The following is a 115,343-nucleotide window of genomic DNA, read 5'->3' as shown; positions in this document are numbered from 1 at the left end:
AGTGATATGGACGTAACAAAAAAACAAGGGCTGTATAATCGTCTTATACGATTAAACCCACCACAAATATTAGCATTAGGCTTTTTCTGCTTAATTGTGGTTGGCGGTTTGTTATTAAAATTACCATTCGCAACGAAAGTACATATTAGTTGGGTAGATGCTTTCTTTACAGCAACGTCAGCAGCGACCGTAACTGGTTTGGGAGTAGTGGATACAGCAAGTACATTTACGATGTTTGGCGAAATTGTTATTATGTTTTTAATTCAAACAGGTGGTCTAGGCCTTATGACAATTGCCATTTTAATTGTTTGGGTACTAGGTAAAAAAATCGGATTACGCCATCGTTTATTAATTGGAGAAGCATTTAATCAAACAAATATAGGTGGTCTTGTAAAATTAGTAAAGCGTGTCTTTATATTTTCGATTTGTATTGAACTTATTGGGGTCATCTTTTTATCGTTTCGCTTTATTCCAGAGTTTGGTTTTGGAAAAGGTTTATACTATAGTATTTTTCATGTAATTGCATCTTATAATAATGCAGGGTTTGCTTTATGGCCAGATAATTTAACAAGATATGTAGGGGATCCCATTATTAATATTGGGATTTGCTCTTTAATTGTAATTGGTGGACTCGGTTTTACCGTATTAATTGATATATGGTATAGTCGCAGTTTTCGAAAATTATCACTTCACTCAAAAATAATGATTATTGGAACAGTAGTACTAAATGTTATAGCAATGATTGTGATTTTTGTATTGGAATATAATAATGTGAAGACGTTAGGGAATTTATCTTTAAATGAAAAACTATGGGCTTCCTTCTTTCAAGGTATTACTCCGCGGACAGCTGGATTTAATACGGTTGACTATGGAGGTATGGAAGAATCATCTATATTATTTACGATGATTTTAATGTTTATTGGTGCAGGAAGTGTATCAACAGGTGGAGGAATTAAATTAACGACGTTTGTTATCTTAATTACATCTGTCCTTTCTTTCTTTAGAAAAAAGGAGGAAATTGTTTTATTTCAGCGTACAATTAAAATGTCGACAGTAACGAGGGCATTAGCGATTGCTGTTGCCAGTCAAATACTTATTTTAGCAGCGGTATTCATATTAATGCTTACAGAAAACTTCAGCTTTATTCAATTATTATTTGAGACAATATCAGCGTTTGGCACAGTCGGATTAACGATGGGAATTACTGCAAAGCTATCGGCATTCGGAAAATGTATTATTATGTTTGTTATGTTCTGCGGATTAATTGGACCATTAACACTTGTGTTCTCTTTAGCGCGACCAGCAAAACAAAAAATAAAATATCCATCGGAAGATGTGTTTACAGGATAAGGTATCCCGCGTTAAGCGAGATACCTTTTTCTTTTTTAGAACAGGGAGAACAATAGACCAATAAGTGCTACTCGGAATAAAATTGCGATAAGTGCAGCAATTCCACCGACAACTGCAGCGATACCGCCAGTTACAGTAGCTCCGCGATTATAAGCGTAAATACCGAGTAAAACAGAAACAAGACCAAATAGTGTTGGAAATGTAAATAGCGATAAGATAGATAGCGCAAGAGCGATAAAACCAGCAGTTGATCCAGCAGCGGAAGATTTTACAACATCTTTATCGTCTTTATCATCGTAATCATAATCAATGCGTTGTGGTGCAACCTCAGCGGCGTACTCTTCTTTATAGTCACTATAATCACTATCTATTCTATCTCTTTTTTTATAATCATCAAATTTCTCAGTCAAAGTCATGACTCCTTTCATAACAAGGTTCAATAGTAGTATGTATCTCTTTTTCTTTTTTATCCCGCTATTTGTGGGAGTCGAGCTACGTACACATCCCACTGATTAAAGTTTCACTATACCGGAGCATGTACAGGGAGTAGTATCTTTTAAAAGAAGGAAAATGTTTTTTTGAAATAGGAAAAGTTAGTATGACTTTCTCTATTTTGGAAAATATAAAAAGGAATAATGAGGAAAGGGTGCAATACATAATGGAACATCCAATTGAAAATTTAATGAAAACGGCAATGACAAATTTAAAAGAGATGGTAGATGTAAATACAATTGTTGGGAGCCCGGTTTCAACAGCTGACGGAAATGTAGTATTAACAGTATCTCAAGTGGCTTTTGGTTTTGGAGCTGGTGGAAGTGATTTTAAAGGGGATTTCATCACTGAAAAACATAACGGTGGGCAAAATCAGCATAAAGAGAACAAACAAGGGCATCCATTTGGAGGAGGAAGCGGGGCTGGGGTTTCCATTAGTCCAGTAGCTTTTTTAGTAGTTGGTTCTAATGGGGTGCAAGTATTACATCTCAACAGCAGTACACATTTAATTGAAAAGGCTTTAAATACTGTACCAAGCACTGTAGATAAATTTGTGAATGGTCGTCAAAAGTGAACTTGCATTTTTTAGGAATTATGATATATTAGAAAAAGTGCGCTTTAGGATGATCGGAATAATTGAAATGTAAATATATATGATGTGTGGAATAAGGGAGAGGAATTTATGATTAATATCAAAAACTTAGTAGTTGGCTTATTTATGTTAGTAAGCGGCTTTGTTGTATATGTAATAAAAGAAAAAGCTCCATTCTAAAACAGACAAACCGTTAATGTCTGTTTTTAATTTGCGGAAAAAAGTTGACAAGTTATTGTATTGGTGTTAGAATTTTAATTCGTGTCTCGGTTACAGCTAGTGTAAAGTAAATATCTCTTATGAATGCAATACGAAAAGTTTGCGAAAGATCGGGTAATTTTATCAACAACTTTTGTGAACAAACCCTATAAATTGTATTTGTAAGCTATATATGTATACTAGTGAATCAAGGAGCGGTCAGTGGAACCGTAATGATGAGAGAGAGGTAGGGCTTTCATCCAGTATATGTTACTTTCCCGTTAGGTGAATATAAAAAAGAGGACTCCTTTTAAAAGGGGTCCTCTTTCATTTTTTAAGTGCGACTTTCAACTTGTTGACAAATTTCATCCGTTGTTAAACCGTGAGCTGTAATGACTGATCCTTTAATTGATGTATCTGCAATGCCCATCACATTAGAATCTTGCCCAGTTACAACGCAACAATCACACCCTTGTGCATCCTGTTCTGAGTTAAGTGTAACAACTTCATGACCTTGTTGTTGAAGAGCTTGTTGAACGTCTGTTAATGAGTTTTCAACGCCAATTCTAGCCATAATTATCACCTCCTACCATCTAATTGCTAGTATGCTCAAGTTCACTGCATATATTTATGAAAAGACGGTAGGAAGTATAAATCTTTGTTTAGTCGTTATATACGCCAGTAAGCATTTGACTAACGAATTGATCGTTTAATGTATCTTGTGCTGAAGAAGTATTTGAATGGATGTCGATTGAAGCAATAAAATGATTGTGTTCTTTCGTATTTGGTTCTACCTCTACGTAATTATCGAATTTACAAAAACCTTTCGTATCCATTAGATCAAATAATTGCAGCATTTCTACTACCTCTTGTCTCGTTCCTTTAATTTGTACACACGCCATATTTATTTCCTCCTTTATTTTGACAAATTGTTTTTTAAAAATAGGATTATGATTACGAAATGAAAAATATGAATGTTATTTTTAGACAGCGCTATTTTTGTTATTTTCCCCCTTTTTCAGCAAAAGTCGTTATATATCCCCGGATTTATAAAATCGGACGTCCGTTTATTGAATACAATAGATTCGTATCAATTGATGAAAATCCTTCTTTTAAACAAATATTTTTTTAGTGGAAATTGGCGAAAAAAATTTTTTGACTTTTTGTAAACGTTAACAATGTTGTTAAATCAGTATAAGCAAAGAAGTACGTACGATTAAAAATTATAAATTTTCTAAAAATTCACTTGATTTATTTAGAAAGGAGAGTAAACTAGGAAACAATAAAAAATTCATAGAACATAGGAGGCGCTTCTAGTGAATGAGCAATGGATTTTCTTAAATGGAGAATTTGTTCCAAAAGATGAGGCAAAAGTTTCAGTATATGATCATGGCTATTTATATGGCGATGGAGTGTTTGAAGGAATTAGAGTTTATAGCGGTAATGTTTTCCGTTTGAGAGAGCATCTTGTCCGGCTGTATGAATCAGCAAAATCAATCCTTTTAGAAATTCCATATTCATTAGATGAAGTAACAAATATTGTTGTTGAGACGATTCGACAAAATAAATTATCTAATGGATACATTCGCCTTGTTGTATCAAGAGGAGCAGGAAATCTTGGATTGGATCCCGATTCATGTAAGAAGCCGAATGTAGTAGTAATTGCAGAACAATTATCTTTATTCCCACAAGAATATTATGAGAAAGGGATTCCAGTTGTAACAGTTGCAACGCGCCGAAATCGTCCCGATGTTTTATCCCCTCAAGTAAAATCTTTAAATTACTTAAACAATATTTTAGTTCGTATTGAAGCGAAATTAGCTGGAGTACAAGAAGCACTTATGTTAAATGATCAAGGATATGTAGCTGAAGGATCAGGAGATAACGTGTTTATTGTTAAAGGAAATAAATTAATTACACCACCAAGTTCTGCTGGAGCGTTAGAAGGTATTACACGAAACGCCATTTTAGAAATCGGCGAAAAACTTGGGTATGACGTAAGAGAAGAGTTATTTACAAGACATGATGTATATGTAGCTGATGAAGTGTTTTTAACAGGAACAGCTGCTGAAGTGATTGCTGTTACGACAGTAGATGGTAGAACGATTGGCTTAGGGCAAACAGGTCCACATACGAACCGTTTATTAAAAGAGTTTCGTAAGTTAGTTGTAGAAGATGGAGAGAAAATTTACGAAGAAAATAAAGTTGGATAACAACTTTTTTAACATAAGAAAGCGTTGATAGGGAGGAGTAGTTGATTGTGAAGCCTCACAGAGAGTCGGTGGTTGCTGAAAACCGATGGTTCACGTCGACGAACATCGCCCTTGAGTGCTAAGCTAAAGCATTTGTCTAGGCTTAGACGGTAGCTCCGTTATTAGCTAGATCCATTTATGGATCACTGAGGCAAGAGTATTCTTGCGAAGAAGGGTGGTACCGCGAAATCTTTCGTCCCTTCAGCACATAGCTGGAGTGTGGACGTAGGATTTTTTTATTGTATAAAAGTTTGAAAAAGGGGGCTTATAAGAACAATGTCTTCAAAAACGGAAGAGAAACTGGCAACTGGTGCACAGCTATTGTTAGAAGCGCTAGAAAAGGAAGGCGTAGAAGTGATTTTCGGTTATCCGGGTGGTGCCGTTTTACCTCTCTATGATGCATTGTATGATTGTGAAATTCCGCATATTTTAACAAGGCATGAGCAAGGGGCAATTCACGCTGCTGAAGGGTATGCCAGAATTACAGGGCATCCAGGGGTTGTAATTGCAACGAGTGGGCCAGGTGCTACAAATGTAATTACGGGTCTAGCTGATGCGATGATTGATTCATTGCCACTTGTAGTATTTACAGGCCAAGTAGCAACAACGTTAATTGGGAGCGATGCTTTTCAAGAGGCAGATATTATGGGACTTACGATGCCAGTGACAAAACATAACTATCAAGTGCGAAAGGCCTCAGATTTACCTCGAATTATTAAAGAAGCATTTCATATTGCTAAAACTGGAAGACCAGGACCAGTCGTTATTGACCTTCCGAAAGATATGGTAGTCGAGAAAGGTGAGCAATGTAGCAATGTACAAATGGATTTACCGGGATATAACCCTAATTATGAACCGAATCTACTTCAAATAAACAAATTACTCAAAGTAATTGAAACCGCAAAAAAACCGTTAATTTTAGCTGGAGCGGGTATATTGCATGCGAAAGCTTCGAAAGAATTGACAAATTTTGCTCGTAAATATGAAATCCCTGTTGTGCATACATTACTTGGTCTTGGTGGTTTTCCACCAGATGATGAACTATTTCTAGGGATGGGAGGAATGCATGGTTCTTATACAGCCAATATGGCGTTATATGAATGTGACTTACTCATTAATATAGACGCGAGATTTGATGATCGGCTTACAGGGAACTTAGCTTATTTTGCTAAAGGGGCTACTGTTGCGCATATCGATATCGATCCAGCAGAAATTGGGAAAAATGTGCCAACTGAAATTCCTATTGTTGCAAGTGCTAAGCGGGCATTGGAAGCATTACTTGAACCAGAAGGGGGAAAAGAAAATCATCATGAATGGATCACTTTATTAAAGGGGAGAAAAGAACAATATCCATTCTCTTATAAAAGAAATTCTGAAAGTATTAAGCCCCAATACGCAATTGATATGTTATATGAAATTACGAAGGGAGAAGCGATTGTAACAACAGACGTTGGGCAACACCAAATGTGGGCAGCCCAATATTATCCGCTGAAAAATCCAGATAAATGGGTAACTTCTGGTGGATTAGGAACGATGGGGTTTGGATTTCCAGCAGCAATCGGTGCGCAAATTGCAAAGCCTGAAGAATTAGTTATTGCAATTGTTGGTGATGCTGGGTTTCAAATGACTCTACAAGAATTAAGTGTATTAAAAGAACACGCTTTACCCGTTAAAGTATTTATTTTAAATAATGAAGCTTTAGGAATGGTAAGACAATGGCAAGATGAATTTTACAATCAAAGATATTCACATTCTTTATTACCATGCCAACCAGATTTCGTCGCTCTTGCGAATGCATATGGCATAAAAGGTGTTCGTATTGACGATCCACTTCTTGCAAAGAAGCAAATCCAGCATGCGATCGAATTACAAGAGCCAGTCGTAATTGATTGTCGTGTACTTCAATCAGAGAAGGTTATGCCGATGGTTGCGCCAGGAAAAGGTGTTCACCAAATGGAGGGAGTGGAAAAAGGGTGAAGAGAATTGTTACAGCGACAGTTCGAAATCAAAGTGGTGTGTTAAACCGAATCACAGGGGTTATGACACGAAGACATTTTAATATTGAAAGTATTTCAGTAGGTCATACAGAATCATCAGATATATCGCGAATGACGATTGTTGTACACGTTGAAAGTGAACAGCAAGTGGAGCAGTTAATTAAACAACTGCATAAGCAAATTGACGTACTGAAAGTATCAGATATTACAGAAGAAGCAATGATTGCTAGAGAGCTTGCTCTTATTAAAGTAGCAACTTCTGTAGCGAGGGCAGAATTATATAGTTTAATTGAACCGTTTCGAGCCGCTGTAATAGATGTTGGGAAGGATTCCATAGTTGTGCAAGTAACAGGTACGCAAGATAAAGTAGAAGCGTTAATTGAATTACTTCGTCCATACGGTTTGAAAGAAATTGCTAGAACAGGTGTAACAGCATTTACACGTAGTATGAAAAAACAAGATAAGCAAGTTATGTTAATTCAATAATCATTTAAATATAGGGGGAAATGAAAATGGCAAAAGTTTATTATGAGAAAGATGTAACAGTAAATGTATTAAAGGAAAAGAAAGTAGCAATCATCGGATATGGCTCGCAAGGTCATGCACATGCGCAAAATTTACGTGATAACGGATTTGATGTAGTAGTAGGTTTAAGAAAAGGTAAGTCTTGGAATAAAGCGAATGAAGATGGATTTTCTGTATATACAGTAGCAGAAGCAGCGGAAAAAGCTGATGTAGTAATGATTCTACTGCCTGATGAATTACAACCAGAAGTATATGAAGCTGAAATTGCACCAAATTTACAGGCTGGAAACTCCCTCGTGTTCGCACATGGATTTAATGTTCACTTTGATCAAGTAAAACCACCAGCTAATGTAGATGTATTTCTAGTAGCGCCAAAAGGACCGGGGCATCTCGTACGCCGTACGTTCGCCGAGGGCGGGGCTGTTCCTGCATTATTTGCAGTATATCAAGATGCAACAGGAGTTGCGACTGAAAAAGCACTTTCTTATGCTGACGGAATTGGAGCAACGAGAGCTGGTGTACTAGAAACGACGTTTAAAGAAGAAACAGAAACAGATTTATTTGGAGAGCAAGCTGTACTCTGCGGCGGAGTGACTGCACTTGTAAAAGCTGGGTTTGAAACGTTAGTTGATGCAGGATATCAGCCTGAACTTGCATATTTTGAATGTTTACATGAACTGAAGCTAATCGTTGACCTTATGTACGAAGGTGGACTTGAAAATATGAGATATTCAGTTTCAGATACAGCGCAGTGGGGAGACTTCGTATCAGGACCACGCGTTGTTACTGAAGATACGAAGAAAGCGATGGGGGCAGTATTAGCAGAAATTCAAGATGGTACATTTGCAAGAGGCTGGATTGCAGAGCATAAAGCAGGAAGACCAAATTTCCATGCGACAAATGAGAAAGAGAATAAACATGAAATCGAAGTAGTTGGACGTAAATTACGTGAAATGATGCCTTTCGTACAGCCGCGAGTAAAGGTAGGGGTTAAATAATATGAAGCAGGTTTTGTTCATGGATACAACGCTTCGTGATGGCGAACAATCACCAGGAGTAAATTTAAATGAACAAGAGAAATTACAAATTGCTAGGCAATTAGAGAGGCTTGGTATTCATGTAATGGAAGCTGGATTCGCGGCAGCTTCCGAAGGTGACTTTCAATCGGTAAAACGTATTGCGAATACAATTCAAAATGCTACGGTTATGAGTTTAGCTAGAGCGAAAGAAAGTGACATTCGAAGAGCATATGAAGCTGTGAAAGGTGCTGTATCTCCTCGTCTACACGTATTTTTAGCTACGAGTGATATTCATATGAAATATAAACTTTGTATGTCAAAAGAAGATGTGTTAAATAGTATTCATCGCTCGGTTACGCTTGGAAAATCATTATTTCCGACAGTACAATTTTCTGCAGAAGATGCGACAAGAACAACAAGAGATTTTTTAGCTGAAGCAGTAGAAGTTGCGATTCGTGCAGGAGCGAATGTAATTAATATTCCAGATACAGTTGGATATACGAATCCGGAAGAGTATTATTCTCTTTTTAAATACTTACAAGAATCCGTTCCATCATATGAAAAAGCGATTTTTTCTTGTCATTGTCACGATGATCTTGGTATGGCAGTAGCAAATTCGTTAGCTGCGGTTGAAGGAGGAGCATTGCAAGTAGAAGGAACGATTAATGGCATTGGAGAAAGAGCAGGGAATGCAGCGTTAGAAGAAGTTGCGGTAGCTCTTCATATTAGAAAAGATTTTTATAAAGCAGAGCCTTCAATGACTTTAAAAGAAATTAAGGCGACGAGTATATTAGTAAGCAGGTTAACGGGTATGGTTGTACCGAAAAATAAAGCAATCGTTGGAGCGAATGCATTTGCTCATGAATCGGGCATCCACCAAGACGGGGTTTTAAAAGAAGTAACAACTTATGAAATTATCGAACCAGCGCTTATAGGAGAATCTCAAAATCTCTTTGTACTTGGGAAACATTCTGGCCGTCATGCGTTTACGGAAAAAATGAAAGAGCTTGGTTATGAATTTACAAATGAAGAGCGAGATGCGGCATTCGAAGCATTTAAAAAATTGGCTGATCGTAAAAAGGAAATTACTGAAGAAGATTTACGCGCACTTATGCTTGGTGAAGCAGCATTTGCAGCTCAGCAATATAACATTACGCAATTACAAGTGCATTTCGTATCAAATAGTACACAATGCGCAACAGTTGTGCTGAAGGATGAGGAAGGAAATGTATATGAAGATGCAGCCACTGGTTCTGGTAGTATTGAAGCGATATACAATGCGATTCAAAGAATTTTAGGATTAGAATGTGAATTGGCAGATTATCGCATACAATCTATTACACAAGGTCAAGATGCACTTGCTCACGTTCATGTTGAATTAAAAGAAGGTAGTCACCAAATATCAGGTTTCGGAGTTGCGCAAGACGTATTGGAAGCGTCGGCGAGAGCTTATGTCCATGCAGCAGGGAAATTAAAATCTCTTATAGCGCTTGTGAAATAAATATTTGATAGGTGAGAGAAGCTTTCCTCACCTATCAAATTAAAGTTCTGAAAATTCAGTTAAAAGGAGTGTTAAAAATGGAAAAACGTATCGTTTGTTTAGCTGGTGATGGTGTTGGTCCAGAAGTAATGGAAAGTGCGAAGGAAGTATTGCATATGGTAGAAAGGCTATATGGACATCATTTTCATTTGCAAGATGAGTACTTTGGTGGTGTTGCTATCGATTTAACTGGGCAACCATTACCACAGCGAACACTTGCCGCCTGTTTAGCGAGTGATGCGGTTTTACTTGGAGCAGTAGGTGGACCAAGGTGGGATAGTGCGAAAGAAAGGCCTGAGAAAGGATTATTAGCATTAAGAAAAGGACTCGGTGTATTTGCGAATGTTCGCCCTGTAACGGTAGAAAGTGCAACTGCACATTTATCACCATTAAAAAACGCTGATGAAATTGATTTCGTTGTCGTTCGTGAATTAACAGGCGGAATTTATTTTTCTTATCCGAAAGAGCGAACGGAAGAAGTGGCGACAGATACACTTACGTATCATCGCCATGAAATTGAACGTATCGTTTCGTATGCTTTTCAATTAGCGAATAAGCGGAAGAAAAAAGTAACATCTATTGATAAAGCGAATGTTTTAGAGTCTAGTAAATTATGGAGAACTGTGACAGAAGAAGTAGCACTTCGCTACCCAAATGTGGAAGTAGAACACATTTTAGTAGATGCAGCAGCTATGGAATTAATTCGGAATCCAGGAAGATTTGACGTTATTGTAACGGAAAATTTATTTGGTGATATTTTAAGTGATGAGGCTTCAGTATTAGCTGGATCATTAGGAATGCTTCCATCAGCAAGTCACGCTGAAAAGGGGCCTTCATTATACGAGCCTATTCACGGATCAGCACCGGATATTGCGGGGAAAAATAAGGCGAATCCAATTGCGATGATGCGTTCTGTTGCAATGATGCTTGGGCAATCGTTCGGATTAACGAGAGAAGGATATGCAATTGAAGAAGCAGTTTCTGCAGTCCTTAAATCAGGAAAATGTACAGCAGATATCGGGGGGACTGAAACGACAACTTCATTTACAAAGGCAGTTATTCAAGAAATGGAAGAGCAAGCGTTAGTAGGGAGAGGAAGATAATGGGGAAAAGGTTACTAGATAAGCTTTGGGAAAGACATGTAGTTGCGACTAATGAAAATGGATTGGATTTATTATATATCGATCTACATCTTGTTCATGAAGTAACGTCACCGCAAGCCTTTGAAGGCTTGCGGCTTACAAATCGAACAGTCCGCAGACCAGATTTAACATTTGCAACGATGGATCATAATATTCCAACGAAAGATGTTTGGAATATTACCGACCGCATTGCGAAGCAGCAACTAGATACACTTCGGGAAAACTGTAAACAATTTCAGGTGCCATTAGCGGATATCGGAGATGAAGAGCAAGGGATCGTTCATGTAATAGGACCAGAACTTGGACTCACACAGCCAGGAAAAACGATTGTTTGTGGTGATAGTCATACAGCAACACACGGTGCTTTTGGCGCACTAGCGTTTGGTATTGGTACGAGTGAAGTGGAACATGTATTGGCGACGCAAACGTTATGGCAACGAAAGCCGAAAGCAATGGGCATTGAGTTAAAAGGAAAGTTACCGCAAGGGGTTTATGCGAAAGATATTATTTTACACCTTCTTTCAAAGTACGGAGTAGCAGTTGGAACAGGTTACGTAATGGAATTTTACGGAGAGGCCATTCATGCTATGGATATGGAAGAGAGGATGACGCTTTGCAATATGGCAATTGAAGGGGGAGCAAAGGCTGGCATTATTGCACCAGATGAAAAAACGGTTGCTTACGTAAAAGGGCGTAAATATGCACCGAAAGACTATGAATCTATTAAGAAAAAATGGTCAGAACTATATACAGATTTAGATGCAGTTTATGATTTACATATTCTAGTGGATGTTACGGATTTAGCACCGTACGTTACGTGGGGAACAAATCCTAGTATGGGTGTTCGGATCGATGAGAAATTGCCAGAAAAGCATGATGCAAATGACGAAAGAGCGTTTTCTTATATGGGATTGAGTCCCGGACAAAGTACGTATGACATTCCAGTTCAACATGTTTTCATTGGATCTTGTACAAATTCCAGGCTTTCTGACTTAGAAATTGCTGCATCTGTCGTGAAAGGTAAAAAAGTAAAAGAAGGTGTGCGAGCACTTGTTGTACCTGGATCTCAAAGGGTAAGAGAAGCAGCGATGCATAAAGGATTACATCGCATATTTGAAGAAGCTGGATTTGAATGGAGAGAGCCCGGATGCTCAATGTGTCTAGGTATGAATCCAGATCAAGTGCCTGAAGGGGAACATTGTGCCTCTACGTCAAATCGCAATTTTGAAGGAAGACAAGGAAAGGGAGCACGAACGCATTTAGTTAGCCCGGCAATGGCGGCAGCGGCTGCGTTATATGGTCATTTTGTTGATATTAGAAAGGAGAGTTATGATGGAGCCATTTCGTATTCATAAAGGTACTGCCGCAGTACTGATGAATGATAACATTGATACAGATCAAATTATTCCGAAGCAATATTTAAAGAGAATTGAAAGAACTGGGTTTGGGAAGTTTTTATTTGATGAGTGGCGATATAATAATAATCGCCAAGAAAACCCTAATTTCCCGCTTAATGCACAAGAAAGAAAAGGAGCCAGTATATTAATCACAGGCGATAATTTTGGATGTGGCTCGTCAAGAGAACATGCTCCATGGGCACTTGCTGATTATGGTTTCCGCGTTATTATCGCTGGAGGATTTGCCGATATCTTTTATATGAATTGTATGAAAAATGGCATGTTACCGATTGTAATGGATAAAGATATGCGTGAACAACTTGCTAAAACAGATGCGAGAGAACAAATCATAGTTGATTTAGAAAATGAAATAATGACAACGAATACGCATAGATTCCATTTTACAATCGAGAAAATGTGGAAAGAGAAGTTATTAAATGGTTTAGATGAAATTAGTATTACAATGCAATATGAACAAGAAATAAAAGAGTATGAAAGAAAAGTGGCTTTACATTAAAAAAATGACGGAATATTAAAAATGTATTTACATTCAAAATTAACTGTTATATACTATGTGAAAATCAGAGGAGAAAGGGAGTAAGTATTATGAATATCGTGCAATCTATTACAATGCTTACACAACTACATCATCATACATGAAACCCTTGAACCTAGCGTGAAAACGTGTAGGTACAAGGGTTATTCCCGTTGTACCTACACTCTACTGAAGAGCCTTGTAGGTATTTTGTCTACAAGGCTCTTTTTATTTTCGGCTTAGGTGAATGAAATAGGCATACATTAGAAGGGGAAAGGTGTGAAAATTTAGATGACAAAATGGAAAAGGGCAAATCCAAATGGAACGAGAGATTATTTATTCGAAGAATGTACGTTAATTGAAGAAGTAGAACAAAAATTAAGGCTTACTTTTTTAGAGAGAGGTTATGAAGAAATAAGAACACCTACAATTGAATTTTATGACGTTTTTGCATTTCAAAATAGACCGATAGATGAAGAGAAGATGTATAAATTTTTTGATGAAAAGGGAAGGATTATCGTTTTACGTCCAGATATGACAATTCCTTTAGCGAGAGTTATTGGAACACAGAGATGGGAAACGCCACTTAAAGTGACGTATAGCGGGAATGTATTTCGAGCGAATGAATCCCATTCTGGAAAATATAATGAAATCGTACAAAGTGGTATTGAAGTTATCGGGATTGATAATGTAAGAGCTGAAATTGAATGTGTAATAAGTGTCATTCAAGCACTTCAAAAGTTGAAGGTGCAATCTTTTACAATTGAGATTGGGCAAGTACAGTTATATAAATGTATTGTAAAAAAACTCTCCATCCATGATGAAGAAGAAAGGGTACTTAGAACGTATATAGAAAGTAAAAATTATGCAGCCCTCTCAAATTTTATCGGAGAAAAGAAATTAAATCGATGCGATGAGACAGTAAGGTTACTTGAGAAATTGCCAAGGCTATTTGGAAATTTAGAAGTTATTGAGGAAGCAGAAAAGCTTGCTTCAAGTAATGAAATGAAAATGGCAATTGCAAGAATAAAAGAAATGTATGAAACAATTGAAACGTTAGGATATGGTTCTTACATATCAATTGATTTGGGCATGATTCAACACTTAGATTACTATACGGGTGTTATTTTCAAAGGATATATATATGAAATTGGAGAAGAAATCGTTAGTGGCGGAAGATACGATGAGCTAATTGGCAATTTTGGAGAAATGCTGCCAGCTGTTGGACTCGCGGTACAAGTAAATCAAATTGTGAAGGCGCTGCAAGAGCAGCAAGAACCATATGAACGAAATCAAATTGATATTGTGATTCATTATGAGTTAAATAGATTAGCGGAAGCAGAAAGGCTACGAAATTTACTTCGAAAGGATGGGAAGAATGCTTGGTTATCTCTATTCTCTAATTTAAGCGATACCTTTCAATTCGCAAGAAAAAATAAAATAGGAACGGTCGTTGAGGCAAAGAATGAATACTTAGTGGAATATGTATGGAATGAGAAATGGATAGTCCAGAAAGAAGGAGAGGCTTCATGCGTAACATTCAAATTGCGTTAACGAAAGGAAGATTAGAAAAACATGTCATTCCACTTTTTGAGCAGATTGGAATTGATTGCTCCGAGCTCAAAAATAAAGGTAGGAAGCTTGTATTTCAAAGTAAAAATACAAATGTTTCATTTATTTTAGTAAAAGCGGTTGATGTTGCTACTTATGTAGAACATGGGGTAGCTGATATTGGCATCGTTGGAAAAGATATTTTAATGGAAAACGAGAAAGATATTTATGAAATGCTGGATTTAGGAGTGGGGATTTGTAAGTTTTGTGTGGCTTCTATTCCTACGTATAATCCGAAGAGTTACCGAAAAAAAAGAATTGCTACGAAATACCCGCATATTACTTCTACTTATTTTCATGATAAGGGAGAGGATGTAGAAATTATTAAAATAGAAGGTTCTGTAGAAATCGCTCCTCTTCTTGGATTGGCGGATGCAATTGTAGATATTGTTGAAACAGGAAAAACATTACAAGAGAATGGACTCATTGTATTTGAGGAAATGCACTCTATATCAGCTCGGATGATTGTGAATAAGGCAGCTTTAAAAACTAAAAAAGACGAAATATTCAGTATTATAAATATGATGGAGCAAGAAATCTTATCAGGGAAATAGGAGGATTTAAAATGGAAATCATTTATGAAGACTTTAAGGAGGCATTATCTAAAATAAAAGTGCTAAGAGAAAACGCTAATATAATAGAAGAAACTGTTCAAAGAAGTGTAAGAGAAATCATTAGACATGTAAGGGAAGGAAATGATGAGGCTTTATCTTTCTATACAAAAAAGTTTGATGGTGTAGAGATGAAAGATTTTCGTGTAAGTGAAGAAGAAATACAGCAAGCGAGTATGTTTGTAGAGAATTCATTTTTAGAAGCTTTAAAAGAGGCGAAGAAAAACATTGTTTCGTATCACGAAAAACAAAAGAAGTATTCAATCTTCGATTGTGAAAGTAAAGGCATAATTAGAGGGCAGCTTATTCGGCCATTAGAAAATGTAGGTGTATATGTACCAGGTGGGACAGCTTCATATCCTTCTTCAGTATTAATGAATGTATTGCCGGCGAAACTTGCAGGTGTGAAAAAAATTGTAATGGTAACACCGCCGAGGAAAGGGGGAATTGATCCTCATATATTAGCTGCTGCAAATCTTGCGGGAGTAGATGAAATTTATACGATAGGTGGCGCACAAGCAATTGCTGCTTTAGCATACGGGACGGAATCGATTCCGAAAGTGGATAAAATAGTTGGACCGGGAAATTTGTACGTCGCTCTAGCGAAACGAGAAGTATACGGGATAGTAAATATCGATATGATTGCTGGTCCATCAGAAATTGTAGTTGTCGCGGATGAAACAGGTAATGCAAAATATATCGCAGCGGATTTATTATCGCAAGCAGAGCATGATGAGAGAGCAACGGCGATTTGTATTACAACGAATATGGAACTAGCTAAAGAAGTAGAAAAAGAGGTAGAAAGACAGTTAGAAACGTTACCAAGAAGTGAAATTGCACGTGAATCAATAAATAGAAATGGAGCCATCTTTATTGTTGCTTTTTTAGAGGAGGCACTAAAGTTATCAAATGAAATTGCTCCAGAACATTTAGAGTTACATATAAAAGAACCGATGAATGCTCTAGATTATGTGAAACATGCAGGCTCTATTTTCCTTGGGCCATATGCACCTGAACCGCTCGGGGATTATTTGGCGGGACCGAATCATGTATTACCAACGAGCGGAACGGCAAGATTTTTTTCTCCGTTATCAGTCGATGATTTCGTGAAAAAATCAAGTTTTATTTCTTATACAGAGGAAGCATTAAAAAATGTACAGCATCATATTGTAGAGCTTGCAAATAAAGAAGGGTTACATGCACATGCGAGAGCAATCCAAATAAGGTTTGAGGAGGAAAAATAATGCGTCAGTCCAGTCAAGCACGTGAGACGACAGAAACAAAAATTAAATTAAGTTTGCAGCTTGATGAAAGTACGAGTGTATCTATTCAAACGGGGGTTGGTTTTTTCGATCATATGCTGACTTTATTTGCTAGACATGGAAGATTTGGATTGCAAGTTGAGGCAGAAGGTGATGTATTTGTCGATGCACATCACACCGTTGAAGATGTTGGAATTGTACTCGGAAATTGCTTGAAAGAAGCATTGCAAAATAAAGAAGGAATTAATCGTTACGGTTCCGCGTATGTACCGATGGATGAATCTTTAGGATTTGTTGCAATTGATATAAGTGGACGCTCATATTGTGTATTTCAAGGGGAATTAACAAATCCGAAGCTCGGGGATTTTGATACAGAATTGACGGAAGAATTTTTTAGAGCAGTTGCACATGCTGCCAATATTACATTACATGCGCGCGTTCTATACGGAAGTAATACACATCACAAAATTGAAGCATTATTTAAAGCTTTTGGTAGAGCGCTTAGAGAAGCGGTCGAAAAAAATGCCAACATTACTGGTGTAAATTCAACGAAAGGGATGTTGTAATTGATTGCCATTATAGATTATGGAATGGGGAATATTCGCAGTGTAGAGCAAGCATTAAAATATATTGAGGCAGAGTACATTGTAACGAGTGATAAAGAAGAGATATTGAGAAGCGATGGCGTGATTCTACCGGGAGTAGGTGCATTTCCGAAAGCGATGGAAGTATTAAAAGAAAGAGATTTAGTGTGTGTACTAAAAGAAGTTTGTGACATAGGAAAACCACTCCTCGGTATATGTTTGGGCATGCAACTTTTATTTGAACGAAGTGAGGAACTAAAAGATTGTAGCGGGTTAGGTTTACTACCAGGGGAAATTCGTAAGTTAAAAGTTTCGTATAAAATTCCTCATATGGGATGGAATGAATTAAGGAAGGAAAGAGAATTTCCGCTTTGGAATGGATTAGTGGATGGTTCTTTCGTGTATTATGTTCACTCATATTACGCGGATTGTCCAGGTGAAATTGTATGCGGAGTAAGTGATTATGGAATGCAAATACCAGGGTTTGTCGCGAAAGGAAATGTATTTGGTGCACAGTTTCATCCAGAAAAAAGTGGCGAAATTGGCATGCAAATATTAAAAAATTTTCAAGGAGTGGTAGAAGCATGGAAATCTTCCCAGCTATCGATTTAAAAGAAGGGCGATGCGTTAGACTTTATCAAGGAGAGTTTAGTAAAGAAACGGTGATGAATGAAGATCCGGTAGCGCAGGCGATCATATTTGAAAAGCTTGGAGCGGAAATACTACACATTGTTGATTTAGACGGTGCAATTGCTGGCGAGTCGTTAAATTTGCCCGTCATTGAAAAAATCTGCAAGGCGGTACGTATTCCTGTGCAAGTGGGAGGAGGAATTCGTTCACTTGTAACGGTGGAGAAGTTATTGTCAGCAGGTGTAGAAAAAGTGATTTTAGGAACAGCAGCTCTTTATGATAAGTCATTTTTAGAGGAAGCAGTTCGTCTATATAAAGAGAAAATCATTGTTGGAATTGATGCGAAAAATGGTTTCGTAGCAACGAGAGGTTGGCTTGATCTGTCTGAAATTTCTTACGTTAGTTTAGCGAAACAAATGGAAAGTTTAGGTGTTCAAACGATTGTGTTTACAGACATTTCGAAAGACGGGACGCTTGCAGGTCCAAATTTTGAACAATTAGCGATACTTCAAAAAATTGTGGGCATTCGTCTCATCGCCTCTGGAGGAGTGGCATCTATTCAAGATGTGAAAAAGTTAAATGATATGAATATATATGGTGTCATAATTGGAAAGGCGCTTTACGAGAAAACGATTGATTTAGAAGAAGTGTTACAGGTAACGAAGTTATGTTAGCGAAACGAATCATTCCATGTCTAGATGTGAAAGAAGGGCGAGTCGTAAAGGGTGTAAATTTTATAGGATTACAAGATGTCGGTGATCCGGTTGAAATAGCTGAAGCATATAACGAGGCAGGGGCAGATGAAATCGTATTTTTAGATATTACAGCGACTCATGAAGGAAGAAAAACGATTATAGATGTTGTAGAAAAAACAGCAGCTAAAGTATTTATTCCTCTTACGGTTGGCGGGGGGATTTCAAGTGTGAAAGATATGTACAATTTACTAAGAGCTGGAGCAGACAAAGTTTCAATAAACTCAGCGGCAGTGCGAAACCCGAAGCTTATAGAAGAAGGGGCAGAACACTTTGGATCACAATGTATTGTCGTGGCAATTGATGCTAGAAAAGTAGCAGAAGGTAAATGGAACGTATACGTCAACGGCGGAAGAGTTGACACAGGAATGGATGCCATAGAATGGGCGAAGCGTGTTGTTAAACTTGGGGCAGGTGAAATTTTGTTAACGAGTATGGATGCAGATGGAACGAAAAGCGGATATGACCTTCGTTTAACAGAAGAAATTTCAAAAAGTGTTTCCATTCCAGTCATCGCATCAGGGGGCTGTGGTCATACGGATCACATTATAGAAGTTTTTCAAAAGACAACAGTTGATGCAGCGTTAGCGGCATCCATCTTTCATTATGGTGAGGCGACAGTGCAGAGTGTAAAGCGAAAATTAAGAGATGCAAATGTTGAGGTGCGGTTATGAAACCTAATTTTTCAAAAGGATTAATACCAGCAATTGTCATCGAAGAAGGTACGAAAGAAGTTTTAATGCTAGCTTATATGAATGAAGAAGCATATGAAAAAACGTTAGAGACGAAAAGAACATGGTTTTATTCTCGTTCGAGGCAGTCGTTATGGAATAAGGGGGAAACATCAGGGAATCTTCAATATGTGCAATCTTTATATTTAGATTGTGATCAAGATTCAATTGTTGTGAATGTGAAACAAGTAGGACCTGCTTGTCATACGGGAGAGAAGACATGTTTTCACTATCAAATTATATAGGGGGATACATATGGAAAATGCCTTTAAGTTGCTGTATAAAACAATTGAAGAACGAAAGGAAAGCCCACTTCCTGAATCGTATACAAATTATTTATTTTCAAAAGGAGAAGATAAAATTTTAAAGAAAATTGGTGAAGAGTGTGCTGAAGTAATTATCGCATGTAAAAATAATGATAAAGAAGAAGTAGTGAAAGAAATGGTTGATGTATTTTATCACTGTTTCGTTTTATTAGCTGAAAAAAATATTACATTGGAAGATGTCATGCGAGAGGTGAAAGAACGAAATGGAAAGCTTTCGAGAGTTGGGGATAGAAGGGAAATAGATACATTATAAGGGGGAATGTATATGAAAGTAGATTATCATCTTCACTTAGAAGAAGGACCGTATTCAATAGGATGGCTTGCTAAAATAAATGAAGCGCTGGAACGTTATGAACCGCTTCAAGAAAGGCATTCTATTGATTGGCTTATGAAAACACAAGAGCGTTTGCAAAAGCGTGTGAAGGAAGGGCCATTTACAACAGAATGGATGGACCTCTATTTAGAAGAAGCTGTGCGAAAAGGTATAACAGAAGTTGGGATTGTTGATCATTTATATCGTTTTCATGAAGCGAAAGGATATTATGAAAAATATGTAGATATTAGTGATTCTAAGCTCGGTCGTATACAGAAGGAATGGTTAGATCAAGTAAGGGTAGTTTCACTGTATGATTTTACAAAGGTCATTGAAGAGGCGAAAGAACGATGGAGTAAAAGAGGTGTCACACTTAAACTTGGAATTGAAGCGGATTATTTTATTGGTTGTGAAGGAGAGTTAAAAGAATTATTAGCGCTAGGAGACTTTGATTATATAATTGGTTCCGTTCATTTTTTAAATGGCTGGGGATTTGATAATCCAGATACGAAAGAATATTTTGAGAAGCATGACCTACGCGCATTATATGATATGTTTTTTAAAACAGTTGAGAGTGCGATTCGTACCGAGTTATTTGATATTATCGCTCATCTTGATAATATAAAGGTATTTAATTATCGATTGGATGAGAATGAACAGCTTTCTTATTATGAGGAAATTGCCTGTGCGTTAGTAGAAACGAATACGGCAACAGAAATAAATGCAGGATTATACTATCGTTATCCTGTTCGTGAAATGTGCCCAAGTCCACTATATTTACAAGTATTAGCTAAGTATGGTGTTCCAATTACGATTTCTTCGGATGCCCATTATCCAAATGATTTAGGGAATTATGTACAAGAAAATGTACAAACATTACTAGCTCACGGTGTTACTCAGGTTGCAACATTTACGAAGCGAGCAAGAGTAATGAGGTCGCTTGAAGAAGAAGTAACAAATTCAAAATGAAACGCAATTTTTTGATGAAAACCGTCCTTTTTGTTCAAAATAAGAAAGAATGAAAAGGAGGGTAAGAAATGGCGAAACAACAAAATAAACAAAATGTACAAGGTGCACAGCAACAAGCTTATACTTCTGAAACGAATGCTGAATCTCAATCGGTTATTGAGGAGCAAATTAGCGATACGGTTGCAGAAGGAACGATTGATGTGAAGCTTGGAAAAGAATCGCAGGAAAAAGCGTAAGAAAAGGGGAGAGTTGCATCTCCTCTTTTTTCATGGAAAAGTGTCGATTTTTAAAACTATAATCAAATTCCTTGGTTTTTATATGTGGATTTCTTACAATGAAATATAAGAGATATCTTATTTTCTATAGAAGAGGTGTTAGTAGTGGCAAAAATATTAGTAGCGGGAAAAATTCCGGAAATTGGATTAGAACTATTAAAAGATCATGATGTAGAAATGTACGATAAAGAGGAGTTAATTTCTATAGATGAATTAACAGAGCGTGTAAAAGATAAAGATGCATTGTTAAGTTTACTTTCGACAAAGGTGCCAAAAGAAGTTATTGATGCAGCGCCTCATTTAAAGATTGTTGCAAACTATGGTGCTGGTTACGACAATATTGATTACACGTATGCGGGCGAAAAAGGAATTGCAGTTACGAATACACCGAAAGTATCAACGGAAGCGACTGCAGAATTAACATTTGCACTTCTTTTAGCAGCGGCGCGTAGAATTCCTGAAGGGGATACGTTATGTCGTACGACTGGATTTAACGGATGGGCACCGTTATTTTTCTTAGGACGAGAAGTTCATGGTAAGACAATCGGAATTATAGGTCTTGGAGAAATCGGGAAGGCTGTTGCAAAACGTGCGAAAGCATTTGGAATGGATGTTTTATATACAGGGCCAAATCGTAAGCTTGAAGCTGAAAGTGAGCTGGGGGCAACGTATGTGATGTTGGAAGAATTATTACAAACAGCAGACTTTATTACAATTAACTGTGCTTATAATCCAAAATTACATCATATGATTGATGAAGAGCAGTTTAAATTGATGAAGAAAACAGCGTATATTGTAAATGCTTCACGTGGACCAATTATGAATGAAGCAGCACTTGCTCATGCATTAAAAACGAATGAAATTGAAGGAGCAGCTCTTGACGTGTTTGAATTTGAACCGAAAATTACAGAAGAGCTAAAAGAATTAAAGAATGTAGTACTTGCTCCACACGTAGGGAATGCAACATTTGAAACTCGTGATGCGATGGCTGAAATGGCTGTCAGAAATATTTTAGCTGTATTAAACGGCGAAGAGCCAGTAACACCTGTAAATCAAAAGGTATTAGTTACAAAATAAAAAGAAACCTTCCGGACTCGGAAGGTTTTCTTATTTTTCTTTATTCGCTTTTTTAGACGGTCTTTGTCTAATGAATTGAGATAACATGTACAAAATATATAGTGGAATGGCAATAAATAAGAAAACAGAAAAATTTCCAAATCCTGTTTGATACATTGTAATAATGATTCCAACTAAAAATAGTGTAATAATGATGCTATATCGTGGAATTGGTACATCTTTTAAACTTGGGATACGAATGCGGCTCACCATTAAAAATGCGAACGTTACAAATACGGTAATAAGAACGATTTTTGGAATGGTATGTGAAAATAATGTTAAGAAAGCAACAAGCCCTCCCGCTGCTGTAATCGGTACTCCAGTGAAATATTTCATTGAAGTAGAAGATGGTGTTACATTAAATCGTGCTAAACGATATGCTCCGAAAAGAGGGAATAATCCCGCTATGTATAATCCGATGATTCCGTAGTTTGAGAAAGATGTGTAATACATTAAAACAGCTGGTGCTGCACCAAATGTTACGACATCTGCAAGCGAGTCGAGCTCTTTTCCCATTTGTGAATCAACACGTAATAAACGAGCAACACGACCATCAAGACTATCTAACATCATCCCGATAAGTACTAAAATAGCAGCTGATTTATAATATCCTAAAGATGCATAGCCGATTGATAAAAATCCGCTATATAAATTTCCGAGCGTAAATAAGTTTGGAATAGCTGCTCTATACAAAATCTGATCCCTTGCTTTCTGTAATAAATTCTTAATTAGTGTATGAAAGTTTACTTATTTTATCATACCATAAATTTATTCCTCATACGAAAGAAATTACCAATTTGTGAAAGATTTCATAGAAGGATGGTTTGAAAATTAAGTGAAAATAAAAAGAGGAAGCAACTTGTATAAAGTTGCTTCCTTTACTATTCAAATTTCGTTGTCATCGTTCCAGTTTTATATCGATTATTAGGATCGAAGCGTAATAAATCTCCATAAATTAATTTATCGGAGAGTTTTAATTCTGTTTTTGCTTTTTCAATATACGGCTGACATAGCGTCATGTCAGCTTCTTCACCCGTACTTCTTTTGTAGCACATATTTTTTGTATAAACATACTCTTCAGAAACAAAGCTACCATCACGCATTACCATAAGCGGGTCTTTCTCTTTAATAAATAAGTCAGTTCCAAATTCAACGGATTTATTTGTTTTAATACCAAGTAAATGAAGGAGCGTTGGCTTAATATCAATTTGGCCGGATACTTTAGAAATAACTTTTCCTTCTTGGCCAGGCACATGAATAATAAGAGGGACTCGTTGTAATTGCATAGAATCGAATGGTGTAATAGTATCTTTTCCTAGGAACTGTGCCATAGCTGCGTTATGGTTTTCGGAAATACCGTAATGATCACCATAGATGACAATAACGGAATTATCATACAATCCTTCTTCTTTTAATTGTTTAATAAATAATTTAAGAGCTTCATCTGTGTAACGAACAGTTGGGAAGTAGCGGTTTACAACACCACTTTCCGAGTTGAATTCATCAACATATTGATCTTCCGGATTTAGAAGAAATGGAAAATGATTTGTTAATGTAATAAATTTTGTATAGAACGGTTGCGGTAAAGATTTTAACTTTGGAATAGATTGTTCAAAGAACTCTTTATCTTTTAATCCCCAACCGACAGACATTTGCTCCGTTCCTGCGTAATCATTTAAATTAAAGTAACGATCATATCCAAGCGCAGGATACATTACATCCCGATTCCAAAACGTTTTATCATTTGAATGGAAGACGGCAGAAGAATATCCGTATTTCTTTAATTGTTCTGGTGTCGCTGTGTATTCATTTGTTGCATGAGTAAAGAATACAGAACCACGATCTAGCGGATAAAGTGAGTTTTCAACGATAAATTCAGCATCAGAAGTTTTACCTTGTCCAGTTTGATGATAGAAGTTATCGAAATAGAAACTATCCTTAATAAATTCATTTAAAAATGGTGTAATTTCTTTTCCATTTATTTTTTTATTAATAACAAAGCTTTGTGTAGATTCCATTGAAATTAAAATTACATTTTTACCTTTTGCAGCTCCAAATAAGTTTTTATCAACTTGTTTGTCTTTTGAGTCTGTATAGTTTTTAATTTCAGAAAACCCATCCCCACTTGCAAATACACGCTCAGCTGAGGACTTGGATTGAAGCGTAATATCAAATAGATGATATGTGTATAAACCTAAATTCTTCACGACAGTTTGACGGTCAAATGAGCGTGAGAACATTTGTGGTTTATAAATAACTGATACAACAATTTGTAGTGCTAATAAAGCTGTTACACCGCTAAAGAAAGTTCGCTTCTCTGAGCGGGAAAGTGGTGTTTTGTCGCCAAATGATGGAAATTTACGCGAAATAAACATTAAAATAATTGCATCTGCAAATAAAAGTAATGTTTTGTACGTAAAGAGTTCTTTTATACTTGTCCCTAAATCAGCCATATTGTTTGTTTGGAATAAAACTGGGAAAGTAACGAAATCGTTATAGAACCCATAAAACATTGCGTTTCCAAATAAAATAAATGACAGTATAAAACTGATTCCAATTATAATTCGGTTTCGGTGCTTAGATGCAAGTAAAGCTAAGCCGAAAAATAAAAGTAACGCAGCTAGTGGATTGATAAAAAGCATGAATTCTTCAAAGAAATTATCAATTTTAATATCAAATGCTAGCTTGTACACAATATATGTTTTAATCCATAGTAAAACGACTGCAACGAGTGCAAATCGCAGTTTTGGAAACAGATGTTGTAGCATAATATACTCCTCTCCTAAAAAGCATGACAGTTCTTGAGAGTCAGTTTGCTTAACGACTCATTTTATATATACGAACAGTCCTTTGTTATTATGATTATTATACTATGAGTATCATTATACGAAAATAAAAGAAGGTTGTGGGCTTTTTTATAATAATCGAGTAGAAAAAGAGTGGTGGGAGACAATAAAACAGAATTTCTATGTATGATAATTATCGTACGCAGAAAGAATCGCGTGATAATACGGAGGTTATAATGCGAAAATTATTATATTTTATAGCATGCAGTAGTGTTATACTTTTTACTTCACCGAGTGTGTCGGTAGCCCAATATGATGCACCTCTTATGGAAGATGCACTTTATTCTGTTTTATTTCCAAAAATAAATAAAGCAATTGAAAAACAATATGGAAGTTTGAAACCTTATCAATGTCCTAAAATTATTAGTTTAAAAAAAGTGTATAGCGGTACATATTTATTTCAAGCAAGTATTGAAGTGACAAAGTATGAACGTGTTGCTGGGAAAATTGCTCCACCATTTGAGAAGGTAACGATTACATTTAATAACGAAGAAGGCGAATGGGAAGTAACAAAGGTATTAGTAAAGCGCTTACCAGACGATACGAAATTAAACTGCAAAAAAACAATATAAAAAATTGTTTGACAAATAAAATGGTCCTTTGGTATTGTTAATAGCAACAATTAGATGTTTGAAAATTAAATAGACTTACCTCATCTACTCTCAAAGGTAGAGGCCGCGATAGGAAAGAGTAAGCTATGGGAGATTTAATGGAATCTGTGATCATAGGTTGAAAGGGACTATTGCCGAAATATAAGAATAACCATCTTATTCATATATTGGGACTGCATTGAATAAATGTAGTACTGTCATAAGATTTATTTTATGGAGAGCTATTTGGAGATGTTGATGCGGTTTCTTATTTTGAGGAGATAACAACTCGTTTATTTTTTCAATATATATTTTTCCTAATAAGAAACGCGTGTGAACATTGTTCCGCGCGTTTTTTGTCTATCTAAAAGCGTGCTGCAATGAATAGAAGATTGGGGTTATGAGTTTTAGAGGAAATAAGGGAGGAATTTAAATGTATTTACACGGCACAAGCCGAATTAATGGGCAAGGACACTTAGAAATTGGAGGGTGCGATACGACGCAGCTAGCAAAGCAATACGGAACACCACTTTATGTATACGATGAAGAGTCTATTCGAGGAAAATGCCGAGCATTTCATCGTGCTTTTAAAGAAAGTGGTTTCTCTTATCAAGTAGCATATGCAAGCAAGGCGTTCTTGTGCATGGAGATGTGCCGAGTAGCTCGTGAAGAGAATATGTCATTAGACGTTGTCTCTGGGGGAGAATTATATACTGCGCTCCAAGCAGGATTTCCGGCATCACGTATTCATTTTCATGGAAATAATAAAACAGAAGAAGAAATAGTGATGGCTCTTCAGGCGAATATCGGTTGTTTTGTCGTAGATAATTTCTTTGAATTAGAAGTTTTACACGATTTAGCGATGCAACATGGAAAGTTTGTGAACATATTAATTCGTGTAACGCCTGGAGTAGAGGCGCACACACATGAATATATTACGACAGGCCAAGATGATTCGAAATTTGGATTTGGCGTTTCAAACGGTCAAGCGATGCAGGCAATTAGATTTGCTTTACAAAAATCCAATTATAATGTGCTAGGGATCCATTCACATATTGGATCGCAAATATTTGAAACAGCTGGTTTTGTTCGAGCGATTGAAGTTCTTCGCCAATTTTTAGTAGAAGTGAGAGAGCAAACAAACTATGTAGTAAAAGTGTTAAATGTAGGCGGGGGATTTGGAATACGCTACACAGAGTCAGATACACCATTAACTCTTGAGACATATGTGCGAGCTGTAACAAGTGCAGTGAGAGAACAATTTACTGTATGTGAATATCCATTGCCAGAAATATGGATTGAACCAGGACGTAGCATTGTAGGTGATGCTGGGACAACAATTTATACAGTTGGATCTGTGAAAGATATTCCTGGTATTCGGAAATATGTATCAGTCGATGGTGGAATGACAGATAATTTAAGACCTGCTTTATATAGCGCGCGTTATGAAGCGATGTTAGCGAATCGAGGGAATGATGAGAATGAGGAACTCGTTTCGATTGCCGGGAAATGCTGTGAGAGTGGAGACATGTTGATTTGGGATATTCATTTACCAAAAGTCGCTTCTTCTGATTTACTAGCAGTTTCCTGTACAGGAGCATACGGGTACTCGATGGCGAATAATTACAATCGGATTCGAAGACCAGCCGTTGTCTTTGCAAAAGGCGGAACATCGCAAGTAGTTGTGGAACGCGAAACATATGAAAATATTATTGGGAACGATCGCATACGTATTAAAGAGCTTGTCTAAATAGAAAAAGGGGTTGTTCGGATGGGCAATTCCTTTTTTGTAAAAATAAAATAATTAAAATATATCGGAAAACTAGGATTGAAAAAAATCAGAATTATGATAAAATACAAATACAAAGCTTATCAAGAGAAGCGGAGGGAACTGGCCCGAAGAAGCTCGGCAACCTGCTTATAGAAAGCAAGGTGCTAAATCCAGCAAAATGGAATCCATTTTGAAAGATAAGGTAAAATATATTACCGAACAGTCTTTTCGAAATGGGAAAGATTTTTTTTATGAATAAAAAGGGGGGCTGTTCGCGTGGGTGTACGGGAACATTTTGATGAAGTATCCGAGAAGATTGAAGCGATGCTTGCTGATATGAAATATGGTTCAATTACAATTGTTGTGCAAGATGGAAAAGTAATTCAGTTAGAGAAAAGTGAAAAAGTACGTTTAAAGTGAAAAGCGCTGACTAGAAAAACTAGAGGCGGTTTTAACCTATTTTCATTAGGTTAAAACCGTCTTTTTGCTTTTACAGGGGGAAAAAACATGTTGACGTATGAAACGTGGGAAGAAAATGTTGTTTCGTTTTCGGAAGAAGATGAAACAAAAGGCGCGCTATCAGTATTAAAGTGGGCTTATAAAGAATATAAAGATGAAATCGTCTACGCATGTAGCTTTGGGGTGGAAGGTATGGTATTGCTGCACCTTATAAACCAAGTAAATCCATCTGCTAAAGTTGTATTTTTAGATACAAATGTTCATTTTCAAGAAACATATGAATTAATTCAAAAAGTGCGGAGGCGATTTCTTTCATTAAATATTATAGAAAAACAACCGGAACTTACGCTTGATGAACAAGAGAAGTTGCATGGTGAGAAATTATGGGAAAGTAATCCGAATCTTTGTTGTAAGATTAGAAAAATTTTACCGTTAGAAAAATCATTAGCAGCGGAAAAAGCGTGGATATCGGGCTTAAGAAGGGAACAATCAGAAACACGTAAGCATACAAAGTTTATAAATCAAGATCATCGTTTTCAATCTATTAAAGTTTGTCCACTCATTCATTGGACGTGGAAAGAAGTTTGGCGATATGTATACAAACATAGCTTGCCGTATAACCCGTTGCATGATGTTGGCTATCCAAGTATTGGGTGTGAGAAATGTACGTTACCTGTAGGGGATGGTGGCGATTCAAGAGATGGTAGATGGGCTGGGAAAGTGAAAACCGAATGTGGTCTTCATTACCAATAAGATGAATCTTGAAATAAAGCTAAGAGAGGATATAGAAAAATGAGCATAGTAAACGAATTAGTAAACCGTATAGATGAGACATATGACGTATCACAAATTGAAAAAGAAATTAAATTAGACAATATTGCGTTAAGTGATTTAGAACTATTGGCGACAGGTGGATATAGCCCCCTTACTGGTTTTTTAGGGAAGGAAGATTATGATTCAGTTGTAGAAACGCTTCGTTTAGCAAATGGTAGTGTGTGGAGTATACCGATTACATTACCGGTAACAGAAAAAGTCGCAGAAAGCCTGAAGGTTGGAGAGGAAGTAAAGCTTGTCAACAATGGAAATATATACGGTGTCATTCAAATAGAAGATATTTTTGTACCAGATAAAGAAAAAGAAGCGTTACTTGTATATAAAACAACGGATGAGGCTCATCCAGGAGTGAAAAAATTATATGAACGACCAAACGTTTACGTTGGAGGAACTATTATTCTAACAAAACGCTTTGAAAATAATCAATTTCCTTCTTATCATTTAGACCCAATTGAAACGAGGGAAGCATTTAAAAAACGTGGGTGGAAAACAGTGGTCGGATTTCAAACGAGAAACCCGGTACATCGTGCCCATGAGTATATTCAAAAATCTGCTCTTGAAATTGTAGATGGTCTCTTTTTAAATCCGCTCGTCGGAGAAACGAAATCGGATGATATTCCTGCTGATGTAAGAATGGAAAGCTATGAAGTACTTCTTCAAAAATATTATCCGAAAAATCGTGTCTTTTTAAGTGTATTTCCTGCTGCCATGCGTTACGCAGGACCAAGGGAAGCGATATTTCATGCGTTAGTAAGAAAGAATTTTGGATGTACCCACTTTATAGTAGGGCGTGATCATGCTGGAGTAGGAGATTATTACGGAACGTATGAAGCGCAAGAAATCTTCACAAATTTTACGATAGAAGAGTTAGGAATTACACCACTATTCTTTGAACATAGTTTTTACTGCACGAAATGTGAAGCGATGGCTTCAACGAAAACATGTCCGCACGGAAAAGAAGATCATGTTATTTTATCGGGTACAAAAGTAAGAGAATTATTAAGAAACGGTGAGATTCCGCCAAGTACATTTAGTCGTAAAGAAGTAGTGGAAGTGCTAATTAAAGGCTTGAAAAAAGAAGTAGTAACAGAATAGGGAGAGAACGAGATGGATACGAATATTACTTGGCATACAGCTTCGGTTTCAAAAGATGAGAGAAGAGTGAAGAATGGACATCATAGTTTTGTAATTTGGTTTACTGGTTTATCAGCTTCGGGTAAATCTACAGTAGCGAATGCGGTCGCTCGTAAACTGTTTGAAAAGAATATTGGAAATTATGTGCTGGATGGGGATAACATTCGCCACGGTTTAAATAAAGACTTAGGATTTTCTGAAAGTGATCGCATGGAAAATATAAGACGTATTGGCGAAGTGGCAAAGTTATTTGTAGATCAAGGAGCAGTTGTCCTTACAGCATTTATTTCACCATTTCGAGTAGACCGCAAACAAGTAAGAGATTTATTAGCGGCAGATGAATTTATTGAAATTTTTGTGAAGTGTCCGATTGAAGAGTGTGAGAAACGTGATCCGAAAGGACTTTATAAAAAGGCAAGAAAAGGTGATATTAAGGATTTCACAGGTATTGATTCGCCTTATGAAGAGCCAGAGCAAGCGGAATTAATTGTAGAAACACACAAATATTCTATTGAAGAATGTGCAGAACAAATCGTGAAGTACTTACAAGAGCGTAGTTTTATATAGGGGGATAAACAATGAGTTATGAAAAAGTATGGGCTAACAATGAAAAATTAAATCAGACCGAGAAAAATAAATTAGAAAAAGATGGCTTAGAAATTTTTAATGATATTCCTTACTATGCGGAAAATGGTTTCGAATCTATTCCGAAAGAAGAGTGGGATGCCTTTAAATGGGCAGGCTTGTATTTACAAAGACCGAAAGAAGCTGGTTATTTTATGATGCGGGTAAATATTCCGTCAGGGATTATTACAAATGCACAGGCAGAAGTACTTGCTTCTATCGCTGAAGATTATGGACGTGATGTAATAGATATTACGACGAGACAGGCGATTCAGTTTCACTGGTTAGAAATTCAGCAAATTCCAGATATTTTTAAAAGGTTAGCAAGAGTTGGGTTATCTTCAGCGGGGGCTTGTGGTGATATAACGCGGAATATTACAGGTAATCCGCTTGCTGGCATTGATGCAAATGAACTATTTGATACAACGCATATTGTAAAAGAAGTATATGATTACTTCCAACATAATGAAGAGTTTTCTAACTTGCCACGTAAATTTAAAATGTCTATTAGTTCTAATATTTATAATTCAGCAAACGCAGAGATTAACTGTGTTGCATTTACACCTGCTACGAAAGAAATAGATGGTGAGAAAAAAGTTGGTTTTCATATAAAAGTAGGTGGAGGATTATCAGCCCGTCCGTATTTAGCTGATGAATTAGATGTATTCGTTTTACCAGAAGAAGTGAAGGCGGTGGCGATTGCGATTGCTACTATATTCCGTGATTTTGGATATCGTGAAAAACGTCATTTAGCTCGGTTGAAATTTCTTGTTGCGGACTGGGGAGCAGAGAAATTTAAAGAGAAACTAATAGAGTATACAGGGCCTTTACAAAGTAAAGGGGAAAGTGCACTCAAAGGATGGAATGCAGGCTATTTTTATGGTGTTCAAGACCAAAAACAAGAGGGATTAAAATATGTAGGTTTTAATGTACCGGTAGGTCGTTTACATGCAGAAGAAATGTTTGAGATTGCAAGAATCGCAAAGCAATATGGAAATGGACAAATTCGTACATGTAACTCGCAAAACTTCATTATTCCGAACGTTCCTCCGGAAAATGTAAAAGGATTACTTAGTGAACCGCTGTTTGAAGCGATATCTGCTAGCCCGAAATCATTTATTGGTCATGCGGTTTCATGTACCGGTATTGAATATTGTAATCTTGCACTAGTAGAAACGAAAGAAAGATTACGGAAAATTGCAGAATACTTAGATACACAAATTGCACTCGATGTTCCAGTTCGAATTCATATGGTAGGCTGCCCGAATTCATGTGGTCAACGTCAAATTGCTGACATTGGGTTACAAGGTGTGAAAATGAAAACGAAGGAAAAAGGCATTGTTGAAGCGTTTGAAATATACGTAGGTGGAACATTATTAGATGGCGGTGCCTACAATCAAAAGTTAAAAGGAAAAATAGATGGCGAGGATCTACCTGATGTACTTGCATCATTTATAAGTTATTTCAAAGAGAATAAATTACCAGCCGAGACATTTTATGATTTTGTAGGTCGTGTTGGTGTAGATACATTACAAATAGCGTTAAATAACGTGTTAGAAGAAGTCATAGCGTCTTAGGAGGGACGATATGGATTTATATCGATTTGAAGCTGTGTTAGTAAATAGTATTGTTCCGATTGTTGTTGTTGCTCAAAGTGAAGAACAGGCATTTAAGCTTGCGGAGATTGAGCTTGAAAAGCATTTTTTACCGTTGCCAGAGGTAAAAGAGATTTCTTTGTTTGAAAAAAAGAAGATTCGAAAAGGTGCGGCATTTGTTATCCATGAGTAGAGATCAGTAATACGAAAAAATAAAAACTTCCATTCTTATATACGAATGGAAGTTTCATTTTAATAGAAGAAATGAGGAGAGATGATGGGAAAGGTTTATATTGTTGGAGCGGGTCCTGGCGATCCAGATTTAATTACTGTTAAAGGGTTGAAATGTATTGAGAAGGCAGATGTTATTTTATACGACCGACTTGTGAATAAAGAGCTGCTTTCACACGCAAAGCCTGACGCGGATTTAATTTATTGCGGAAAACTCCCGAATTATCACACGATGAAGCAAGAGACAATTAACACGTTTCTTATTAAATATGCGAAAAAAGGAAAAGTTGTAACGAGGCTTAAGGGCGGCGATCCATTTGTGTTTGGTAGAGGGGGAGAAGAAGCTGAAGCATTAGCAAAGCAAGGTGTACCATTTGAAATCATTCCTGGTATTTCAGCTGGAATAGCTGCTCCTGCTTATGCGGGCATTCCAGTGACGCACCGTGATGCAAGTGCAAGTTTTGCTATTGTGACTGGGCATAGGAAAGAAGGTGCTGAAGAAGAAGTGAAATGGGAGAGTTTAGCGAAAGGTGTAGAGACTTTAGCGGTATATATGGGGGTTAGTAATTTGCCCTACATATGTGAGCAACTTATGAAGCATGGAAAAGATAAAAGTACGCCAGCTGCTATTATTGAGCAGGGGACGACGTCTATGCAACGCACAGTTGTTGGAACGTTAGGGACAATTGTAGATGTTGCGAAAAAAGAGCAAATTCAAAATCCGAGTATGATTGTAATTGGAGAGGTTGTCCGTTTTAGAGAAAAAATTCATTGGTTTGAGAAGCAGACAGAAAATGCTTATCAAGTAAGTGGAGTGTTGTAAAATGAAAGCCGTCTTATATATATGTCATGGAAGTCGTTTGAAGACAGCGAAAGAAGAGGCGATTCAATTTATTACATCGTGTATGAGCCGTATAGAAGCGACTATTCAAGAAGTTTGTTTTTTAGAGTTAGCGAATCCTTCTATTGAAGATGGTTTTCGTACATGTGTGAAGCGTGGGGCCACTGAGATTATTGCTATCCCTGTTTTTTTATTAGCGGCAGGGCATGTAAAAAAAGATATCCCTTTTGAATTGGAAAAGTTAACTAATCAATTTTCGGATGTTAAAGTGACCTATGGTAATCCGTTTGGTGTATCAGAAACACTTGTTAAATCGGTGTATAGCGGAAGTGGCATCGAACAGGAAGATAAAAATGAAGTGACGTTACTTCTTGTTGCAAGAGGGAGCAGTGATCCTGAAGTATTAAGAGATATAAACTGGATTGCTTCTTTATTTCAAACAAAAGAGAAGGTTAAAAAAGTAGAAGTTTGTTATTTAGCGGCTGCAGAGCCAAAATTTGAGGAGAAGTTAAAGGAAGTTGTAGAACAAAAAGAAAAGAACATCGTTGTACTGCCTTACTTGTTATTTACAGGTTTACTTATGAAACATATTGAGAAAGAAGTGCGCCAATATGAATTGGGAGAGATAAAAATCAGTCCATATTTAGGGAAGAATGAAGCGTTTCAAGATATGTTAATTCAGAAAACGACGGAGTTATTGAAAGGAGATCAGTATGTATCCACTTACAGTGCGAGTTAATGAGAAACGCGTTGTTGTTATTGGTGGGGGAAAAGTTGCAGGATTTAAAATTATTCCTTTACTCAAACAGGGTGCGGATATAGTTGTGATAAGTCCAGAATTAGATGCGAATTTAGTAAAACTTGTGGAAGAAAAGAAAATTCGTTGGTATCAAAGAGAATATGAGAAAAGTGATATTAAAAGTGCTTTTTTAGTTGTTGCAGCGAGTAGTGATTCAATATTAAATGAACAAGTTGCTGAAGATGCCGCCGAGAATCAATTAGTAAATGTTATTACAAATCCGGAAAGTGGTAATGTTCATTTTCCGGCAGCAATTCATCGTGGTTTACTTAATATAGCAGTTTCTACTGGGGGAGCGAGCCCTAAGCTCGCAAAAAAAATTCGAGATGAGATTGCAAATAAATATGATGAGACATATGAATCGTATTTAGATTTTTTATATGAAGTAAGGGTGAAGTTAAAAGATTTACAGTTAGAAAAGAGAGAGCGAAATATATTGCTCCAAGAAGTGTTGAAATCAGTATATGTGCAAAACGAGGGGAAAAGAGAAAGTTTTTTACGAGAATTAGAGGAAAAGGTTTTAAAATAATAAAAGATAAAGTGAGCTTTACAAATATAAAAATATAATTTATAATCACAAGTAACTTCAATAGATAAAATCGATGAGCAAGAAGAGTACGTATATTTGATGCGTTCAGAGAGCTGGGGTTAGGTGGGAGCCTGGTACGATAAAATATACAGAATGGGCTTGCGAGAGGTATGTTGAACATTGTAGTAGGCAACCCGGGTTCCGCCGTTAAAAGGATAGAGTATCGGAATTATTCCTGTACTTGAACAAGTGGGATTTATCAATCCAATTGAGGTGGTACCACGGTATTTATATTACATATATCGTCCTCTACATGCATATTTGCGTGTAGGGGACTTTTTTATTTTCTAAAGGAGGTGTGCGAGTATGAAATGAAAGTGTATAATTAACAAAAGTTTAAATATTCAGAAAAGGAGAATTTATGATGAAAGAAACACAGCAATGGACGTCGAAAATAGGCTTTGTACTCGCAGCAGCCGGAGCCGCAGTAGGTCTTGGTGCGATATGGAAATTTCCATATGTTGCAGGTAATGGCGGGGGAGGCGCATTCTTCCTTGTATTTTTACTATTAACTTTATTTATAGGTATGCCTCTTTTAATAGCGGAGTTTGTTATTGGACGTAGCACGCAAAAAGAGGCCGTTACAGCTTATAAAGTACTAGTGCCAAATAGCAAAGTATATCCTTGGATTGGTCGTATGGGAGTTGTTACTTGTTTTAGTGTACTATCTTTTTATAGTGTTGTAGGTGGATGGATTTTACTTTATTTATATTATAGTGTGACAGGAAGTTTCTGGAATAGAGCAGCTGATTATGGACAATTGTTCGGTGAAACGATTTCAAATCCGTTAAGTGCGATTGGAGCACAATTTATCTTTATGCTTTGTACAATTTTTGTCGTAAGTAAAGGTGTAGAGAAAGGTATAGAAAAGGCAAGTAAGTACATGATGCCGCTATTATTTATTTTATTTATTGCGATTATTGTTCGTGCGTTAACACTCGATGGTGCTTTTGCTGGAGTAGAGTTCTTCTTAAAGCCAGATTTTTCAAAGCTTACAGCAGATACGATTTTATACGCGATGGGACAATCTTTCTTCTCACTAACAGTAGGTGCCTCAGTAATGGTCACGTATAGTTCGTATTTAAAGAAAGAGGAACATTTAGCGAAATCAGCAACATCTATTGTAAGTTTAACTGTTTTTGTTACAGTACTTGCAGGATTAGCAATTTTCCCAGCGATTTTCGCATTAGGAGTAAAACCAACTGAAGGACCAGGATTACTGTTTATCGTCCTTCCAGCAGTATTTGCAAAAATACCATTTGGTCAATTTTTCTTTATTATGTTTTTAATTTTATTCTTCTTTGCGACTTTAACATCAGCAATTTCAATGCTTGAAATTGTAGTAGCATCTGTTGCGAAAGGTAATGAGAAGAAGCGTCCGTCAGCATCATTATTAATCGGTATTCTTATTTTTGCAGTCGGTATTCCATCAGCTTTATCATTTGGGATTATGAGTGACGTGAAAATATTCGGGAAAACATTCTTTGATTTAGTTGACTTTTCGGTAAGTAACGTATTGCTGCCGTTAGGAGTACTAGCTATTTCATTATTTGTACCAAATAAAATGAGTAAAGAGTTATTGATGAAAGAATTAGAAGTGACGGAAACGAAGGGGAAAACGTTATTTAACATTTGGTTCTTCTTACTTCGTTATGTTATTCCGGTAACTGTAATAATTGTATTTTTAAATGCGATAGGTGTATTTAAAATGTTTGCATAAAAAAAGGCGGGGATCTCCCGTCTTTTTTTATGTGGATGTTGATGAGTGTAATAAACGATTATATGCTTTATAGGCTGTAGTGACTGCAAGGAATGAACCGATTAAAAATAATACTGAGCCGCCAAATGTAAATATCCGGCCAATATACGTCTCTCTAGCTTCTTCTATTTTTTGTTGTAATTGCGTATTCATATTGATCACCCCGTAAACTATAGGCATTTAGTTATAGTCTATGTAGAATGCCTATATTGTGTGAAGTGTAAATAAAAAACCTCGGTAGGTACCGAGGTTTTTTATAATCCGATATAAGGAGATGGGTCAACTGCGTTTGTCTTGCCGACATTCCATTCTCCAAGATGAAGTTCAAAGTGTAAATGTTGTCCGTATGATTGGCCCGTATTCCCCATAAATCCAAGCTGATCGCCTTGTTTTACAGTTTGTCCATTCGATACAGAACGGCTATTCATATGAGCATATACTGTCGTATATGTTTTTCCGTTTATACGGTGAGATAAATACACTACGTTTCCGTAACTAGATGATAATTCTGAGCGAATAACAACGCCATCTGCAGCAGCGATAATTGGAACCGTTCCCGAAGCGGCGATGTCAATTCCTTTATGATTATCTAAAGAACGTACACCAAATCCGGAAGTTTTTGATCCAGCTGCTGGTTTGATAAAGCCACCGATATTTGTATCATGTGGTGTTGGGGCCGCTTGAGTTGCTTGAGCAGATTTAGTAGCTTGTTGTTTGCGAGCCTCTTCTGCCTGGCGAGCTTCTTCCGCTTTACGAGCTTCTTCGGCACGTTTTTCTTCTTCAATTGCTTTTTGAACAGCTTGACGTTGATTTTCTAAAATGCCTTTGGATTCTTCTAATCCTTCAATCTCTGAATCTACTTTTGCTACTTTCGTATGTAGATCGTTAATAAGAGTTTGCTGCTGCTGTTGGTTATTTTGTAATTCTTGCTGTTTTTGTTCTAGTTTTTGTTCAGATTCTTTCAGTTGTTGTTCTTTTTTCTCAACAGCCTCTTTTTCTGACGTTACAGCATTTTGATCAGATGTTTGTTTTTTTACAATATCTGTATCGTTGTTTAATATTAAACTTACGGAGTACATATTATCAACAAGATCAGCAATGTTTGTAGAGTTTGTTAATACTTCTGTAATGATATTGGTACGCGGTTTTTCTTGCATAGATTGTAACCGTTGTTTAATAACTTCCTGACGTGTATCTATGTTTGTTTGTAATTGTTCTATATGTTTCTTTTTGTCAGTAATTACTTGTTGTGTTTTGCTAATTTCTTTTTTTGTATCATTTAATTCAGTCTCGTTTTTATTAATAGAAGTAGTTAATTCATCAATTTTCTTCTGTAATTCTTGAATTTCTTTTTCTATTTGTTCTTTCTCGACTGATTTATTTTGTAAGTCACTTTGTTTGCCTTCTAATTCAGATTGAATGTTAGATAATTTATCTTGATTCGTTTCAGCGTATGCAGGTGAAAGTAACGGGGAAGCAAAAATCGTTCCTGCTGCTAAAACACTAAACGCTGCAAATTTCTTTTTCATTGTTGTCTGACTCCTTTCCCTATGAATGTTATATATCATAAGAAGAGGGGTGTCTATCATTGTAATCATAATGTAAAGAAAATTTTATAAAATTGCTAAGTTTTGTCGGAATTTATCATTTTTCAACTGTAATTGTCATAGTACATACATTTTATTCATATGTGTAACAAAGGTATATTTTGGAATTAATCTGTAAAATGAAGAAGGAAAGTAATCGTTTTTATGAGGTGAAATATTACTTGGAAAGCTAATAAAACACTAGTGAGGAATCGTTCTCATGTTAGGTTTTCTGACATGGGTCTGCTTTTTGTCAAGAAAATTATTTGTGTTCGGGCAAAGTTATTTTGTTGTCAGATTTAAATTTTTGATTTATGATTTTTAACAGGGACAAAATGTAGTGAATTGTCGAATAATATGTAATACTCTTAATTTCTTAGTTTTATAGAGATAGAATGAGAGATAGAGTGACACATCGAAGAGGGGGTTACAACAAATATGAAAAGAATAGGACTTGCATGGCAAATATTAATAGGGCTTGCGCTTGGTATTGCGGTTGGGGCGATTTTCTTTGATAATCCAGCTGTTGTGAAGTACTTACAACCAATTGGTGATATTTTCATCCGATTAATTAAAATGATCGTTGTACCGATTGTTGTAGCAAGTATTGTTGTTGGGGTTGCTGGTGTTGGCGATGTTAAAAAACTAGGTCGACTAGGCGGAAAAACAATTCTTTACTTTGAAATTATTACAACAATTGCAATTATTGTTGGTCTATTAATAGCGAATATTTTCCAACCAGGAAAAGGCGTAAATATGGAGCAGTTAACAAAGACAGATATTTCGAAATATACACATACGACAGAACAAGTACAAAGTCATTCATTTGCAGATACATTTGTAAATATTGTTCCAACGAACATTATGAAGTCGTTAGCTGACGGAGATATGCTTGCTATTATCTTCTTCTCTGTACTATTTGGTTTAGGTGTAGCAGCAATTGGTGAAAGAGGAAGACCAGTTCTTCAATTTTTCCAAGGTGTAGCTGACGCAATGTTTTACGTAACAAACCAAGTTATGAAATTTGCACCATTTGGTGTGTTTGCACTAATTGGTGTTACAGTTTCTACATTTGGTCTTGCTTCATTAATTCCATTAGGGAAATTACTAATTGTCGTATATGGAGCAATGATCTTCTTCGTCGTAGTTGTCTTAGGACTTACAGCGAAAATATTTGGAATCAACATTTTCCAATTCTTTAAGATTTTAAAAGACGAGCTGATCTTAGCGTATTCTACAGCAAGCTCAGAAACAGTTTTACCAAAAATCATGGAGAAAATGGAGAAATTCGGTTGTCCGAAAGCGATTACATCTTTCGTTATTCCGACAGGTTATTCATTTAACTTAGATGGATCAACTTTATATCAAGCAATTGCGGCTCTTTTCTTAGCACAAATGTACGGTATTGATTTATCTATTACACAACAAATTACATTATTGCTTGTATTAATGGTTACATCAAAAGGTATCGCAGGTGTACCGGGCGTATCATTCGTTGTATTATTAGCGACACTTGGTACAGTAGGTATTCCACCTGAAGGCTTAGCGTTCATTGCTGGTATTGACCGTATTTTAGATATGGCTCGTACAGCAGTTAACGTTGTAGGAAACTCTTTAGCAGCTGTAGTTATGTCTAAGTGGGAAGGTCAATATGACGCTGAAAAAGGACAAGCTTATTTAAAAGAGATTTCTGAAAAGGGTCAAGCGGCTTAATTATAATATGAACAAGCTCTCACATAATATGTGGGAGCTTTTCTGTATATAGAAGAGGAGCAGACATAATGAAACGTAAATATGGTGACGGTTCTTCGTGGAAGAGGCTAATAGAAAAGAGTTATACGGTTAAGCAAGTGGAAGAGGGAATGCTCGGAATACTGGATATAAAAAAGGTGAGAGAGCCTAGTTGTAAAGAATATGATGGTGAAGAACTTTGTATTGCAGCGGATCAGTATACGTGGATTCAATATTTCATAGACGGGAAAAACTTTGCGATTACCGCTATGTTAGATGATCAGAAAAAATTAGTGCAATATTATATCGATGTGGCGAAAGAATATAAAATAGACGATCGTGGTTTACCGTATTTTGATGATTTATATTTAGATGTAGTATTATTACCTAGCGGTAAGGTGTATGTATTAGATGAAGAGGAGCTAGAGGATGCTTATAAAAGTGGTGATGTCACGAAGGAAGAGTATGAGTTAGCTTGGTACACTACGAAATGGATATTAGCAACAATAAAAAATAATGAATTTTATTGGATTTCAATGTTGAAAGAAGAAATAGAAAAGTTAAAATGATTGTTGTATTCGAATTTTTGTATAATTACCAAAAAAATCTATACAAAAAATAATTGACTTTTGTTTTGTAAGCGAGTAAAGTTAGGAAAGAAATTATTATTAAAAAATAAATATGAAACCTTCTTATAAAGAGAGGCGGAGGGACTGGCCCTACGATGCCTCGGCAGCGGACTCGATTTCAGAGTGCTGTGCCAAATCCAGCAAGCGTGTGCTTGAAAGATGAGAAGAGTGTTTCTTATAGATGTATAAGACCTCTTCTCATCGGAAGAGGTCTTTTGTTATTCATTAGAAAAAGGTTGAAACTAGGGAGAGATGATACTTTGAAAGAAACGAGAGGAAATGGTTTAGCTTTATTACCACTTGGGATATTTTTGGCGCTATTTATTGGTTCTGGAATTATTACAGGTGATTTCTATAAATTGCCGATACTTGTAGCGATCTCAATTGCTGTAGGAGTCGCTTTAATGATGAATCGTAAAGAAAGTTTTAATGTGAAAGTAGAGCGGTTCGCTAAAGGTGCAGGAAATCCGGATATTATGATTATGGTATTAATTTTTGTGCTTGCAGGTGCATTTTCTGAAACTGCTAAAGGAATGGGCGGAGTAGACTCAACTGTTAATTTAGCATTAACTATTTTACCGCCAGGATTTATCGTAGCTGGAATCTTTGTTATTGGGGCATTTATTTCATTAGCGATGGGAACTTCAATGGGAACAATTGCAGCATTAGCGCCGATTGCTGTAGGTATTAGTGGTCAAACTGATATCTCAATTGCGCTTGCAATGGCTACTGTTGTTGGCGGAGCGATGTTTGGTGATAATTTATCATTTATTTCAGATACAACAATCGCAGCTGTTCGTTCACAAGGAACAGAAATGAAAGATAAGTTTAAAACGAACTTTTTAATTGTGTTACCAGCGGCTATTATTACAATTGTGCTATTAGTAATAGTTACTTCAGGAAGTGACACGCAAATTAAAGCACATAGCTTTGATTGGATAAAGATTTTACCGTACGCAGGAGTACTGATTACAGCGCTACTTGGCTGGAATGTACTTATTGTATTAACTGGTGGAACTGTACTATCTGGTGTTATCGGTCTTATAGATGGAAGTTACACGTTAGAAAGTTTCTTTAAAAGTGTAACGACTGGAATGGGCGGTATGATGGAGTTAGTATTACTTGCTATATTAATTGGCGGTATGGTTGAATTAATCCAATATAATGGTGGTATTCAATATTTAATGAATGTATTAACACGTAATATTCGTTCGAAAAAAGGAGCGGAATTTGGTATTGCTGGTTTAGTGAGTATGACGAATATGTGTACAGCGAATAATACGATTTCAATTATTTTTACAGGCCCGCTTGCAAAAAATATTGCAGATCAATATGAAATAGACCCTCGTAAATCAGCGAGTGTATTAGATCTTTTCTCATGTTGTGTGCAAGGATTAATTCCGTACGGTGCCCAAATGTTAACGGCAGCAGGATTTGCAGCGTTATCTCCAGTTGAATTGTTACCGTATGCATTTTATCCAATTTTAGTTGGAGTATGTGGGATTGTTTCTATTCTAATTGGGTTTCCAAGGTTTTCGAAAGTAGCTAAGAAAAAAGAGTATCATAAAACTGCTTAATTTAATATGAATGTTAGTAATTAAAAAACGTGCAGAGAATAGACTCTGCACGTTTTTTGCGTAAAGGGCTGAATATGACTCGGTCTTAAGTCTGAGTAGAAAACGGTTCTTAAGCTCGTTATGGAAAGATGAAAAAATAGTTAAGATAAGAGTATCAAATCGAAGGGAGGCAAGCACAAGATGAAACAATTTCTAGCGTTTATCGCAGCCGGTATTTTGGCTTTAATTGCTCTTGGTAGTCTTGCTGGTATTGTAGGATTCGCAATCGGAGCAGGAGTTGTATATTGGAGCTATAAATCATTTGTGCGAGCTAAATCATTTTTTGGAAAGTTAGCTTGGGGTATTGTTGGTTTAATCGGTTTATCCATTGCACTTTCTCATTCGCCAGCATTAATCGGTATCGCTGCTTTAGTGGTTTTATACTACGGATACCGTGAGTGGAAAAAAGAAAAAGATGTAGTTGTTGAATCTGCTCCAGAAAGTTCTAAATCATATAGCAACTTTGAAGATGAGTGGAACAAATTAATGAAAAACTAAAACAATAAATCAAATTATAATTAAAGTAGAAGAGAGGAAGATTTATAATGAAACAATCTTTATTCGGACGTGTACGCGATGCAATTTTAGCTGATTTTCATAACGTGTTAGATGAGAAGGAAAGAAAAAATCCAATTGCGATGTTAAACCAATATTTACGTGATAGTGAGCGTGAAATAACAAAAATTGAGAAGTTAATTGAGCGTCATAAAACATTAAAATCTAACTTTGTTCGTGAGCTTGAGCAAGCACGTTATTTCGTTAATAAAAGATCAAAGCAAGCTATCATTGCTCAAGAAGCAGGTGAATTACAATTGCACGAACGTGCGTTAGAAGAGGTAGCTTATTATGAAGGGCAAGTAACTCGATTAGAAGAAATGTATGCAGGTGTTGTAGAGCAAATTGATGAGTTAGAACGTCGTCTTTCTGAAATGAAAAATAAATTAAAAGAAATGCACGCAAAGCGTATGGAACTAATGGCACGTGAAAATATGGCACATGCAAATCGTCGTATGAATACTGCGATGCATAAAATGGATGAAAATAATCCATTCTTACGATTTGAAGAGATTGAAGATCATATTCGTGACTTAGAAACTCGTATGAATGAAGAGCATGAGCGTGACACATTTGATATGAAAATTGCAAAACTTGAGCGTGAAATGAAAGAAAAGAATGATGTATCGTTAACGAAAGAGTTAACAAAATAATAGTAGTATATTATAAAACAGGCTTATGATATAGTGATAGGAGAAAAGGTGTTGGAAAGCAATGCCTTTTCTTCTATGTATATGTGACAAGAAGGGGGGAGCTGAAATGAAGAAACATTTTTCAAAGACACAATTAATGGGGATGCTCCTCATCATATTTGGGTTCGGTCTTTTTCTTGATATGATACTTGGACATTTTGAACCAGGTGGTCTCATTTTTGCATTTATTATGCTTATGTTTGGAAGGCATTATCGTAAAAAGAATCGTTATGTACGGGGAAATGTATTTTTATTTGTTGGTGGTATCGTATTTTTATTCTTCTTATTTTCATCAGCAGCATTTGTTCTTGTCGTATTTGCTTGTTTAGCTTTAATTGGTTATCAATTGATTCAACAAGGGCATCAGCAAAAAGCAATGAAGGTTGAAATTAAAGAAAAAGGGATGATAGACGAAGAGAAGCAAATATATCGTACAGAACCATATTTGAAAAATATGTTTGTAGGCAATGTGCGAATGATGGATCATATTTATGAACTTGAGGATATTAATGTTCAATATGGTGCTTGTGATGTGGAAATAGATTTAACAACTGCTATGATTCCAGAAGGGGAAACGGTAATTGTTATTCGAGGTGTCGTTGGTAATATTCGTTTATATGTGCCATATGATATTGAACTTTCTTTAAATCATTCTGTTATTGTCGGGCGTGTGCTCTTGCCAGGTCATGAAGAGACAGGGTTTAACCGCAATGTTACATTTAGAACAGAGCAGTATAAAGAGGCTCCTCGACGTATTAAAATTATTTCTTCGCTTGTCGTAGGCGACACGGAAGTGAGGAAAGTATAATGAAGAAACAAAAAAATATTTCGTGGATGTATATTCGTTATTCTATGTTGTCCTCTGTTAGTATCGCACTCATTTGTACAATTGTATATGTATGGAAAAGCGAGCAACAAGTGTATGATTTATTATGGAAGGAATCCATCGCTTCTGTTCCAATTGGCTTGTTTATTATGACTACAAGTTTACTTATCGGGGGAATTGTAGGATATGCAATCGGTTACTATATAGAGCAGCGTATACAAGGATTAAATACGTTTCTATTTGAAGTAGAGCGAGGGAATTTTCCGAGCGATGTTTCGTTTACTGCAGATAATGAATTTCATGAAGTGGAACGAAAAGTAATCGTTCTGGCTCGTCGATTAGAGGAGCAAGCTGGACTCTTTCAAAAAGTAACGAATGAACGAGCTCATTGGAATGAAGAGATGAGACAAGAAGCGATTTCTCAAGAAAGGCATCGTTTAGCAAGGGAGTTGCATGATTCAGTAAGTCAGCAGCTTTTCGCAATGTCGATGATGATGTCAGCGATTAATGAACAAATAACTGAATTTCCAGATGTGACAAAAAAACAATTGCAACTTGTTGAAAATATGGTTGTAAATGCTCAATCAGAAATGAGAGCATTGCTCCTTCATTTACGTCCTGTACAATTGGAAGGTAAGAAACTGACAGAAGGTATAGAGGAATTATTAACGGAATTATCGCGAAAACAACATATGAAAATTGAATGGCTTATTGAGCCAATAGAATTAAAAAAAGGTGTAGAAGATCATTTATTCCGTATTGTGCAAGAAGCGCTATCAAACACGTTGCGACACGCGAAGGCAAAGAAAACAGAAGTGCGCCTTCGAAAAATTGATCAATATGCGATTTTAAAAATCATTGATGACGGCGTTGGGTTTGAAGTAGGGGTTAATAAGGCTGGTTCATATGGCCTAAGATCGATGCAAGAGCGTGTTCATGAAATTGGTGGGACACTCAAGGTACTTAGTTTCCCGGCCAAAGGTACACAAATAGAAGTAAAAGTACCGATTATGATTGAGAGAGGAGGAGAAGTATGATAAAAGTATTGCTTGTCGATGATCATGAAATGGTTCGTATGGGTGTATCGGCATATTTATCTACACAGCCAGATATTGAAGTAGTAGGGGAAGCTGAGAATGGAAGAAAAGGATCAGAATTAGCATTGCAATTAAGGCCGGATATTATTTTAATGGACCTTGTTATGGATGAGATGGACGGTGTCGAAGCAACACGTGCTATTATTCAAGAATGGCCAGAAGCAAAAATTGTAGTTGTAACAAGCTTTTTAGATGACGAAAAATTGTATCCTGTTATTGAGGCTGGGGCGACCAGTTACTTATTAAAAACATCAAGAGCAAGTGATATTGCTGATGCTGTACGAGCTACTTATGATGGAGAAACAGTATTAGAGCCGAAAGTTACCGGGAAAATGATGTCCCGTATGCGTCAAAAGAAAGAGCAACCTTTGCATGATGATTTAACGGAAAGAGAGTTTGAGATTTTGTTATTAATCGCAGAGGGAAAAAGTAATCAAGAGATTGCGGACGAGTTATTTATTGCACTGAAAACGGTAAAGACACATGTGAGTAATATATTAAATAAATTGAATGTAAGTGACCGTACTCAGGCGGTTATTTATGCATTTAGGCATCAATTAACGAAGTGATAAAGTGAAACTTTAATCAGTGGGGAGGTTGTTCCTCCCCCACTGATTATCAGCCCTCACCAATCGGGCTTTTACGGGCAGTTAATGCGGGATAAAGTGAAACTTTAATTGGCGGGGAATTCCTCGCTGATTATTGGCTCGATACAATATAAATTTGGCGTTAAAACTATTGAATGTTTTTATTGACGATAAATAATGTAAGCGTTATCATTGAGGTGTTAACAGTACATATAAAGGGGAGAATGTATATGTTAGTTCAAACTATATTCGGAATGGATAAGTCTAAAAAATTAGGGGATTATGTGAACGCATTACAAGCGCTTTGTGAACAATATAATGTTGAAACAGATAAAATTGCGATTATTGAGGCTACAGAGGAATACTATTTATTTTTAGTAAAGCAAGAAGAGCACTATGATGTTGTCAAGGTAGAAACAGTTGATACGAATATTGAATATTATACGAAGGCTTATAAAATAAGCAGTTTTAATCATACTGCGTATCAAATGTAAAAAAACTCCCTTTTGGGAGTTTTTTTAGGAGGCTTTTACTTCGTGAGATTCGGTTACTAATGGAACTTTTTTCGTACCGCTTAACTTAGCCATTGCAAGACCAATAAGAGCTCCTGCTAATGCTGGTATTAGCCAGCCGATTCCTTCATTATATAAAGGGATAAATTCAAAATATGGTGTGATAAATGAAACTGAAATACCACCTTGTTTTAATCCATCAAATACGCTCACTACAGCTGCTCCAATTAAAGCACCTACATAAACAGAGCGATATCCACCGAAGTATTTATGAAGTAATGATAGTAGTACGAGTACAATCGCAATTGGATACACAACAAGTAGAATTGGAACAGAGATTGCGATAATTTTCGTTAAACCTAAGTTGGCAACTAGTAATCCTAATGCGCAAATGATACTCGCGAACGTTTTGTATGAAAATGTAGTCAATAATGTTGAAAAATATTGGCTGCACGCAGATACGAGTCCAACGCATGTCGTTAAACAAGCGAGTGTAACGATAAGAGATAATAGGAGCAAACCGTATGGACCGAATAATTGTTGTACGATAACAGTAAGTAGCTGTCCGCCATTTTTTGCATATCCGAGCGAGACGCTAGTTGCCCCAAGCCAGCCGAGTGCACCGTATACAAGTACGAGCCCTGTAGCGGCAATAAGCCCTGCTTTTGCTGTGGCGATGGCAATGGACTTACGATCATTCACACCTTTAGAGCGAATTGCATTTACAACGATAATTCCGAATGCAAGTGCTGAAATAGTGTCCATTGTTAAGTAGCCTTCCATAAAGCCTTTGAAGATTGGAGAAGTTTGATACTCTTGCATTGCTGGCCCTGATTGCCCAAGTGGTGTAAATACACTTTTAACAAACAATAAGAAAATAGAGAGTAATAAAATAGGTGTTAATACATTTCCAATACGATCAACAAGTTTAGATGGATTCAAACTCAGCCAAAATACGATAGTAAAGAAGATGATTGTATATACAAATAGCACTAGGCTGCTAGAGCGGATTGTTTCTGGTAAGAAAGAACTAACACCCATTTCATAAGCGACATTTGCAACACGTGGGATGCCCATAGATGGACCGATAGCAATGTATACAATTACTGTAAAGAAAATTCCGAATAATGGATGAACATGACTTGCAAGTTGCTGCATTCCATTTCCAGATAGAGAAATTGCGATAACAGTTAGTAGTGGTAAGCCAACTCCTGTTAGTAAAAATCCAATCATTGCTGGCCAAAAGTTTTCACCTGCATTTTGGCCAAGCATGGGAGGGAAAATTAAATTACCTGCCCCAAAAAATAAAGAAAATAGCATAAGACCCGTGAAAAAAATATGTTTTTTTGATACAGTGTTCATTGTTTTTCCTCCTTTTTTAAATTCATTTGTAAGAACACAAAAAACTCGTCCCTAAAGAAAGGGACGAGTTATATTTACCCGCGATACCACCCTAATTTACACATGTAGAAATAAATCTATATGTATACGGCTTTGCAACGTACAACATGATACGTGTTCCTTGTAACGGGGGACGGCCGGTAAGAACTTACTGTAACATTCGGTTCTACTTCTCGGAGATGATTTTCGGTTACGCGCTGAACGTTGGCTTTCAGCAAATCGCCAACTCTCTGGGGAACAGTTCTATAACGTACTCGTTCTCGTCAATGAATTTTTATTCAAGTATTCTGACAGTATTGTTGCATGTTTTTTTTAGAAAGTCAATATGTTTTTTGAAAGATATATTTATATACGGAAATATCGAAAGTGATATTCGTTGTTGTAAAGGAAATGATGAATTGTAAAATGGGAGTGAAAATTTGCGGAGAATTGTAAATTTTATAGAGAAAATTGATATTTATAGGAGTGAAGAAGGGATTGTTTGAATTTATAGAGAATAATACAACAATCCACTTGCTGGAAAGAACAAACCAAAAGAGGTGACTGAAATGCTTGCGATGGGAGTATTATTTGGTATTATTGCTATAATTGGTTTTATGTGGTTATATTATTCGCGTTCGTTTAAACAAGCAGAAGTTTTACTCTTTCAAAAAGGTAGTTTGTTGACAAATCAGTCTAGATATTTAGTATGTCCGAAGTGTGGAAGTGCACAGGCCAGAAGTGGAGGATATCAAGAGTGTTGCAAAATTAGATTATGAAAGAAAGGAAGCCTCACATTATTTTGTGAGGCTTCCTTCCTTACAACTTCATGGCGCTCCAAATTGTCCATCGATCTCTTTCAATAATAGGAGAGACGTTTTGTAATGCGGTCTGTATATGTTGTCGAAGTTGAGAAAGTTCATCATCTGTTAACTCATATAGAATGGATCGACCTGTTCGAGGAGATAAATCTTGCAATAATGCTTCTACAGAATCATGCATTTTTCGTATTTCCCATTGTGTTTGTGTGGGAAGTACATGAAGAGAATGCTTTTGTAATTCTGTCTGTATAGTGTTGGTTTTTGGACGTCTTTTTGACTCTATTTCAATAAGTTTTGGAAATAGAGAGAAAAAATATCCGCGAATGTGTTCGGGACTTCCTGGAATTGTACAATCTTCAATTGTTCGATCTTGTAAAATAAGTACACCGTTTTTATTTAATATACGAGAAGCTTCAAGTAAAAATGTAGGAATGTCTTGTAAATGATGAATAACTGCACGCGAAATAACTATGTCGAATGTTTCATTAGGGTATGGGATATTATGTGCATCACCGTGGATGAATGAAATGTTTGAAAAGTTGTTACAATTTTCTTTTGCAGCTTGTAATATTTCTTTTGAAAAATCAAGTCCCACAACATTATTGGCTCCCATAAGAGCGAGTTCTTTCGTATAAATCCCACCACCACAGCCGATATCAATTATTTGCTTGTTTTGTATTTCTGTAATGTTTTTTACAATTTCACCCCAAGAAATATGAGCGTTTCTTGTTGCATATGTGTACTTATTATTTTCATCATGAAAATTAATGGGCATGATAAAGACCTCCTTTCAATGATTAGTATAGCGTATTTAATAGGATGTCACGTTTTTGTTTTATGTATGAAGATTATAAGGATTTCTTATCGTAAGAGGAGGATTAATTTGAAAGGGAAATATGTATTGTTGTTGTTTGTTATGTTACTAGCAGCTTGTGGTCAAGTTGAACCGAAAAAAGAAACAAAAAAAGTAGAAGAGACGGTGAATGAAGTGAAAGAAACAATAGGGGTAACCGTTATACAAAAAAAACATAAAGAGAAAAAGTTGCAGGAATCAGAAGCGAAGTTAGTAATAGACATTTTGAATAAAGCTGAGAAACAAGAAATAACAGGAAGCTTCGGTGAACCTGAATATGAAATACAAATTAGTAGAGATGGGAAAAAAGAAACTTATTATGCATGGTTAAGGGGAGAAGATAGACGAGGATGGGTGCAATATAAGAAAGCTATGTATATGTTGAATGAAAAAGATACGGAAAAGCTTTTGGATATATTTCCAAATGTCTCAGAACAAAAAGAAGATGAGATGCAGGTAAGCCCTTTAACGGAAGTAACAAAAAAAGATTTGCAGATTACCGCGTTTCATATTAAAACAGGCGATCAAAACGTGAATTATACGGTACGGTATACGATTTCACAATCACTATACAATAAGTTAGTGAAGGAGCAAGAATATTATTTGCAACTCAATTTTCCAGAAAAAGTTCAAAAATTAATTGGAGCAAAAGAGAGTGAAATGATTTTAGGTGAAAAAGTAAAGGAAGGGTATAAGCAATATGAATTACATGCTACTGTTCCGATAAAAAGCGCTTCAGAATCACAATTAAAATCATTAGAAACATATTACGAAAGTTATGATTTGAAAATATTAAACAGTAAAAAAGAAAAAATAGGTGTGTTTCACAATATAATTCAGATTGTTAAAGATTATGGTGAAAAAATGAATTTTCAAAGATAAAGTGAGACTTTAATTAGCCCTTACGGATTGGAATGAATATAAACTCGTCAAATCTATATGACCTTTCCTAGGAAATGATAATAGAGAGGGGAAAGCACCCCTCTCTATTACTTTGCTTTTGCAGATGGCTCATTCATTGATTTTCGTGTAATAAGAAAAGAAATCATAAGAGCGGAAAGGATGACAAGGGCAATAAATACGTGATTGGGCAACAAATCTAATAATAATACGTAACTAACGGTATAAAAAATAAGAGTTGAAGCTAAAAACGATAGAGCACCTATTATAAGAGATTGTAAATTCATTTTTGTACACCTCCTTTTATTTATATTTTTGGCTGAAAATGGATTATATAAACATTATTTCTAACAATAGAAAAAAATATGTCATAATAGAGAAAAGAACAAGCTTTAATGAATGAATATGATTCATTAATGAGAGATAAAGGAGAGGAATATGAAAAATAATAAAAAAGGATTATGGGGAATTATTGTTGCGATAGGTCTATTTTTACTGTCTAAGTTAAAGTGGGTATTTGCAATTTTTAAATTAGCAAAGTTTTCAACGGTATTTAGTATGTTTCTATCGCTTGGCGCATACGCAGTTCTATATGGTTGGAAATTTGGAGTGGCGCTCATTTATTTGTTGTTTGTTCATGAAATGGGCCATTTATGGGCTGCGAAAAGAAAGGGGATCCCAACATCGCCAGCAATCTTTATTCCATTTATGGGGGCCCTTATTGGAATGAAAGAGATGCCGAAAAATGCGAAAGATGAAGCTTACATTGCCTATATGGGTCCGCTTTTCGGACTTCTGTCATTTTTACCCGCGATACCGCTTTATATAATGACGAAAGAGCCATTTTGGGCGCTTGTTATTTTGCTTGGAAGTATGATTAATTTCTTTAATTTAATTCCCGTTTCGCCGCTAGATGGTGGGCGAATTATTTCAGTTGTCAGTACTAAAATTTGGGGAGCAGGCCTTATTTTATTACTTGGCTATTCAATTTACTTTAAAAGTATTTTGGGAGGATTTATTGTTATTATCGGTTGTATGGAGTTATATAGAGTAATAAAGAGAGATGAGCCGATTAAGGAATTAGGGCATAAAATTGATGGGATGAAAGAATATGTTACTAGGCTTGAAGAGGAATTAAAAGAAACGGGTGCTGTACATCGGACTATATACGTGATGCATCATGAGATGAATGCATTAAGACAAAGAGAACGGGAAAAAGAGTTACAAATAGGTGAACTTCAAAAAATGGAAGTGTTAGAGTATCTTTTACCGAAGTTCGAACCGTTAGATTATGTTCCATATGAAGATGAAAAAGATGAGTATACAATTCACATAAGGGAAGCATTTGAAGCGTCAGAAAGAAAATTAAATGAATGGAAAACAGAAAAGGAACAACAAGAAAACTATTATAAAGTGGATGCGAAAACGAAATGGACAGTATTTGCTTGTTATATTGGATTAATGGCTATACTCGGTTACACAGCTTATGAAGGATATATTGTTTTACAAGAACATTTGCCAACGAGAAATGTATAGAAAAATATTGTCGAAATGATAGGAAGAATTTATACAGGAATTATATTTCTACGAGAGAAAGTTACAAGTATAGTCATACATTGTAATATTTTTAGTAGAGAAGGAGTTCTGTATATGAAGAAATTGTTAAGTGTATTCGGGATTATTATCGTGATAATCATTGCAAGCTATAGTCTTATGAAAGTGCTGTTACATTATGCGAATAAGCCTGCTGAGGTAAATACAATAGCTCAAATAGAAGATGTGCAAGAAGAGACAAAAGTGCTAAATTTTATTCGAATGACACATGAAAGCTATAATAATTTCTTAAATTACGGTAAAGCAGAGAATTATACAGACGGGGATTGGAATCAATTTAAGCAATGGTTTCAACAACAAGAATCATCGTTAAAAAATATACATACAGAAATAAAGAATGAAAAAATAAAACGTGATGTAAATAGAAGCTATGAAATTGTAAAAAAAGGTGTGGAACTTCAAAATATTGAGTATGTAGTGTATGCCCACCGTGTATATCATGACTTGGATATTATCGTAAATAAATATAGAGGTGAAACGAATATCTGGGGATATACGGAGTTTGGCGATGGGAAAGATATAAAAGTAATTGAACAAGCTATACAAACAAAATAATAAGCTAGCTAGAATTCTAGTTAGCTTATTTTCTTTTGTAAATACAATGTTCATATATTATTCACAAAAACACCGTGTTAATAGTGATTAAAATCACAATCTGCATTATAAGATTCAGTTAAACTAAAAACAGTTAAGGAAATAGAGGAGTGGGATACAATGTTAAGTGCAAAAACAATTGAAATCGTAAAGTCAACAGTACCATTATTACAAGAAAAAGGCGTTGAAATTACAACGAGATTTTATGAAATTTTATTTTCGGAACATCCGGAGTTATTGAATATTTTCAACCATACAAATCAGAAAAAGGGAAGACAACAACAAGCGTTAGCGAATGCTGTTTATGCAGCTGCAACGTACATTGATAATTTAGAAGCTATTATTCCAGTTGTAAAACAAATTGGTCATAAGCATAGAAGTTTAGGTATTAAAGCAGAGCATTACCCGATTGTAGGTACATGTTTACTACGTGCCATTAAAGAGATCGCAGGTGCACCTGATGAAGTTTTAAATGCATGGGGAGAAGCATATGGTGTCATTGCTGATGCATTCATTAGCATTGAAGCAGAGATGTATGAAGAAGCTGCACATAAAGAAGGTGGATGGAAAGACTTCCGCAACTTTGTGATTGTTAAAAAAGTGAAGGAAAGCGATGTTATTACGTCATTTTATTTGAAACCTGAAGATGGAGGGAAAGTTTCTTCATTCATCCCAGGTCAATATGTAACGATTCAAATCAATATTGAAGGTGAGACATATACACATAATCGTCAATATAGTTTATCCGATGCTCCTGGGAAAGAATATTATCGTATTAGTGTAAAAAAAGAAAAAGGTGTAGATACACCAGACGGTAAAGTGTCTAATTACTTACATGAACATGTAAAAGAAGGAGATGTTTTACCAGTAAGTGCACCAGCGGGAGATTTCGTGTTAAATATGGATTCAACATTACCAGTTGTACTAATTAGTGGTGGAGTAGGGATTACACCGATGATGAGTATGTTAAATACGTTAATTGAACAAGATTCAAAACGTAATGTATATTTTGTTCATGCAGCAATAAATAGTAATACACATGCAATGAAAGAACACGTTAAGACAGTAGAAAATGAATATGAACAAGTTAAAGCATATACTTGTTATTCTGCACCGACTGAAAAAGATTTAGAAATGAAGAACTTTGATAAAGAAGGTTTCATTGAAAGTGAATGGTTAAAAACTATTATTCCGACAACTGAAGCAGAGTTTTATTTCTGTGGTCCAGTAGCATTTATGAAGCATATAAATGCTGCACTAACTGATTTAAGTGTGAAACAAGAGCATATTCATTATGAATTTTTCGGCCCAGCAACAAGCTTACAATAAGCAAAAAAACGAGGTATTTATTTTACCTCGTTTTTTATTTGTTCTCGTAATAAACGGTTTACTGTTTCACGACGTATACCTATCAGTTGACCAATTTCGGTTTGTGTTAATATTTCATATATAGGAATGTCACCTAAATATAGGGCGAACCATTCTTGTAAACGATGAAGACGTTCTTTCGGAGAGACGGTTGTCAATTGATCAATTCGTTGTTGCATCATTCTTAATTTAGATTGCAATTGCATAGCGATGTTAGCATACGATTCGGGATTTGCTTGAAGTCTCTCGTACCATTCACTATTAGTGATCGGTTCCACTTCTGTTTTTATTAAAGCGATAGCTGTACCGTGATATTCTTTCGGTGAAATTAAAGAATGATGAGGTATCGTTTCACCTGGAACGATAATGTTGAATAAAAATGGTGTTCCGTCTTCTTCTAGCCGAACTACTTTTAATAAGCCTGTTTTTATAAAGTATAAAGGACCGTCCTCGCCTTGACGGAATAGTACATCTCCTTTGTGTAGAATCAATGTTAGCCCCCCATTAATATGTTTCTATTTCTTCTATTTTAGCGTATATGTATATAGACAATATGCTATTTCAACAGCAATTTCATTGACGAAATGTATGCTATTACAGTAGTATACTATTTAGTGTGTAATAGTACTAGCAATGAATACGCTGTAGGGGGTTTAGTATATTGTTAGATGCGATGAGAATGACGGATATGAGAATTCCGGCGAATGCTATCATTCATGTAGAAGAGATGAAAGGTGGAGTCGTTTTATCCGTTGAAGTAGACGGCCAAATTATTTATACGATGGCTTATGATGAAGAAACAGATAGCTATGCTGAATTATATGATCGAAACGATAAGAGGGCGTGCCAAGTACATGAAGACTTCATGGGGTGGTCACTTCTTCATTAAAAAAGATGTCAATATGACATCTTTTTTTATTAAATCGATAGAATATACAAAGAAATGAAATATAAGGATAAAATTTGTAATAATTGATTTTGCATTGTTAGCACTCTGTAACTGCAAGTGAACTATTTTTTCGCTATCATAAAGATAACAGTCGCAGTTATAGGAGTGGTCAACTTGAAGAAAGTACATATTTCAAATTATATGTTATTATGTGTTTGTTTAATTTTATTTGTTCTCCTCGGAGGATTTTTATATTCATGTGTATAAGAAAAACGCATTCTAAAAAGAATACGTTATAAAAGGGAAATAATGATTAATCTGGTTCCAAGAATAATCAACGTAATACGTAATAAATTAATTACGGCGTTACCACTTAGTTTTGTATTAATGTAAGCCCCGATTTTCCCGCCAATCCATGCACCCGGAATCAGGATTAATGCATAAATCCAGCTGACATTTCCAAGTGAGATGTGAGTTGCAGAACTTACAATTGCTGATAGAAATACGATGAACATTGAAGTTGCTACTGCAATATGTGCTGGGAATGCAAAAAGAAGCATCATTGCTGGAACAAGTAAGGCACCGCCACCAATTCCAAATAATCCAGATATAAACCCAACTATAAAGGCGATAAAGATAGCAAGAAACGGTGGGAATTGGTAGTGTACAGTATTTCCATCATTATCTATAAAAGAACGCTTAATTACAGACGTATTTGAGAGGGAAAGAGGTTTTAATTTGTCTCGAAGCATAAGTAGAATTGAGACGAATATAAGGAAAATCCCAAAGTATAAAGAAAATGTGTCTTGGTTTAAAAATTTATTTGCCCATGATCCGATAATACCACCAGGGCCGCTTCCGATAAATAAAATAAGTCCACTTTTATAATCTACTCGCTTATGCTTCATGTAAGTAAGGGTGGAAGATAGTCCTGTGAAAACGACTGTTACCATAGAAGTCCCTACTGCAAGTTGTGGTGATAAACTGTGTAATCCAATTAATAACGGAACAATAATAATTCCGCCTCCAAGCCCAACTAGGCTGCCGACTGTTCCGGCGATTAGTCCGATGAAAAGTAACATGATGTATTCCAAAATTGCCAACTCCTCTAAATAACTTATCCACCAATTATTATACACGCTTTTTAATGAGAAATAGGCTTGTTCACAAAAAAGTCGTCTTCCTAGAAAAATAAGGAAGACGACTTTTGATTAGAAAACAAAATGTAATAGGTAGTAAAACAGAGCAGCTAAAGAAGCTGAAATAGGAAGTGTAATAACCCATGTAATTAACATGCGTTTTGCAGTTCCCCATTTTACCCCTTTCACACGGTGAGAAGCACCAACCCCTAAAATAGAAGAAGAGATAACGTGCGTCGTACTAACCGGTAAGTGAATGAATGTTGCACCGAAAATAACAAGTGATGATGATAAATCGGCAGCTACACCATTTACAGGACGAATTTTCATAATTTGTCCACCGACAGTTTTAATAATTTTCCATCCGCCGACAGAAGTACCAAGCCCCATTGCGATAGCACAAGATAATTGTACCCAGAACGGGATATCGCTAGAAGTATGATAGTTATTAGCCATAAGAGCCATCGTAATGATTCCCATTGCTTTTTGTGCATCATTCGTACCGTGTGTGTAGGCTTGTAATGCTGCAGTGAAAATCTGGAATATACGGAAGTTCTTATTCGTTTTCGTTAAGTTAAAGTTTTTAAATACTACTTTAAAAATACTGTATACGGTATAACCAATAACGAAAGCGATAATCGGTGAAATGATTAAAGCTTCAATAATTTTAATAAATCCTTTAAGATTTAGCGAGCTAATCCCAGCGGCCGCAATTGCTGCACCTGCGATTGAGCCGATAATTGCATGCGAAGAACTACTTGGAATACCGTAGTACCAAGTAATTAAGTTCCAAGCTATCGCCGCAAGCAAAGCAGCTAAAATTACAAGAGAACCATTTTGTAAGGCGAATGGATCAACGATATCTTTTGTAATCGTTTTTGCTACACCTGTAAATGTCATTGCGCCCAAAAAGTTCATAATAGCCGCCATAATAATGGCATGTCTAGGCTTTAGAGCTTTCGTTGAAACAGCCGTTGCAATAGCGTTTGCTGTATCGTGAAATCCATTGATAAAGTCAAAAGCTAAAGCGCAAATGACTACTAAAACGGTCAGTATCAAGAGTGTATCCATGATCAAACTCCTTACGCGTTCTTCATAATAATTGTTTCTAATACGTTTGCAACGCTTTGACAGCTATCAGCTACTTCTTCAAGCTCTTCGTAAATCTCTTTAAATTGAATAATCTTAATCGGATCTTTTTCACGAGAGAATAAGTTCTTAATCGCATGACGGCGAATATCATCACACTGTGATTCATAATCCTTAATCTTAATCGCATTTGTACGAATGTCGACTAATTTTTTGTTAGACATTAATTCAACAGAGTTTGCAATCTCAATCGCACATTGATTAATTGCTTCTACGAATTTAATCATGTATTCATCTGCTTCTGTAATAGAATACATTTCGAACAGACCAGCACTGTGATCTAATCCGTCTAATACATCATCCATACTCATTGCAAGTTGTAGGATGTCCTCACGTTCAATCGGAGTGATAAACGCTTTGTTTAACTCCATAATGATTTCGTGAATAAATGAGTCACCTTTTGACTCATACTCTTTCATGCGCATAGAAAACTCTTTTAAATCGCTAGCATTTTTAATTTTATACTCCACGAAAAACTGCGCGCCTTCTTTTAAATTTTCGGAAACATTCATTAACATTTCAGAAAATTTATCTTTTTTTGATTTAAAGACCATTATTGTTACCCCCACAAAAGTAATATATGTAAAATATATTGGCTAATCAATTCTAACAAAAAACTGTCGTTTTTTAAAACATTTTATCGAAAAGTTTACAAAAACTTAACATAACTCTCGTTGTTCTATTAATAATATTAATATCCAATAGTGAATATCTTACTTGTAGAATGTCCTTTTCTTGCAAAAAGTATGAATGTAAAAGAAAAGCTTTACACTATAGGAATGACTACGTTATTATAATAAATTTAAAAGGCGGTATATTCTTCCTTTTAAAAAGAAGAGTGTAAATAAATGAAGGAAGTGAACGAATGAAATTGAAGAACACTCATTTTAAAAAAATGCTTGAGTGGTTCAATAAGAGGAAGAAACTTCGTAATTCATTAATTGTATTGGGAAGTGTATTCGTTACTCTATTTATTGCTGTAAATATAATAATTTCCATTCAAGACATATCTGAACTAAAACAAGCTGTTCCACAACCGACTTTAATTTATGATGCAAATAATGAGGTCGCAACTAAATTAGCTTCTTCGAAAACAGAAGGCGTTAAAAGAAAAGATATTCCTGATATTATGGTTCAGGCAATTGTTGCAGTAGAAGATAAGGAGTTTTTTAACCATCATGGTATTTATTATAGTGGAATTATAAGTGCGGTTTTTAAAAATATTACAGCAGGAGAAGTTGTAGCTGGGGGAAGTACAATTACACAGCAGCTTGCGAAGAATGTATTTCTGACACAAGATCGTACATTTTCTCGTAAAATAAAGGAATACTTTTTAACAAAAAAAATAGAACGTACTTATACAAAAGATGAAATTATTGAAATGTATATGAATCAAATTTATTTTGGGGAAGGTGCTTGGGGTATAAAAAGGGCAGCAAAATCTTATTTTGATAAAGATGTAAAAGATTTAACAATTTCAGAAGCTGCAACGATTGCAGGCTTAATTAAAGCACCATCTGCATATTCACCTTATAAAAACTTTAACAAGTCAATTGAAAGACGTAATGTCGTATTAAGCTTAATGAAAGAGCAAGGGTATATTTCTGACGAACAGTATAATAAAGAAAAAGAGAGCGGTCTTGTATTAAAACGTGGTGTGGATGATAAATACAAGGGAAAATATTCTCAATATGTAGACTATATTGTTAGAGAAGCAATGGACAAGTACGAATTGACACAAAATGAAATTTTAGCGGGTGGTTATCGTATTTATACAGAGCTTGACCCGAAAAAACAACAAGCTGTAGAAGACGTTGTGAATAATGATAGTTATTTCAAAGATAATGGCTCAGACCAACTGATGCAAACGGGTGTAGTTCTTATGAATCCAAAAACAGGTGGTGTACCAGCTTTAGTTGGAGGGAGAGGACCGTATCAGTTTTTACAGTTTAATCATGCAACCCAATTAAAAAGACAACCTGGCTCAACGTTAAAGCCTTTAGCTGTATATGTACCCGCGTTAGAGCAAGGGTATGAAGTATACGATATATTGAAAGATGAACCATTTAATATTAAAGAATATAAACCACAAAATAGCGATCATACTTTTCACGGTGATGTGACAATGTATGAAGCTGTGGCAAAGTCGTACAATGTTTCGGCTGTTTGGCTATTGGAACAGATTGGATTAGATAAAGGATTGAAATCTTTAGAGCGATTTGGTATTCCATTAGTGCCAGAAGATCGTACGTATCCAATCGCTTTAGGCGGTATGCATGTAGGAACATCCCCATTTGTAATGGCTCAAGCGTATAGTACATTTGCAAATGATGGTGTTCAAGTGGAAGCTCATGCGATTAGAGAGATACAAAATGCGGAAGGTGAAACGATTGGAAAGTGGTATAAGAAAGAGACACGAGTGACAAGCGAGAAAATTTCTCAAAAGATGACATATTTATTAAAAGGCGTTGTCGAAAAGGGAACGGGCGAAAAGGCGAAAGTTAATAATGTTGATACGGCCGGTAAGACAGGAACTACTCAAATTGTAAATGGCCCAAGCACCGGCGCAAAGGATTCATGGTTTGTTGGATACACACCAGATTTGGTAGGTGCGATTTGGGTAGGATATGATAAAACAGATAGCGATCATTATGTTCCGGGTGGTAGTCAAATTACGACGACAATGTTCCGGGATATTATGAAAAAAGCGAACGCAAATCCAGCTCAAAAAGCATTTCAGTTATCGCTCATATCTGAGGCTGATTATAAAAAACAATTGACTACAATAGAAGAGGAAAAACGAAGAAAAGAAGAAGAGAAGAGAAGGAAAGAAGAGGAACAACAAAGAAAAAAAGAGCAACAAGAGTGGATTGATAAAGTGAAAGAATGGATTCCTTCATTTTGGTAAAAGAAAGAGGCGAATAATGAAATTCGCCTCTTTTTTGTATGAAAAACAAAATGAAACTTTAAACGATTGAAATTATCCCTTCTCCGTACTAGTTACTACTCGTTAAGTATAATGTTCGTATTGCCAAAGGATTGAGAATCGTATGTGACAATTATTTTTCCTTTACTAATAGGTTCGTAAGGTAATTCTTCTTCGTAATTACCATTATTTTCATTGTGGATAGAAAGTGTAATTTCATCGATTTTTTTATTTGTATACTGATCTTTAATCGTTTCAGCAATTTGAAGTAACGCTTCGGAACTAGAAGCTTTCGTAATAAGCATTCCCGTTATAACTTTCTTTTCATTTTTTGTTGCATTGGAATAAGGGATGTTGCTTTGTTTCGTATACAAAATTTTGTATGGAACAGTTTTTCTATCTGCTTTTGAAATAGTGGAATATTTTAGAGTTAAAAAAAATCCTACACATAAAATAATGCATACCATAAGAGCAATCCAAATGCGTATCGGTGACATAACTCTCATTTTTCATCCCTCTTTCATATCTTTGACTTCATTATTTATCATACAAAATGAGGATTAAGATAGAGTAAATTTGAGGTAAAGAAACGTAAAGAAGGAGCACTTATCCTCCCAAACAAGTGCTCCTTTTTATTAAAAGAGAGATTTAATAGACAATCAAAATCACATCTATTACTTATAAATGTGCTTAGTCCTCCCAAAATATTTTCGGAAATTGTGGTTAGTAAATTCGGAAGACAGATAGTGTCGCAGTTGTATCGCCCGCAGGTCCTTGAGCGCCTTGAGGCCCTTGAGCACCAGTAGTCCCCGTAGTTCCTCCGCCTAGGCAACCAAATCCATATTGAACTAGAATAGCTTGGCCAAGAGCTTGAAGAAGTCTAACGAATTCTGTAAGTTCGGACTTAGAAATGTTAATATGACTGCAAGCTCTGACTTCGCAACAATCATTACCATAAAATACTTTTCCTTTATTTTTATTGTTCATCTTTTCATTCTTTTCTTTCATAGAATCATTAGTCATTACTATATATTAAAATGAAATTTATACTAAATTCGTGATGGACAAACTACCATTTCTAAAAAAATAAGAAATTGGCCCACCTAGAAAGAAATAAGTAAGATATAGAGAAAGGTTTATATAATGTAAAAAAGAAAAGTGCAACATAAAAAACTACATGCTAATTGTTGGGAGTGTTTAACAATTGGCATGTAGTTCGTGGATAGTCCTTTATTTACATTGATTTAATTTTTCAAGGGTTGTTTTAGGTAAGATTGGAATTGAAATAGTGAAAGTTGTACCATCTTCATTACTAGTCATTTTTAATGTGCCGTTATGATTTTGGATGATTTTTTTTGTTACTGACAAGCCCAGTCCTGTTCCCGAATCCTTCGTTGAGAAGAATGGATCAAAGATATATTCTTGAATAGCTGGAGGAATACCAATTCCATTATCTGTGAAAGTAATCCGAATGAAGTTATTAAGGCGATAACTAGTAATTTGAATAGAAAGAGGTTTGTCGCCTTGAGCATCGACGGCATTTTGAAATAGATTTAAAAACACTTGAACAAGTTCATGTCGATCAATATTGACTAAAATATCATCTAATTCATTAGAGAAGTTATAATCAATTGAAATATTATGCAAGGAAACTTCACTAGCTAGTAACTGTTGAATATAGTCACGTAAAAATGTATTGATGGGAAACGGTTCTCTTGTAAATTCCCGTGTTTTTGAAATGGCTAAAAATTTTGTAATAATATTATTTGCACGATCTAATTCAGGGATAAGCAAGTTTTTAAATAACTCTTTATTTGATGGAGAAATGCTTTCTTGTAAAAATTGTAAGTATCCTCGTACTGTTGTAAGAGGATTTCGTACTTCGTGTGCAATTCCAGCTGCGATTCGCCCTGCTAACGAAAACTTCTCAGCATCACGTTCTGTATTTAAATAATGAAAGACACTAATAACTCTAAAAATCTCCCCGTTATAATCGCGAATAATTCGGTTATTTATAATGCCATAGTTTTTGTCTAAAACTTCTTCATTATATATTTCTGTTCCCGTTTTTAATGTTTCAATTGCTTTAATTTTTTCTTCCGGCAAGTTTAGTAATTGTTGAATCGGTTTTCCGATAATATCATTTCGTATCACACCGAAATCATCTGCAGCAACTTGATTACATAAAGTAATATTCCCTTTACTATCGATAAAGGTTACATGATGTGAAAAGGCATCAAAAATATGTACAAAGTGTTTTTCAAGTTGTTCAAATAAAAATAATGAATCACAAGTAAGTTGAAAATGAGCCTCTTTATTCTCTTTTGGTATTTCTTGAATGGAATGAGTCGTTCTAGTTTTCTTTATTCGTAAACCAATATGTGGATTTTTGTATGTGAAATGATGTGGTAATTGATTCACAAGTTCTTCATAAAAACGTACTTTATTTTCTAGTTCTTCAATTCGTTTTTCATGAGATACAGTAGCATCGTTTGGAAGCATAAATAAATAACCCCTCATTTTAAAAATTCTTCCATATAGTATATCATATTTTTATAAGGATACTCTTAAAGAAAAGGCTACATGATGCAAAGTGTTTGGAAAGTGAATTGAAGATGAAGTTAAAAGGGAGAGGTATATGTGCTGTTTATTGGAGTGACAGGATGGGGAGATCATGATTCTTTATACATAAATCCCTATGAAAATAGAAATAAATTACGAACATATAGCGAGTATTTTCCTATTGTGGAAGTGGATAGTTCATTTTACGCAATGCAACCTGCACGAAATTATATAAAATGGGCAATGGAAACGCCGAAAGATTTTTCTTTTGTCGTAAAAGCGTATCAAGGAATGACAGGACATATGAAAGGTGAAATTCCTTTTTCTACGTTCGATGAGATGTTTGATGTGTATAAACAGTCTATTCTTCCTTTAATAGAAGCTGATAAATTAAAAACAATTTTATTTCAATATCCACCATGGTTTGATTGCAAAAAGAAAAATGTAGATTTTCTTCGATATACGAAAGAAAAAATGGAAGGTTTACCATGTGCAATAGAATTTCGAAATCAAACATGGTTTTATCCAGAAATGAGAGATAAGACGTTACAGTTTCTAGAACAGGAGAAATGGATTCATACAATTTGTGATGAACCACAGGCTGGGATAGGTTCTGTGCCACTCGTGTTAGAGGTTACGAATTCAGACATGGCATTAATACGTTTTCACGGTCGAAATGTTCATGGTTGGCTTGATAAAGGGGAAAATTGGAGAGCGGTTCGCTGTTTATATCGCTACAACAATAAAGAACTCGAAGAATGGGTTGAACGACTAGAGCAATTAAAAAAGAAAACAAAGGATATATACGTACTGTTTAACAACAATTCAGGTGGGGATGCAGCAGATAATGCGAAACAGCTTATGAAAATGATGAACATTACATATGGTGAGCCGAAGCCGGAGCAATTAAATTTTTTTGAATGATAATAAACAAGAAAGGCACTGTACAAACAGGGGGAATGTACAGTGCCTTTCTATATGAAAAAGAGGGGTAACAATGTTACTGAGCGTTTGGTTGATTCATCAATTGTTGGCTTCATAATAAATGATAATGGTTATCATTATCATTGTCAATGGTTTTTCTAAAAATATATAAAAAACTTTGTGTATTTTAAATAGAGATAAAAAAAGAACAGCGATTAATGCTGTTCTTTTCCATTGACGAATTGTTGTAAATCAAAAGGAGTTATCGCTTGGATAAATTCTTTTGAGATAAGTGTTTGAACGAGAGTGCTCTCAGAGATAGAAGCACCTGTTTTCTTTTCATAAGCTTGTTTTAATAAATCAAGTTTTTCAGCCGTTTCTTTTGGTAATTCAATTGTAAGTGTGTTCATAATTTCTCCCCCTTATTATTAGAGTACCACTACAGTATAGGAGAGACAAGAAAAGAGAATATGAAATATAAAAAAGGTTACCAAATTTTAAAATGGTAACCTTTTTTATGTATAAGAGTTATTAAGCAATACCGATATACTTTAAAGTTTTTGATGGAGTACTGTGATCAAAGAAGTGTTGTAAAAACGCAATATCAACACCTGATTTGTATGCACAATAACCCCAAGTTTTTCGAAGTGTATGTGAGCTAATCCCTTCTAATCCAACTTCTTTTGCGGCTTTGTTTAAAATGTACCATGCATGTTGTCTCGTAATAGATTTTGTTCCTTTTTGAGATTTTAACAATGGTTCATTACGTTTCCAAGTTTTACGTTCTTTCATGTAGTCTTCGATTGCGTGCTGTAAGTCTTCATTTACAGCAAACCATTTATGTTTCTTCACTTTTTCATTGTAAAATAAAATGGAATGGCGAACATTTTCATTTTCATCGATTACATCACTAACTTTTAATTGTAAGATTTCACTTACTTTTAAGCCAGAATTTACAGCTAATACGAATAATAAGCCATCACGTTTCGAAGATTGTAAAAGTATATTTTTGATAGTTTCTAATTGTTTTTCATTTTGAATAGGTTGTCCTGCTTGTTTCATTTCACGCACTCTCCTCTTTTATATGTGTAAAGGAAAGGATTAACTTGTTTCTTACTATAAAGGGAGAGTGTGAATTTCATGTGAACTCCTAGTGAAATTAAGACAAATTATTTGACTTCTTTTACTTTTTGTAAATTGAAATAGAATACAACACTGTTAGTCGTATTATACACACCATACTCGGCATGATGGAGGTCTAAAATGTTTTTTACAATAGATAATCCGAGACCGGTACCTCCGGTGTGACGGCTACGTGATGCATCTAGACGATAGAAGCGATCCCAAATTTTTTCAAGGCTTTCTTCAGGGATAGGGTTTCCTGTATTCTCGATTTCGACTTTTACGGTATTTTCTGCTTCTATAATGGAGACTTGTATTTTTTCTCTCTCTGGCGTATAACGGATTGCATTACTTAGTAAGTTCACAACTACTTGTTCAATGCGACTGCGATTTGCTTTAACAAGTATAGAAGGGTCTGCATCGATGTTCACTTGTAAATGTTTTTCTTCCATGCTAAATAATAATTTTGTGTAGACTTGTTGCGTTAATTCACCGATTGAGAACGTCGTCATATCTAGTTTGTAAGTACCAGATTCCAACTTTGCTAATTCTAACATTTCAACAATCAGCCTGTTCATATTTTCTGTTTCTTCTAAAATAACATCAGTATAATACGAAGTATCCTTACTAACACCATCTTTAATTCCTTCTGCAAAACTTCTAATTACACTTAGCGGTGTTTTTAATTCGTGTGATACGCCAGAAATGAATTCTTTTCTTGTTTTTTCTAATTGACGTTCACGTTCAATATCTTGTTGTAACTTTGTATTAGCAACATTTAATCGATCGATTTGATCTTTTAAATTTACAGATAATGTATTGATACTGCCAGAAAGCCCGCCAATTTCATCGTCAGCTGTAACAGGTAATTTCTCGCTGAAATCAAAATTAGCCATTTTTTTTGTAACACGATTTATTTTAATTAATGGCTTTACAATAATTTTTGAGTAGTAGAAGGATAACAAAATAATTACGAGAAACACGATGATTAAGGCATAGACATAATAATCTTTTAAAACGAGCATCGCTTCATTAACAGGCTGCAAAGATGCTATCGCAAAAGCATATTCTGTAATCCTTCCATTTTCTATAATCGGTTTTACAAAGATACTATTTTTTATATTTTCTCCGCCATCTAATATGAAAGTACTTAATTGGTTCGAGTTAGAAGTGCCCTCTCTAATCATATCAGCAAAATATTGAACGGCTTGTAATGTTTCAATATCATTTGCAAGGCGAACCTCAGCTTTGGATGGGAGCTGTAACTTAGTTATAACACCTGTAAAGACGATTCGAGTTGTAGATTTGTATCGGCTCGCAAGTCTATTCTTAGAAGGATTTCCATTAATTGATTGAAAATCCGAATAGAAATGTTCGTTTTGCCATTGATTATAATTCGTTCCTAATTTTTGTGGTGTGATTATATTATTCTCTTGCACGACTCCATCAACATTGATTATTACATCTTTTTTTAAACCTAAATTTTCGAATTTATTATATTCTTCTGGTGTTAAAAGATTATTGAGTGGAATGGAATACTGTTTATTATTGTTGGGATTAAATACATCGATATAGTAATTGTTATCACTTTTAATAATACCGTTAGAATCTAAAAACTGCATATCGGCATTTGTTTTATCATGAAATTCTTGTTTTAGTTTTCTAACCTTCTCATAACTTTTATCACTTTTATCATAATTATCTACGAATTTTTCAAAAGCAGTTTGGACTGTTTTTACTTTCTTATTAATATAAAATTTCTCTAAAAATAGAGATTGTCCTAGGAAAAAAAGTAGGAATATGATTGTAAATAAAGTGGATGTTAATAAAAATAGTTTAAAGACGATACTTCTGTTTTTCACTGCGTCACCTCTTATGAGAAATACTGTAAATGATTTCTTTATCCCGCTTTAACGGGCAATAAGACTCCCACTTCAAAATTCGGCGAATACAAGGGAGTTAAGTGGGAGATCAATTGCCCGTAAAATCCGATTGGTTCAACTAATAATCAGTGGGGGATGGAAAAAAACCCCACTGATTAAAGTTTCACTTTATTATAACAAACGTTACAAGAAAGTAGAGGGGAGAAATCTGTCTCTTTATAAAGTAGTTATTTATAAAAAGTCACATAAAAAGAACTCGCCAGACGTATGACAAGTTCTTTAGTGTACTATTGTTGAATTGCTGCATCTAAAGCGATTTCAATCATTTCGTTAAATGTAGTTTGACGCTCTTCAGATGTTGTTTCTTCGCCAGTGAAGATGTGATCGCTAACTGTTAATACTGATAATGCATTTACACCGTATTTCGCTGCTAATGTGTAAAGAGCAGTTGTTTCCATTTCTACTGCTAATACACCGTAATCTCCAAGTTTTTTAACCATGTCCATGCTTTCACGATAAAACACATCTGCTGTTAAAACGTTACCGACACGAACGTGTAATCCTTTTTCAGTTCCAGCATCATAAGCTTTCTTTAAAAGGTCAAAGTTTGCAGCTGGTGCAAAATCAAATCCTGGGAATGTTAAACGGTTCATATTAGAATCAGTACAAGCCGTCATTGCGATAATAACATCACGAACTTTTACATCTTTTTGAATTGCACCGCAAGTTCCAACGCGAATTAAATTTTTAACTCCGTAGCTTTGGATTAATTCGTTTACATAAATAGAAATAGAAGGAACACCCATACCTGTACCTTGAACAGATACACGTTTTCCTTTATAAGTTCCAGTGAAACCTAACATACCACGCACATTATTATAGCAAGTAACGTCCTCTAGAAATGTTTCAGCGATATATTTTGCACGTAATGGATCACCAGGTAATAGAATAGATTCAGCGATTTCACCTTGTTTTGCTTCGATATGTACACTCATAAAAAAGTCCTCCTTATAATGTATTGATAGAAATCAATATCATTTGCATTATACACTACGAATCCTTTCAATTAAAATCTTTTTATTATTTGTAATATGTGCAAAATAGGAGGATTTCATAAATCATAATCTAGAATATATATCTTAAGAAGTTTTGTATGAATAGAGACAATAAAAATGGTAGGTGATGTTTTGAAAAATCTTGTCATCGGGCTTATTGCGTTAGTACTTATTGTGGCAGGAGGATTTTACATAAAAAAATATCAAGAAAACGAAGAGACTGTAGGAGATGTTCAGGAAGTAAAGTGGGATGTTTCGAATGGAAAGGGAAATGAGAAAGTAGATATTGTATTTCAGTTGTTAAACAACAAGAATAATGAAATTCGTGGTGTAAATGATCAAATGCGGGCAGTGATTGTAGATGGACAGTTAAAAAACATACAACAAATTAAACCCACATTTGCAGGGAACGGGTCATATAAGTTATCTTCCAAAATAGCGAAAGACGAAGAATATACAATATTTTTATACGAAGACAAAAATAAGTCCGTAGAGTCATTCGCTAGGAAGAATTTTGGTAGAACGAAAGAGGAGAACAATAAGAAAAAAGTGAAATTTCCAATCGACAGTGTACTTACAAAAAAAATAGGAGAGTATGAAGTTTCTCTTTTATTTGGTGCATTACATCCGAATGAACCAGTTACGTTAACATTTCAGTTTCAAGCGAAAAAGGGTGAAAAATTGAAATTACATTCAGAGAGAGGAGAAGTAGAGTCACTCTATATAGTGGATGAAACGAAGGAGAATTTTTTATACGCTATGCCTGTAGATACGGATGAACAATTACAATACCGAATTACATTTCCTGCCGAGGGCACGTATAAAATGTGGGGGAATTTCTATATAAATGGTAAGAAGTATGAAAAAGAATTTATTGTACAAGTTCAAAAAAGAAAAAACAGCTAAGAATTTAGCTGTTTTTTCTTTTTCCTATTAATTTTGTTACAGAGAGCATTGTAATTGGTAAAGAATGATTCTTCCTAAATGCTAAATATTTACCGCTCCATGCTGGTTTATATTTTTCTTTAAAATGTCGTAATCCGCTGAAACTATACGTATAACGAACGTTATTAAAGATTGCAGCAGCCACTCGTTCAGACCAGAAAGACTGTGTGGATAAACCAACATTTGAAAGTGGTGCCATACCGATATTAAAGGAGTGGTATTCATTTTCTTTTGCCCACTGGAATAAGTGGATGAAAATTGCGTCCATAATGCCGCTAGGCGCATCTGGATAATATCGCATTAAATCGACAGATAATGATCCGTTTTGATATACAGGCATGAATGTTGTGAATGCAATAATTTTTCCATCCGCATCAGATAATGTTGCGATAGGAGCGCGACTAATATATTCACGATCGAAGTATCCGAGTGAAAAACCTTTCTCTTTTTTTCCACCAAGCCATGCATCTGAAACTTTTCTTAACTCTTCATATAATTCGTCGGAGAAAGGTGGCTCATGAATAGAGAATGTATAGCCTTCTCTTTCAAAACGGTTGAAAGTAGCTCGCATGCCAGCGCGTTTCTTTCCTGTTATTGTAAAGGTATTTAAATCAACAACAGCTTCTTCACCAAGCTTAAAGAAGTTATAACCAAAATCGTGGTATAAACTCATCCATTTACTTTCAATTTGATAGAATACACAAATGTATCCAAATCGATCAGCCTCAGCTAAAAACTCTTGCAATACAGTACGATAGGAGGAAGGGTCCCCAATTGGATCACCTAGTACAATAAGTCGTTTTCCAGTTATTGAGAAGAGAATGAGTGCTTTTCCATCACTACTGAAAAAGAACTGTTTATCTCCTAAAAAACCTAAATGACTAAGTACATTTCCACCATGTTCATCTAAGAAGTTGTGTAATCGTTTATCATTAGCTGGTTGCCCGGGAAATTCATTTCGATAACGATTTGCAATGAGTGAACCAATTAGTAAAAAAGTAGGAACAAAAAAGGCAGCTGCTAATGCACTTCGTTTCACTTGTGTAATATTACGAACGACAAAATCAGGTTTGAAAGCTTCTTTTGCACCTGCAAATAAAATACCTAAGTTTTTATATAAATATAACGTTACAAGTAGGAATATAAAAACTTTTACGATATCGGAAAGTGAGACTTCCATTTTCTCACGTACAAACCTTTTACGAAGCATATACAATACAGCGAGTACGATTAATAAAATAAAAGTTTCTTCAACATCAATTCCTTTTAGTGTGTTAAAAATAGCCGCTCCAATTAAAGAAACAATCGTCATATAATAAGAACGTTTTGTTCCGTAATATATCCCCCGCGAAAGAATGAGGAGGAGAATACCGAATGTTAGCGATAAGCTAAAAGAAAATTGAATAAGATGTTTTGGAGCTAGAATATGTAAGGCGTGTGCCCGATTTATACTTGTCGGTAGAATGGTTGATAAAATAACCATTAAGCCAGCAAATACTGTTAAAGCAGCAGATGCCCAAGAACCTAACTTTCCTAGAAAGTCACGCTGCAAAGTCCATATAACACCAGTTGTCTCTAATGCAGGCGCAATAAAAGGTTTATCTTCAAACTTTTTAATGGCTACTCCTGTCATTTCAAAAGCTGCAAAAATGAGACCAAGGCAGAAGGGCAAGATGTAATAGACGAGACGATATAATAACATAGCAGGGAGTAAAACACCTGTATCGATGCCGTATTGCCCAAGCCCAGTTAAGAAGACAAGATCAAATGATCCAAGGCCACCAGGAACAAGACTAACGACACCAGCTAAAGCAGCAATAACATATACGCCTAAAAACTTTTGGAATTCGATTTCAATGCCAAATAATAGTAATATGACGTACATAACAATACCAGCAGATACCCATTCGACTAATGAAACTAATGAGTATAAAACAGTTGGGTTTTTCTCCTCTTCTTCTTGTTCCTCTGTTTGCATCGCTTTTCTATTTTTTAATTTAGAAAATCCGATATATATAGGGACGAAAAGAGCGAAGAAGATAAGAACAGGCCATAGCCATGGTTTTTCATGCAAAATAAATCTCGTGTCTAATATTCCGATGAGACCAAGAAATGAAAGAATGGCTAATCCATTAATAAAGGCAGTTGTCATCCAAGCGATACTTTTAATAAGTTTTCCATTTTCTTTTATATATGGACGATAAAGCATTGTGCGTACGCCGGCTCCAACAAGACCACCAAACCCGATAAATCCATTTAAAGTATTAGCAATCCACGAGATACGGAAAATCTTTTGGACAGGGATATCAGCTTTTAAGTAACGAAGCATAACATAGTCATAAAAGAACATTGTTGATACAGCGAATGCACCAAGTGTAATTGCTAAAAAGACTCCTCCAGTTGGAATGTTTTTAATTGTATCAATCGCTTCTAAAAAAGAAATGCCCGCTAATTCTTTTTTTGCTTGAAAGAATACAATTGTTAATACAACAAATGGGAAGACAATTTTCCCGATTTGTAAGAAACGTTTCCATGAAAACGACATAAATACAACTCTCCTTGTATAAGAAAACTGAGACAATAATATTATTATGACAAACTTCAAGAAAAATAAAAAGGTAAATTCCTGTATAGGCGAGCTATTTTTTATATAGGTATATTTAAAAGAATATTTTGTTTGTCAGAAAATTAAGTTAGAATAAGATGAAAGAGGGGGAGGGGAGTATATGATTATAAAAGGTTACGTAGGATATGAGTTAGAAAAAGCGAAACCTAATACATCAGAAGATTTTTTTAACAGATCTGAAGTGACATATATATTAAATGGTAAAGAGAAAACTTTTTCGGTTTTATACGTTCGATATTTTGAAGAAGTTTTACAAGAAATTACTCCTTTTGAAGGAAATCCAGTGTATAAAGTAGAAGAACAAAACATATATTTGCGTGATATTGTAGCGATATGTTGTTTAGTGAAAGATAAGGAGCTTCGTGCGCAAAAACGTTTGTATTTAAATAATATGGAAGAATTTCAACAATATTTTGATGAGGGAACGGTGTCGAAAGTACAAGAAATATTGGCTGAATTACATAAAAATAAAAGAGTAGAAATAGCGTGAAATGGCAAAGGAGAGAGAAAAATGTCTAATTTGATGGTTGAAAATCAAACAGAACAAGTTTCTATATTTTTAGAAGATGCTATTAATTTGATAACCAATTATGTAAATTATCATACGTTACCTTCTTTATTAGAGGAAACACCAGCAGGGAATGAGCAATATTATAAAGGGGTATTAGCATCAATGAGACGACTTCTCGTTTTTTGCGAAGAAGGACAGGATGCATGTTTTGTTTTGTTGAATAGCCAGCCATTTCGAAAAACAGCAGCTGAAAAAATTTTATATAAGATTTACCATCAAGTAATTGCAGAGTTTTTTTCACCGAAGAGTGATCATTGGTATGAAAATAGTCGGTCTGCATATACAGGGAAAAATTCTATCGTTTTTCAACAAACACCACCTGCATCTTTGGAGCAAGTGATGAAGAGTTTAGAAGGTAAATTTCAATTGATGCGTGAAGAACTAGAATATTATGAGACGGATTATCAGACAAAGATGTTACACAAATATTGATTGAGGAAAAGAAGCTAAGGTTACTTAGCTTCTTTTCCTTTTGTACAGTTATATAAGGGATTTTCATTGAATATAGTTAAGTGGATAGCATTAGGGAGGTGCAACATGAATCAGCAAGGTGTATTTACAGATTACTTTCATGAAGTAGAAAATTGGTGTGAAAGTGTTCTTCACGTATTAGATAGCCGCGCAATGGAAGTGTATGATGTCCATATGCTTGCCTATAAAATTCAGACGTTATTAGAGCGTATGAAAGAGCATGAGTATGAAACAGATGCAGAGTTTATGTATGAAATAAGCGATGATGTAGAACATATTCAGCATCACTTGCAGGAAGTATTTATGCAAGAAGAAGAGGAATATGAATTATATGAAAGAGGGGATAGTGAACGAGCTGTCCCGATTGGAGGACATACACTCCCGCCATTACCTTATCCGTATAATGCATTAGAACCGTATATTTCTAAAGAAATTATGATGTTACATCATGATAAACATCATCGGAGTTACGTGGAAGGGTTAAATAAAGCAGAGAAGATGATGGAAGAAGCGAGAAAAACAAATAAATTTGATTTAATTAAGCATTGGGAAAGGGAAGCGGCTTTTCATGGGTCAGGTCATTACTTACACACGATATTTTGGAATAACATGAAAAAAGACGGTGGTGGAAGTCCAAGAGGAGCTTTTTCACAACAAATTGAACAAGATTTTGGGAGCTTTTTACGTTTCCAAAAACATTTTACAGAAGCGGCCTCTAAAGTAGAAGGTTCAGGCTGGGCAATTCTCGTTTGGGTACCCCGGTCTGGAAGGTTAGAAATTTTGCAAAGTACACTTCATCAATTATTTACACAATGGGATACGATACCGCTCCTTGTACTAGATGTCTGGGAACATGCGTATTATTTACAATACCAAAATCGAAAAGATGAATATATTAAAAACTGGTGGAATGTTGTAAATTGGCCTGATGTAGAAAAAAGGTTTGAAACTGCGAAACAAATTGAATGGACACCATATTAGACGCAAATTCTCTGCGTCTTTTTTAATGGAAGTAGAAGGAAGATTTCGTTCATATTTTAAAAGGCCAAGCATACACTTGTACAAAAAGTGCCAAAAGGACGTGGGGGGAAATATGAGACGAATTTGTGTAATCATTACGCTTCTTATGATGTATGCAAGCGTTATGCCGATTCCTACATATGCAAAGATGAACAGCAATGTCAGTGCTCGAAATGCTGTATTAATGGAGCAACAGTCTGGTCGTGTATTATACGGAAAAGCAGAACATGAGCCTCAAAAAATTGCTAGTATAACAAAAATTATGACCGCCTTATTAGCTGCTGAATCAGGGAAGATGAAAGAAATGGTATCAGTTAGTAATGAAGCGGTGAGGGTGGAAGGATCGGCAATCTATTTAAAGCCTGGACAAAAAGTGAGGTTAGAAGATTTAGTATACGGACTCATGCTTAGATCTGGTAATGACGCAGCGCAAGTAATTGCTGAAAGTGTGGGTGGGAGTATAGATGGATTCGTATATTTAATGAATCAAAAAGCGAAAGAAATTGGAATGAAAGATACGCACTTCTCAAACCCTCATGGCTTAGATGGAGATGGATCACATTATTCGTCGGCTTACGATATGGCATTATTAACGAAATATGCAATGGGAAACGAGACATTTAAGAAAATCTTTGGAACCAAAACATATAAATCAGATTCTTGGGATTACCCGTGGAAAAATAAACATAAGCTGGTAACGTCTTATTATGAATTTGCAACAGGAGGAAAAACAGGCTTTACGAAGAAAGCTGGGCGAACGCTTGTGACAACGGCATCAAAAGATGGACTAGATTTAATTGTCGTAACTTTGAGTGCCTCTAGTGATTGGGATGATCATATGAATTTGTTTGATAAAGGTTTTGAACGTTTCAAACAAACGAAAGTTTTAGGACAAGGAGCAATTGCTGAAATAAATGAAAAGAAGTATGCCAACCATGTTTATACGAAAAATAGTTTTTCGGTACCGTTAACTGAAGAAGAAAAAAAGAACGTAGTATTAAAAGTTGAACTCCATAAAAGTATAAAACTTACGGATGGAGTAAAGGTTGGGAAGACAGACATTTATGTTGGTAATGAGAAAGTTGGAGAACGGAATTTATTTTATAGTAAACGGAAGTTAGTAGCTACAACGGGACTTTACTGGAATAATGTGAAAGAAATTTTTTCTTACATGATAGGTGTTGGGAACGATGGTTAATCTCGTATGGGTAGCGATGGCTGTCATTGGGATTGTATACGCCATGATAAATGGAACGATGGAAGAAGTGAATAAAGCTGTATTTGACGGAGCAAAAGATGCGGTAACGATTTGTATAGGACTTATTAGTGTTTTAGTATTTTGGCTCGGTTTAATGAAAATTGCAGAGGAAGCCGGATTGTTAAAAAAATTAGTTACACTTTTTATGCCGATAGTAAAAAGGTTGTTTCCAGAAATACCAAAGGATCATCCGTCTATGGGATTTATTCTATCAAATATGATGGCAAACTTTTTTGGTCTAGGTAATGCAGCAACCCCTCTTGGTATTAAAGCGATGGAACAACTGAAAGAGTTAAATGGAGGGAAGGATTCGGCGAGCCGTTCTATGGTGACGTTTCTAGCATTAAATACATCAGCCATTACATTAATTCCTACGACAGTCATTTCCATTCGAATGACGTATGAATCAGCGAATCCTACTGAAATTGTTGGGGTAACATTTATTGCACAAGTACTTTCTATGATTGGAGCAATTTGGATTGACCGCTATTTTTACCGAAGAAGGAGTAGAAAGGGGCGGAAAAAATGAGTATTGTAAATACAATTTCCTTATGGGTAATTCCTTGTGTAATTGGTTTTATCCTTTTATATGGCACAATAAAGAAAGTACCGACGTATGAATCGTTCGTTGAGGGAGGAAAAGAAGGGATTCAAATTGCAATTTCCATCTTACCGTTTATGGTTGGAATGCTTGTGTCTATTTCTATATTCCGGTCTTCAGGTGCGTTAGACGCAATGATATCGGTAATGAAGCCAATGTTAGATTTGATCCATGTTCCAGCAGAAATTGTTCCACTAGCACTTATACGCCCTATTTCAGGCTCTGCTGGTTTAAGTATTACGACCGATTTAATTGCCACATATGGGCCAGATTCGTTTATTGGGCGATTGGCTTCTACGATGCAAGGGAGTACAGATACGACTTTCTATATTTTAACTGTATATTTTGGAGCGGTTGGGATCAGAAAAATGGGGGATGCACTAAAAGTAGGACTTTTTGCAGATTTAATCGGGATTATATGCTCAATTGTGTTCGTTTCTTTATTGTTTCAGTAATACTATTCATTTTTTACGCTATTTCGCTTATAATACGTATACGACCACTATTAAGGTGTAGCTTAATAGTGGTTTTTTTATGTGGTATTTTTGACAAAATGATGAACTTTTATTGTGAGAAATATGAAAAATATGGACAATAATAAAGGGTAAAAACATGATTTGACCTTTATATGTTTATTATCATCGCTATGTTGTTTAAGTAAGATGAAGCGAATAGCCGTAAAGCGTATGCGGTTGCCAAGTCTTTCTAATGTAAGGTAAGATAAATTCGAGGTGAAAAAAAGAAATGGAACGATTACAAAAAGTGATTGCGCAAGCAGGTATTGCATCGAGAAGAAAGGCTGAGGAATTAATTCAGCAAGGAAAAGTGAAAGTTAATGGAAAAATAGTGAAGGAGTTAGGGACAAAAGTAACTCCTCAAGATAAAGTAGAAGTAAATAACATCCCTCTTGAAAAAGAAGAACCTGTTTATTTTTTACTATATAAACCAACTGGCGTAATTTCCAGTGTATCAGACGATAAAGGAAGAAGTGTTGTAACGGACTTTTTCCCGGAAATTACACAACGTTTATTCCCAATCGGACGCTTAGATTATGATACGTCTGGCGTATTATTAATGACAAACGATGGGGACTTCGCAAACGTATTAATGCATCCTAGATATAAAGTTGAAAAAACATATGTTGCAAAAATAAAAGGGCCATTAACAGGTGAGAAAATTCGCATGTTAGAACGCGGTGTTACGTTAGAAGACGGTAAAACAGCACCAGCACGTGTGAAAATTATTTCTTGGGACAAGCGTAAAGAGATGGCTATTGTACAATTAACAATTCATGAAGGACGTAATCGTCAAGTACGTCGTATGTTTGAAGCGTTAGACTGTAAAGTAGTGAAATTAAAACGTGAACGTTATGCTTTCTTAGAAGTAGGAAGCCTGCGACCTGGTGATGCGAGAGAATTGACACCACATGAGGTGAAACAATTACGCGCGCTTGCTTCTACAAAGCCAAGATAAGCTATAGAGTTAAAAATTCACCAGTGGAGTGCTCTGCTGGTGATTTATTCAATACAACATTTACAGAAGATAATACATAACATTTATCGAGGAGAGGAGAAGTAATATGAAGAAAAATCGCTTATTATTTCGCGTTATTATTCTACTCATTTTATGTGGTGCTGTAGGATTTACCCTTTATCAAGGATTCTTTGCTAATAAAGAGAAAATGCAAATCGGAAAAGAAGCACCTAACTTTGTTGTGACGGATTTAGAAGGGAAGAAAATTGAACTAAAAGATTTAAAGGGAAAAGGTGTATTTTTAAACTTTTGGGGCACGTGGTGTAAACCTTGTGAAAAAGAAATGCCTTATATGAATGAATTATATCCAAAGTATAAAGAAAAAGGTGTTGAAATCATAGCGTTAGATGCAGATGAAACGGATATTGCAGTAAAGAACTTTGTGAACCAGTATGGTTTGAAATTCCCAGTTGCCATTGATAAAGGACAAAAGATTATAGGAACATATGGAGTAGGTCCATTACCGACAAGCTTTTTGATTGATAAAGATGGAAAAGTAGTGGAGCAAATTATAGGTGAACAAACGAAAGAACAGTTAGAAGGGTATTTAAAGAAAATTACTCCGTAATAAAGAAAGCCTTTACATAAGGGGTGCGTGTCTATAGTGCCTCTGGTTTAAAAATTCTGAGTATTGCGGTAACTTGAGGTTAGAATATACAATAGTACATATAGATACAGGGGCGGTGAGAGTGTTGAAAGAAATTAAATGTGAATGTGGACATGTTAATCCGATAGGAACCGTTTTTTGTGAAGCTTGCGGGAAACCATTTGAAAGCAATGAAAATACAAAACTATTGGATATGCGCTATGAGGGGAGTGCACGGAGATCTCTCACGCAGACAAAAACGATAATCGATAAAATTTGGAGCTTTTTCTCTTCTGTAAAAGTGGGTGTATGGCTAATCGTAATAACTTTAGCTGCATCAGCGATAGGAACTATTTTTCCGCAAGAAATGTACATAACTCCAGGGATTGCACCAGCTGAATATTATAAACAAGAATACGGATTTTTAGGACAATTATACTATCAATTAGGGTTTAATAATTTATACGGTTCATGGTGGTATATGATTTTGATTGCTTCTATCGGTATTTCACTTGTGATATGTAGTTTAGACCGTGTTATTCCACTTTATAAAGCTTTAAAAAAGCAAGGCGTAAAAAGACATCCTAGCTTTTTAAAGAGACAGAGATTATATGGGACTGGTACACCGCAAGAAGGTGACCTGGAAAGAGTGCAAAAGAATTTAAAGAAAAGAAACTATAACGTGAAAGTGGAAGACGGAAACGTTTTAGCAGAAAAGGGACGCTTCTCGCGTTGGGGTCCATATGTAAATCATATCGGTCTTATTATCTTTTTATTCGGTGCGATGCTTCGTTTTTTACCGAGTATGTACGTAGACGAAGCACTTTGGTTACGTGACGGTGAAACGAAAGAGATACCAGGGACGGATGGACAATACTACTTAAAAAACGAGAAATTTATAAAAGAAGTTTATGATAAAAGTAAGGACAAGGAAGTTTTTGATGAAGCGATTGATCGTGTAGGCGATAAAATGATTGCGAAAAACTTCCAAACGAATGCCGTATTATATAAAGCAGTAGGAGAAAATATAGCAGGACAAAAACCGAAATTAGAAAAAGTAAAAGAAGCGGAAATTCGAGTGAATGAACCACTGAAATTTGATCAATTTGCAGTGTATCAAGTGGATTATAAAGAAAGTGAATTTAAAAGTATGTCCTTTAACTTACAAAATAAAGAAAATAATCAAAAGTGGGGACCGATTAAAGTAGATTTAACGAATCCTAAGGAAAAATATGATTTAGGAACTGGTTATTCTCTAGAACTATTAAGCTATTTTCCTGATTTTTATTTTGATGAGAATGGAAAACCAAATACGAAAACGAAATTACCAAACAATCCTGCATTTGTATTTAAAATGTTTACACCTGAAACACCAGATGGTGAAGTGAGTTTTGTTGGTATTCAGCAAAATATAGAACCAGATGGAAACAACAAATATAAAATGTCGTTTGCAGGTGTTGAAATGCAAAATGCAACAGCACTTACTGTAAGAAAAGATTTAACGCTTTGGATTCTCGGCATTGGAGGATTTATATTTATGGTTGGTGTCATTCAAGGTATGTATTGGAATCATCGCCGTATTTGGATACAACGTGTTAATGATGAATGGTGGATTGCAGGGCATACAAATAAAAATTGGTTCGGTTTAAAGAAAGATATTGAAAGAGTAATAGAAGGTACAGCAATTCCACAGCCAAATGATAAAGTAATTGATAAAAAAATTAGTTAAGGTGGGGAAACGATATGGTGCAAATAAGTAGTAACTTTCTCTTTACCGCATTTATTTTATATTTAATTGCGACTCTATTTTTTGGGGGAGCCATTAAAGAAAAGGGTCATAAATGGGCAAATGTAGGAATAACGATTACAATTTTAGGGTTTATAGCACAAACAGTATATTTTGTTACAAGGTGGATTGCATCAGGGCATGCGCCAGTTAGTAACTTTTTTGAATTCGGTACATTTTTCGGCATGATGCTTGTAGGAGCATTTATTGTCATGTATTTTATGTACCGTGTAAGCATAATCGGACTATTTGCATTACCAGTTGCGCTTTTATTAATTGCCTATGCAAGTATGTTTCCGAGGGAAATATCTCCGCTTATTCCATCTTTAAAAAGTAATTGGTTACATATTCACGTGACGACGGCAGCAGCAGGACAAGCCATTTTAGCGATTAGTTTTATTACAGGTGTTATGTATTTATTGAAAAATGTAGATCAATCGACGAGAAGTAAACGTACATTTTGGCTAGAGACGGTAGTATTTACACTTGTTTGTACAGTTGGATTTATTGGAGTAACAACGGTATTTTCTAGTATGAAATATGAAGCGAAGTTTCAATGGATTGATAAAAATGAACAGCAACTGGAAATGAAGTACAATCTTCCGGCTTTAGTTGGACCGCACGAAGGGAAGTTACTGACAGAAAATAAATTAGAACCGGCAGTTGAAGTTCCAGCAATTGTAAATGCGAAAAAATTAAATACTGTTATTTGGTCAGTGTTAATTGGAACATTACTGTATATTGTATTAAGACTTGTTTTACGGAAGCGAGTATCGGCGGCACTTCAGCCGTTAGTAAAGAATACGAATAGTGATTTACTAGATGAAATCGGATATCGATCTATTGCAATTGGATTCCCAGTTTTCACATTAGGTGCATTAATTTTTGCGATGATTTGGGCTCAAATAGCGTGGACGCGCTTTTGGGGATGGGATCCGAAAGAGGTTTGGGCACTTATAACGTGGCTCTTTTATGCTGCAGTACTACATTTACGATTATCTAAAGGGTGGCATGGGGAGAAATCAGCTTGGCTTGCAGTAATTGGTTTTGCAATCATTATGTTTAACTTTATTGTAGTAAACTTAATTATTGCCGGTTTACATTCATATGCATAGAGAAATAAAATAGGAGAGTGCGTGTCACTTTCCTATTTTATTTTTGTCAACTTTTCTTCTTTTTTGAGAAAAACATGACAAAGTAGCGGTTGATTTTGTAAAATGATGTCGAGGACATTATATACAGTTCAAAAAAAATACATAGTTTTGGAAAAAAATTGAACAAAATTTATTATTCTTGTGAAGCATAATATGGGAAGTGAAACATTTAGAAGATTGCTTAAATAAACGAGAATAGCGCAACATAATAGTTAAAGAAGGGTAGGTGTGAACCGCTGAGGTGAGAGTACGCAGCGGGTAGAGATGGAAAATGAATCAAGAATTTTAATTGTAGATGATGAGGATCGTATTCGTCGTTTATTGAAAATGTACTTAGAAAGAGAACAATATACGATTGAAGAAGCAGATAATGGTGATACAGCTTTAGAAATGGCGTTGCAAAATGATTACGATTTAATCTTATTAGATCTTATGATGCCTGGTAAAGATGGCATTGAAGTATGTAAAGGGGTTCGTGAGAAGAAAGCGACACCAATTATTATGCTGACAGCAAAAGGTGAAGAAGTAAATAGAGTACAAGGATTTGAAGTTGGAACAGATGATTATATTGTAAAGCCGTTTAGTCCACGTGAGGTCGTGCTACGTGTGAAAGCGGTATTACGTCGTGCTGTACCAACAACATTCTTTACACAAGATACAACGACAAAAGATGTTACTGTATTCCCTCACTTAACAATTGATAACGATGCACACCGTGTTACTGCAGATGGCAATGAAGTAAACTTAACGCCGAAAGAATATGAGTTACTATTATTTTTAGCGAAAGCTCCTGATAAAGTATTCGATCGTGAGCAGCTGTTAAAAGAAGTATGGCAATATGAATTCTTCGGAGATTTACGTACAGTTGATACACATGTAAAGCGTTTACGTGAGAAGTTAAGCAAAAAATCACCAGATGCAGCGAAAATGATTGTTACTGTTTGGGGTGTAGGTTACAAATTTGAGGTTGTGAACGACTGATGCTTTGGAGAAGTGTAGTAGGGAAGTTATGGATGACCATATTACTTCTCGTTTCGTTTGTTCTTGGATTTGTTGCGATTTTACTTTCACAATTTTTTAGAACGTATTATGTTGATATGAGTGAAAATAGACTTCAAAAAGTTGCAACAAGTGTTACGGAATTAATTGAAGAAGGTGCCGATGTAAAAACGATTGAGAACATCGCGTACAAATTCTCTGATCCACTTTCAAGGATTATTATTGTAGAAGATGGCAAGGAAATCTCTTCTTCACCGAAACAAGAAGGGTTAGTCACCCTTACAATGGATAATTTAAAAGAAGATAAAGAATTAGCCGCTGTTTTTACGGACAAAAAAGAAATTAAGAACAACATTAGAAAAGCTTCTGATAGTAGAAAGAATAAAAGCACTGAAAATGATATTGTGATCGTTGGGAAACCAGTGCAATCAAAAAATCAAAGCGCAGTGTTCGTATATGAATCTTTACAAGTGCCAATAAAAGATATGGAGAGAACGACTGATTTCATTTTCTTAGCCGCTGGGATTGCGATTATATTAACAACTTTCTTTGCGTTCTTCTTATCTACTCGGATTACAGCACCGCTTCGTAAAATGCGTGAGGTTGCTTTTGAAGTGTCACGTGGGAAATTTGATGCAAAGGCTCCTATGGTATCTCAGGACGAAATTGGTGAGCTGGCAACGGCCTTAAATCAAATGGGTAAACAGTTGAAGTTTAATATGAATGCTTTGCAGCAAGAAAAAGAACAGTTAGCTAGTATTTTGAGTAGTATGGCAGATGGAGTTATTACGTTAAATCAAGAAGGTGAAGTCGTAGTTATTAATCCACCGGCTGAACATTTCTTACAAGTTTGGCAAGAAGAAAAAGAGATAGAGTTAAGTAAAAAATTACCTTCTGAACTTGTGGAGCTATTCCATCTCGTTGTAGAAAGCGAGCAACAACAAGTTGTTGAAATTAATTTACAAAAAGGGAACTATGTAGTTCTTATGACACCACTTTACAATCAAACGAAAATTCGTGGGGCTGTAGCGGTACTGCGAGATATGACGGAAGAACGTCGTCTTGAGAAAATGCGTCAAGACTTTATTGCGAATGTATCACATGAACTTCGTACACCGATGGTCATGCTGCAAGGGTATAGTGAAGCGATTTTAGATGATATTGTGCAAACGAAAGAGGAAATAGATGAGTTTGTTCAAATCATTTATGATGAATCCGTTCGTTTAGGTAAACTTGTAAATGAATTGTTAGATTTAGCTCGTATGGAAAGCGGTCACGTAGAGTTACATATTGGTGAAGTGGACATACATCCGTTTGTGGAAAAAATTGGTCGTAAATTCCAAGGGATTGCAAAGGATAAAGAAGTTGAACTAACAGTTGATTTCCGGAATCAGATTGAAGAATATGCGTTTGATGCAGATCGGATGGAACAAGTGTTGACGAACTTGATTGATAACGCAATTCGTCATACGAATGCGGGTGGACATGTAACGCTTGTAATTGATACGAAAAATAATGGCCTCATTTTTGAAGTACAAGATTCGGGTGTAGGCATTCCAGAAGAGGATATTCCATTTTTATTTGATCGTTTCTATAAAGCTGATAAAGCAAGAACACGTGGGAAAAAGGGTGGAACAGGACTCGGGCTTGCAATTGCGAAAAATATTGTTCAAGGCCATGACGGTAAAATTTCTGTATCAAGTGTTGTTGGAGAAGGAACTACATTCTCTGTATATTTACCGAATCGTATAATTTAGATATGCTTTTTTAAAGTTGATAATGAATAAAGTTCTGCTGTTTTTTATTTTTTTGTAAACTCAATTAAATAAAGAATGGTAGAACTTTTTTCTATCTTGGTCGAATTAAAAATAACAAGAGAGGTGCTGTGAAGAAATGAAATTATATACAAAAACAGGAGATAAAGGAACGACAAGTGTAATAGGTGGCAGGGTTGATAAAGATGATATCCGTGTGGAAGCGTATGGAACAATAGACGAGGCAAATTCTCATATTGGATATGCAATGACTAAGGTTCAAGGCAAGGCTTTTAGAGATATTTACAATGAGCTCGAAAATATTCAACATGAACTATTTGATTGCGGAGGAGACTTGGCAATAGTGGAACAAAAAATTCCTTATAAAGTGACAATTGAGATGGTTGAAAGTTTAGAAAGAAAGATTGATTTATATATAGAAGAAGCCACGCCATTAGAACGCTTTATTTTGCCAGGTGGTAGCGAGGCGGCGGCTACTATTCATATTGCACGTACTGTTGTAAGGAGAGCAGAACGCTCTATAGTATCATTGCAAAAAGAAGTGAAAATAAATGAAGTTGTCTTAAAGTATGTAAATAGATTATCTGATTATTTGTTTGCGATAGCTCGAGTAATAAATGCCCGATTACAAGTGAAAGATGTGGAGTATAACCGTAGTGCATTAGTTTTTCGTGATAAGAAAGAGAAGGAAGTGGAGTAATTCACTTTCTTTTTTTGTATACTTTTTTCTGTAATATACCAAAATAGAGAAGGTATGGTGGTAATTAGAAAACGGAGGATGTATATGAAAGTTTTAAAATGCGGCGTCATGTTATTGAGTATACTGTTTGTATCTCAATTACATGTTTATGCAGAGGAAAATCGATGGACATGGCCTGTTGAAGGTCAGATAAGTGATTATTTTGGGACAAGGCATGGAAAACACTATGGTATTGATGTAGCTGCGCCGATTGGAACGCCTGTGGCAGCTATTCAAGATGGTAGGGTAACGAAGTCTTATTATTCAAGTAGTTATGGAAATGTTGTATTTATTAAACACGGAGAATATGAGGCTGTATATGCACATTTAAATAAGAGATATGTGGGGCAGGGAGATTATATTTCCAAAGGAGAAAAAATTGGAGAAGTAGGGAACACGGGAGAATCGCGAGGTGCACACTTACATCTAGAACTTCATCAAGGAAGATGGACGATGGCGAAAAAGAATGCGATGAACCCATTGCTTGTTTTAAATGAACAAAGAAATGAAGTTGTTTCTTCATCATTATATGTCGTACAAAAAGGGGATACTTTAGTTAGTATTGCACGGAAATTTAGTATGACACTTAAGGAAATTAAAGAAAAAAATGGATTGCAGCAAGAGCTAATTTATCCTAATCAACAATTATATGTTAAGTGAAGGAAACATCTCAAAAATTAAACTTTGAACAAATTTATGTTCTTCTTAAATAAGGTTCAATGTAAATGAAATTATATGGGCGCTTTTGCTAGAACTATTGAGTGAATTAGAGCATCTATATCTAAAAGAAAACCGTCCCAAAATTTATTTTGGGACGGCTTCTTTTACCAAAAAATAAAGACACATATAAATCCAGAAATAGCTAAATAGCTATATAAGTAAAAAACTTTTGTTCTTGTTTTCTCTTTTGTTCGAAACAGTACGATAGTCGGTTCAATTAAACCGATTGTCAAACAAAGTAGGCCAAGAAGCATACAACCAATCGAGATAGAATACAGGGCGATTTGTGGTGCTTGAAATGGAATCATCCATTTTAATAAAAATGCAATAAGTGCAGTGTAACAAATACTACCGATGTATTTATTCAGTGGTGTATTAGAACGAAAACCAGGAAGTTTTTTTAAGAAAGAGCGGGAAACAACTTCTGTTTGTAAAGATGTATGCTCTTCAATAATTTTTTGAGCTTCTTTTCCTTTTTGAAAAAGAGATAAGATCCAATTTCGCTCACCCTGAAAAATAAATTGAGAAGTTGTCAAATAGTGATCAATCTTCACTTTATTCCAACTCTTCCACGGATGACGCTCACACAATTTTAATTTACTTTCTGTTTTTTTATCATACTGATAAATACTGATGCCATCTTCATCGAAAGTAGCATAGTATGTCTCGTTTGAGAATGTGCCTAAATCAATTGGGCAGTAGAAAAGTAATTCTTTTTTTAAGTAAAAGTATTCTTTTCTTAAGTTTTTTTTCATTGCTTCTCGAATAGAATGTCTCTTGTCTTTTTTCAAGACATTTCCTCCATAACTCAGAAAATGTTCTTATCTTAACAATTCAATATCTTATCACTTTTAATTATATATGACTAGGTAATTCAAAAGAGAAATGCCGAATAATAAAAAATATGGATTGTATTGTAAAATATCTCGCAATTTATTTTTTTGTTACGAAAAATAAATAACTAATTTTAAATAAGTTACAATTTTTTAGTTCACAATGTTATGAGGTTGTTGTATAATGAAGGGGAAAATAGAATATCGGTCTATCTTCGGGGCAGGGTGAAAATCCCGACCGGCGGTGATGAACTATTTATGATTTTGTTCTAAGCCCGCGAGCCGTTAAGGCAGGATTTGGTGTGATTCCAAAGCCGACAGTATAGTCTGGATGGGAGAAGATGGAGGTTCAAGCGTTCAAAAAAGATATGGATTTGAACGTCTGTTTGATGTGCCTTAAATTCTCCCTTTGTGTAAAACACAAAGGGTTTTTTCGTTCTATGAAAAAATAGGCATAGCAGAACCTTTCCACTTTCCATGAGATGATCGATGGAAAAGGAGAGAGAAAGATGAAACAAAAAAACAGTGTAGTGCAGATGGTGAGTGTAGCGATGCTAAGTAGTATTGCATATTTACTAATGATGTTAGATTTTCCGTTCCCAGGGCTTCCGCCATTTTTGAAAATTGATTTTAGTGATGTACCAGCTCTAATTGCAGCAATTATCTTTGGACCAGTAGCAGGAGTGATTGTAGAGGCGATAAAGAACATTTTACATTACGGGATTCAAGGAAGTTTAACGGGAGTACCAGTTGGAGAGATTGCAAACTTTATTGCAGGATGCTTATTTATTGGACCAGCAGCTTTCTTATTTAGAAAGTATCGTACTGTGAAGAGTTTAACTACAGGATTAATGCTAGGGACAATTACAATGGCACTTATTATGAGTGTATTAAACTACATCATCATATTCCCGGCTTACACTTGGTTTTTAAATTCACCGGCTATGTCTAGCGAAGCTATAAGAACAACGGTTGTAACGGCAATCTTACCATTTAATTTAATTAAAGGGATTGTTGTAACAATTGTATTTGTAGCATTATTCTCACGCCTGAAAGTATGGGTGTTTGCAAAAATGAAAAATGCATAATATATATTAAAACCATTAGTAGTGTGAAACTACTAATGGTTTTTTATTAAGGAAAATAAAATTTAGATACAAAAAATGCCCCTCATCAATATGAGGGGCATTTTTTGAAGTTAATAAAAGACTATTCGAATTTTAAAGCGTCTCCGTCGAATGATTCGTCAGCAACTTTAATTGAGTCAGTTGGACAGCCTTCGAATGCATCCATCATATCTTCAATTAATACATCTGGAATTTCAACGATACCTTGGTTATCATCTAATGTTACAAATGCAATACCTTCATCATCATAGTCATAAATGTCTGGTGCAGCAGCGCCACAAGCACCACATGCAATACAAGTATCTTTATCAACGATTGTATATTTTGCCATCTTTTTTCCCTCCTGATAATATGTATGTGAAAAGCTCGCCATAAAAATTATAACCTTATTGTAAAACGGTTTGTAAAACTTTTCAACATAAAATTATAATGATAATGCTTATCAATTAGAGTGTCAACTTATTTTTGAATTATGTCATAAGATTTTCAAAATACGTAAATATGATTTCGTTTGATACAATAGAATATATACAAGTATATAGTTCTCATATGATAAGTTTAATGAGCGAAAGTAGATAGTGTAATTGTACTGAAAAGAATGAAGTTAAGATTGGAAGGTGGAAGCGGTCATGCAAATACAATATACTTTGTTGCATTGTTTAAAACAATTGAATGGTGAAAGAACCGTTTCTTCTATTTATTATTTACTAAAGGGCAAACGTTCTTCGCAAACTTTACAAGATGGAAATATGTTCCGAATTTCTTTTTTGTTCGGAATATACAAATCATTGAATAGAAATGACTATGATGGTGAAGTTGCAAAGTTGTTGCAAGCGAATTTTATTCAAGAAATACATGAAAATACATATGTGTTAACACCTACGGGTAAAATGCAGTTACATAAATGGGAGGAAGTTTATGCTTTTCCGGCGCATTTGCATGGTTTACATTATGGTGAATTAGGTGAAACATTTTGGAAAAGATTATCATTAATTATTCAAACTATATCAAATTTACAACAGAATAATACGAAGTTTATCCCAATTCAGCAAGATACAGAAATAATGATGTGGGTGAAACGTTTTCTAACAGGAATACCATATAAGAGAAGTGAGTTGGCGAGAAAACTATGGACGGAAGTATATAATCTTTTAGAAAAGAGCAATACGATAGAAGCGACGATTGTAACATATCGACTAACGGGTTATGAACGTATTGGTTGTACATTGCAACAATTAGCAGAAATTACGAAACAAGATATATTCAGGGTGTATTTTTTATTTTGGGGTACAATGCATTTCTTTATACAAGAAGTTCGTGATAAAGAAAATGAATTTCCACTATTAGCTGAAATTATATCTTATCCAAATGAAAGAGCTGAATTATTTAGTTTATCGACGAAAAAAACATATAATTTTTGGAGACAAGGACGTTCTTTAGAAGAAATAGCGACGATTCGGAATTTAAAGGTTGCAACGATAGAAGATCATTTTGTTGAAATTGCTTTGCGAGAAAAAGATTTTTCTATTGAAATGTTTATGGAAAAAGAAAAGATAGACAAAGTAATAAAAGTAATTGAAGCATTGCAAACGCGGAAGTTACGTGTTTTGAAACAAGCGGTTGGAGAAGATATCTCTTATTTTGAAGTTCGTCTTGTATTAGCGCGGATGGAGGGTGTAAATGAAACTTGAAGAATATTTATATAAGTGGTTTGGATATTCTGAATTTCGTCCAGGTCAAAAAGGAGTTATTACAGATTTATTAGAAGGAAAAGATGTGATAGCAATGCTTCCGACTGGAAGAGGGAAATCTATGTGCTATCAGTTTCCGGGGCTTATGCGAGAAGGAACAGTGCTTGTTGTATCACCGTTATTATCTTTAATGGAAGATCAAGTAACACAATTAAAGTATGTTGTGAAAAACCGAGTAATAGCATTTAATAGTTTTCGGACATTAAATGAAAAAAGAGAAGCGATGAAAAAATTATCTTCATATAAATTTATTTTTGTTTCACCAGAGATGTTACAGTCGGAGTTATTAATTAGGGAATTGAAGAAAATTCATATTTCATTATTTGTTGTTGATGAGGCTCATTGTATTTCTCAATGGGGTTATGATTTTAGACCGGACTATAAAAAACTAAATGTAGTTATTGAAAATATTGGTTCTCCTACAGTATTAGCATTGACAGCCACAGCGACAAAAGGGGTACTGCAGGATATCGCAAATAGTTTAAATTTAAAGGGTGCCGCGGAACATGTATACTCTATTGACCGTCCTAATATTGCAATGGATGTGCAATTTGTAGAGACGATAGAAGAAAAGAAAGAGGCGCTTTTAGAGCAGGTGATGTATTTACAAGGGCCGGGGATTGTATATTGCTCAAGTAGAGCGTGGACAGAAAGGTTAACGGAATACTTGAGAGGGAAAGGTGTTACTGGTGTAGCTTTTTATCATGGTGGTATGGAACATGAAGAGCGTATGTTAATTCAACAGCAGTTTATGAACGATCAATTGCAACTTGTAATATGCACAAGTGCATTTGGTATGGGGGTAAATAAGGCGAATACGCGATATATTATTCATTTTCATTATCCAACTAATATAGCTTCTTACTTACAAGAAATCGGAAGAGCTGGAAGAGATGGCGAACCGAGTATAGCTATTTTATTATGTAGTCCGTTGGATCATGATTTACCAATTTCGATCATTGAGGATGAATTGCCAAGTAAGTCACAAATACAATTTTTATTTTCTTTACTACAAGAAAGAATGTTTCAAACGAAAGAATTACCAATAGAAGATGTAGAAGAAATTTGTTATAATGCAGCAAGATTTAATGAGCAATATTGGCGTTTTGTTCGTTATCATCTCGAACAGGTTGGAATTATACAACAACGAAGATTATTATTAGAAGGTTTGTCAGATGAAATCATGAACCGATTAATAGCTGAAGTAGAAATAAGGTTGCGTAATAAATATAGTGAGCTAGAAAATATGAAGTCATGGATACAAGTTAAAGGATGTAGACGTGAATATGTGCTGCAACAGTTCGGTTATAGGAAAGAGCAAGAGTTAATTAATTGCTGCGATTATTGCGGTATTACAAAAGAAGATTATAAAAAAAGACGAGCGCAACAATCGGATTTCGACTATAATTGGGAAACAGAGTTACAAAAGCTTTTCGGCCTAGAAAAGATGGAGGAATGATGAACATTCAAAGACATAATGTTGAAGATATGAGTCCGCAGGAAATAAGGCTGAATCTATATATAACACAGTTAATTATTATCGGTATTGGCTGTTTATTGGCATATATATTATTTCAAGATGTAAAAGAAGTCTTTAATTTATGGAAATGGGAACCAGTATCTATACTTATTATAGGTGGTTTGTTAGCGATTGGTATTGTGTTATTAGATTATGTTGCAATGCGAGTGTTTCCGGAGTCTTGGTTTGATGATGGTGGTATTAACGATAAGATGTTTCGAGGAATGTCCGTTCTGCACTTACTCGTTATTACGTTCTTAATTGGTTTTGCAGAAGAATTTTTATTTAGAGGTGTAGTACAGACTCATTTTGGAATTGTAATTGCGAGCTTCGTATTTGCAGTGTTACATATTCGTTATATAACAAAGCCATTTTTGTTTTGTTTCGTCTGTTTCATTAGTTTTGTCTTTGGTTATGTATTTGAATGGACAGGAAATTTGTTTATAACAATCTTTGCACACTTTCTTGTTGATTTTATAATGGGACTCCAATTAAGAAAATAAATGGAAGGTGGTGGTGAACAACATGAGGAAACGAATTCCTGATTTTGAAGAGGAATTAGAAGTTGAGCGAGTGGAAGAAAAAGAAAGTTTACCGCCGCGTAGTGAAATTCATAGAAATAAAGAAAAAAAACAAAAGTTTAAAATAAATCACATTTTCGTCCGGGTTTTAACATTTCTATTCATTCTGCTGCCGATTAGTATTTTGTGGTACACGGATAAATATATTCAGGTGAAGGGTGATAGTAATAATGCCGGAAAAAGTGCGTTTGAAGTAATCTTCTTTGATTCAGCTAAATCTGAGTCGCAGAAACATTCTGAAAAAGTAATAACGCATACTGTGAAAGAGGGAGAAACTTTAGAAAGTATAGCGAAGCAATATTTTTCAGATGGAAATGGAATTGAAGTAATTAAAAAGTATAATAACTTGCAAGAAGATGAAGTGAGTGCAGGTCAAGAATTAAAAATTCCGATAAAAGATAAGTCCACAAAGCAAGAAAGCTAGTGAGTTAAGCGATCACCGTTTGTTATAAAAGCCTAGGATTATCTTTATGAGGAGGGGAGTCAAAAATATGATATGGATTATATTATTCAGTACTCTCATAGGCATGGGGATTTTATTGCTTCTTGTGATGTATAAAGAAGCGATGCGTAATACGGTGTTGGAACATACTTTAGTATTTAAAGAATTTCCGAAAAGTTTTCAAAAAGTAAATGTGTTTTTTATTTCTGATATTCATAGAAGAGTCATTTCGAATTTGTTAATTGAACAAGTAAAAGGAAAAGTAGATCTCGTAATTATCGGAGGAGATTTAGCAGAGAAAGGTGTCTCTTTATCAAAAATCTCTGCGAATATTCAAAAGTTAAGAGAGATAGCTCCTGTATATTTTGTGTGGGGAAACAATGATTATGAGATAGAATATCATGAATTAGATGCGTTATTATTAGAAAATAACGTAAAAGTTTTAGATAATACAAGAGTGGTATTTGAGTCTGAATTAGGCGAGAAAATTTGTTTGCTCGGTATAGATGATGTTGGATTGCACCGTGATCGTCTAGATTTGGCATTGGCGGATTGTAAAGAAGATGGTTTTCGTATCCTAGTTAGTCACAACCCTGATATAATAAAAAAAATGTCTGGAAATGAACAGATTTCACTTGTCTTAAGTGGACATACGCATGGAGGGCAAATCCGATTATTCCCATCTAAAAAATATTTAAAAGGTGGCGTATATAACCATTTAAATACGATTCTCTTTGTTAGTAATGGGTATGGAACAACATTGATACCACTTCGTTTCCGAGCACCTGCTCAAACACACATCATTACATTGTGCGGAGGGAAATGATGCCAACTCTTAATGGGAAATACAATATAAAAGCCGTTTCGAATATAATTGGAGTTCAGCCGAGTACGCTTCGTGCATGGGAAAGACGATATCAAATTATTGCCCCAAAGCGGAATCAAGCTGGGCATCGTTTATATGCAGAAGAGCATATTCAAATTTTAAAATGGTTAATGGAAAAAGTTTCTTCCGGTATGATGATTGGACAAGCAGTTCGATTATTAGAAGAGAATCGTTTGCAGAGTACAGTTCAAAAAGAGATACATTTCGATAAAGAAGTTGTTTTAGTGGACGATTTGCTACAAGCTTTGTTAAAATTTGATGAAATTACAATTGCTGCATTATTAAACGAAGCTTTTAGTATATATTCAACAGAGAAGGTTGTTGCCAGTATTGTTCTTCGAGTGACAGACAAATTATTAACGTCAAAAAATAATAATGAGATTTCAATGGTGCAATTTCAATATGCACTATCATTTTTACAAACGCGTCTAGGGATGGTGTATCACAATGCCTCAATGTTTTCCTCTTTACACAAAGTTATTGTGTTAGAAAAGGATGCATTGAAAGGATTTATTTTTTCAACTTATTTACGCTTAAAAGGATATGAGGCGATATATATTAGGACAAGCTTAGCTGAAGATGGTATGTTATCAGCGGTAGAGGAAATACAGCCGAAATATGTATTTGTATCTTTTGCTGACGAACAAGAAATGAAAAAGACGATGAACTTTATAAATTTATTACAAGAAAAAAGGGAATCTCTTTTAGTTGGATTTATCGGAAAGCTAGGCGTTCTAAACCAGTTGGACATTGAAACAATCTTAATTGGTGATACGAAAGAAGAATGGGATGGATGGTTAAAAATGTCGGAATAGTTGTTCGAAAAGAACCATCTATTTTCTATTTCATATAATAAAAATTAGATGCATTGGTTACGTAGGGAGGGTATGAGATGAGGCTGGAACGATTAAATTACAATAAGATAAAAATTTTTCTAACATTTGATGATTTATCTGAACGAGGATTAACGAAAGAAGATTTATGGAGAAATGCACCGAAAGTACAGCAATTATTTCGTGATATGATGCAAGAAGCAAATAAGGAATTAGGGTTTGAAGCAGATGGTCCGATTGCAGTTGAAGTGTTTTCTCTACAAGCACAAGGGATGGTTGTAATTGTAACGAAAGAAAATCAAGAAATGGATACAGATGATGAGTTCCGTGACGAGTTTATTGAAATGCAAGTGACTCTAGATGAAAGTGAGCATATATTATATGAGTTTGCTACGCTAGATGACGTAATTAACCTGTCGAATCGCTTATATAACCTTGGTGTAACTGGCGGAAAGCTATATGCGTGGGATGAGCGCTTCTATCTTTGGGTGGAAGAAGAGGAACAAATTCAATTGTTAAAGGCGGATTTTATAGCTATTTTAGCGGAATACGGTAATCCGTCTACAGCAACCATTTATCGCATCATGGAGTACGGTAAAGAATTAATGGATGTTAACGCGATAGAGCAAATACACAATTACTTCGTGAAAAAACAAAACCTCAGCTAATACAACATAGCTGAGGTTTTGTTTTTATTTGGAGAAGGGAAGGGATGATTGTAAATACTCGAACATACTTTTTGAAAATAAAATATGCAGTTTTATGGGAGTGTGGTTGATGAAAATAAAAAATATTTAAATATTTAAGTATTTTACTTTTCTAAAAGTAATAAAAGGACTATAATAATAGTGAAAACGCTTGCAACAGAAAATAGTTTGTATATATTTGTTAGCGTTTTCTATTGCATTCCAAATTTAAGGGTGTATACTAGGCAATGAAGGTTTACTAAACAAGTGAAATTACAGGGGGTTTACTTACTATGGTAGCCGAAAAGGGAACTCAAACAAAAACACAACAACAAAGGGAACAACATTTTGAACTATTGAATTCAACACAAATTGTTATTAGTGAAGCGTTAGAAAAATTGGGTTATCCAAACGAAGTATATGAATTATTAAAAGAACCAATTCGTATGATGACAGTGAAAATACCAGTTCGTATGGATGACGGGACTGTTAAAATATTTACAGGATATCGTGCACAACATAATGATGCTGTTGGTCCAACGAAAGGTGGAATTCGCTTCCATCCGAATGTAACAGAAAATGAAGTGAAAGCACTTTCAATCTGGATGAGTTTAAAATGTGGTATTGTTGATTTACCATATGGTGGAGGTAAGGGTGGAATTATTTGTGATCCACGTGAAATGTCATTCCGTGAGTTAGAAAGATTAAGTCGCGGTTATGTACGAGCAATTAGCCAAATCGTAGGACCGACGAAAGATATTCCAGCTCCAGATGTATTCACAAACTCTCAAATTATGGCATGGATGATGGATGAGTATAGCCGTATTGATGAATTTAATTCACCAGGATTTATTACAGGTAAACCGCTTGTATTAGGTGGATCACATGGACGTGAAACAGCAACAGCGAAAGGTGTAACAATTTGTATTCGCGAAGCTGCGAAAAAACGTGGCATTGATATTAAGGGTGCACGCGTTGTTGTTCAAGGATTCGGTAATGCTGGTAGCTTCTTAGCTAAATTTATGCATGATGCAGGTGCGAAAGTTATTGCAATCTCAGATGCTTACGGCGCGTTACATGATCCAAATGGATTAGATATTGATTATTTATTAGACCGTCGTGATAGCTTCGGTACAGTAACAAAGTTATTTAACAATACAATTTCAAACAAAGAATTGTTAGAACTTGATTGCGATATTTTAGTTCCAGCTGCAATTGAGAACCAAATTACAGAAGAAAATGCTAATGATATTAAAGCGAAAATCGTTGTTGAAGCAGCAAATGGTCCAACAACATTAGAAGCGACTAAAATTTTAACAGATCGCGGAATTTTACTTGTTCCAGACGTGTTAGCAAGTGCTGGTGGTGTAACAGTATCTTACTTTGAGTGGGTACAAAATAACCAAGGTTACTACTGGACTGAAGAAGAAGTAGAACAACGTTTAGAAAAAGTAATGGTAAGATCATTTGATTCTATTTATGAAACAGCACAAGTTCGTAAAGTGAACATGCGCTTAGCGGCGTACATGGTTGGTGTTCGTAAAATGGCTGAAGCAAGCCGCTTCAGAGGTTGGGTATAAAATATTATATCTTGAGAAAACGTGATTTCCTTTCGAGGGAATCACGTTTTTTTGTTGAAGTATTAAATGAGGTGTTGTATATGGAGAATGAAATGTTGGAACGAGTAGAACAATTAGAAGAAAAGGTTAATAGGTTAGAGGGAGAACTCGCAAGAACGATGAAAGCTCGCAAAATAAGTACCGTTCGGATGTTCGGGGAAGGGCTACTGTTTCTGATATTTGGTGTGGTTGTAGTAGGGCCGATTATTGCCGTTGTAATCTCAGTTTTTACTTGGCTTGCTGAAAAATAAAATAAAAATAAAAAAGAACGCTTGTTCTATGCGAACAAACGTGCTATACTCTCCTTAGATAAACAAAACGGAAATGATTTTAAGGAGAGATAAATGATGAAAATGACAGTAGACCAAAGATTTATGATGCCAGCAGATGTTGTAGAGCGAGTGGAAGTATTACGAAACAAACAAAGCAAGCGTGGCACATTATTACAATCGGTAAATAAATTTTTCGGTTTAGATACGAAAGAAGATTGTGTTTGGTTTTACGGTTTTTATGGAGTGGCTGTAAGTATCTTGTTGTTTATGGTGTTCACTTCAAATATTTTCGATTTTCTCTTCGCGTAAGAAATATGCGATAAGGACATTGCTACCGAATACATATATAAGGAAGTAAGGTAATCTTCTAGAGCGGGAGTTGGTAGCAATGGCGATGTTTCCTATAGAGCGCAATTATATTGGATATGGAAGTTCACGACCGGGGATTCCTCTGACTAAAGTGAGATTTATCGTAAGCCATGATACGGGGAATCCTGGAAGCAATGCGATAGGCAATCGAGATTACTTTAATGAATTACAACCGAAAGCTTCGGCACATACATTTATAGATGATAAAACAATATTGGAGATTATTCCTATAAATGAAGTTGCGTATCATGTTCGATATGGTGTGCCGACGGATAATGACTTATATGGCTATGACGCGAATAAGGCGGCCATTGGAGTGGAACTTTGTTATGGTGGTGATGTTAACTTTTGGGAAGCGTATAATCGTTTTACATGGTATCATGCGTATTTATGCCAAAACTTTGGCTTAAATCCGAAAAAAGATATCGTGTCACATAAAACGCTTGATCCAGCTAGAAAGATTGATCCTGAGAATGTATTAGGGAAACAAGGTATTAAATTTCAGCAGTTTTTAGCAGATGTCTATCGGATGTACGTTTCGTTTAGATGACAAATATATGAAAAATGAATACAATAAAGATAGGTGCCTACTGCTGTAAGTAGGTTTTTTCTTGTTTTTATAAATAGTGCATTGGTAGAAGACTAGGAGTGGACGAGTATGCAGAAAGAAACAGTTATTATAATCGGAGGCGGTCCGTGCGGATTAGCGGCTGCAATTTCGTTGCAAAAGGTAGGGATAAATCCGTTAGTAATTGAAAAAGGAAACATTGTAAATGCCATTTATAATTATCCAACTCATCAAACATTTTTCTCTTCTAGTGAAAAATTAGAAATTGGTGATGTAGCTTTTATTACAGAAAATCGTAAGCCATTTCGAAATCAAGCGCTTGCGTATTATCGTGAAGTAGTAAAACGTAAATCTGTACGTGTAAATGCTTTTGAGCGAGTAGAGAAAGTTCAAAAAGATGGAGAAGTTTTTCAGGTTGAGACGACAAAGCGTGATGGAAGTAAGGAAATGTATATAGGGAAATATATTGTTGTAGCAACTGGATATTATGATAATCCAAATTATATGAATGTTCCAGGTGAGGAATTGAAGAAAGTAGCTCACTATTTTAAAGAAGGGCATCCTTATTTTGATCGAGATGTAGTAGTTATAGGTGGGAAAAACTCGAGTGTAGATGCCGCGTTAGAACTTGTTAAATCTGGTGCACGTGTAACGGTACTGTATCGTGGAAGTGAGTATTCACCAAGCATAAAGCCTTGGATTTTGCCGGAATTTGAGGCGTTAGTACGAAACGGTACAATTCAAATGCATTTTGGAGCTCATGTGAAAGAGATTACTGAGCATACATTAACGTTTACAGTTGATGGTGAAGCTTTTACAATCAAAAACGATTTTGTATTTGCGATGACTGGTTATCATCCTGATCATAGCTTCTTAACGAAGATGGGTGTTCAGATTGATGAAGAAACAGGACGTCCAATTTATACAGAGGATAGAATGGAAACGAATGCTGAAAATATTTTCATTGCAGGTGTCATTGCTGCTGGAAATAATGCAAATGAAATATTTATCGAGAACGGTAGATTTCATGGAGATGCGATTGCGCAAACCATTGCATCAAGAGAAAAATAAAAAGGAGCTGTCGGGAAAATCTCGACAGCTCCTTTTTATTCGTGCATAAACATATTTTGAATGGATTCATGAGAATTTGTATTCTCTAATGCAACAAGTAATTTAATGCGTGCTTTTTGTGCATTTAAGCCGTATGTGAATACAATGCCCATATCTTTTAAGTGTTTACCGCCACCTTCATACGAATATACGTCTTGAACGATACCGTTGAAACAGCGAGAAACCAATACGACAGGAATACCTTTATTTAATAATCTTTCTAGGCTAGGTAGTGTTCTTGGAGGGAGATTACCTTGTCCAAGAGCTTCGATAACAATGCCGTCTACAGGAAGATTTTCGATTGCTGCTAATAATGTATCATCCATGCCAGCATATGCTTTTAGAACAACTACATTTTTAGACACTTTATTTATCGTATATGATTCGCGATGTACTAAAGCGTGATGGAAGACAACGCCGCGTTTTGTTACCATTCCAATTGGTCCGTATTGTGGACTTTGGAATGTTGCGACATTACTTGTATGTGTTTTCGTTACATTTGTAGCGCAATGAATTTCGTCGTTTAATACGACTAAAACACCTTTTTCTGCAGCTTCATCACAACTAGCAACTTTTACAGCTGATAAGAAGTTATATAGACCATCAGCACCTAACTCATTGCTAGAGCGCATTGCACCTGTCACTACGATTGGAATAGTTGCTTGTACTGTTAAATCTAAGAAATAAGCTGTTTCTTCTAATGTATCCGTACCATGCGTAATAACTACGCCATGAATGTTGTCTTGTTTTACTCTTTCATCAATGATGACTTGTAATTGTAACATTTCGCTCGGTGTCATATGAGGAGATGGTAGATGGAACACATCTTCAACGATTAAATCAACATCGCCTTCTAAATCAGGAATGAATTTTAAAAGAGGATTTTTTTTACCTGGTTGTACGACCCCAGTTTCTTTATCTTCCTCCATTGCAATTGTTCCACCTGTGTGTAAAACTAGGATTCTTTTCAATGCTTATACCCCTTTCAAGTAAAAAAATACATTTAGAACATAACATGTTTTGAGTAAATTCGACAATGGAAATGTATAAAAGTATGCCTCGAAAATGACAATAAAATTAACTGCTATATGTACGATGTATAAAATTACGAAACGAAATGTGCAAATATAGTATAGGAGGGAGAAATTACGGTGAAAAAGATGGAGAGAATTTTTATTCGTATATTAATAATACAATTCATTTGTCTTTCTGTTGTACAATTGTTATTTATACATAAGTCATCAGTGAAATATTTATCTAAAATTGTTTATTATGAGGGTGTTATGGTAAAAAACAAAGTGGAAATCTTGCAGGTGAATCGGTAGTTTTCATTTTCTTCTATGAAGGATTATGCTACAATAATTGAGGATTTAATGACGCGAAGCAAATGAGAAGAAGCAGGGTGAACACCTGCTTTTCGTTTTGTTTTATAAGTGAAAAAATGAGGTGTTACAATGGATAAACGAATTTCAATTGCTATAGATGGTCCAGCAGCTGCAGGGAAAAGTACAGTGGCAAAAGTTGTTGCGAAGGAACTTTCTTATGTTTATATTGATACAGGCGCAATGTACCGTACGCTTACATATGCAGCCCTTCAACAAAAAGTAGACATTGAAAATGAAGAGCAGTTAATGGAAGTTGTAAAGAATGTAAATATTGAGTTTCAGCAAGGAGAAAATACACAGCTTGTATTTTTAAATGGACAAGATGTTTCTGAAGTAATTCGTACACCTGATGTGACGAATCGAGTATCTATTGTAGCGAAACATCGCCTTGTTCGTGAAGAAATGGTACGTCGTCAGCAAGAGTTAGCGAAAAAAGGCGGCGTTGTAATGGACGGCCGTGATATTGGTACACATGTATTACCGGATGCTGAAGTGAAAATCTTTATGCTTGCTTCTGTTGAAGAAAGAGCGGAAAGAAGGCATTTAGAAAATTTAAATAAAGGTTTCGATTCTAATTTAGAGCAGCTAAAAGAAGAAATTGCTCAGCGTGATAAATTAGATTCAGAACGCGAAGTTTCTCCACTAAAAAAGGCTGATGATGCATTGGAATTAGATACGACTTCTTTATCAATTGAAGAAGTTGTCCAAAAAATTATGAGCATTGTTTCTGGAGTGTTTGCGAAATAAAGAAAGGGGATAATCCTCTTTCTTTTTTTGTTTAAATAGAAATGTAAAGGATACGTGAATTGTGAGTCTCTTTCCTTGACAAATGAGCTGATTTGTAAGAAGTTAGTTAAAGAGGAATAAAACTGTCAGAATATATTCGCTATTATATTTCAAAACATACTTTTTTCAAGCTGGTTTTGCTGTATACTATTTATATAGGTTTAATATATTTTCTTGTGAATGTTATTGAAAAAGAGTATGTGATGAGAAATTCTTAAACATGCAAATGAAAACTTTGTTTTCATTTCGTATATACATAAAAAATGCTTTGTCAATTCTGTAGGGAGGTATTTCCATGGTAGAGAAAATGAATGAAGAAGTTATGGATTCAAAAGAATTACAAGTTGGTGACGTTGTTACAGGTTCTGTAACGAAGGTTGAAGAGAAACAAGTGCTTGTAAATGTTGGATACAAAACAGATGGCGTAATTCCAATTAGTGAATTAGCTAACGTTCATATTGAAAAAGCAAGCGATGTTGTAGAATTAGATCAAACACTAGAGTTGAAAATTATTAAATTAGAAGAAGATGATCTTGTCTTATCTAAACGTGCTGTTGATGCAGAAAAAGCATGGGTAGAACTACAAGAGAAATTTACTTCTGGTCATGTATTTGATGTTACTGTAAAAGATATTGTGAATGGCGGATTAGTTGTGGACCTTGGTGTTCGCGGTTTTATTCCAGCTTCACTTGTAGAAGTACATTATGTAGAAGACTTTACTGACTATAAAGGTAAAACATTAGCTGTGAAAATTGTTGAATTAGACCGTGAAAAAAATCGTGTAATCCTTTCGCATAAAGCGGTAGTAGAATTAGAACTAGATTCTAAGAAAAAAGAAGCAATTTCTTCATTAAAAGAAGGGGACGTTGTTGAAGGAACAGTACAACGATTAACTGACTTTGGCGCATTCGTTAATGTTGGTGGAGTGGACGGTTTAGTTCACATTTCACAAATTTCACACGAACGTGTAGAGCAACCTTCTGAAGTGTTAGAGCAAGGTCAAAAGGTTAAGGTAAAGGTATTATCTGTTGATGCTGATACACAACGTATTTCTTTATCAATTAAAGCAGCTCAACCAGGACCTTGGGAAAACGTTGCTGGCGAAATAAAAGCTGGAGATATTCGTGAGGGAGTAGTAAAACGCCTTGTTACATTTGGTGCATTCGTTGAGATTTTACCGGGCGTTGAAGGACTTGTACACGTATCTCAAATTGCAAATCGTCACGTGAAAAATCCGAATGAAGTATTGGAAATGGGACAAGAAGTAAAAGTGAAAGTACTTGAAGTTCACGTAGCAGAGAAACGTATTTCTTTAAGTATAAAAGAAGCGCTTGAGGAAAATAATGTAACTGAAGATTATAGTCAGTATGAGCCAAATGCTGATTCTGCTACTTTCCAATTAAGTGATATTATTGGTGAACAACTGAAAAAATTAAAGAAATAATGAGGGGTACAAGTGGTAAGGGCAAAACGTAAATTAGATCATATTGAATACGCTCTTTCTACTGGTCAGTCTCGTACGCATGGCTTTCATGATATTGATTTTGTGCATCAAAGCTTGCCAAATTCAAATTATGACACAATAACATGTGAAACAAAAATCGGCGAACTTTCACTAAGTTCGCCGATTTTTATCAATGCGATGACTGGTGGTGGAGGAGAGAAAACGTTACATATTAATGAGCAATTAGCATATGTAGCGAAACATCATAACCTTGCTATGGCTGTAGGTTCGCAAATGGCGGCGTTAAAAGATGAAAGTGAAGCTGCTTCTTATAAGGTGATCAGAAAGGTAAATCCAAATGGTATTTTCTTTGCTAATTTAGGTAGTGAGGCAACTATCGAACAGGCAGAGCGTGCCGTTGATATGATTGAAGCGAATGCATTGCAAATTCATTTAAACGTCATACAAGAGTTAACGATGCCAGAAGGAGACCGTGATTTTACTGGAGTACTTCAGCGCATTGAGAAAATTGTTTTAAATAGTAAAGTTCCTATCATTGTAAAAGAAGTTGGATTTGGGATGAGTAAGGAAACAGTGCAGCAGTTAGCGAACGTAGGTGTAACAGCAATTGATATTGGTGGGCAAGGTGGTACGAATTTTGCTGCTGTTGAAAATGAAAGAAGACAGCGAATGCTTTCTTATTTTAATAACTGGGGCATACAAACAGCAACCTCGATTATTGAAGCAACCCCTACAAATAATAACCTCTCTTTTATTGCATCTGGGGGCATACAAACAGCGCTTGACGTAGCGAAAGCGATCGCATTAGGGGCGAATACAACTGCGTTTGCTGGTTACTTTTTACGTATTTTAATGCAAGATGGTATCGAGAAGTTAGTGGATGAAATTGAGCTCCTACATACAGATTTGAAATTTATAATGACAGCTCTTGGTGCGAAAACGATAGAAGAGTTGCAATCTGTACCTCTTGTTGTAAAGGGTGAAACGTATCATTGGTTAATGCAGCGTGGTATTGATACTGCGCATTATAGTAGGAGATAAAAAATCAACCGTTCGGTTGATTTTTTTTGTTCTATTCTTTTTCGTAATATAAAGTGGAGAAAGGAATTAGTATTATATAAAAATATCATTTCGTAAAAATTGCAATTGAAAAAGGGTTGAAAAATGTAGATGGTGTGTTGTCGAATTACTGGAGAGAACTTAATTTTTAATAGGAATAGGTGAAGATAAAAAGAAGTAATGGGAGGATATAGTGTGTGAAATATTATTTCAATATAAATAGAAAACATTAAACTGATTATGTAAAAGACGGTTTCGTACAATATCGAAACCGTCTTTTTGCATTAATTAGTGCTGGTTTTGTTTTCGAGCCTGTTCTGGTGTATCAAGTCCAGTTGCACCTGGATATTGTAGTGATTGATCACGATCGGATTCAACGCGGCGTGATTCTCGTAGTTTTCGTTCTTGGCGATCTTTACCCATAATGAATAACACCTCCTTGTTAAAAGTGTTGCTGTTATAAGAAAAAACTATGCGTAAATAAAGTGGATTAACTTTCATAAAAAGTTCCCATAATGGAAAACATAGGAGGTGAAGTTGATGGATGGAAGTACTTTTTATTTTGTAGCTTGGATAGGGTGGATCATTGTAACCTTTTTTATGAAAAAGGACCTTATTCGGTGGAAGTTAGGCGCTTGTATACTGATTTTTATAATTTGCTCTCCGTTACATGTAACGATCGCCTCATTCGTGGTATCAGTAAATGCTCTTTTACTTTGTATTATTTCTTTTATAGGGATCACGCTATATTCTGTCTGGAAAAAATTATATAGCTTACTTTCGGCGCTTATTATTGCAATGTTATATACAAGTTTTCATCTGTTAGAAATATATGATCCGATTTGGATTGTGGTGGATAGAGTGTTTCTGCTAAGTAGCGGTCTTGTGTATGCATCGGTGTTATTGCATGGAGATCGCATATTACGATTATGTTCTCTATATGTAGGGATGTTACAAGGAGAGCTGCTAGTGACATTTATTTTTAGGAAATTGAATTTTCCATATGATTACGGTAGTTTAGCATTTTTTGATATCGTCGCCATTTCTACATTATTCATGGCAATATTGTTTTGGATTGCAAAAGCATCAGTATACATGGAACGGTTTAAGAGAAAAACACGTAAAAGAAAGGCGAGGGTAATACATGACTGAATATACACCAGCCATTTTATGCGGCGTAATAGCGGGGACAGTTACAAGGGTGCTAATGCTTCGGACGGATACACGGCAATATCCGACGAGGCTACATGGGAAAATTATTCATATTGCAATGGGGTTAATTGCAGCTGCTTTAGGAGCGATTGCAATCCCGTCTATTTTGAAAAAAGATTTTTCTGCCATTACATTTCTTACATTAGCAGCGACACAATTTCGTGATGTACGTAATATGGAAAGAAATACGCTTCAACAATTAGATGGGTATGAGCTCGTACCGCGTGGAAATACATACATTGAAGGAATTGCATTGGTTTTTGAAAGTCGCAACTATTTGGCAATGTTAACGTCGTTTGCAACGACGTTTGCGTATATAGGATTCCGTTCATGGATTGCAGGAGTAATTATGGCTATAATCGCATTTTTTATTGCGAAAAAATTAATGTCTGGTAAAAGGCTACATGATCTTGTTGAAATTGAGCACGTTCCGCTTCGTTTTGAAGGAGCAGGGCTTTATATTGACAATATTTACATTATGAATATTGGATTGCCAGCAAGACAAGAAGAAATTATGAAATATGGTATGGGTTTTATTTTAAAGCCGAAATCAATTGATGCGATGGTTACAATCTCAAATTTAGGGCAACGACAAGCTATTTTACACGATGTTTCAGTAGCGTTAGGGATTTATAGAGATTCTGGTACACCAGCGCTTGTACCGTTAGCAAAGCGTGATTTAGAGGATGGCAGGGTTGGGATTTTTGTCCTGCCGCAAGATCAAGATGCAGAGAAAGCGATAGGTGTCATAGGAAATGTACCAACGTTAGAAAGTGCTGTCCATATGTCATCGGAAGCCCCGAAAGGAAGGGGAGATAAGAGATGATGTTAGAAAGTGTTATTCTGGCAGTTATAACAACGACTCCAGAAAAATTTGCAGGTGGTGCTCCTTTATTCGTTTGCGAATCGACAGAGGAACTAGAATTTGTTGCAAATAATTTAGAGGCAATTTTAGATGGTATTGCACATCGCTTACAAGAGAATGTATATATTATTGTGAAACATTAGCAACGTGTGTTATAATGTGAGGTGTTTTGATACGTTGAGAAATATTCTGGAATGCAAATCCCTTCTTGCACAAAGAAGGGTTTTTTACATAATAAACAGAAGCAAGTTGAAAGGATGAAAGTATATGCCGAAACCAGTAATAGCGATAGTAGGTCGCCCGAACGTAGGGAAATCTACTATTTTCAATAGAATTGTTGGAGAAAGAGTTTCAATCGTAGAAGATATTCCAGGTGTAACGCGCGATCGTATTTATAGCGCTGGAGAATGGTTAAATCATGAATTTAACATTATTGATACGGGCGGAATTGATATTGGAGACGAGCCGTTTTTGACACAAATTCGTCAACAAGCTGAAGTAGCAATTGATGAAGCGGATGTTATCATTTTTATGACAAACGGTCGTGACGGTGTAACAGCAGCTGATGAAGAAGTTGCAAAAATTTTATATCGTTCAAATAAACCGGTTGTACTTGCAGTAAATAAAGTGGACAATCCGGAAATGCGCAGTGACATTTATGACTTTTATGCATTAGGATTTGGCGAACCATTCCCAATTTCAGGTACACACGGATTAGGGTTAGGTGACTTACTAGACGAAGCTGCACAACATTTTCCAAAGATTGAAGAAGACGGATATGATGAAGACACAATTCGTTTCTCTTTAATTGGACGTCCAAACGTAGGAAAATCATCACTTGTAAATGCTCTTCTTGGTCAAGAGCGTGTAATTGTTAGTAATGTAGCAGGAACAACTCGTGATGCTGTCGATACACCATATAGTAAAGATGGAAAAGATTATGTAATTATTGATACAGCTGGTATGCGTAAAAAAGGAAAAGTGTATGAAAGTACAGAAAAATATAGTGTACTTCGTGCGCTAAGAGCGATTGAACGTTCTGACGTTGTTTTAGTCGTTTTAGATGGTGAAGAAGGAATTATTGAGCAAGATAAAAAAATCGCTGGATATGCTCATGATTCAGGGCGAGCTGTTGTTATCGTTGTAAATAAATGGGATGCAGTGAAAAAAGACGAAAAAACAATGAAAGCATTTGAAGAAAATATCCGTGCTCATTTCCAATTCTTAGAATACGCACCAATTGTTTTCTTATCTGCAAAAACAAGAAAACGTACACAAACATTAATACCGGTTATCGATGAGGTAAATGAAAGTCATAGTATCCGTATTCAAACGAACGTATTAAACGATGTAATTATGGATGCGGTAGCGATGAATCCGACGCCAACTCATAATGGTAGCCGTCTGAAAATTTTCTATGCAACACAAGTTGCGGTAAAACCACCGACATTTGTTGTGTTTGTAAACGATCCAGAATTATTGCACTTCTCATATGAGCGTTTCTTGAAGAATCGCTTACGTGAATCATTTGGCTTCGTAGGAACGCCGATTCACATTATCGCTAGAGCAAGAGACTAATGGAGAGGATGTGATTTTATGACAAAAATCACAGTAGTAGGAGCAGGTAGCTGGGGAACAGCGTTAGCGATGGTATTAGCTGACAATGGACATGATGTACGTATTTGGGGAAATCGCCCAGAACTTATGGATGAAATTAATACGAAACATGAGAATAGTCGATATCTCCCAGGCATTACATTGCCAAGCACAATCGTAGCCTACTCTTCTTTAGAAGAAGCATTAGTAGATGTAAATACAGTACTGTTAGTAGTACCAACGAAAGCGTACAGAGATGTATTACAAGAGATGAAAGAAATTGTTACTGAACCAATTACTTGGATTCATGCGAGCAAAGGAATTGAACCTGGTACGTCAAAACGTATTTCGGAAGTGATTGAGGAAGAAATACCAGAGCACTTGATTAAAGATGTTGTTGTACTGTCTGGACCGAGTCATGCTGAAGAAGTCGGTTTACGACAAGCGACAACAGTTACGTCTGCAGCAAAGCGTATGGAAGCGGCTGAGGAAGTACAAGATTTATTTATGAATAGTTATTTCCGTGTATACACAAATCCAGATATCGTTGGAGTTGAACTTGGTGGTGCGTTAAAAAATATTATCGCATTAGCTGCTGGTATAACTGATGGTCTTGGATTAGGTGATAATGCAAAGGCGGCATTGATGACACGTGGTTTAACAGAGATTGCTCGTTTAGGAAGAAAAATGGGCGGGAATCCGTTAACGTTTGCTGGTCTAACTGGTATGGGAGACTTAATTGTAACGTGTACAAGTGTTCATAGCCGAAATTGGCGCGCTGGAAATATGCTTGGAAAAGGACACTCTTTAGAAGAAGTGTTAGAAAGCATGGGTATGGTTGTGGAAGGTGTAAGAACAACGAAAGCTGCTCATGAATTGGCAGAGAAAATGGAAGTTGAAATGCCGATTACAGCTGCTTTATATGACGTGCTGTTCAATGGAAATAACGTAAAAGATGCGGTAGGCTCATTGATGGGACGTGTTCGAAAACATGAAGTGGAAGCTATACCTGATTTACTGTAAAGAAAAGCGACAGAAGTACATTTGTACTTCTGTCGCTTTTTTTATTTTTTGGGTCTTTTCACCATTTTTTCATTTTTGCATAGGATGAAGAGTAACTTGAGGAGAGGGTGAAAAGAATGGATAATAACATTTTTAATAATATTGAGAAGGAAGCGAAAGTAAATAAAGAGGATATTTTTAAATTAGCATCATCCGTGCAAAATGCGAATTTACGTGATGAAACTGTACTTCGTCAATTAATTCATCAAGTGGCTCTTATGGCGGGACGTGAAGTGCCGAAAGAGCAAGAGGATCAAATTGTAAAAGCGATTATTAATAATAATATGCCAACAGATTTTGGCTCGTTAAGCAAAATGTTTAAAAAATAAATTATGAGAAACAAAGAGTTTGTAGATTGCATATGATAGCCATGAAAGAATGGGAATAGAGCTGTTTTTGGGCATATTTGGTCAACCGAAGCGAGAGATACAATCGCTTCGGTTTTATTTTTGTCTAGATTGGTGAGAAATGCTGGAAAACCTATTGATTAAAGTTACATATTCGCAATTTGTAGTAAAATGTTCTTTTTGTATTTGTTTAAAGATTTTAATTTGTTAAAATAGTATAAAAATAGATTAATAAAAAGGGGTGTGTATATGTCAGAAGGGCTTATGAAAATGTGGTTAGCTTTAGGGGCAATTGGATTTATGTTTTTTGCAGTAAGTTTTATTTTATTAAGTAGACATAAAATAAAGAATAAATTTTTGAAAGGGATTACAGCGTTAGTAGCGTACACCCTTATGATTGTGTCAGGAATTGTTATTTTTCTTGTTGTATTTAGTGGACCTGTACAGCAGTAAATGGAATGGTCTCGAAAATACTACATACAGAGCAAATTAGATTAGTATGAAAAGGTGATGCTAGTGAAAAAATTACATATTATTTTAATATTTTGTTGTATGAGCCTTTTAACGGGGTGTCTGTATCCGAAAGAAAATATGAAGCAAAATGCGGTTCCTTATGAAGATCAGCTACAGGTTGTTCAAAAAGCTGTTGTGACATTTAAGGAGCAAAATGATGGGATATTGCCAATTAAGACGAGGGATATGAGTACACCTATTTATCAAAAGTATCCGATCGATTTTCAACAGATTGCCCCGCGTTACATACAAGAAGCGCCAGGGAATGCGTATGAAAGTGGAGGAGTATATCAATACGTACTAATAGACGTTGAAACAAATCCAACAGTAAAGTTAATTGATGTTAGGATGGCTGAACAAATTCAGGAACTATCTTTAAAGCTTAGGATGTATCGTGATGAACATCAATATCCACCTTTTAAAAAAGTAATTTCAGATGGTGTATATGAATTGGATTTCAAAAAACTAGGATATAAAGATGTGCCACAAGTGACAAGCCCATATTCTGGTAAAGGACTTCCTTTTGTAATTAATGAAAAAGGAGAAGTTTTTGTTGATTATAGAATCGACTTATATGACGCTTTGAAAAGAAATGAAGGGCAGTTTACGGAGGGAGAAGATATTCGAAATATGCTTTCGAAAGGTTCCCCGTTTGTACCAGCTTATTCTTTACCGTACACAGTAAAGGACGGAGAACCAATTTTTTTAAAATGATAAGTCATGAACCTTTCTTTTAGTGAATAAGTTCTAGAAGAAAGGTTTTTTATGTTATACAACTTACGATGCAAACAAAAGATATTTTTTAATAGTCATATGAAATTGGACAAAATTATATGATATATTGTCCGAACTTCTAGAATACCATTATATTATATCAGATATTATAGGCAACGTTAGAGAAGGTATTAGTTGACTATAAACGCGGAATTATTCCCAAAAATTTTGAGGGAGGGAATCACTTGGAAAAGGTAGATATTTTTAAAGATATTGCAGAACGAACAGGCGGTGATATTTATTTTGGAGTTGTAGGAGCTGTTCGAACAGGGAAATCAACATTCATTAAAAAATTTATGGAACTTGTAGTTATTCCAAACATTGAGAATGAGTCTGACCGTCAAAGAGCGCAGGATGAATTGCCTCAAAGTGCTGCTGGTCGTACAATTATGACGACGGAACCGAAGTTTGTTCCAAACCAAGCGGTTTCTATCGAAGTAGATGAAGGACTTGAAGTGAATATTCGATTAGTAGATTGTGTTGGATATACGGTTCCTGGAGCGAAGGGCTATGAAGATGAGAATGGCCCACGCATGATTAATACCCCTTGGTATGAAGAACCTATTCCATTCCATGAAGCTGCAGAAATCGGCACGCGTAAAGTAATTCAAGAACATTCAACAATTGGTGTTGTAATTACAACAGATGGAACAATTGGTGAAATTCCAAGAAGAGATTATATAGAGGCAGAAGAACGCGTTGTAAATGAGTTGAAAGAAGTAGGAAAACCTTTCATTATGATAATTAATACGGTACAGCCGTATCATCCAGATACAGAGCAATTACGCCAAAGTTTATCAGAAGAATATGATATCCCGGTTATTGCAATGAGTGTGGAGAGTTTAAGAGAAACAGATGTATATAATGTACTTCGTGAAGCACTATTTGAATTCCCTGTATTAGAAGTGAATGTGAACCTTCCGAGCTGGGTAATGGTGCTAAATGAAGGGCATTGGTTGCGTCAAAGTTATCAAGAAGCAGTTCAAGAAACTGTGAAGGATATAAAACGTCTTCGTGATGTGGATCGCGTTGTTTGGCAGTTTAGTCAATATGAATTTATTGATCGAGCGAGCCTAGCTGGCATTGATATGGGGCAAGGTGTGGCTGAGATTGATTTATATGCGCCAGATGAATTGTATGATCAAATTTTAAAAGAAGTAGTAGGAGTAGAAATTCGGGGGAAAGATCATTTATTAAAGCTTATGCTCGATTTATCTCATGCGAAAATAGAGTACGATCAAGTGGCGGATGCACTGCGTATGGTTAAGCAAACAGGATATGGTGTAGCAGCGCCTGCATTAGCGGATATGAGCTTAGATGAGCCAGAAATTATTCGTCACGGTTCAAGGTTTGGTGTGAAGTTAAAAGCGGTAGCGCCATCTATTCATATGATTAAAGTAGATGTAGAGTCAACGTTTGAGCCGATCATTGGTACTGAAAAGCAAAGTGAAGAATTAGTTCGTTATTTAATGCAAGATTTTGAAGATGACCCGTTATCAATTTGGAATTCTGATATATTTGGACGTTCACTTAGCTCGATTGTTCGAGAAGGAATTCAGGCGAAATTATCTTTAATGCCAGAAAATGCTAGATATAAATTAAAAGAAACGCTAGAAAGAATTATTAATGAAGGATCTGGCGGATTAATTGCGATTATACTATAAGAAAAAATCCCTCTCATTGTAGAGGGATTTTTTGTTTTTTTTGATTATAAAATAGAAAAATAAACAGTCATTATCTAATACATTGTTGTAAATTGTCAAGTTTCATCAGATTTTCACATTTTCAGAGTAACAATTTCCTTAAAAATATTGAATTATAAAGGAGAATCGTATAATATAGGCGTTGATAATGATTTATCTACATCTTTGTAGTATAGAATTTGCAAAAATTGCCTACAAATGAAAGTAAGACTCATTTTATGATCATTATACAGTCTTATCTTTGGGAGGAGGTGAATGGCATGAACAAGACAGATTTAATCAATGCTGTTGCAGAAGCAAGTTCCCTTTCTAAAAAGGACGCAACAAAAGCAGTAGACGCTGTTTTTGATTCTATCTTAGAAGCTTTAAAACAAGGTGATAAAGTACAACTGATCGGATTCGGTAACTTCGAAGTTCGTGAGCGTGCGGCTCGTAAAGGTCGTAACCCACAAACAGGTGAGGAGATTGAAATCGCTGCAAGTAAAGTACCTGCATTCAAACCTGGTAAAGCGTTAAAAGATGCGGTTAAATAATCCTTACATATTAACAGGGAAGAAGAGTTTCCTTTTTGGGAACTCTTCTTTTTGCTTTTAAAAACATAAATATGCTAGAATGTGTTCGTATCACTTTTAGGTTTTCGGGAGGGCTAGCGGATGGCAAAAGTTAATTTAGAACAAATTGAACATGTAGTACGCCTTATTTTAGAGGCGATTGGGGATGACCCAAATCGTGAGGGAGTACTTGATACACCAAAGCGTGTTGCAAAAATGTACGCAGAAGTGTTCTCAGGTATGCATGAAGATCCGAAAGAGCATTTGCATAAAGTATTCGGAGAAGATCACGAAGAGCTTGTACTAGTAAAAGATATACCATTTTATTCGATGTGTGAGCATCATTTAGTTCCATTCTATGGAGTTGCTCACGTTGCATATATTCCGCAAGGTGGAAAGGTGACAGGGTTAAGTAAATTAGCTCGTACCGTAGATACAATTGCACGTCGCCCACAACTGCAAGAACGTATTACATCAACAGTAGCGAACTCTATTATGGAAGTACTAGAGCCTCATGGTGTAATGGTAGTAGTAGAAGCAGAACATATGTGTATGACGATGCGTGGTGTAAAAAAACCAGGTGCGAAAACAGTAACGACAGCAGTGCGTGGTGTGCTTGAAAATGATGCTGCAGCGCGCAGTGAAATTTTATCGTTTATTAAAACGAAGTAAAGAAAAGCGGGAAACTGCTTTTCTTTTTTTTTTTAGTAAATAAATGATATAGTTTTAACTAGACAGAGTGAGATTAGAAAGATTGCTTACATGAATGGTAGGTGTAGCCAAGTTTTGGTTATAGAAAATAGAGTGTATGTGTTATAATAAGTTTTATGAATTAGAAAACAAGGGTGATTTTTTGTGTGTGACATCTACGGAGGGTATGCGGGTATAAAAGAAAAATTGATGGAGAAATTACGCCATCCTTACTTTATAAACTATATTGAAGAACCATTTATTGATGAAGAAAAGATAGCATTGTTATATGGTGCTTTAAAGAGTGCAAACTTACATATAGAACAAATTGAGCATTACGTAGTAACAATTATGCTTGTACAAATTGCGCTTGATACGCATGAAAGGGTATCAAATAAAGCAGGCGAGGAAGAGATTGAATTCCATAAATGTCGTCAATTAACAGTACTTGCAGGCGATTACTATAGTGGACTATATTATTATTTATTGTCTATGAATCGTGATATTGTTTTAATTCGTGCACTTGCTGAAGGAATTAAAGAGATAAATGAACACAAAATTATGTTATACCAAAAAGCGCATGAAACGACGGATGACATAATGAAAAGCATAGTAATGATTGAGTCTGCGCTCCTTCAAAAAACATGTGATCATTTTCAGTTATCACATTGGAAGCCATTTATCACATACGTATTAGGTGGAAATCGCCTTCAAAAAGAAATTCAATTGTATGCTGATAAGCAACATTCGCCTGTTTTTCAAGCTATGCAAGATGCTTTAGGGGATAAAGCAGAAGTAGTGATTAATGGTTGGATGAAGGAATTGAGAAAGAAAGAAAAAAATTTTTTAGAAAATCACACAGACATAAATGAAATAAATTCTGTGTTAAGGAATAAATAGAAGACATAAGCAATTTTACATTGGAAGAAGGTACGAGCATGCAACAATCAAAAGAAGAAAGAGTACATGACGTATTTGAAAAGATTTCTGATAAATACGATGTGATGAATTCTGTAATTAGTTTTCAAAGACATAAAGCGTGGCGTAAAGAAACGATGCGAATTATGGATGTACAACCAGGCAGTCAAGCGCTTGATGTATGCTGTGGAACCGCAGATTGGACAATTGCGCTAGCTGGAGCCGTAGGTGAACAAGGAAAGGTTGTTGGCTTAGACTTCAGTGAAAATATGTTATCTGTCGGTAAGCAAAAGGTAGAGGCGTTACAATTAAAACAAGTAGAACTTCTACATGGGAATGCAATGGAACTTCCGTTTGAAGATAATACGTTTGATTATGTGACGATTGGGTTTGGTTTACGTAACGTACCGGATTATATGCACGTATTAAAAGAAATGACGCGTGTAGTAAAACCAGGTGGAAAAGTAATCTGTTTAGAAACATCTCAACCAACAATGATTGGTTTTCGACAAGGGTATATTTTATACTTTAAATATATCATGCCGTTATTTGGAAAGATGTTTGCGAAAAGTTATAAAGAGTATTCATGGCTTCAAGAATCTGCTAGTACGTTCCCAGGGATGAAAGAATTGGCTCAAATGTTTGAGCAAGCTGGACTTGAACGTGTGCAAGTGAAACCATTTACTTTTGGGGTAGCAGCGATGCATTTAGGTATTAAACCAGAATCAAAATAGAAAAAAGAAGTTTTAGGTTAAGGTGAACAATATGAAGTTACAACTTATGTACTCTTTTTTACGATCGGATATTAATGTGATAGAAAAAGAATTAAAAAAGACAGTCGCTTCTGAACAGCCATTAGTAGAAGAGGCAGCATTACAGCTTATTGAAGCTGGTGGGAAACGAATTCGTCCTGTATTTGTGTTGCTTGCAGGGAAATTTGGAGATTATAAGTTAGATGCGATTAAGCATGTTGCTGTTGCGTTAGAACTTATTCATATGGCTTCTCTTGTTCACGATGATGTTATTGATGCTGCATTTTTACGACGCGGCAGTGCGACTGTGAATGCGAAATGGGGAGATCGTATTGCGATGTATACAGGGGACTATCTGTTCGCTAAGTCTCTTGAATGTATAACAAATATCGAAATTCCAGAGGCGCATCAAGCGTTATCACATACTATTTTAGAAGTCTGTAAAGGTGAAATTGAACAAATTAAAGATAAATACAATTATGACCAAAATTTAAGAACGTATTTAAGAAGAATAAAGCGAAAAACAGCATTATTAATTGCCGCGAGTTGTCAATTGGGAGCGATTGCTGCTGGTGCTAATCGTGATACGGTAAATCGTCTATTTTGGTATGGGTATTTTGTAGGAATGTCTTATCAAATTATTGATGACATTTTAGACTTCGTTTCTACAGAAGAGAAACTTGGAAAACCTGCTGGCGGAGATTTACTACAAGGGAATATTACACTTCCTGCTTTATATGCGATGGAAGATCCAGTACTTCGTCAGAAAATCACATCTGTACATGAAAATTCAACAGCAAGTGAAATACAAGAAATTATTGATGCTGTAAAAAATAGTACAGCAATTGATCAAGCATTTGCATTTAGTGAACGTTATTTACATAAAGCTTTAGAAATAATAAAACCACTCCCACGTGGAAAAGCAAAGTACGCATTACAAAATGTTGCAAAGTATATTGGAAAACGAAAATTTTAATGTTTATTCTAAAAAATAAAATAATCTCTCTATTTCAAAACTATTGCACAATTGTGATAAGGGTGATAATATGTGTGTGTGGGGATATACAATTACATACATAATTCAGAAGTGGAGAGATTTTTTATGGAAAAAACATTTCTAATGGTAAAACCAGACGGTGTACAACGTGCCTTCATTGGGGAAATTGTAGCTCGTTTTGAGAAAAAAGGCTTTCAATTAGTTGGTGCAAAATTAATGCAAGTCACTCCGGAAATTGCTGGACAACACTACGCTGAGCATAAGGAAAAACCTTTCTTTGGTGAGTTAGTAGACTTTATTACATCTGGACCTGTGTTCGCAATGGTATGGCAAGGTGAAGGTGTAGTAGATACAGCGCGTAACATGATGGGGAAAACAAGACCACATGAAGCAGCTCCTGGAACAATTCGTGGAGATTTCGGTGTAACTGTTGCGAAAAACATTATCCATGGTTCTGATTCTTTAGAAAGCGCAGAGCGCGAGATTGCTATTTTCTTTAAAGAAGAAGAATTAGTTGACTACTCAAAATTAATGAATGAATGGATTTACTAATTATTTTGAAATAATTTGTAAACGCTTTAATCACTGTGATAATAGTAAAAAGTGCGAGGAGAATAGGGGTATTCTTCTTGCACTTTTTTTATTTTCAGTTAGTTACGAAGTTTGAGCTGTTATGATATATTGATATTTAAATTAGGCCTATCGGAAATATAGAATAAGAAAATGGTCGATTTATGATATAATTTCTTTAATATTTTTAGAATGATAAAAGTTAATATAGTGAGATAAATACATATACGAAAAGAGGAATAACGTATGCGATATATTACAGCTGGTGAATCTCATGGTCCACAACTTACAACGATTATAGAAGGTGTTCCGGCAGGATTGTCTTTAGTAGCAGATGATATAAACGAAGAGTTAGCTAGAAGGCAAAAGGGATATGGGCGCGGTAGACGCATGCAAATTGAAACGGATCAAGTGCAAATTTTAAGTGGTGTTAGACATGGAGAAACATTAGGTTCCCCTATTGCACTTGTTGTTGAAAATCGTGATTTTGCACACTGGACAAAAATTATGGGGGCGGAGCCTTTAACTGAGCAAGAAGAAAAAGAGATGAAAAGGAAAGTGACAAAACCAAGGCCTGGGCATGCTGATTTAAATGGTGCGATTAAATATGGTCATAGAGATATGAGGAATGTACTGGAACGTTCGTCAGCGCGCGAAACGACGGTGCGTGTTGCTGCTGGTGCGGTTGCTAAAAAGGTGTTAGCAGAACTTGGTATTAAAGTGGCGGGCCATGTAATTGAAATTGGCGGTGTACAAGCTAAGGAGATTACGTATAGTTCAATTGAAGAATTAAAGAGTATTACAGAAGCATCTCCTGTACGTTGCTTAGATGAAGAAGCTGGTAACCAAATGATGAAAGCGATTGATGATGCGAAAGCAAATGGTGATTCAATTGGTGGAATCGTTGAAGTAATTGTGGAAGGGATGCCAATTGGAGTAGGTAGCTACGTGCATTATGATCGAAAACTGGATGCGAAATTAGCAGCTGCAATTATGAGTATTAATGCTTTTAAAGGTGTCGAGATTGGAATTGGTTTTGAAGCAGCGCATAGACCAGGAAGTGAAGTTCATGATGAAATTCTGTGGGATGGGGAGCATGGATATACACGAAGAACAAATAATGCAGGTGGACTAGAAGGCGGTATGACGACTGGAATGCCAATTGTTGTGCGCGGTGTGATGAAACCGATACCTACACTTTATAAACCTCTTCAAAGTGTAGATATTGATACGAAAGAGCCTTTTACAGCGAGTATTGAACGTTCAGATAGTTGTGCAGTGCCAGCAGCTAGTGTCGTTGCAGAAGCGGTTGTGGCTTGGGAATTAGCGACAGCTTTAATAGAACAATTCGGATTAGATCGTATGGAACTAATTCGTGAAAATATTGAGAAACATAATGAATATGCGAGGGGATTTT

The 115,343-nt window shown here is 35.6% G+C and carries 126 protein-coding genes, 4 riboswitches and 3 other annotated features (1 of these 133 cut by a window edge); of the genes, 100 read left to right on the top strand and 26 right to left on the bottom strand.

What is annotated here, in order from left to right; genetic code table 11:
• The first annotated feature begins 6 nt into the window (after positions 1 to 6).
• Positions 7 to 1,350 carry a TrkH family potassium uptake protein gene (locus QCI79_RS05520; RefSeq protein ID WP_000383526.1) on the top strand — a complete coding sequence of 448 codons (1,344 nt, stop codon included), beginning with the start codon at positions 7 to 9 and terminating at the stop codon, positions 1,348 to 1,350.
• Positions 1,351 to 1,385: 35 nt separating this feature from the next.
• Here the strand turns inward: QCI79_RS05520 and QCI79_RS05515 are convergent, their stop codons facing one another.
• Positions 1,386 to 1,760, bottom strand: a complete 375-nt coding sequence (locus QCI79_RS05515; RefSeq protein WP_000136535.1) for a hypothetical protein — start codon at positions 1,758 to 1,760, stop codon at positions 1,386 to 1,388.
• Positions 1,761 to 1,948: 188 nt separating this feature from the next.
• Here QCI79_RS05515 and ytfJ point away from each other — a divergent pair, with 188 nt between their 5' ends.
• Both ytfJ and QCI79_RS05505 read left to right on the top strand, forming a co-directional pair.
• The gene (gene ytfJ / locus QCI79_RS05510; protein WP_002061011.1) at positions 1,949 to 2,416 is read left to right on the top strand and encodes a GerW family sporulation protein; all 468 of its coding nucleotides are present in this window, start codon (positions 1,949 to 1,951) and stop codon (positions 2,414 to 2,416) included.
• 108 nt (positions 2,417 to 2,524) lie between these two features.
• Complete coding sequence (locus tag QCI79_RS05505) at positions 2,525 to 2,614, top strand: hypothetical protein (protein WP_000608227.1); 90 nt, start codon at positions 2,525 to 2,527, stop codon at positions 2,612 to 2,614.
• Positions 2,615 to 2,966: 352 nt separating this feature from the next.
• Here the strand turns inward: QCI79_RS05505 and QCI79_RS05500 are convergent, their stop codons facing one another.
• Positions 2,967 to 3,206, bottom strand: a complete 240-nt coding sequence (locus tag QCI79_RS05500) for a YkuS family protein (protein ID WP_000101022.1) — start codon at positions 3,204 to 3,206, stop codon at positions 2,967 to 2,969.
• Positions 3,207 to 3,294: 88 nt separating this feature from the next.
• Positions 3,295 to 3,534, bottom strand: coding sequence for a DUF3911 family protein (locus QCI79_RS05495; RefSeq protein ID WP_000752512.1), 240 nt, complete (start codon positions 3,532 to 3,534; stop codon positions 3,295 to 3,297).
• 414 nt (positions 3,535 to 3,948) lie between these two features.
• Between QCI79_RS05495 and ilvE the strand changes: the two genes are divergently transcribed.
• The 20 genes from ilvE to QCI79_RS05395 all read left to right on the top strand — a co-directional run bounded on the left by ilvE (position 3,949) and on the right by QCI79_RS05395 (position 22,180).
• Positions 3,949 to 4,845 carry a branched-chain-amino-acid transaminase gene (gene ilvE, locus QCI79_RS05490; protein ID WP_001005487.1) on the top strand — a complete coding sequence of 299 codons (897 nt, stop codon included), beginning with the start codon at positions 3,949 to 3,951 and terminating at the stop codon, positions 4,843 to 4,845.
• A gap of 15 nt (positions 4,846 to 4,860) precedes the next feature.
• Positions 4,861 to 5,088, top strand: a binding site (T-box leader).
• Positions 5,089 to 5,160: 72 nt separating this feature from the next.
• On the top strand, positions 5,161 to 6,861 hold the full coding sequence (ilvB, locus tag QCI79_RS05485; RefSeq protein WP_021728366.1) for an acetolactate synthase large subunit: 1,701 nt from the start codon (positions 5,161 to 5,163) through the stop codon (positions 6,859 to 6,861).
• Positions 6,858 to 7,367, top strand: a complete 510-nt coding sequence (ilvN, locus tag QCI79_RS05480) for an acetolactate synthase small subunit (protein ID WP_000822952.1) — start codon at positions 6,858 to 6,860, stop codon at positions 7,365 to 7,367. The genes ilvB and ilvN overlap by 4 nt, the downstream gene beginning before the upstream one ends.
• Before the next feature lie 26 nt (positions 7,368 to 7,393).
• Complete coding sequence (gene ilvC / locus QCI79_RS05475; RefSeq protein ID WP_001151747.1) at positions 7,394 to 8,404, top strand: ketol-acid reductoisomerase; 1,011 nt, start codon at positions 7,394 to 7,396, stop codon at positions 8,402 to 8,404.
• A 1-nt stretch (position 8,405) separates the two neighbouring features.
• Entirely contained in the window at positions 8,406 to 9,926 is a 1,521-nt protein-coding gene (gene leuA, locus QCI79_RS05470) for a 2-isopropylmalate synthase (protein ID WP_000815755.1), read from the top strand.
• A 77-nt stretch (positions 9,927 to 10,003) separates the two neighbouring features.
• On the top strand, positions 10,004 to 11,068 hold the full coding sequence (gene leuB / locus QCI79_RS05465) for a 3-isopropylmalate dehydrogenase (protein WP_000415384.1): 1,065 nt from the start codon (positions 10,004 to 10,006) through the stop codon (positions 11,066 to 11,068).
• The gene (leuC, locus tag QCI79_RS05460; RefSeq protein ID WP_000518102.1) at positions 11,068 to 12,462 is read left to right on the top strand and encodes a 3-isopropylmalate dehydratase large subunit; all 1,395 of its coding nucleotides are present in this window, start codon (positions 11,068 to 11,070) and stop codon (positions 12,460 to 12,462) included. Before leuB ends, leuC begins: the two co-directional genes overlap by 1 nt.
• Positions 12,440 to 13,021 carry a 3-isopropylmalate dehydratase small subunit gene (gene leuD / locus QCI79_RS05455; RefSeq protein ID WP_021728365.1) on the top strand — a complete coding sequence of 194 codons (582 nt, stop codon included), beginning with the start codon at positions 12,440 to 12,442 and terminating at the stop codon, positions 13,019 to 13,021. The genes leuC and leuD overlap by 23 nt, the downstream gene beginning before the upstream one ends.
• A gap of 309 nt (positions 13,022 to 13,330) precedes the next feature.
• Entirely contained in the window at positions 13,331 to 14,593 is a 1,263-nt protein-coding gene (locus QCI79_RS05450) for an ATP phosphoribosyltransferase regulatory subunit (protein WP_021728364.1), read from the top strand.
• Positions 14,569 to 15,204 carry an ATP phosphoribosyltransferase gene (gene hisG, locus QCI79_RS05445; protein WP_021728363.1) on the top strand — a complete coding sequence of 212 codons (636 nt, stop codon included), beginning with the start codon at positions 14,569 to 14,571 and terminating at the stop codon, positions 15,202 to 15,204. Before QCI79_RS05450 ends, hisG begins: the two co-directional genes overlap by 25 nt.
• Positions 15,205 to 15,215: 11 nt before the next feature.
• Entirely contained in the window at positions 15,216 to 16,505 is a 1,290-nt protein-coding gene (gene hisD, locus QCI79_RS05440; protein WP_021728362.1) for a histidinol dehydrogenase, read from the top strand.
• A complete protein-coding gene (gene hisB, locus QCI79_RS05435; RefSeq protein WP_001249951.1) occupies positions 16,505 to 17,089 on the top strand; it encodes an imidazoleglycerol-phosphate dehydratase HisB in 585 nt (194 codons plus the stop codon). Before hisD ends, hisB begins: the two co-directional genes overlap by 1 nt.
• Complete coding sequence (gene hisH / locus QCI79_RS05430) at positions 17,090 to 17,719, top strand: imidazole glycerol phosphate synthase subunit HisH (protein WP_021728361.1); 630 nt, start codon at positions 17,090 to 17,092, stop codon at positions 17,717 to 17,719.
• On the top strand, positions 17,692 to 18,411 hold the full coding sequence (gene hisA, locus QCI79_RS05425) for a 1-(5-phosphoribosyl)-5-[(5-phosphoribosylamino)methylideneamino]imidazole-4-carboxamide isomerase (RefSeq protein WP_021728360.1): 720 nt from the start codon (positions 17,692 to 17,694) through the stop codon (positions 18,409 to 18,411). The genes hisH and hisA overlap by 28 nt, the downstream gene beginning before the upstream one ends.
• A complete protein-coding gene (gene hisF, locus QCI79_RS05420) occupies positions 18,405 to 19,163 on the top strand; it encodes an imidazoleglycerol phosphate synthase cyclase subunit (protein ID WP_000880109.1) in 759 nt (252 codons plus the stop codon). Before hisA ends, hisF begins: the two co-directional genes overlap by 7 nt.
• Positions 19,160 to 19,465, top strand: a complete 306-nt coding sequence (gene hisI / locus QCI79_RS05415; RefSeq protein WP_000803961.1) for a phosphoribosyl-AMP cyclohydrolase — start codon at positions 19,160 to 19,162, stop codon at positions 19,463 to 19,465. The genes hisF and hisI overlap by 4 nt, the downstream gene beginning before the upstream one ends.
• Before the next feature lie 10 nt (positions 19,466 to 19,475).
• A complete protein-coding gene (gene hisE / locus QCI79_RS05410; protein WP_000426357.1) occupies positions 19,476 to 19,799 on the top strand; it encodes a phosphoribosyl-ATP diphosphatase in 324 nt (107 codons plus the stop codon).
• Between the two features lie 12 nt (positions 19,800 to 19,811).
• Entirely contained in the window at positions 19,812 to 20,828 is a 1,017-nt protein-coding gene (locus QCI79_RS05405) for a histidinol phosphate phosphatase domain-containing protein (RefSeq protein WP_000861846.1), read from the top strand.
• A 68-nt stretch (positions 20,829 to 20,896) separates the two neighbouring features.
• Positions 20,897 to 21,064 carry a YozQ family protein gene (locus tag QCI79_RS05400; protein WP_001118880.1) on the top strand — a complete coding sequence of 56 codons (168 nt, stop codon included), beginning with the start codon at positions 20,897 to 20,899 and terminating at the stop codon, positions 21,062 to 21,064.
• 144 nt (positions 21,065 to 21,208) lie between these two features.
• A complete protein-coding gene (locus QCI79_RS05395; RefSeq protein ID WP_021728359.1) occupies positions 21,209 to 22,180 on the top strand; it encodes an NAD(P)-dependent oxidoreductase in 972 nt (323 codons plus the stop codon).
• Between the two features lie 30 nt (positions 22,181 to 22,210).
• Here QCI79_RS05395 and pssA read toward each other — a convergent pair whose 3' ends face one another.
• The gene (pssA, locus tag QCI79_RS05390; RefSeq protein WP_000285417.1) at positions 22,211 to 22,912 is read right to left on the bottom strand and encodes a CDP-diacylglycerol--serine O-phosphatidyltransferase; all 702 of its coding nucleotides are present in this window, start codon (positions 22,910 to 22,912) and stop codon (positions 22,211 to 22,213) included.
• Positions 22,913 to 23,100: 188 nt separating this feature from the next.
• Entirely contained in the window at positions 23,101 to 24,987 is a 1,887-nt protein-coding gene (locus tag QCI79_RS05385) for an LTA synthase family protein (RefSeq protein WP_021728358.1), read from the bottom strand.
• Between the two features lie 254 nt (positions 24,988 to 25,241).
• Between QCI79_RS05385 and QCI79_RS05380 the strand changes: the two genes are divergently transcribed.
• The 12 genes from QCI79_RS05380 to QCI79_RS05325 all read left to right on the top strand — a co-directional run bounded on the left by QCI79_RS05380 (position 25,242) and on the right by QCI79_RS05325 (position 36,252).
• Complete coding sequence (locus QCI79_RS05380) at positions 25,242 to 25,637, top strand: DUF3888 domain-containing protein (protein WP_001228824.1); 396 nt, start codon at positions 25,242 to 25,244, stop codon at positions 25,635 to 25,637.
• A gap of 89 nt (positions 25,638 to 25,726) precedes the next feature.
• Positions 25,727 to 25,908: riboswitch (Lysine riboswitch) on the top strand.
• Positions 25,909 to 26,088: 180 nt separating this feature from the next.
• Positions 26,089 to 27,405, top strand: coding sequence for a diaminopimelate decarboxylase (gene lysA / locus QCI79_RS05375; protein WP_000280649.1), 1,317 nt, complete (start codon positions 26,089 to 26,091; stop codon positions 27,403 to 27,405).
• 116 nt (positions 27,406 to 27,521) lie between these two features.
• Positions 27,522 to 27,630, top strand: a riboswitch (SAM riboswitch).
• A gap of 72 nt (positions 27,631 to 27,702) precedes the next feature.
• Positions 27,703 to 27,846: a YezD family protein gene (locus QCI79_RS05370; RefSeq protein WP_000538896.1), complete on the top strand. Its 144-nt coding sequence runs from the start codon at positions 27,703 to 27,705 to the stop codon at positions 27,844 to 27,846.
• An 87-nt stretch (positions 27,847 to 27,933) separates the two neighbouring features.
• The gene (locus tag QCI79_RS05365; RefSeq protein ID WP_021728357.1) at positions 27,934 to 28,638 is read left to right on the top strand and encodes a phosphoadenylyl-sulfate reductase; all 705 of its coding nucleotides are present in this window, start codon (positions 27,934 to 27,936) and stop codon (positions 28,636 to 28,638) included.
• A 39-nt stretch (positions 28,639 to 28,677) separates the two neighbouring features.
• Positions 28,678 to 29,814 (top strand): sulfate adenylyltransferase, encoded by a 1,137-nt coding sequence (gene sat, locus QCI79_RS05360; RefSeq protein ID WP_000029494.1) that lies wholly within the window; start codon positions 28,678 to 28,680, stop codon positions 29,812 to 29,814.
• Positions 29,815 to 29,826: 12 nt separating this feature from the next.
• Positions 29,827 to 30,420 carry an adenylyl-sulfate kinase gene (cysC, locus tag QCI79_RS05355; protein ID WP_000380499.1) on the top strand — a complete coding sequence of 198 codons (594 nt, stop codon included), beginning with the start codon at positions 29,827 to 29,829 and terminating at the stop codon, positions 30,418 to 30,420.
• An 11-nt stretch (positions 30,421 to 30,431) separates the two neighbouring features.
• Positions 30,432 to 32,054 carry a nitrite/sulfite reductase gene (locus QCI79_RS05350; RefSeq protein WP_000119611.1) on the top strand — a complete coding sequence of 541 codons (1,623 nt, stop codon included), beginning with the start codon at positions 30,432 to 30,434 and terminating at the stop codon, positions 32,052 to 32,054.
• 10 nt (positions 32,055 to 32,064) lie between these two features.
• Complete coding sequence (locus QCI79_RS05345; protein WP_000366913.1) at positions 32,065 to 32,265, top strand: DUF3906 family protein; 201 nt, start codon at positions 32,065 to 32,067, stop codon at positions 32,263 to 32,265.
• A gap of 84 nt (positions 32,266 to 32,349) precedes the next feature.
• The gene (gene cobA, locus QCI79_RS05340; protein ID WP_000521255.1) at positions 32,350 to 33,126 is read left to right on the top strand and encodes a uroporphyrinogen-III C-methyltransferase; all 777 of its coding nucleotides are present in this window, start codon (positions 32,350 to 32,352) and stop codon (positions 33,124 to 33,126) included.
• 1 nt (position 33,127) lies between these two features.
• Complete coding sequence (locus tag QCI79_RS05335; protein ID WP_000648885.1) at positions 33,128 to 33,883, top strand: sirohydrochlorin chelatase; 756 nt, start codon at positions 33,128 to 33,130, stop codon at positions 33,881 to 33,883.
• Complete coding sequence (locus QCI79_RS05330) at positions 33,858 to 34,472, top strand: NAD(P)-binding protein (RefSeq protein WP_000283363.1); 615 nt, start codon at positions 33,858 to 33,860, stop codon at positions 34,470 to 34,472. Before QCI79_RS05335 ends, QCI79_RS05330 begins: the two co-directional genes overlap by 26 nt.
• A 64-nt stretch (positions 34,473 to 34,536) precedes the next feature.
• Positions 34,537 to 34,785 (top strand) — a binding site (T-box leader).
• A gap of 111 nt (positions 34,786 to 34,896) precedes the next feature.
• Entirely contained in the window at positions 34,897 to 36,252 is a 1,356-nt protein-coding gene (locus tag QCI79_RS05325; RefSeq protein ID WP_000665441.1) for a sodium-dependent transporter, read from the top strand.
• Between the two features lie 27 nt (positions 36,253 to 36,279).
• Here the strand turns inward: QCI79_RS05325 and QCI79_RS05320 are convergent, their stop codons facing one another.
• Entirely contained in the window at positions 36,280 to 36,444 is a 165-nt protein-coding gene (locus QCI79_RS05320) for a hypothetical protein (protein WP_001096002.1), read from the bottom strand.
• A 101-nt stretch (positions 36,445 to 36,545) separates the two neighbouring features.
• Positions 36,546 to 37,820, bottom strand: a complete 1,275-nt coding sequence (locus tag QCI79_RS05315) for a murein hydrolase activator EnvC family protein (RefSeq protein ID WP_000726071.1) — start codon at positions 37,818 to 37,820, stop codon at positions 36,546 to 36,548.
• 495 nt (positions 37,821 to 38,315) lie between these two features.
• Between QCI79_RS05315 and gltP the strand changes: the two genes are divergently transcribed.
• The 9 genes from gltP (at position 38,316) to QCI79_RS05270 (ending at position 46,104) form a co-directional block, all read left to right on the top strand.
• Positions 38,316 to 39,590 carry a glutamate/aspartate:proton symporter GltP gene (gene gltP, locus QCI79_RS05310; RefSeq protein WP_000821131.1) on the top strand — a complete coding sequence of 425 codons (1,275 nt, stop codon included), beginning with the start codon at positions 38,316 to 38,318 and terminating at the stop codon, positions 39,588 to 39,590.
• Between the two features lie 68 nt (positions 39,591 to 39,658).
• Complete coding sequence (locus QCI79_RS05305; protein WP_000824661.1) at positions 39,659 to 40,177, top strand: ribonuclease FAU-1 family protein; 519 nt, start codon at positions 39,659 to 39,661, stop codon at positions 40,175 to 40,177.
• 120 nt (positions 40,178 to 40,297) lie between these two features.
• Positions 40,298 to 40,403, top strand: a riboswitch (SAM riboswitch).
• A 94-nt stretch (positions 40,404 to 40,497) separates the two neighbouring features.
• The gene (locus QCI79_RS05300; RefSeq protein WP_000665486.1) at positions 40,498 to 41,814 is read left to right on the top strand and encodes a Na+/H+ antiporter NhaC family protein; all 1,317 of its coding nucleotides are present in this window, start codon (positions 40,498 to 40,500) and stop codon (positions 41,812 to 41,814) included.
• Between the two features lie 180 nt (positions 41,815 to 41,994).
• Complete coding sequence (locus QCI79_RS05295) at positions 41,995 to 42,351, top strand: lmo0954 family membrane protein (RefSeq protein WP_000808641.1); 357 nt, start codon at positions 41,995 to 41,997, stop codon at positions 42,349 to 42,351.
• Positions 42,352 to 42,398: 47 nt separating this feature from the next.
• On the top strand, positions 42,399 to 43,061 hold the full coding sequence (locus QCI79_RS05290; RefSeq protein ID WP_021728356.1) for a PspA/IM30 family protein: 663 nt from the start codon (positions 42,399 to 42,401) through the stop codon (positions 43,059 to 43,061).
• A 106-nt stretch (positions 43,062 to 43,167) separates the two neighbouring features.
• A complete protein-coding gene (gene liaF, locus QCI79_RS05285) occupies positions 43,168 to 43,908 on the top strand; it encodes a cell wall-active antibiotics response protein LiaF (protein WP_000716096.1) in 741 nt (246 codons plus the stop codon).
• On the top strand, positions 43,908 to 44,963 hold the full coding sequence (locus QCI79_RS05280; protein WP_021728355.1) for a sensor histidine kinase: 1,056 nt from the start codon (positions 43,908 to 43,910) through the stop codon (positions 44,961 to 44,963). Before liaF ends, QCI79_RS05280 begins: the two co-directional genes overlap by 1 nt.
• Positions 44,960 to 45,592, top strand: coding sequence for a response regulator (locus tag QCI79_RS05275; RefSeq protein WP_000598707.1), 633 nt, complete (start codon positions 44,960 to 44,962; stop codon positions 45,590 to 45,592). The genes QCI79_RS05280 and QCI79_RS05275 overlap by 4 nt, the downstream gene beginning before the upstream one ends.
• A 173-nt stretch (positions 45,593 to 45,765) precedes the next feature.
• Positions 45,766 to 46,104, top strand: a complete 339-nt coding sequence (locus QCI79_RS05270) for a DUF3922 domain-containing protein (RefSeq protein ID WP_002061028.1) — start codon at positions 45,766 to 45,768, stop codon at positions 46,102 to 46,104.
• A 24-nt stretch (positions 46,105 to 46,128) separates the two neighbouring features.
• Here the strand turns inward: QCI79_RS05270 and brnQ3 are convergent, their stop codons facing one another.
• The gene (brnQ3, locus tag QCI79_RS05265) at positions 46,129 to 47,484 is read right to left on the bottom strand and encodes a branched-chain amino acid transport system II carrier protein BrnQ3 (RefSeq protein WP_001099140.1); all 1,356 of its coding nucleotides are present in this window, start codon (positions 47,482 to 47,484) and stop codon (positions 46,129 to 46,131) included.
• 56 nt (positions 47,485 to 47,540) lie between these two features.
• Positions 47,541 to 47,799, bottom strand: a binding site (T-box leader).
• Positions 47,800 to 48,071: 272 nt separating this feature from the next.
• Here brnQ3 and QCI79_RS05260 point away from each other — a divergent pair.
• A complete protein-coding gene (locus QCI79_RS05260) occupies positions 48,072 to 48,281 on the top strand; it encodes a hypothetical protein (protein ID WP_000880630.1) in 210 nt (69 codons plus the stop codon).
• A gap of 40 nt (positions 48,282 to 48,321) precedes the next feature.
• Here QCI79_RS05260 and QCI79_RS05255 read toward each other — a convergent pair whose 3' ends face one another.
• Complete coding sequence (locus QCI79_RS05255; protein ID WP_021728354.1) at positions 48,322 to 49,098, bottom strand: class I SAM-dependent methyltransferase; 777 nt, start codon at positions 49,096 to 49,098, stop codon at positions 48,322 to 48,324.
• A 108-nt stretch (positions 49,099 to 49,206) separates the two neighbouring features.
• On the opposite strand from QCI79_RS05255, the gene QCI79_RS05250 reads away from it, so the two are divergent.
• Positions 49,207 to 50,058, top strand: a complete 852-nt coding sequence (locus QCI79_RS05250; RefSeq protein ID WP_016109664.1) for a YhfM domain-containing protein — start codon at positions 49,207 to 49,209, stop codon at positions 50,056 to 50,058.
• 107 nt (positions 50,059 to 50,165) lie between these two features.
• Here QCI79_RS05250 and QCI79_RS05245 read toward each other — a convergent pair whose 3' ends face one another.
• Positions 50,166 to 50,363 (bottom strand): hypothetical protein, encoded by a 198-nt coding sequence (locus QCI79_RS05245; RefSeq protein ID WP_001053356.1) that lies wholly within the window; start codon positions 50,361 to 50,363, stop codon positions 50,166 to 50,168.
• A gap of 151 nt (positions 50,364 to 50,514) precedes the next feature.
• Between QCI79_RS05245 and QCI79_RS05240 the strand changes: the two genes are divergently transcribed.
• From QCI79_RS05240 to hmpA, 3 genes are all read left to right on the top strand, one after another.
• Complete coding sequence (locus tag QCI79_RS05240; protein WP_000794491.1) at positions 50,515 to 51,612, top strand: site-2 protease family protein; 1,098 nt, start codon at positions 50,515 to 50,517, stop codon at positions 51,610 to 51,612.
• Positions 51,613 to 51,726: 114 nt separating this feature from the next.
• Complete coding sequence (locus QCI79_RS05235; protein WP_021728353.1) at positions 51,727 to 52,245, top strand: hypothetical protein; 519 nt, start codon at positions 51,727 to 51,729, stop codon at positions 52,243 to 52,245.
• Between the two features lie 159 nt (positions 52,246 to 52,404).
• Positions 52,405 to 53,613, top strand: coding sequence for an NO-inducible flavohemoprotein (gene hmpA / locus QCI79_RS05230; RefSeq protein WP_000947317.1), 1,209 nt, complete (start codon positions 52,405 to 52,407; stop codon positions 53,611 to 53,613).
• Between the two features lie 17 nt (positions 53,614 to 53,630).
• Here the strand turns inward: hmpA and QCI79_RS05225 are convergent, their stop codons facing one another.
• Positions 53,631 to 54,143, bottom strand: a complete 513-nt coding sequence (locus QCI79_RS05225) for a Crp/Fnr family transcriptional regulator (RefSeq protein ID WP_000600581.1) — start codon at positions 54,141 to 54,143, stop codon at positions 53,631 to 53,633.
• A gap of 170 nt (positions 54,144 to 54,313) precedes the next feature.
• Here QCI79_RS05225 and QCI79_RS05220 point away from each other — a divergent pair, with 170 nt between their 5' ends.
• A complete protein-coding gene (locus QCI79_RS05220; protein ID WP_000883009.1) occupies positions 54,314 to 54,541 on the top strand; it encodes a hypothetical protein in 228 nt (75 codons plus the stop codon).
• 293 nt (positions 54,542 to 54,834) lie between these two features.
• Here QCI79_RS05220 and QCI79_RS05215 read toward each other — a convergent pair whose 3' ends face one another.
• The 3 genes from QCI79_RS05215 to QCI79_RS05205 all read right to left on the bottom strand — a co-directional run bounded on the left by QCI79_RS05215 (position 54,835) and on the right by QCI79_RS05205 (position 57,383).
• Positions 54,835 to 55,635, bottom strand: a complete 801-nt coding sequence (locus QCI79_RS05215; RefSeq protein WP_000455759.1) for a sulfite exporter TauE/SafE family protein — start codon at positions 55,633 to 55,635, stop codon at positions 54,835 to 54,837.
• Between the two features lie 117 nt (positions 55,636 to 55,752).
• Complete coding sequence (locus tag QCI79_RS05210) at positions 55,753 to 56,751, bottom strand: inorganic phosphate transporter (protein ID WP_000380273.1); 999 nt, start codon at positions 56,749 to 56,751, stop codon at positions 55,753 to 55,755.
• An 11-nt stretch (positions 56,752 to 56,762) separates the two neighbouring features.
• Positions 56,763 to 57,383, bottom strand: coding sequence for a DUF47 domain-containing protein (locus tag QCI79_RS05205; RefSeq protein WP_000231449.1), 621 nt, complete (start codon positions 57,381 to 57,383; stop codon positions 56,763 to 56,765).
• A 311-nt stretch (positions 57,384 to 57,694) separates the two neighbouring features.
• Here QCI79_RS05205 and QCI79_RS05200 point away from each other — a divergent pair, with 311 nt between their 5' ends.
• Entirely contained in the window at positions 57,695 to 59,737 is a 2,043-nt protein-coding gene (locus QCI79_RS05200; RefSeq protein WP_000769232.1) for a transglycosylase domain-containing protein, read from the top strand.
• Between the two features lie 95 nt (positions 59,738 to 59,832).
• On the opposite strand, the gene QCI79_RS05195 is transcribed toward QCI79_RS05200, so the two are convergent.
• The 3 genes from QCI79_RS05195 to QCI79_RS05185 all read right to left on the bottom strand — a co-directional run bounded on the left by QCI79_RS05195 (position 59,833) and on the right by QCI79_RS05185 (position 62,257).
• Positions 59,833 to 60,261, bottom strand: coding sequence for a hypothetical protein (locus QCI79_RS05195; RefSeq protein WP_001265589.1), 429 nt, complete (start codon positions 60,259 to 60,261; stop codon positions 59,833 to 59,835).
• A 217-nt stretch (positions 60,262 to 60,478) separates the two neighbouring features.
• A complete protein-coding gene (locus QCI79_RS05190; RefSeq protein ID WP_002100864.1) occupies positions 60,479 to 60,763 on the bottom strand; it encodes a hypothetical protein in 285 nt (94 codons plus the stop codon).
• Between the two features lie 222 nt (positions 60,764 to 60,985).
• Positions 60,986 to 62,257 (bottom strand): ATP-binding protein, encoded by a 1,272-nt coding sequence (locus QCI79_RS05185; protein ID WP_000937240.1) that lies wholly within the window; start codon positions 62,255 to 62,257, stop codon positions 60,986 to 60,988.
• A 138-nt stretch (positions 62,258 to 62,395) separates the two neighbouring features.
• On the opposite strand from QCI79_RS05185, the gene QCI79_RS05180 reads away from it, so the two are divergent.
• Positions 62,396 to 63,241, top strand: coding sequence for a DUF72 domain-containing protein (locus QCI79_RS05180; protein ID WP_000897354.1), 846 nt, complete (start codon positions 62,396 to 62,398; stop codon positions 63,239 to 63,241).
• 215 nt (positions 63,242 to 63,456) lie between these two features.
• On the opposite strand, the gene QCI79_RS05175 is transcribed toward QCI79_RS05180, so the two are convergent.
• From QCI79_RS05175 to deoD, 4 genes are all read right to left on the bottom strand, one after another.
• Positions 63,457 to 63,651 carry a DUF3924 domain-containing protein gene (locus QCI79_RS05175; RefSeq protein ID WP_001094860.1) on the bottom strand — a complete coding sequence of 65 codons (195 nt, stop codon included), beginning with the start codon at positions 63,649 to 63,651 and terminating at the stop codon, positions 63,457 to 63,459.
• Positions 63,652 to 63,772: 121 nt separating this feature from the next.
• Positions 63,773 to 64,303 carry a tyrosine-type recombinase/integrase gene (locus QCI79_RS05170; RefSeq protein ID WP_000806236.1) on the bottom strand — a complete coding sequence of 177 codons (531 nt, stop codon included), beginning with the start codon at positions 64,301 to 64,303 and terminating at the stop codon, positions 63,773 to 63,775.
• A 107-nt stretch (positions 64,304 to 64,410) separates the two neighbouring features.
• Positions 64,411 to 66,225 carry a sensor histidine kinase gene (locus tag QCI79_RS05165; protein WP_021728352.1) on the bottom strand — a complete coding sequence of 605 codons (1,815 nt, stop codon included), beginning with the start codon at positions 66,223 to 66,225 and terminating at the stop codon, positions 64,411 to 64,413.
• Positions 66,226 to 66,533: 308 nt separating this feature from the next.
• The gene (gene deoD / locus QCI79_RS05160) at positions 66,534 to 67,241 is read right to left on the bottom strand and encodes a purine-nucleoside phosphorylase (protein WP_000110707.1); all 708 of its coding nucleotides are present in this window, start codon (positions 67,239 to 67,241) and stop codon (positions 66,534 to 66,536) included.
• A 177-nt stretch (positions 67,242 to 67,418) separates the two neighbouring features.
• Between deoD and QCI79_RS05155 the strand changes: the two genes are divergently transcribed.
• Positions 67,419 to 68,207: a hypothetical protein gene (locus tag QCI79_RS05155; RefSeq protein ID WP_000232610.1), complete on the top strand. Its 789-nt coding sequence runs from the start codon at positions 67,419 to 67,421 to the stop codon at positions 68,205 to 68,207.
• A gap of 4 nt (positions 68,208 to 68,211) precedes the next feature.
• On the opposite strand, the gene mprF is transcribed toward QCI79_RS05155, so the two are convergent.
• Positions 68,212 to 70,791: a bifunctional lysylphosphatidylglycerol flippase/synthetase MprF gene (gene mprF, locus QCI79_RS05150; RefSeq protein ID WP_000010888.1), complete on the bottom strand. Its 2,580-nt coding sequence runs from the start codon at positions 70,789 to 70,791 to the stop codon at positions 68,212 to 68,214.
• Positions 70,792 to 70,972: 181 nt separating this feature from the next.
• Here mprF and QCI79_RS05145 point away from each other — a divergent pair, with 181 nt between their 5' ends.
• From QCI79_RS05145 to QCI79_RS05080, 14 genes are all read left to right on the top strand, one after another.
• Positions 70,973 to 71,362 carry a hypothetical protein gene (locus QCI79_RS05145; protein ID WP_000584363.1) on the top strand — a complete coding sequence of 130 codons (390 nt, stop codon included), beginning with the start codon at positions 70,973 to 70,975 and terminating at the stop codon, positions 71,360 to 71,362.
• Positions 71,363 to 71,383: 21 nt separating this feature from the next.
• On the top strand, positions 71,384 to 71,875 hold the full coding sequence (locus tag QCI79_RS05140; protein WP_000067556.1) for a YpuI family protein: 492 nt from the start codon (positions 71,384 to 71,386) through the stop codon (positions 71,873 to 71,875).
• Between the two features lie 105 nt (positions 71,876 to 71,980).
• Complete coding sequence (locus tag QCI79_RS05135; protein WP_001075739.1) at positions 71,981 to 72,895, top strand: superoxide dismutase; 915 nt, start codon at positions 71,981 to 71,983, stop codon at positions 72,893 to 72,895.
• Positions 72,896 to 73,007: 112 nt separating this feature from the next.
• Entirely contained in the window at positions 73,008 to 74,132 is a 1,125-nt protein-coding gene (locus tag QCI79_RS05130; protein WP_021728350.1) for a D-alanyl-D-alanine carboxypeptidase family protein, read from the top strand.
• Positions 74,125 to 74,721: a spore maturation protein SpmA gene (spmA, locus tag QCI79_RS05125; protein ID WP_000247811.1), complete on the top strand. Its 597-nt coding sequence runs from the start codon at positions 74,125 to 74,127 to the stop codon at positions 74,719 to 74,721. Before QCI79_RS05130 ends, spmA begins: the two co-directional genes overlap by 8 nt.
• Positions 74,718 to 75,248, top strand: a complete 531-nt coding sequence (gene spmB / locus QCI79_RS05120) for a spore maturation protein SpmB (RefSeq protein WP_000029514.1) — start codon at positions 74,718 to 74,720, stop codon at positions 75,246 to 75,248. Before spmA ends, spmB begins: the two co-directional genes overlap by 4 nt.
• Positions 75,249 to 75,537: 289 nt before the next feature.
• Positions 75,538 to 76,266 carry a 23S rRNA pseudouridine(2605) synthase RluB gene (gene rluB, locus QCI79_RS05115; protein WP_000440556.1) on the top strand — a complete coding sequence of 243 codons (729 nt, stop codon included), beginning with the start codon at positions 75,538 to 75,540 and terminating at the stop codon, positions 76,264 to 76,266.
• 106 nt (positions 76,267 to 76,372) lie between these two features.
• Complete coding sequence (gene resA, locus QCI79_RS05110) at positions 76,373 to 76,894, top strand: thiol-disulfide oxidoreductase ResA (protein WP_000742194.1); 522 nt, start codon at positions 76,373 to 76,375, stop codon at positions 76,892 to 76,894.
• A 121-nt stretch (positions 76,895 to 77,015) separates the two neighbouring features.
• Entirely contained in the window at positions 77,016 to 78,641 is a 1,626-nt protein-coding gene (gene resB, locus QCI79_RS05105; RefSeq protein WP_000910547.1) for a cytochrome c biogenesis protein ResB, read from the top strand.
• A 14-nt stretch (positions 78,642 to 78,655) separates the two neighbouring features.
• The gene (gene resC, locus QCI79_RS05100) at positions 78,656 to 79,813 is read left to right on the top strand and encodes a cytochrome c biogenesis protein ResC (RefSeq protein ID WP_000250080.1); all 1,158 of its coding nucleotides are present in this window, start codon (positions 78,656 to 78,658) and stop codon (positions 79,811 to 79,813) included.
• A gap of 303 nt (positions 79,814 to 80,116) precedes the next feature.
• Positions 80,117 to 80,833: a DNA-binding response regulator ResD gene (gene resD / locus QCI79_RS05095; protein WP_000426861.1), complete on the top strand. Its 717-nt coding sequence runs from the start codon at positions 80,117 to 80,119 to the stop codon at positions 80,831 to 80,833.
• Positions 80,833 to 82,608, top strand: coding sequence for a sensor histidine kinase ResE (gene resE, locus QCI79_RS05090; protein ID WP_000964697.1), 1,776 nt, complete (start codon positions 80,833 to 80,835; stop codon positions 82,606 to 82,608). The genes resD and resE overlap by 1 nt, the downstream gene beginning before the upstream one ends.
• A 136-nt stretch (positions 82,609 to 82,744) precedes the next feature.
• Positions 82,745 to 83,326, top strand: coding sequence for a cob(I)yrinic acid a,c-diamide adenosyltransferase (locus tag QCI79_RS05085; protein WP_021728349.1), 582 nt, complete (start codon positions 82,745 to 82,747; stop codon positions 83,324 to 83,326).
• An 84-nt stretch (positions 83,327 to 83,410) separates the two neighbouring features.
• Entirely contained in the window at positions 83,411 to 84,025 is a 615-nt protein-coding gene (locus QCI79_RS05080) for a peptidoglycan DD-metalloendopeptidase family protein (protein WP_000866120.1), read from the top strand.
• 164 nt (positions 84,026 to 84,189) lie between these two features.
• On the opposite strand, the gene QCI79_RS05075 is transcribed toward QCI79_RS05080, so the two are convergent.
• A complete protein-coding gene (locus tag QCI79_RS05075) occupies positions 84,190 to 84,876 on the bottom strand; it encodes a hypothetical protein (RefSeq protein ID WP_000710837.1) in 687 nt (228 codons plus the stop codon).
• A gap of 249 nt (positions 84,877 to 85,125) precedes the next feature.
• Positions 85,126 to 85,265, top strand: a riboswitch (FMN riboswitch).
• 162 nt (positions 85,266 to 85,427) lie between these two features.
• On the opposite strand from QCI79_RS05075, the gene QCI79_RS05070 reads away from it, so the two are divergent.
• The gene (locus QCI79_RS05070) at positions 85,428 to 86,006 is read left to right on the top strand and encodes an ECF transporter S component (RefSeq protein ID WP_000810856.1); all 579 of its coding nucleotides are present in this window, start codon (positions 85,428 to 85,430) and stop codon (positions 86,004 to 86,006) included.
• Between the two features lie 121 nt (positions 86,007 to 86,127).
• Here the strand turns inward: QCI79_RS05070 and QCI79_RS05065 are convergent, their stop codons facing one another.
• Complete coding sequence (locus QCI79_RS05065; RefSeq protein WP_001151993.1) at positions 86,128 to 86,376, bottom strand: ferredoxin; 249 nt, start codon at positions 86,374 to 86,376, stop codon at positions 86,128 to 86,130.
• Between the two features lie 298 nt (positions 86,377 to 86,674).
• On the opposite strand from QCI79_RS05065, the gene QCI79_RS05060 reads away from it, so the two are divergent.
• From QCI79_RS05060 to QCI79_RS05005, 12 genes are all read left to right on the top strand, one after another.
• Positions 86,675 to 87,736: a YpbB family protein gene (locus QCI79_RS05060; protein ID WP_001167011.1), complete on the top strand. Its 1,062-nt coding sequence runs from the start codon at positions 86,675 to 86,677 to the stop codon at positions 87,734 to 87,736.
• Positions 87,726 to 89,255 carry an ATP-dependent DNA helicase RecQ gene (gene recQ, locus QCI79_RS05055; RefSeq protein WP_000762980.1) on the top strand — a complete coding sequence of 510 codons (1,530 nt, stop codon included), beginning with the start codon at positions 87,726 to 87,728 and terminating at the stop codon, positions 89,253 to 89,255. Before QCI79_RS05060 ends, recQ begins: the two co-directional genes overlap by 11 nt.
• The gene (locus QCI79_RS05050) at positions 89,255 to 89,818 is read left to right on the top strand and encodes a CPBP family intramembrane glutamic endopeptidase (RefSeq protein WP_001025780.1); all 564 of its coding nucleotides are present in this window, start codon (positions 89,255 to 89,257) and stop codon (positions 89,816 to 89,818) included. Before recQ ends, QCI79_RS05050 begins: the two co-directional genes overlap by 1 nt.
• Before the next feature lie 22 nt (positions 89,819 to 89,840).
• Positions 89,841 to 90,320 carry a LysM peptidoglycan-binding domain-containing protein gene (locus tag QCI79_RS05045; RefSeq protein WP_001231553.1) on the top strand — a complete coding sequence of 160 codons (480 nt, stop codon included), beginning with the start codon at positions 89,841 to 89,843 and terminating at the stop codon, positions 90,318 to 90,320.
• A gap of 67 nt (positions 90,321 to 90,387) precedes the next feature.
• Positions 90,388 to 91,164, top strand: a complete 777-nt coding sequence (locus QCI79_RS05040; protein WP_000637796.1) for a metallophosphoesterase — start codon at positions 90,388 to 90,390, stop codon at positions 91,162 to 91,164.
• Entirely contained in the window at positions 91,164 to 92,039 is an 876-nt protein-coding gene (locus QCI79_RS05035) for a MerR family transcriptional regulator (RefSeq protein ID WP_021728348.1), read from the top strand. Before QCI79_RS05040 ends, QCI79_RS05035 begins: the two co-directional genes overlap by 1 nt.
• Before the next feature lie 77 nt (positions 92,040 to 92,116).
• On the top strand, positions 92,117 to 92,725 hold the full coding sequence (locus QCI79_RS05030; protein ID WP_001235400.1) for a genetic competence negative regulator: 609 nt from the start codon (positions 92,117 to 92,119) through the stop codon (positions 92,723 to 92,725).
• A 311-nt stretch (positions 92,726 to 93,036) separates the two neighbouring features.
• Entirely contained in the window at positions 93,037 to 94,323 is a 1,287-nt protein-coding gene (gene gudB / locus QCI79_RS05025; RefSeq protein ID WP_000225173.1) for an NAD-specific glutamate dehydrogenase, read from the top strand.
• 80 nt (positions 94,324 to 94,403) lie between these two features.
• Positions 94,404 to 94,613, top strand: a complete 210-nt coding sequence (locus tag QCI79_RS05020; RefSeq protein ID WP_000426769.1) for a hypothetical protein — start codon at positions 94,404 to 94,406, stop codon at positions 94,611 to 94,613.
• A 93-nt stretch (positions 94,614 to 94,706) separates the two neighbouring features.
• Positions 94,707 to 94,943: a DUF3961 domain-containing protein gene (locus QCI79_RS05015; RefSeq protein WP_001983018.1), complete on the top strand. Its 237-nt coding sequence runs from the start codon at positions 94,707 to 94,709 to the stop codon at positions 94,941 to 94,943.
• A 79-nt stretch (positions 94,944 to 95,022) separates the two neighbouring features.
• A complete protein-coding gene (locus QCI79_RS05010; protein ID WP_001240655.1) occupies positions 95,023 to 95,553 on the top strand; it encodes a peptidoglycan recognition protein family protein in 531 nt (176 codons plus the stop codon).
• A gap of 108 nt (positions 95,554 to 95,661) precedes the next feature.
• Entirely contained in the window at positions 95,662 to 96,642 is a 981-nt protein-coding gene (locus QCI79_RS05005; protein ID WP_001168510.1) for a YpdA family putative bacillithiol disulfide reductase, read from the top strand.
• Between the two features lie 35 nt (positions 96,643 to 96,677).
• Here the strand turns inward: QCI79_RS05005 and ansA are convergent, their stop codons facing one another.
• A complete protein-coding gene (gene ansA / locus QCI79_RS05000; protein WP_000822026.1) occupies positions 96,678 to 97,652 on the bottom strand; it encodes an asparaginase in 975 nt (324 codons plus the stop codon).
• Between the two features lie 180 nt (positions 97,653 to 97,832).
• On the opposite strand from ansA, the gene QCI79_RS04995 reads away from it, so the two are divergent.
• The 4 genes from QCI79_RS04995 (at position 97,833) to QCI79_RS04980 (ending at position 101,358) form a co-directional block, all read left to right on the top strand.
• Positions 97,833 to 98,006, top strand: a complete 174-nt coding sequence (locus QCI79_RS04995) for a YpfB family protein (protein ID WP_000738057.1) — start codon at positions 97,833 to 97,835, stop codon at positions 98,004 to 98,006.
• Between the two features lie 129 nt (positions 98,007 to 98,135).
• Positions 98,136 to 98,813, top strand: a complete 678-nt coding sequence (cmk, locus tag QCI79_RS04990; protein WP_000361257.1) for a (d)CMP kinase — start codon at positions 98,136 to 98,138, stop codon at positions 98,811 to 98,813.
• A 334-nt stretch (positions 98,814 to 99,147) separates the two neighbouring features.
• Entirely contained in the window at positions 99,148 to 100,296 is a 1,149-nt protein-coding gene (rpsA, locus tag QCI79_RS04985) for a 30S ribosomal protein S1 (RefSeq protein ID WP_000229559.1), read from the top strand.
• Between the two features lie 12 nt (positions 100,297 to 100,308).
• Positions 100,309 to 101,358, top strand: a complete 1,050-nt coding sequence (locus QCI79_RS04980) for a type 2 isopentenyl-diphosphate Delta-isomerase (RefSeq protein WP_021728347.1) — start codon at positions 100,309 to 100,311, stop codon at positions 101,356 to 101,358.
• 306 nt (positions 101,359 to 101,664) lie between these two features.
• On the opposite strand, the gene QCI79_RS04975 is transcribed toward QCI79_RS04980, so the two are convergent.
• A complete protein-coding gene (locus QCI79_RS04975; protein ID WP_000513900.1) occupies positions 101,665 to 101,799 on the bottom strand; it encodes a YpzI family protein in 135 nt (44 codons plus the stop codon).
• Positions 101,800 to 101,916: 117 nt separating this feature from the next.
• Between QCI79_RS04975 and QCI79_RS04970 the strand changes: the two genes are divergently transcribed.
• The 16 genes from QCI79_RS04970 to aroC all read left to right on the top strand — a co-directional run.
• The gene (locus QCI79_RS04970) at positions 101,917 to 102,528 is read left to right on the top strand and encodes a YphA family membrane protein (protein WP_000349098.1); all 612 of its coding nucleotides are present in this window, start codon (positions 101,917 to 101,919) and stop codon (positions 102,526 to 102,528) included.
• Complete coding sequence (locus tag QCI79_RS04965) at positions 102,521 to 103,414, top strand: YIEGIA family protein (protein ID WP_000141596.1); 894 nt, start codon at positions 102,521 to 102,523, stop codon at positions 103,412 to 103,414. The genes QCI79_RS04970 and QCI79_RS04965 overlap by 8 nt, the downstream gene beginning before the upstream one ends.
• Positions 103,411 to 103,596, top strand: a complete 186-nt coding sequence (locus QCI79_RS04960) for a capping complex subunit for YIEGIA (protein WP_000979059.1) — start codon at positions 103,411 to 103,413, stop codon at positions 103,594 to 103,596. The genes QCI79_RS04965 and QCI79_RS04960 overlap by 4 nt, the downstream gene beginning before the upstream one ends.
• A 124-nt stretch (positions 103,597 to 103,720) precedes the next feature.
• Positions 103,721 to 105,031 (top strand): ribosome biogenesis GTPase Der, encoded by a 1,311-nt coding sequence (gene der, locus QCI79_RS04955; RefSeq protein ID WP_001125893.1) that lies wholly within the window; start codon positions 103,721 to 103,723, stop codon positions 105,029 to 105,031.
• A gap of 18 nt (positions 105,032 to 105,049) precedes the next feature.
• Positions 105,050 to 106,072: an NAD(P)H-dependent glycerol-3-phosphate dehydrogenase gene (locus QCI79_RS04950; RefSeq protein ID WP_000161763.1), complete on the top strand. Its 1,023-nt coding sequence runs from the start codon at positions 105,050 to 105,052 to the stop codon at positions 106,070 to 106,072.
• A gap of 116 nt (positions 106,073 to 106,188) precedes the next feature.
• On the top strand, positions 106,189 to 106,440 hold the full coding sequence (locus QCI79_RS04945) for a stage VI sporulation protein F (protein WP_000369754.1): 252 nt from the start codon (positions 106,189 to 106,191) through the stop codon (positions 106,438 to 106,440).
• Between the two features lie 267 nt (positions 106,441 to 106,707).
• Positions 106,708 to 106,911: a DUF2768 domain-containing protein gene (locus QCI79_RS04940; RefSeq protein ID WP_001289004.1), complete on the top strand. Its 204-nt coding sequence runs from the start codon at positions 106,708 to 106,710 to the stop codon at positions 106,909 to 106,911.
• 63 nt (positions 106,912 to 106,974) lie between these two features.
• Positions 106,975 to 107,685: a hypothetical protein gene (locus QCI79_RS04935; protein ID WP_021728346.1), complete on the top strand. Its 711-nt coding sequence runs from the start codon at positions 106,975 to 106,977 to the stop codon at positions 107,683 to 107,685.
• A gap of 245 nt (positions 107,686 to 107,930) precedes the next feature.
• Positions 107,931 to 109,409, top strand: coding sequence for a stage IV sporulation protein A (spoIVA, locus tag QCI79_RS04930; RefSeq protein WP_000416519.1), 1,479 nt, complete (start codon positions 107,931 to 107,933; stop codon positions 109,407 to 109,409).
• A gap of 299 nt (positions 109,410 to 109,708) precedes the next feature.
• Positions 109,709 to 109,981: an HU family DNA-binding protein gene (locus tag QCI79_RS04925; RefSeq protein ID WP_001043860.1), complete on the top strand. Its 273-nt coding sequence runs from the start codon at positions 109,709 to 109,711 to the stop codon at positions 109,979 to 109,981.
• 120 nt (positions 109,982 to 110,101) lie between these two features.
• Positions 110,102 to 110,671 carry a GTP cyclohydrolase I FolE gene (gene folE, locus QCI79_RS04920; RefSeq protein WP_021728345.1) on the top strand — a complete coding sequence of 190 codons (570 nt, stop codon included), beginning with the start codon at positions 110,102 to 110,104 and terminating at the stop codon, positions 110,669 to 110,671.
• Positions 110,672 to 110,854: 183 nt separating this feature from the next.
• Positions 110,855 to 111,589 (top strand): heptaprenyl diphosphate synthase component 1, encoded by a 735-nt coding sequence (locus QCI79_RS04915; RefSeq protein WP_000332845.1) that lies wholly within the window; start codon positions 110,855 to 110,857, stop codon positions 111,587 to 111,589.
• A 38-nt stretch (positions 111,590 to 111,627) separates the two neighbouring features.
• Positions 111,628 to 112,341 carry a 2-heptaprenyl-1,4-naphthoquinone methyltransferase gene (gene menG / locus QCI79_RS04910; RefSeq protein ID WP_001187674.1) on the top strand — a complete coding sequence of 238 codons (714 nt, stop codon included), beginning with the start codon at positions 111,628 to 111,630 and terminating at the stop codon, positions 112,339 to 112,341.
• Positions 112,342 to 112,372: 31 nt separating this feature from the next.
• Positions 112,373 to 113,335: a heptaprenyl diphosphate synthase component II gene (hepT, locus tag QCI79_RS04905; protein WP_000776076.1), complete on the top strand. Its 963-nt coding sequence runs from the start codon at positions 112,373 to 112,375 to the stop codon at positions 113,333 to 113,335.
• A gap of 126 nt (positions 113,336 to 113,461) precedes the next feature.
• Entirely contained in the window at positions 113,462 to 113,908 is a 447-nt protein-coding gene (gene ndk / locus QCI79_RS04900; RefSeq protein WP_000415883.1) for a nucleoside-diphosphate kinase, read from the top strand.
• A gap of 264 nt (positions 113,909 to 114,172) precedes the next feature.
• A protein-coding gene (gene aroC / locus QCI79_RS04895) for a chorismate synthase (protein WP_021728343.1) crosses the window boundary here: on the top strand, positions 114,173 to 115,343 show its 5' portion. The gene runs 2 nt beyond the window's last position; only the first 1,171 of its 1,173 coding nucleotides appear in the window; it begins with the start codon at positions 114,173 to 114,175; its stop codon straddles the right edge of the window (only 1 of its three bases is visible, at position 115,343).

Origin of the sequence: Bacillus cereus group sp. MG1, from assembly GCF_040460035.1 — a bacterium.
Lineage (GTDB): Bacteria > Bacillota > Bacilli > Bacillales > Bacillaceae_G > Bacillus_A > Bacillus_A cereus.
The sequence above is the reverse complement of the archived record's forward strand: the minus strand, read 5'-3'. Positions and strand labels throughout refer to the sequence as shown.

Excerpts from the sequence above, each read along its gene's own strand:
- QCI79_RS05520 (WP_000383526.1), top strand. The coding sequence starts at position 7 with ATGGACGTAACAAAAAAACAAGGGCTGTATAATCGTCTTATACGATTA.
- ytfJ (WP_002061011.1), top strand. The coding sequence starts at position 1,949 with ATGACTTTCTCTATTTTGGAAAATATAAAAAGGAATAATGAGGAAAGG.
- QCI79_RS05505 (WP_000608227.1), top strand. The coding sequence starts at position 2,525 with ATGATTAATATCAAAAACTTAGTAGTTGGCTTATTTATGTTAGTAAGC.
- QCI79_RS05500 (WP_000101022.1), bottom strand. The coding sequence starts at position 3,206 with ATGGCTAGAATTGGCGTTGAAAACTCATTAACAGACGTTCAACAAGCT.
- QCI79_RS05495 (WP_000752512.1), bottom strand. The coding sequence starts at position 3,534 with ATGGCGTGTGTACAAATTAAAGGAACGAGACAAGAGGTAGTAGAAATG.
- ilvB (WP_021728366.1), top strand. The coding sequence starts at position 5,161 with ATGTCTTCAAAAACGGAAGAGAAACTGGCAACTGGTGCACAGCTATTG.
- ilvC (WP_001151747.1), top strand. The coding sequence starts at position 7,394 with ATGGCAAAAGTTTATTATGAGAAAGATGTAACAGTAAATGTATTAAAG.
- leuA (WP_000815755.1), top strand. The coding sequence starts at position 8,406 with ATGAAGCAGGTTTTGTTCATGGATACAACGCTTCGTGATGGCGAACAA.
- leuB (WP_000415384.1), top strand. The coding sequence starts at position 10,004 with ATGGAAAAACGTATCGTTTGTTTAGCTGGTGATGGTGTTGGTCCAGAA.
- leuC (WP_000518102.1), top strand. The coding sequence starts at position 11,068 with ATGGGGAAAAGGTTACTAGATAAGCTTTGGGAAAGACATGTAGTTGCG.
- leuD (WP_021728365.1), top strand. The coding sequence starts at position 12,440 with ATGGAGCCATTTCGTATTCATAAAGGTACTGCCGCAGTACTGATGAAT.
- QCI79_RS05450 (WP_021728364.1), top strand. The coding sequence starts at position 13,331 with ATGACAAAATGGAAAAGGGCAAATCCAAATGGAACGAGAGATTATTTA.
- hisG (WP_021728363.1), top strand. The coding sequence starts at position 14,569 with ATGCGTAACATTCAAATTGCGTTAACGAAAGGAAGATTAGAAAAACAT.
- hisD (WP_021728362.1), top strand. The coding sequence starts at position 15,216 with ATGGAAATCATTTATGAAGACTTTAAGGAGGCATTATCTAAAATAAAA.
- hisB (WP_001249951.1), top strand. The coding sequence starts at position 16,505 with ATGCGTCAGTCCAGTCAAGCACGTGAGACGACAGAAACAAAAATTAAA.
- hisA (WP_021728360.1), top strand. The coding sequence starts at position 17,692 with ATGGAAATCTTCCCAGCTATCGATTTAAAAGAAGGGCGATGCGTTAGA.
- hisF (WP_000880109.1), top strand. The coding sequence starts at position 18,405 with ATGTTAGCGAAACGAATCATTCCATGTCTAGATGTGAAAGAAGGGCGA.
- hisI (WP_000803961.1), top strand. The coding sequence starts at position 19,160 with ATGAAACCTAATTTTTCAAAAGGATTAATACCAGCAATTGTCATCGAA.
- hisE (WP_000426357.1), top strand. The coding sequence starts at position 19,476 with ATGGAAAATGCCTTTAAGTTGCTGTATAAAACAATTGAAGAACGAAAG.
- QCI79_RS05405 (WP_000861846.1), top strand. The coding sequence starts at position 19,812 with ATGAAAGTAGATTATCATCTTCACTTAGAAGAAGGACCGTATTCAATA.
- QCI79_RS05400 (WP_001118880.1), top strand. The coding sequence starts at position 20,897 with ATGGCGAAACAACAAAATAAACAAAATGTACAAGGTGCACAGCAACAA.
- QCI79_RS05385 (WP_021728358.1), bottom strand. The coding sequence starts at position 24,987 with ATGCTACAACATCTGTTTCCAAAACTGCGATTTGCACTCGTTGCAGTC.
- QCI79_RS05380 (WP_001228824.1), top strand. The coding sequence starts at position 25,242 with ATGCGAAAATTATTATATTTTATAGCATGCAGTAGTGTTATACTTTTT.
- lysA (WP_000280649.1), top strand. The coding sequence starts at position 26,089 with ATGTATTTACACGGCACAAGCCGAATTAATGGGCAAGGACACTTAGAA.
- QCI79_RS05365 (WP_021728357.1), top strand. The coding sequence starts at position 27,934 with ATGTTGACGTATGAAACGTGGGAAGAAAATGTTGTTTCGTTTTCGGAA.
- sat (WP_000029494.1), top strand. The coding sequence starts at position 28,678 with ATGAGCATAGTAAACGAATTAGTAAACCGTATAGATGAGACATATGAC.
- cysC (WP_000380499.1), top strand. The coding sequence starts at position 29,827 with ATGGATACGAATATTACTTGGCATACAGCTTCGGTTTCAAAAGATGAG.
- QCI79_RS05350 (WP_000119611.1), top strand. The coding sequence starts at position 30,432 with ATGAGTTATGAAAAAGTATGGGCTAACAATGAAAAATTAAATCAGACC.
- QCI79_RS05345 (WP_000366913.1), top strand. The coding sequence starts at position 32,065 with ATGGATTTATATCGATTTGAAGCTGTGTTAGTAAATAGTATTGTTCCG.
- cobA (WP_000521255.1), top strand. The coding sequence starts at position 32,350 with ATGGGAAAGGTTTATATTGTTGGAGCGGGTCCTGGCGATCCAGATTTA.
- QCI79_RS05335 (WP_000648885.1), top strand. The coding sequence starts at position 33,128 with ATGAAAGCCGTCTTATATATATGTCATGGAAGTCGTTTGAAGACAGCG.
- QCI79_RS05330 (WP_000283363.1), top strand. The coding sequence starts at position 33,858 with ATGTATCCACTTACAGTGCGAGTTAATGAGAAACGCGTTGTTGTTATT.
- QCI79_RS05325 (WP_000665441.1), top strand. The coding sequence starts at position 34,897 with ATGAAAGAAACACAGCAATGGACGTCGAAAATAGGCTTTGTACTCGCA.
- QCI79_RS05320 (WP_001096002.1), bottom strand. The coding sequence starts at position 36,444 with ATGAATACGCAATTACAACAAAAAATAGAAGAAGCTAGAGAGACGTAT.
- QCI79_RS05315 (WP_000726071.1), bottom strand. The coding sequence starts at position 37,820 with ATGAAAAAGAAATTTGCAGCGTTTAGTGTTTTAGCAGCAGGAACGATT.
- gltP (WP_000821131.1), top strand. The coding sequence starts at position 38,316 with ATGAAAAGAATAGGACTTGCATGGCAAATATTAATAGGGCTTGCGCTT.
- QCI79_RS05305 (WP_000824661.1), top strand. The coding sequence starts at position 39,659 with ATGAAACGTAAATATGGTGACGGTTCTTCGTGGAAGAGGCTAATAGAA.
- QCI79_RS05295 (WP_000808641.1), top strand. The coding sequence starts at position 41,995 with ATGAAACAATTTCTAGCGTTTATCGCAGCCGGTATTTTGGCTTTAATT.
- QCI79_RS05290 (WP_021728356.1), top strand. The coding sequence starts at position 42,399 with ATGAAACAATCTTTATTCGGACGTGTACGCGATGCAATTTTAGCTGAT.
- liaF (WP_000716096.1), top strand. The coding sequence starts at position 43,168 with ATGAAGAAACATTTTTCAAAGACACAATTAATGGGGATGCTCCTCATC.
- QCI79_RS05280 (WP_021728355.1), top strand. The coding sequence starts at position 43,908 with ATGAAGAAACAAAAAAATATTTCGTGGATGTATATTCGTTATTCTATG.
- QCI79_RS05275 (WP_000598707.1), top strand. The coding sequence starts at position 44,960 with ATGATAAAAGTATTGCTTGTCGATGATCATGAAATGGTTCGTATGGGT.
- QCI79_RS05270 (WP_002061028.1), top strand. The coding sequence starts at position 45,766 with ATGTTTTTATTGACGATAAATAATGTAAGCGTTATCATTGAGGTGTTA.
- brnQ3 (WP_001099140.1), bottom strand. The coding sequence starts at position 47,484 with ATGAACACTGTATCAAAAAAACATATTTTTTTCACGGGTCTTATGCTA.
- QCI79_RS05260 (WP_000880630.1), top strand. The coding sequence starts at position 48,072 with ATGCTTGCGATGGGAGTATTATTTGGTATTATTGCTATAATTGGTTTT.
- QCI79_RS05255 (WP_021728354.1), bottom strand. The coding sequence starts at position 49,098 with ATGCCCATTAATTTTCATGATGAAAATAATAAGTACACATATGCAACA.
- QCI79_RS05245 (WP_001053356.1), bottom strand. The coding sequence starts at position 50,363 with ATGAATTTACAATCTCTTATAATAGGTGCTCTATCGTTTTTAGCTTCA.
- QCI79_RS05240 (WP_000794491.1), top strand. The coding sequence starts at position 50,515 with ATGAAAAATAATAAAAAAGGATTATGGGGAATTATTGTTGCGATAGGT.
- QCI79_RS05235 (WP_021728353.1), top strand. The coding sequence starts at position 51,727 with ATGAAGAAATTGTTAAGTGTATTCGGGATTATTATCGTGATAATCATT.
- hmpA (WP_000947317.1), top strand. The coding sequence starts at position 52,405 with ATGTTAAGTGCAAAAACAATTGAAATCGTAAAGTCAACAGTACCATTA.
- QCI79_RS05210 (WP_000380273.1), bottom strand. The coding sequence starts at position 56,751 with ATGGATACACTCTTGATACTGACCGTTTTAGTAGTCATTTGCGCTTTA.
- QCI79_RS05205 (WP_000231449.1), bottom strand. The coding sequence starts at position 57,383 with ATGGTCTTTAAATCAAAAAAAGATAAATTTTCTGAAATGTTAATGAAT.
- QCI79_RS05200 (WP_000769232.1), top strand. The coding sequence starts at position 57,695 with ATGAAATTGAAGAACACTCATTTTAAAAAAATGCTTGAGTGGTTCAAT.
- QCI79_RS05195 (WP_001265589.1), bottom strand. The coding sequence starts at position 60,261 with ATGAGAGTTATGTCACCGATACGCATTTGGATTGCTCTTATGGTATGC.
- QCI79_RS05190 (WP_002100864.1), bottom strand. The coding sequence starts at position 60,763 with ATGAAAGAAAAGAATGAAAAGATGAACAATAAAAATAAAGGAAAAGTA.
- QCI79_RS05185 (WP_000937240.1), bottom strand. The coding sequence starts at position 62,257 with ATGCTTCCAAACGATGCTACTGTATCTCATGAAAAACGAATTGAAGAA.
- QCI79_RS05175 (WP_001094860.1), bottom strand. The coding sequence starts at position 63,651 with ATGAACACACTTACAATTGAATTACCAAAAGAAACGGCTGAAAAACTT.
- QCI79_RS05170 (WP_000806236.1), bottom strand. The coding sequence starts at position 64,303 with ATGAAACAAGCAGGACAACCTATTCAAAATGAAAAACAATTAGAAACT.
- deoD (WP_000110707.1), bottom strand. The coding sequence starts at position 67,241 with ATGAGTGTACATATCGAAGCAAAACAAGGTGAAATCGCTGAATCTATT.
- QCI79_RS05155 (WP_000232610.1), top strand. The coding sequence starts at position 67,419 with ATGGTAGGTGATGTTTTGAAAAATCTTGTCATCGGGCTTATTGCGTTA.
- mprF (WP_000010888.1), bottom strand. The coding sequence starts at position 70,791 with ATGTCGTTTTCATGGAAACGTTTCTTACAAATCGGGAAAATTGTCTTC.
- QCI79_RS05145 (WP_000584363.1), top strand. The coding sequence starts at position 70,973 with ATGATTATAAAAGGTTACGTAGGATATGAGTTAGAAAAAGCGAAACCT.
- QCI79_RS05140 (WP_000067556.1), top strand. The coding sequence starts at position 71,384 with ATGTCTAATTTGATGGTTGAAAATCAAACAGAACAAGTTTCTATATTT.
- QCI79_RS05135 (WP_001075739.1), top strand. The coding sequence starts at position 71,981 with ATGAATCAGCAAGGTGTATTTACAGATTACTTTCATGAAGTAGAAAAT.
- QCI79_RS05130 (WP_021728350.1), top strand. The coding sequence starts at position 73,008 with ATGAGACGAATTTGTGTAATCATTACGCTTCTTATGATGTATGCAAGC.
- spmA (WP_000247811.1), top strand. The coding sequence starts at position 74,125 with ATGGTTAATCTCGTATGGGTAGCGATGGCTGTCATTGGGATTGTATAC.
- spmB (WP_000029514.1), top strand. The coding sequence starts at position 74,718 with ATGAGTATTGTAAATACAATTTCCTTATGGGTAATTCCTTGTGTAATT.
- rluB (WP_000440556.1), top strand. The coding sequence starts at position 75,538 with ATGGAACGATTACAAAAAGTGATTGCGCAAGCAGGTATTGCATCGAGA.
- resA (WP_000742194.1), top strand. The coding sequence starts at position 76,373 with ATGAAGAAAAATCGCTTATTATTTCGCGTTATTATTCTACTCATTTTA.
- resC (WP_000250080.1), top strand. The coding sequence starts at position 78,656 with ATGGTGCAAATAAGTAGTAACTTTCTCTTTACCGCATTTATTTTATAT.
- resD (WP_000426861.1), top strand. The coding sequence starts at position 80,117 with ATGGAAAATGAATCAAGAATTTTAATTGTAGATGATGAGGATCGTATT.
- resE (WP_000964697.1), top strand. The coding sequence starts at position 80,833 with ATGCTTTGGAGAAGTGTAGTAGGGAAGTTATGGATGACCATATTACTT.
- QCI79_RS05085 (WP_021728349.1), top strand. The coding sequence starts at position 82,745 with ATGAAATTATATACAAAAACAGGAGATAAAGGAACGACAAGTGTAATA.
- QCI79_RS05080 (WP_000866120.1), top strand. The coding sequence starts at position 83,411 with ATGAAAGTTTTAAAATGCGGCGTCATGTTATTGAGTATACTGTTTGTA.
- QCI79_RS05070 (WP_000810856.1), top strand. The coding sequence starts at position 85,428 with ATGAAACAAAAAAACAGTGTAGTGCAGATGGTGAGTGTAGCGATGCTA.
- QCI79_RS05065 (WP_001151993.1), bottom strand. The coding sequence starts at position 86,376 with ATGGCAAAATATACAATCGTTGATAAAGATACTTGTATTGCATGTGGT.
- QCI79_RS05060 (WP_001167011.1), top strand. The coding sequence starts at position 86,675 with ATGCAAATACAATATACTTTGTTGCATTGTTTAAAACAATTGAATGGT.
- recQ (WP_000762980.1), top strand. The coding sequence starts at position 87,726 with ATGAAACTTGAAGAATATTTATATAAGTGGTTTGGATATTCTGAATTT.
- QCI79_RS05050 (WP_001025780.1), top strand. The coding sequence starts at position 89,255 with ATGAACATTCAAAGACATAATGTTGAAGATATGAGTCCGCAGGAAATA.
- QCI79_RS05045 (WP_001231553.1), top strand. The coding sequence starts at position 89,841 with ATGAGGAAACGAATTCCTGATTTTGAAGAGGAATTAGAAGTTGAGCGA.
- QCI79_RS05040 (WP_000637796.1), top strand. The coding sequence starts at position 90,388 with ATGATATGGATTATATTATTCAGTACTCTCATAGGCATGGGGATTTTA.
- QCI79_RS05035 (WP_021728348.1), top strand. The coding sequence starts at position 91,164 with ATGCCAACTCTTAATGGGAAATACAATATAAAAGCCGTTTCGAATATA.
- QCI79_RS05030 (WP_001235400.1), top strand. The coding sequence starts at position 92,117 with ATGAGGCTGGAACGATTAAATTACAATAAGATAAAAATTTTTCTAACA.
- gudB (WP_000225173.1), top strand. The coding sequence starts at position 93,037 with ATGGTAGCCGAAAAGGGAACTCAAACAAAAACACAACAACAAAGGGAA.
- QCI79_RS05020 (WP_000426769.1), top strand. The coding sequence starts at position 94,404 with ATGGAGAATGAAATGTTGGAACGAGTAGAACAATTAGAAGAAAAGGTT.
- QCI79_RS05015 (WP_001983018.1), top strand. The coding sequence starts at position 94,707 with ATGATGAAAATGACAGTAGACCAAAGATTTATGATGCCAGCAGATGTT.
- QCI79_RS05010 (WP_001240655.1), top strand. The coding sequence starts at position 95,023 with ATGGCGATGTTTCCTATAGAGCGCAATTATATTGGATATGGAAGTTCA.
- QCI79_RS05005 (WP_001168510.1), top strand. The coding sequence starts at position 95,662 with ATGCAGAAAGAAACAGTTATTATAATCGGAGGCGGTCCGTGCGGATTA.
- cmk (WP_000361257.1), top strand. The coding sequence starts at position 98,136 with ATGGATAAACGAATTTCAATTGCTATAGATGGTCCAGCAGCTGCAGGG.
- rpsA (WP_000229559.1), top strand. The coding sequence starts at position 99,148 with ATGGTAGAGAAAATGAATGAAGAAGTTATGGATTCAAAAGAATTACAA.
- QCI79_RS04975 (WP_000513900.1), bottom strand. The coding sequence starts at position 101,799 with ATGGGTAAAGATCGCCAAGAACGAAAACTACGAGAATCACGCCGCGTT.
- QCI79_RS04970 (WP_000349098.1), top strand. The coding sequence starts at position 101,917 with ATGGATGGAAGTACTTTTTATTTTGTAGCTTGGATAGGGTGGATCATT.
- QCI79_RS04965 (WP_000141596.1), top strand. The coding sequence starts at position 102,521 with ATGACTGAATATACACCAGCCATTTTATGCGGCGTAATAGCGGGGACA.
- QCI79_RS04960 (WP_000979059.1), top strand. The coding sequence starts at position 103,411 with ATGATGTTAGAAAGTGTTATTCTGGCAGTTATAACAACGACTCCAGAA.
- der (WP_001125893.1), top strand. The coding sequence starts at position 103,721 with ATGCCGAAACCAGTAATAGCGATAGTAGGTCGCCCGAACGTAGGGAAA.
- QCI79_RS04950 (WP_000161763.1), top strand. The coding sequence starts at position 105,050 with ATGACAAAAATCACAGTAGTAGGAGCAGGTAGCTGGGGAACAGCGTTA.
- QCI79_RS04945 (WP_000369754.1), top strand. The coding sequence starts at position 106,189 with ATGGATAATAACATTTTTAATAATATTGAGAAGGAAGCGAAAGTAAAT.
- QCI79_RS04940 (WP_001289004.1), top strand. The coding sequence starts at position 106,708 with ATGTCAGAAGGGCTTATGAAAATGTGGTTAGCTTTAGGGGCAATTGGA.
- QCI79_RS04925 (WP_001043860.1), top strand. The coding sequence starts at position 109,709 with ATGAACAAGACAGATTTAATCAATGCTGTTGCAGAAGCAAGTTCCCTT.
- folE (WP_021728345.1), top strand. The coding sequence starts at position 110,102 with ATGGCAAAAGTTAATTTAGAACAAATTGAACATGTAGTACGCCTTATT.
- menG (WP_001187674.1), top strand. The coding sequence starts at position 111,628 with ATGCAACAATCAAAAGAAGAAAGAGTACATGACGTATTTGAAAAGATT.
- hepT (WP_000776076.1), top strand. The coding sequence starts at position 112,373 with ATGAAGTTACAACTTATGTACTCTTTTTTACGATCGGATATTAATGTG.
- ndk (WP_000415883.1), top strand. The coding sequence starts at position 113,462 with ATGGAAAAAACATTTCTAATGGTAAAACCAGACGGTGTACAACGTGCC.